Annotated in this window: 94 protein-coding genes (2 of these 94 running past the window's edge); 51 read left to right on the top strand and 43 right to left on the bottom strand. The window is 60.9% G+C overall.

Translation table 11 applies throughout. The features are described 5' to 3' along the window. A protein-coding gene (locus tag QZR30_RS07820) for a DUF2231 domain-containing protein (protein ID WP_046068343.1) crosses the window boundary here: on the top strand, positions 1-62 show its 3' portion. Its footprint begins 364 nt before the window's first position; the window shows 62 of its 426 coding nt (coding positions 365-426); the start codon falls outside the window, past its left edge; the stop codon is at positions 60-62. Next, on the top strand, positions 59-1,351 hold the full coding sequence (locus QZR30_RS07815; protein ID WP_046068344.1) for a PQQ-dependent sugar dehydrogenase: 1,293 nt from the start codon (positions 59-61) through the stop codon (positions 1,349-1,351). The genes QZR30_RS07820 and QZR30_RS07815 overlap by 4 nt, the downstream gene beginning before the upstream one ends. A 30-nt stretch (positions 1,352-1,381) precedes the next feature. Here QZR30_RS07815 and QZR30_RS07810 read toward each other — a convergent pair whose 3' ends face one another. Then, complete coding sequence (locus QZR30_RS07810; protein ID WP_311903144.1) at positions 1,382-2,290, bottom strand: LysR substrate-binding domain-containing protein; 909 nt, start codon at positions 2,288-2,290, stop codon at positions 1,382-1,384. A gap of 92 nt (positions 2,291-2,382) precedes the next feature. On the opposite strand from QZR30_RS07810, the gene QZR30_RS07805 reads away from it, so the two are divergent. Both QZR30_RS07805 and QZR30_RS07800 read left to right on the top strand, forming a co-directional pair. Next, positions 2,383-3,369, top strand: coding sequence for a DMT family transporter (locus QZR30_RS07805; RefSeq protein ID WP_046068346.1), 987 nt, complete (start codon positions 2,383-2,385; stop codon positions 3,367-3,369). After that, positions 3,362-4,222 carry an alpha/beta fold hydrolase gene (locus QZR30_RS07800; RefSeq protein WP_046068347.1) on the top strand — a complete coding sequence of 287 codons (861 nt, stop codon included), beginning with the start codon at positions 3,362-3,364 and terminating at the stop codon, positions 4,220-4,222. Before QZR30_RS07805 ends, QZR30_RS07800 begins: the two co-directional genes overlap by 8 nt. Here the strand turns inward: QZR30_RS07800 and QZR30_RS07795 are convergent. Both QZR30_RS07795 and QZR30_RS07790 read right to left on the bottom strand, forming a co-directional pair. Next, a complete protein-coding gene (locus QZR30_RS07795; RefSeq protein ID WP_046068348.1) occupies positions 4,209-5,612 on the bottom strand; it encodes an MFS transporter in 1,404 nt (467 codons plus the stop codon). The genes QZR30_RS07800 and QZR30_RS07795 overlap by 14 nt on opposite strands. A 143-nt stretch (positions 5,613-5,755) precedes the next feature. Next, positions 5,756-6,286 (bottom strand): GNAT family N-acetyltransferase, encoded by a 531-nt coding sequence (locus tag QZR30_RS07790; protein WP_046068349.1) that lies wholly within the window; start codon positions 6,284-6,286, stop codon positions 5,756-5,758. 384 nt (positions 6,287-6,670) lie between these two features. On the opposite strand from QZR30_RS07790, the gene proP reads away from it, so the two are divergent. Both proP and QZR30_RS07780 read left to right on the top strand, forming a co-directional pair. Then, positions 6,671-8,173, top strand: a complete 1,503-nt coding sequence (gene proP, locus QZR30_RS07785; protein WP_043051797.1) for a glycine betaine/L-proline transporter ProP — start codon at positions 6,671-6,673, stop codon at positions 8,171-8,173. A 52-nt stretch (positions 8,174-8,225) separates the two neighbouring features. After that, entirely contained in the window at positions 8,226-8,729 is a 504-nt protein-coding gene (locus QZR30_RS07780) for a GAF domain-containing protein (RefSeq protein WP_043051798.1), read from the top strand. Here QZR30_RS07780 and QZR30_RS07775 read toward each other — a convergent pair. Continuing rightward, positions 8,704-9,627: an AraC family transcriptional regulator gene (locus QZR30_RS07775; RefSeq protein WP_311903143.1), complete on the bottom strand. Its 924-nt coding sequence runs from the start codon at positions 9,625-9,627 to the stop codon at positions 8,704-8,706. The two genes, QZR30_RS07780 and QZR30_RS07775, sit on opposite strands and share 26 nt — an antisense overlap. A 193-nt stretch (positions 9,628-9,820) precedes the next feature. Between QZR30_RS07775 and QZR30_RS07770 the strand changes: the two genes are divergently transcribed. Then, a complete protein-coding gene (locus QZR30_RS07770) occupies positions 9,821-11,008 on the top strand; it encodes an MFS transporter (protein WP_442967515.1) in 1,188 nt (395 codons plus the stop codon). Here the strand turns inward: QZR30_RS07770 and QZR30_RS07765 are convergent. Next, positions 11,001-11,774, bottom strand: coding sequence for an AraC family transcriptional regulator (locus tag QZR30_RS07765; protein ID WP_046068351.1), 774 nt, complete (start codon positions 11,772-11,774; stop codon positions 11,001-11,003). The genes QZR30_RS07770 and QZR30_RS07765 overlap by 8 nt on opposite strands. A 144-nt stretch (positions 11,775-11,918) precedes the next feature. On the opposite strand from QZR30_RS07765, the gene QZR30_RS07760 reads away from it, so the two are divergent. Then, a complete protein-coding gene (locus QZR30_RS07760) occupies positions 11,919-13,130 on the top strand; it encodes an MFS transporter (protein WP_046068352.1) in 1,212 nt (403 codons plus the stop codon). A gap of 227 nt (positions 13,131-13,357) precedes the next feature. Here QZR30_RS07760 and iolG read toward each other — a convergent pair whose 3' ends face one another. Beyond that, positions 13,358-14,362, bottom strand: a complete 1,005-nt coding sequence (gene iolG, locus QZR30_RS07755) for an inositol 2-dehydrogenase (RefSeq protein WP_056846156.1) — start codon at positions 14,360-14,362, stop codon at positions 13,358-13,360. Positions 14,363-14,405: 43 nt separating this feature from the next. After that, on the bottom strand, positions 14,406-15,431 hold the full coding sequence (locus QZR30_RS07750) for a LacI family DNA-binding transcriptional regulator (RefSeq protein ID WP_311903142.1): 1,026 nt from the start codon (positions 15,429-15,431) through the stop codon (positions 14,406-14,408). A 123-nt stretch (positions 15,432-15,554) separates the two neighbouring features. Here QZR30_RS07750 and QZR30_RS07745 point away from each other — a divergent pair, with 123 nt between their 5' ends. Genes QZR30_RS07745 through QZR30_RS07735 form a run of 3 tightly spaced genes read left to right on the top strand, consistent with a single transcriptional unit; the run spans position 15,555 to position 18,489 of the window. Beyond that, positions 15,555-16,400 (top strand): SDR family oxidoreductase, encoded by an 846-nt coding sequence (locus QZR30_RS07745; protein WP_046068355.1) that lies wholly within the window; start codon positions 15,555-15,557, stop codon positions 16,398-16,400. After that, complete coding sequence (locus QZR30_RS07740) at positions 16,400-17,524, top strand: phytanoyl-CoA dioxygenase family protein (RefSeq protein ID WP_046068356.1); 1,125 nt, start codon at positions 16,400-16,402, stop codon at positions 17,522-17,524. Before QZR30_RS07745 ends, QZR30_RS07740 begins: the two co-directional genes overlap by 1 nt. Before the next feature lie 41 nt (positions 17,525-17,565). Continuing rightward, complete coding sequence (locus tag QZR30_RS07735) at positions 17,566-18,489, top strand: sugar ABC transporter substrate-binding protein (protein ID WP_046068357.1); 924 nt, start codon at positions 17,566-17,568, stop codon at positions 18,487-18,489. 48 nt (positions 18,490-18,537) lie between these two features. Here the strand turns inward: QZR30_RS07735 and QZR30_RS07730 are convergent, their stop codons facing one another. Beyond that, on the bottom strand, positions 18,538-18,852 hold the full coding sequence (locus tag QZR30_RS07730) for a DUF2834 domain-containing protein (protein ID WP_311903141.1): 315 nt from the start codon (positions 18,850-18,852) through the stop codon (positions 18,538-18,540). A gap of 192 nt (positions 18,853-19,044) precedes the next feature. Here QZR30_RS07730 and QZR30_RS07725 point away from each other — a divergent pair, with 192 nt between their 5' ends. Further along, positions 19,045-20,754: an amidase gene (locus tag QZR30_RS07725; protein WP_311903256.1), complete on the top strand. Its 1,710-nt coding sequence runs from the start codon at positions 19,045-19,047 to the stop codon at positions 20,752-20,754. 134 nt (positions 20,755-20,888) lie between these two features. On the opposite strand, the gene QZR30_RS07720 is transcribed toward QZR30_RS07725, so the two are convergent. Continuing rightward, entirely contained in the window at positions 20,889-21,104 is a 216-nt protein-coding gene (locus QZR30_RS07720; protein ID WP_046068360.1) for a DUF6434 domain-containing protein, read from the bottom strand. A gap of 158 nt (positions 21,105-21,262) precedes the next feature. On the opposite strand from QZR30_RS07720, the gene QZR30_RS07715 reads away from it, so the two are divergent. Further along, positions 21,263-21,694: a nuclear transport factor 2 family protein gene (locus QZR30_RS07715; RefSeq protein WP_068967309.1), complete on the top strand. Its 432-nt coding sequence runs from the start codon at positions 21,263-21,265 to the stop codon at positions 21,692-21,694. Between the two features lie 7 nt (positions 21,695-21,701). Here the strand turns inward: QZR30_RS07715 and QZR30_RS07710 are convergent, their stop codons facing one another. Continuing rightward, complete coding sequence (locus QZR30_RS07710) at positions 21,702-23,027, bottom strand: aminotransferase-like domain-containing protein (protein WP_046068362.1); 1,326 nt, start codon at positions 23,025-23,027, stop codon at positions 21,702-21,704. Between the two features lie 89 nt (positions 23,028-23,116). On the opposite strand from QZR30_RS07710, the gene QZR30_RS07705 reads away from it, so the two are divergent. The 3 genes from QZR30_RS07705 to yghX are packed head-to-tail and all read left to right on the top strand — an operon-like array spanning position 23,117 to position 25,484. After that, complete coding sequence (locus QZR30_RS07705; RefSeq protein WP_046068363.1) at positions 23,117-24,007, top strand: DMT family transporter; 891 nt, start codon at positions 23,117-23,119, stop codon at positions 24,005-24,007. A gap of 51 nt (positions 24,008-24,058) precedes the next feature. Then, positions 24,059-24,553: a PaaI family thioesterase gene (locus QZR30_RS07700; RefSeq protein WP_046068364.1), complete on the top strand. Its 495-nt coding sequence runs from the start codon at positions 24,059-24,061 to the stop codon at positions 24,551-24,553. A gap of 43 nt (positions 24,554-24,596) precedes the next feature. Beyond that, complete coding sequence (gene yghX / locus QZR30_RS07695; protein ID WP_046068365.1) at positions 24,597-25,484, top strand: YghX family hydrolase; 888 nt, start codon at positions 24,597-24,599, stop codon at positions 25,482-25,484. A gap of 14 nt (positions 25,485-25,498) precedes the next feature. On the opposite strand, the gene QZR30_RS07690 is transcribed toward yghX, so the two are convergent. Further along, complete coding sequence (locus tag QZR30_RS07690; protein WP_046068366.1) at positions 25,499-26,371, bottom strand: LysR family transcriptional regulator; 873 nt, start codon at positions 26,369-26,371, stop codon at positions 25,499-25,501. 130 nt (positions 26,372-26,501) lie between these two features. Between QZR30_RS07690 and ampC the strand changes: the two genes are divergently transcribed. Further along, positions 26,502-27,644 carry a class C beta-lactamase gene (gene ampC / locus QZR30_RS07685; protein WP_046068367.1) on the top strand — a complete coding sequence of 381 codons (1,143 nt, stop codon included), beginning with the start codon at positions 26,502-26,504 and terminating at the stop codon, positions 27,642-27,644. A 119-nt stretch (positions 27,645-27,763) separates the two neighbouring features. Here the strand turns inward: ampC and dctM are convergent, their stop codons facing one another. From dctM to QZR30_RS07645, 8 genes are all read right to left on the bottom strand, one after another. Beyond that, positions 27,764-29,044: a C4-dicarboxylate TRAP transporter large permease protein DctM gene (gene dctM, locus QZR30_RS07680; RefSeq protein ID WP_046068368.1), complete on the bottom strand. Its 1,281-nt coding sequence runs from the start codon at positions 29,042-29,044 to the stop codon at positions 27,764-27,766. Then, on the bottom strand, positions 29,044-29,676 hold the full coding sequence (locus QZR30_RS07675) for a TRAP transporter small permease (protein ID WP_046068369.1): 633 nt from the start codon (positions 29,674-29,676) through the stop codon (positions 29,044-29,046). Before QZR30_RS07675 ends, dctM begins: the two co-directional genes overlap by 1 nt. 162 nt (positions 29,677-29,838) lie before the next feature. Further along, the gene (locus QZR30_RS07670; RefSeq protein ID WP_056846166.1) at positions 29,839-30,822 is read right to left on the bottom strand and encodes a TRAP transporter substrate-binding protein; all 984 of its coding nucleotides are present in this window, start codon (positions 30,820-30,822) and stop codon (positions 29,839-29,841) included. Positions 30,823-30,968: 146 nt separating this feature from the next. Then, on the bottom strand, positions 30,969-31,784 hold the full coding sequence (locus QZR30_RS07665; RefSeq protein ID WP_046068371.1) for an HpcH/HpaI aldolase/citrate lyase family protein: 816 nt from the start codon (positions 31,782-31,784) through the stop codon (positions 30,969-30,971). Positions 31,785-31,799: 15 nt separating this feature from the next. Continuing rightward, positions 31,800-32,993 (bottom strand): CaiB/BaiF CoA transferase family protein, encoded by a 1,194-nt coding sequence (locus QZR30_RS07660; protein WP_046068372.1) that lies wholly within the window; start codon positions 32,991-32,993, stop codon positions 31,800-31,802. A gap of 10 nt (positions 32,994-33,003) precedes the next feature. After that, complete coding sequence (locus tag QZR30_RS07655; RefSeq protein WP_311903139.1) at positions 33,004-34,353, bottom strand: MmgE/PrpD family protein; 1,350 nt, start codon at positions 34,351-34,353, stop codon at positions 33,004-33,006. 10 nt (positions 34,354-34,363) lie between these two features. Further along, positions 34,364-35,527, bottom strand: coding sequence for an acyl-CoA dehydrogenase family protein (locus tag QZR30_RS07650; RefSeq protein ID WP_046068374.1), 1,164 nt, complete (start codon positions 35,525-35,527; stop codon positions 34,364-34,366). Between the two features lie 28 nt (positions 35,528-35,555). Continuing rightward, the gene (locus tag QZR30_RS07645) at positions 35,556-36,374 is read right to left on the bottom strand and encodes an FAS1-like dehydratase domain-containing protein (RefSeq protein ID WP_059397897.1); all 819 of its coding nucleotides are present in this window, start codon (positions 36,372-36,374) and stop codon (positions 35,556-35,558) included. A gap of 214 nt (positions 36,375-36,588) precedes the next feature. Between QZR30_RS07645 and QZR30_RS07640 the strand changes: the two genes are divergently transcribed. The 4 genes from QZR30_RS07640 (at position 36,589) to QZR30_RS07625 (ending at position 40,810) form a co-directional block, all read left to right on the top strand. Beyond that, complete coding sequence (locus QZR30_RS07640; protein WP_046068375.1) at positions 36,589-37,479, top strand: LysR family transcriptional regulator; 891 nt, start codon at positions 36,589-36,591, stop codon at positions 37,477-37,479. Between the two features lie 33 nt (positions 37,480-37,512). Beyond that, entirely contained in the window at positions 37,513-38,001 is a 489-nt protein-coding gene (locus QZR30_RS07635; RefSeq protein ID WP_046068376.1) for a GFA family protein, read from the top strand. A gap of 177 nt (positions 38,002-38,178) precedes the next feature. Continuing rightward, a complete protein-coding gene (locus tag QZR30_RS07630; protein ID WP_311903138.1) occupies positions 38,179-40,002 on the top strand; it encodes a serine hydrolase domain-containing protein in 1,824 nt (607 codons plus the stop codon). A 16-nt stretch (positions 40,003-40,018) separates the two neighbouring features. Then, positions 40,019-40,810, top strand: coding sequence for a MipA/OmpV family protein (locus tag QZR30_RS07625; RefSeq protein ID WP_068967316.1), 792 nt, complete (start codon positions 40,019-40,021; stop codon positions 40,808-40,810). Positions 40,811-40,868: 58 nt separating this feature from the next. On the opposite strand, the gene QZR30_RS07620 is transcribed toward QZR30_RS07625, so the two are convergent. Beyond that, entirely contained in the window at positions 40,869-42,146 is a 1,278-nt protein-coding gene (locus tag QZR30_RS07620) for an ATP-binding protein (RefSeq protein ID WP_311903137.1), read from the bottom strand. Further along, positions 42,147-42,854 (bottom strand): response regulator, encoded by a 708-nt coding sequence (locus tag QZR30_RS07615; RefSeq protein ID WP_043050936.1) that lies wholly within the window; start codon positions 42,852-42,854, stop codon positions 42,147-42,149. A gap of 157 nt (positions 42,855-43,011) precedes the next feature. On the opposite strand from QZR30_RS07615, the gene QZR30_RS07610 reads away from it, so the two are divergent. Further along, positions 43,012-44,211, top strand: a complete 1,200-nt coding sequence (locus QZR30_RS07610; RefSeq protein ID WP_311903135.1) for an MFS transporter — start codon at positions 43,012-43,014, stop codon at positions 44,209-44,211. On the opposite strand, the gene QZR30_RS07605 is transcribed toward QZR30_RS07610, so the two are convergent. Further along, entirely contained in the window at positions 44,167-44,769 is a 603-nt protein-coding gene (locus QZR30_RS07605; protein WP_311903134.1) for a tRNA-(ms[2]io[6]A)-hydroxylase, read from the bottom strand. The genes QZR30_RS07610 and QZR30_RS07605 overlap by 45 nt on opposite strands. A gap of 147 nt (positions 44,770-44,916) precedes the next feature. On the opposite strand from QZR30_RS07605, the gene QZR30_RS07600 reads away from it, so the two are divergent. Continuing rightward, a complete protein-coding gene (locus QZR30_RS07600; protein ID WP_043050938.1) occupies positions 44,917-45,780 on the top strand; it encodes a universal stress protein in 864 nt (287 codons plus the stop codon). Between the two features lie 38 nt (positions 45,781-45,818). Here the strand turns inward: QZR30_RS07600 and QZR30_RS07595 are convergent, their stop codons facing one another. After that, positions 45,819-46,289: a DUF1289 domain-containing protein gene (locus tag QZR30_RS07595; protein WP_046068382.1), complete on the bottom strand. Its 471-nt coding sequence runs from the start codon at positions 46,287-46,289 to the stop codon at positions 45,819-45,821. A 396-nt stretch (positions 46,290-46,685) separates the two neighbouring features. On the opposite strand from QZR30_RS07595, the gene acnB reads away from it, so the two are divergent. After that, positions 46,686-49,295 (top strand): bifunctional aconitate hydratase 2/2-methylisocitrate dehydratase, encoded by a 2,610-nt coding sequence (gene acnB, locus QZR30_RS07590; RefSeq protein WP_034119870.1) that lies wholly within the window; start codon positions 46,686-46,688, stop codon positions 49,293-49,295. 569 nt (positions 49,296-49,864) lie between these two features. Here acnB and QZR30_RS07585 read toward each other — a convergent pair. Further along, positions 49,865-51,142, bottom strand: coding sequence for a serine/threonine transporter (locus QZR30_RS07585; protein ID WP_046068384.1), 1,278 nt, complete (start codon positions 51,140-51,142; stop codon positions 49,865-49,867). A gap of 478 nt (positions 51,143-51,620) precedes the next feature. Between QZR30_RS07585 and QZR30_RS07580 the strand changes: the two genes are divergently transcribed. The 7 genes from QZR30_RS07580 to QZR30_RS07550 all read left to right on the top strand — a co-directional run bounded on the left by QZR30_RS07580 (position 51,621) and on the right by QZR30_RS07550 (position 57,737). Then, entirely contained in the window at positions 51,621-52,121 is a 501-nt protein-coding gene (locus QZR30_RS07580; RefSeq protein ID WP_056846179.1) for a DUF4822 domain-containing protein, read from the top strand. A gap of 72 nt (positions 52,122-52,193) precedes the next feature. Further along, positions 52,194-52,628, top strand: a complete 435-nt coding sequence (locus QZR30_RS07575) for a hypothetical protein (protein WP_311903133.1) — start codon at positions 52,194-52,196, stop codon at positions 52,626-52,628. Positions 52,629-52,807: 179 nt separating this feature from the next. Next, positions 52,808-53,761: a 2-hydroxyacid dehydrogenase gene (locus QZR30_RS07570; protein WP_311903132.1), complete on the top strand. Its 954-nt coding sequence runs from the start codon at positions 52,808-52,810 to the stop codon at positions 53,759-53,761. A gap of 129 nt (positions 53,762-53,890) precedes the next feature. Further along, positions 53,891-54,958, top strand: coding sequence for a phosphotransferase family protein (locus QZR30_RS07565; protein WP_311903131.1), 1,068 nt, complete (start codon positions 53,891-53,893; stop codon positions 54,956-54,958). A gap of 21 nt (positions 54,959-54,979) precedes the next feature. Further along, on the top strand, positions 54,980-55,747 hold the full coding sequence (locus QZR30_RS07560; protein WP_043050946.1) for an SDR family oxidoreductase: 768 nt from the start codon (positions 54,980-54,982) through the stop codon (positions 55,745-55,747). Between the two features lie 70 nt (positions 55,748-55,817). Next, a complete protein-coding gene (pdxR, locus tag QZR30_RS07555) occupies positions 55,818-57,251 on the top strand; it encodes a MocR-like pyridoxine biosynthesis transcription factor PdxR (RefSeq protein ID WP_311903129.1) in 1,434 nt (477 codons plus the stop codon). 84 nt (positions 57,252-57,335) lie between these two features. Further along, a complete protein-coding gene (locus QZR30_RS07550; protein WP_311903128.1) occupies positions 57,336-57,737 on the top strand; it encodes a cupin domain-containing protein in 402 nt (133 codons plus the stop codon). 215 nt (positions 57,738-57,952) lie between these two features. Here the strand turns inward: QZR30_RS07550 and QZR30_RS07545 are convergent, their stop codons facing one another. Continuing rightward, positions 57,953-58,582 (bottom strand): DNA-3-methyladenine glycosylase I, encoded by a 630-nt coding sequence (locus QZR30_RS07545; RefSeq protein WP_059397861.1) that lies wholly within the window; start codon positions 58,580-58,582, stop codon positions 57,953-57,955. 231 nt (positions 58,583-58,813) lie between these two features. Here QZR30_RS07545 and QZR30_RS07540 point away from each other — a divergent pair, with 231 nt between their 5' ends. The 4 genes from QZR30_RS07540 to QZR30_RS07525 all read left to right on the top strand — a co-directional run bounded on the left by QZR30_RS07540 (position 58,814) and on the right by QZR30_RS07525 (position 62,690). After that, the gene (locus tag QZR30_RS07540; RefSeq protein WP_043051317.1) at positions 58,814-60,124 is read left to right on the top strand and encodes a C4-dicarboxylate transporter DctA; all 1,311 of its coding nucleotides are present in this window, start codon (positions 58,814-58,816) and stop codon (positions 60,122-60,124) included. 81 nt (positions 60,125-60,205) lie between these two features. Next, positions 60,206-60,907, top strand: coding sequence for a FadR/GntR family transcriptional regulator (locus QZR30_RS07535; protein WP_046068392.1), 702 nt, complete (start codon positions 60,206-60,208; stop codon positions 60,905-60,907). A gap of 17 nt (positions 60,908-60,924) precedes the next feature. After that, the gene (locus tag QZR30_RS07530) at positions 60,925-61,620 is read left to right on the top strand and encodes a GntR family transcriptional regulator (RefSeq protein WP_046068393.1); all 696 of its coding nucleotides are present in this window, start codon (positions 60,925-60,927) and stop codon (positions 61,618-61,620) included. A 71-nt stretch (positions 61,621-61,691) separates the two neighbouring features. Beyond that, positions 61,692-62,690, top strand: a complete 999-nt coding sequence (locus QZR30_RS07525) for a tetratricopeptide repeat protein (RefSeq protein WP_068967322.1) — start codon at positions 61,692-61,694, stop codon at positions 62,688-62,690. A gap of 96 nt (positions 62,691-62,786) precedes the next feature. On the opposite strand, the gene QZR30_RS07520 is transcribed toward QZR30_RS07525, so the two are convergent. Continuing rightward, the gene (locus QZR30_RS07520) at positions 62,787-67,646 is read right to left on the bottom strand and encodes an NAD-glutamate dehydrogenase (protein ID WP_311903127.1); all 4,860 of its coding nucleotides are present in this window, start codon (positions 67,644-67,646) and stop codon (positions 62,787-62,789) included. Positions 67,647-68,125: 479 nt separating this feature from the next. On the opposite strand from QZR30_RS07520, the gene QZR30_RS07515 reads away from it, so the two are divergent. From QZR30_RS07515 to QZR30_RS07470, 10 genes are all read left to right on the top strand, one after another. Then, entirely contained in the window at positions 68,126-68,479 is a 354-nt protein-coding gene (locus QZR30_RS07515; protein WP_059397863.1) for a hypothetical protein, read from the top strand. A 256-nt stretch (positions 68,480-68,735) separates the two neighbouring features. Then, on the top strand, positions 68,736-69,695 hold the full coding sequence (locus QZR30_RS07510) for an AAA family ATPase (protein ID WP_046068397.1): 960 nt from the start codon (positions 68,736-68,738) through the stop codon (positions 69,693-69,695). A 5-nt stretch (positions 69,696-69,700) separates the two neighbouring features. After that, a complete protein-coding gene (locus tag QZR30_RS07505; protein WP_046068398.1) occupies positions 69,701-70,633 on the top strand; it encodes a DUF58 domain-containing protein in 933 nt (310 codons plus the stop codon). Further along, positions 70,630-71,124, top strand: a complete 495-nt coding sequence (locus tag QZR30_RS07500; RefSeq protein ID WP_046068399.1) for a DUF4381 domain-containing protein — start codon at positions 70,630-70,632, stop codon at positions 71,122-71,124. Before QZR30_RS07505 ends, QZR30_RS07500 begins: the two co-directional genes overlap by 4 nt. Then, positions 71,117-72,205, top strand: coding sequence for a vWA domain-containing protein (locus QZR30_RS07495; protein ID WP_059397864.1), 1,089 nt, complete (start codon positions 71,117-71,119; stop codon positions 72,203-72,205). The genes QZR30_RS07500 and QZR30_RS07495 overlap by 8 nt, the downstream gene beginning before the upstream one ends. After that, the gene (locus QZR30_RS07490) at positions 72,202-73,941 is read left to right on the top strand and encodes a tetratricopeptide repeat protein (RefSeq protein WP_311903126.1); all 1,740 of its coding nucleotides are present in this window, start codon (positions 72,202-72,204) and stop codon (positions 73,939-73,941) included. The genes QZR30_RS07495 and QZR30_RS07490 overlap by 4 nt, the downstream gene beginning before the upstream one ends. After that, complete coding sequence (locus tag QZR30_RS07485; protein WP_311903125.1) at positions 73,938-75,578, top strand: BatD family protein; 1,641 nt, start codon at positions 73,938-73,940, stop codon at positions 75,576-75,578. The genes QZR30_RS07490 and QZR30_RS07485 overlap by 4 nt, the downstream gene beginning before the upstream one ends. A 175-nt stretch (positions 75,579-75,753) precedes the next feature. Next, entirely contained in the window at positions 75,754-76,995 is a 1,242-nt protein-coding gene (locus QZR30_RS07480; protein ID WP_311903124.1) for an exonuclease SbcCD subunit D C-terminal domain-containing protein, read from the top strand. Next, positions 76,992-80,630, top strand: a complete 3,639-nt coding sequence (locus tag QZR30_RS07475; protein ID WP_311903123.1) for an AAA family ATPase — start codon at positions 76,992-76,994, stop codon at positions 80,628-80,630. Before QZR30_RS07480 ends, QZR30_RS07475 begins: the two co-directional genes overlap by 4 nt. Next, the gene (locus QZR30_RS07470) at positions 80,627-81,220 is read left to right on the top strand and encodes a glutathione S-transferase (RefSeq protein ID WP_068967324.1); all 594 of its coding nucleotides are present in this window, start codon (positions 80,627-80,629) and stop codon (positions 81,218-81,220) included. The genes QZR30_RS07475 and QZR30_RS07470 overlap by 4 nt, the downstream gene beginning before the upstream one ends. 57 nt (positions 81,221-81,277) lie before the next feature. Here QZR30_RS07470 and QZR30_RS07465 read toward each other — a convergent pair whose 3' ends face one another. The 3 genes from QZR30_RS07465 to QZR30_RS07455 all read right to left on the bottom strand — a co-directional run bounded on the left by QZR30_RS07465 (position 81,278) and on the right by QZR30_RS07455 (position 83,066). After that, the gene (locus QZR30_RS07465) at positions 81,278-81,457 is read right to left on the bottom strand and encodes a hypothetical protein (protein WP_043050891.1); all 180 of its coding nucleotides are present in this window, start codon (positions 81,455-81,457) and stop codon (positions 81,278-81,280) included. Positions 81,458-81,613: 156 nt separating this feature from the next. Further along, positions 81,614-82,789, bottom strand: coding sequence for a lactonase family protein (locus tag QZR30_RS07460; RefSeq protein WP_046072480.1), 1,176 nt, complete (start codon positions 82,787-82,789; stop codon positions 81,614-81,616). Then, the gene (locus tag QZR30_RS07455) at positions 82,776-83,066 is read right to left on the bottom strand and encodes a DUF5629 family protein (RefSeq protein WP_046068406.1); all 291 of its coding nucleotides are present in this window, start codon (positions 83,064-83,066) and stop codon (positions 82,776-82,778) included. Before QZR30_RS07455 ends, QZR30_RS07460 begins: the two co-directional genes overlap by 14 nt. A 229-nt stretch (positions 83,067-83,295) precedes the next feature. Between QZR30_RS07455 and QZR30_RS07450 the strand changes: the two genes are divergently transcribed. Then, positions 83,296-88,245, top strand: coding sequence for a hypothetical protein (locus QZR30_RS07450; RefSeq protein WP_311903122.1), 4,950 nt, complete (start codon positions 83,296-83,298; stop codon positions 88,243-88,245). A 56-nt stretch (positions 88,246-88,301) separates the two neighbouring features. Here QZR30_RS07450 and QZR30_RS07445 read toward each other — a convergent pair whose 3' ends face one another. Together QZR30_RS07445 and QZR30_RS07440 are read right to left on the bottom strand one after the other, a co-directional pair. Further along, positions 88,302-90,677 carry an efflux RND transporter permease subunit gene (locus tag QZR30_RS07445; protein ID WP_046068407.1) on the bottom strand — a complete coding sequence of 792 codons (2,376 nt, stop codon included), beginning with the start codon at positions 90,675-90,677 and terminating at the stop codon, positions 88,302-88,304. Positions 90,678-90,693: 16 nt separating this feature from the next. After that, positions 90,694-91,734, bottom strand: a complete 1,041-nt coding sequence (locus QZR30_RS07440; RefSeq protein ID WP_046068408.1) for a WD40/YVTN/BNR-like repeat-containing protein — start codon at positions 91,732-91,734, stop codon at positions 90,694-90,696. Positions 91,735-92,065: 331 nt separating this feature from the next. Here QZR30_RS07440 and QZR30_RS07435 point away from each other — a divergent pair, with 331 nt between their 5' ends. Both QZR30_RS07435 and QZR30_RS07430 read left to right on the top strand, forming a co-directional pair. Further along, positions 92,066-93,181 (top strand): Gfo/Idh/MocA family protein, encoded by a 1,116-nt coding sequence (locus tag QZR30_RS07435; RefSeq protein WP_311903120.1) that lies wholly within the window; start codon positions 92,066-92,068, stop codon positions 93,179-93,181. 390 nt (positions 93,182-93,571) lie between these two features. Next, positions 93,572-95,647, top strand: coding sequence for a M10 family metallopeptidase C-terminal domain-containing protein (locus QZR30_RS07430; RefSeq protein WP_311903119.1), 2,076 nt, complete (start codon positions 93,572-93,574; stop codon positions 95,645-95,647). A gap of 24 nt (positions 95,648-95,671) precedes the next feature. Here the strand turns inward: QZR30_RS07430 and QZR30_RS07425 are convergent, their stop codons facing one another. The 11 genes from QZR30_RS07425 to QZR30_RS07375 form a co-directional block, all read right to left on the bottom strand. After that, positions 95,672-97,375, bottom strand: coding sequence for an AMP-binding protein (locus QZR30_RS07425; RefSeq protein WP_046068411.1), 1,704 nt, complete (start codon positions 97,373-97,375; stop codon positions 95,672-95,674). A 31-nt stretch (positions 97,376-97,406) separates the two neighbouring features. Beyond that, positions 97,407-98,705 (bottom strand): acetyl-CoA C-acetyltransferase, encoded by a 1,299-nt coding sequence (locus QZR30_RS07420; protein WP_059397870.1) that lies wholly within the window; start codon positions 98,703-98,705, stop codon positions 97,407-97,409. After that, the gene (locus tag QZR30_RS07415; RefSeq protein ID WP_056846194.1) at positions 98,702-99,592 is read right to left on the bottom strand and encodes a MaoC/PaaZ C-terminal domain-containing protein; all 891 of its coding nucleotides are present in this window, start codon (positions 99,590-99,592) and stop codon (positions 98,702-98,704) included. The genes QZR30_RS07420 and QZR30_RS07415 overlap by 4 nt, the downstream gene beginning before the upstream one ends. 4 nt (positions 99,593-99,596) lie before the next feature. Beyond that, complete coding sequence (locus QZR30_RS07410) at positions 99,597-100,940, bottom strand: 3-oxoacyl-ACP reductase (RefSeq protein ID WP_059397872.1); 1,344 nt, start codon at positions 100,938-100,940, stop codon at positions 99,597-99,599. 156 nt (positions 100,941-101,096) lie between these two features. Next, positions 101,097-103,622: an acyl-CoA dehydrogenase gene (locus QZR30_RS07405; RefSeq protein ID WP_056846195.1), complete on the bottom strand. Its 2,526-nt coding sequence runs from the start codon at positions 103,620-103,622 to the stop codon at positions 101,097-101,099. 193 nt (positions 103,623-103,815) lie between these two features. After that, complete coding sequence (locus QZR30_RS07400) at positions 103,816-105,261, bottom strand: outer membrane protein transport protein (RefSeq protein ID WP_046068416.1); 1,446 nt, start codon at positions 105,259-105,261, stop codon at positions 103,816-103,818. Positions 105,262-105,312: 51 nt separating this feature from the next. Further along, positions 105,313-105,804, bottom strand: coding sequence for an alkane oxidation protein activator PraB (gene praB, locus QZR30_RS07395; RefSeq protein WP_145916475.1), 492 nt, complete (start codon positions 105,802-105,804; stop codon positions 105,313-105,315). A gap of 92 nt (positions 105,805-105,896) precedes the next feature. Next, positions 105,897-106,379, bottom strand: a complete 483-nt coding sequence (praB, locus tag QZR30_RS07390; RefSeq protein ID WP_046068417.1) for an alkane oxidation protein activator PraB — start codon at positions 106,377-106,379, stop codon at positions 105,897-105,899. 134 nt (positions 106,380-106,513) lie between these two features. Then, complete coding sequence (praA, locus tag QZR30_RS07385) at positions 106,514-107,008, bottom strand: alkane oxidation protein activator PraA (protein ID WP_311903118.1); 495 nt, start codon at positions 107,006-107,008, stop codon at positions 106,514-106,516. 132 nt (positions 107,009-107,140) lie between these two features. Next, positions 107,141-108,421, bottom strand: coding sequence for an alkane 1-monooxygenase (locus QZR30_RS07380; protein ID WP_311903117.1), 1,281 nt, complete (start codon positions 108,419-108,421; stop codon positions 107,141-107,143). 309 nt (positions 108,422-108,730) lie between these two features. After that, positions 108,731-109,729, bottom strand: coding sequence for an alpha/beta fold hydrolase (locus tag QZR30_RS07375; protein WP_311903116.1), 999 nt, complete (start codon positions 109,727-109,729; stop codon positions 108,731-108,733). A 285-nt stretch (positions 109,730-110,014) separates the two neighbouring features. Between QZR30_RS07375 and QZR30_RS07370 the strand changes: the two genes are divergently transcribed. Genes QZR30_RS07370 through QZR30_RS07360 form a run of 3 tightly spaced genes read left to right on the top strand, consistent with a single transcriptional unit; the run spans position 110,015 to position 113,298 of the window. After that, positions 110,015-111,553 carry a flavin-containing monooxygenase gene (locus tag QZR30_RS07370; protein ID WP_311903115.1) on the top strand — a complete coding sequence of 513 codons (1,539 nt, stop codon included), beginning with the start codon at positions 110,015-110,017 and terminating at the stop codon, positions 111,551-111,553. Beyond that, positions 111,550-112,440, top strand: a complete 891-nt coding sequence (locus QZR30_RS07365; RefSeq protein WP_311903114.1) for an SDR family NAD(P)-dependent oxidoreductase — start codon at positions 111,550-111,552, stop codon at positions 112,438-112,440. Before QZR30_RS07370 ends, QZR30_RS07365 begins: the two co-directional genes overlap by 4 nt. 15 nt (positions 112,441-112,455) lie before the next feature. Beyond that, positions 112,456-113,298, top strand: a complete 843-nt coding sequence (locus tag QZR30_RS07360; protein ID WP_046068422.1) for a metal-dependent hydrolase — start codon at positions 112,456-112,458, stop codon at positions 113,296-113,298. Positions 113,299-113,762: 464 nt separating this feature from the next. Here QZR30_RS07360 and QZR30_RS07355 read toward each other — a convergent pair whose 3' ends face one another. Then, positions 113,763-115,343, bottom strand: the 3' portion of a protein-coding gene (locus tag QZR30_RS07355; RefSeq protein ID WP_311903113.1) for an EAL domain-containing protein. Its footprint extends 489 nt past the window's final position; the window shows 1,581 of its 2,070 coding nt (coding positions 490-2,070); the start codon falls outside the window, past its right edge — the gene reads right to left on this strand; the stop codon is at positions 113,763-113,765.

The raw sequence follows: 115,343 nt of genomic DNA, 5'->3' as shown, positions 1-115,343 counted from the left end.
TGCTGGCGATCGTCGCGACCTGGATCGGCCTGACCAACCTGCGCTCAGGAGTTGCCCGATGAAAACCCTCAACACATTGACCCTGCTCAGCGCAGCCCTGCTGCTCACTGCCTGTGGTGGCGAAGGCGACAAGACCCAGGCTCGCGGCCCTGACCCTAAACTGCCTGAACAACAAAGCAGCCTGTTGCCGAGCATGAAGATTGCGCAGCCCACCCCGTGGGGCGAGCAAAAGCCCAACGTGCCCGAAGGCTACAGCGTGACCGCCATCGCCACCGACCTGGCGATCCCGCGCCAGACCCTGGTGCTGCCCAACGGTGACATCCTGGTGGCCGAAGGCCGTGGCGGCAGTGCGGCCAAGCTCAAGCCCAAGGACGTGATCGCCAGCGTGATCAAGGCCCAGGGCAATACCAAGGTCAAGGGCGGCAACCGCATTACCCTGCTGCGCGACGCCGACGGTGACGGCACCTATGAGCTCAAGACGGTGTTCGCCGACAACCTCAACGCGCCCTATGGCCTGGCGTTCGCCGACGGCAAACTCTATGTAGCCAACCAGGACGCACTGGTGCGCTTCGACTACGCCGACGGCCAGACCAAGGCCAGTGCGCCGCCGGTCAAAGTCACCGACCTGCCGGCGCAGATCAACCACCACTGGACCAAGTCACTGGCCGTGAGTGACGACGGACGTCAGCTGTATGTAGGCATCGGCTCCAACAGCAACATCACCGAACGCGGCATGGAAGTGGAGATTGACCGCGCCATGGTCTGGCAGATCGACGCGACTACCGGGGCTCACAGGCCCTACGCAACCGGCTTGCGCAACCCCACGGCGCTGACCATTCAACCGGGTACCGGGCAACTGTGGACGGTGGTCAACGAACGCGATGAACTCGGCCCCGACCTGGTGCCGGACTACCTGACGTCGGTGCGAGAAGGCGCCTTCTACGGCTGGCCGTACAGCTATTGGGGCCAGAACGTCGACCCACGGGCACAACCACAGAACCCGGCCAAGGTGGCGGCGGCGATCAAGCCCGATTACAGCCTGGGCTCCCACGTGGCTGCATTGGGCGTGGATTTTTCCATTCCGGCCATGGGTGAAAAATTTGCCGATGGCGTGTTTGTCGGCGAACACGGCAGCTGGAACCGCGACAATCCGGTGGGCTACAAGGTGATCTTCGTGCCGTTCAGCAATGGCAAGCCTGCTGGCGAACCCATCGACTTCGCCACCGGATTTCGCGGTGACGATGGCAAGACCCGTGGGCGCCCGGTGGGCGTGACGGTGGACCCCAAAGGTGCGCTGATCATTGCCGATGACCTGGCCAATACTGTTTGGCGAGTCACCCGTAACCGTTAACCGGATATGACAGGGGTGGCGACGCCCCTGTCAGCCATCACTGTGCAATTGCGCTTGCAGCCACGCCAGCAGCGCTTCGACCTCGCCCCGACTGCCCGCCCCTTGCTGCTTGTAGACCGAAATTGCCTCAGGCAGAAATACGCTTTCAGCGCAGGGCCGGACCAACGCCCCACTCTCAATCAGCCGGCTTGCGGTACGACGCCAGCCCATGGCGACACCGTGCCCCTCCACCGCGGCCTGCAACATCAGCGGGTAGCTGTCGAAAGTGGCACTGCGCGCATCCCTGGCCAACACCCGACCGAACACCTGCAGCCACTCATTCCACTCCATCAAGTGCGGAGGCTCGGAGCTGTGGTGCAAAAATGTGCAGGGCTGTAATTCATTCAGGGGTAACGGCTGCTCCGGGCAAAGGTAGGCCGGGCTGCACACCGGGAACACCTCGTCGGAGGCGGTGAACATCAGCCTATGGGCGCCACTGGCGCGCCGGGTACTTTGCAGGGCCACATCGAAATGGCTATCGAAATGGGTGATAGGCCGCGTGCAGCTCACCACCTGGATTTCAATCTGCGGGTATTGCTGGTGGAACGTCGACAAGCGCGGCATCAGCCAATAGAACGCCTCGCACAACTGGCACAGCAACACCACCCGGTTGCGTTGCGGGGAGGCACGCAGGTTAGCCGCGCCATCGCTGATGCTTTGCAACGCAAGGCTGACCACCCGCCCCAATTCACGCCCCTCTTGCGTGAGGAACACCGCACGGTTGCGCCGGATGAACAGCTTCACCCCCAGGTTGTCTTCCAGCCCACGAATCTGCCGGCTGACAGCCGCCTGTGTGATGTGCAGCTCATCGGCCGCCCTGGAGAAACTCTCCAGGCGCGCGGCCGCTTCAAACGGCAACAAACTGGCAAGGGGCGGTAGGGTTTTGCCGAGTAGATTCATAATTTGAGGTTATGCATTCAAGGCCGAGAACTCGTTTGTAGCACACCCACGCGGCTGGGCACCATGGATGCATTACTTCATGGATCAACCTGATGAGCACTTCCCCCACCTCAGTTTCTATCGGCGTGATATTCGCGGTGGTCGCCACCCTCGGCTGGGCGCTGAATTTTATTGCGCCCTACGTCACCGGGGCTTACAGCCTCTACGACCTGATGGCCGTGCGCTTCTTGATAGCCGGTGCGCTCGGTGTCGTCTGGATGGTCCTGTGCCGGGCGCAACTGCCTGTGCTAAGCCCAGGCCAGCGGCTGTTCGCGGCGGTACTGGGCGCATTGGGGTGCCTGGGCTATGGCGTCTGTATCGCCGCCGGCGTGATATTCGGCGGCCCGGTATTGACGCCAGCCTGCGTCGGCATGGTCCCGGTGTTACTGGCCCTGGTAGGCAACGCCAGCCATAAGACCCTGCGTTGGCGCCAGTTGGTGATGCCGCTGTCTTGCCTCACGGTGGGGCTGTTGCTGGCCAACATCAGCAGCCTGCACCAGCCCTCGCTGGGTGCTGGTTCCTGGCTGGCCGGACTGTGCTTCTCGTTGGGTGCGGTGGCCCTATGGCTGGGGTTCAGCGTGATCAACCAAAAGCAGCTGGCGCGCCTGCCGGCCTGCGCGACCGGCCTGTGGACCGCCCTGATGCTGGTGGGTGCAGGCGTCGCGGCGCTGTGCCTGCTGCCCTGGATATACGCGCTAGGCTTATTGCAGTTGCCAACCCTTGGCGCTGCCTGGAGCCAGGCATGGCCGCTGTATGCCTGGAGCCTGGTGATCGCGGTGATGTCCACCGTCGTCGGCGCGTGGGCCTGGAACGCAGCGACGCGGCGCCTGCCCATGGTGCTGAGCGGTCAATTGATTGCCCTTGAATCCTTGTTCGCCACCCTGCTCGGCCTTTGGTTTCACCAGCGCTGGCCGACGCCCCTGGAAGTCGCGGGCCTGGCCGCCGTGCTGATTGGCGTGGTGATGGCGGTGCGTATCATCCTGGCGCAGGAAAAACCTGCGGCAACCCACCCAACCTTGGGGGAGCTCCAACATGACTGACTCAAGTGACGCCCTGGCACTGCCCGAAGCCTTTGATTTTCGTGGCCAAGCCGTGCGCTGGGGCCAACTCGGCACACAGGGGCCGGCCCTGGTGATGGTGCACGGCACACCATTCTCTGCCCACGTATGGCGCCGCATCGCGCCATTGTTCGCCCGGCACTGTCGAGTCTTCTATTACGACCTGCTGGGCTACGGCCAGTCGCAAAAAGCGCCGGGGCAGGACGTCTCCCTCGGCGTGCAAAACATCCTGCTCGCCGCGCTGCTCCAACACTGGCGACTGGAGCAGCCCCATGTACTCGCCCATGACTTTGGCGGTGCCACGGCACTACGGGCACATCTGTTGGATGGCTGCGACTACGCCAGCCTGACCTTGATCGATCCCGTCGCCATTGCGCCCTGGGGTTCGCCGCTGGTGCAGCATGTGCGCGGCCACGAACGGGCATTCAGCGACGCGCCGGCTTATATCCATGAAGCGATTGTGCGTGCCTATCTCCAGGGCGCCGCATTCAAGCCGCTGCCTGCCGAGGTGCTGCAAGCCTATGTCACGCCATGGACCGGCGAGAGTGGCCAGGCAGCCTTTTATCGTCAGATTGCACAAATGGATCAGCGTTATACCGACGCCATTGAAGTACAACTTGCCAGCATCCGCTGCCCGGTGCAGTTGCTCTGGGGTGAGGAGGATCAGTGGATCTCGGTGGCGCAAGGCGATGCACTGGCTGGCAGATTGGCCGGGGCACGCTACCTGCGCGTCCCCCATGCCGGGCATCTGGTGCAAGAAGATGCTCCAGAGTCCATAGTTGCCGCGCTGATGGCGTTTCTACACTTGCCTGCTGCGACCACTAGAGATCAGTGATTTCCTTGTGGCGCGGCACCAATGCCTTCATCACGCTCCAGGCCACCAGATAGGCCAGGGCGCAGATGGCAAACATGATCATGTAGCCGGTGTGGATGTCGTTGATCGACTTGTAGTAGTCGAACACCCAGCCGCCGATCTTGGTCATGACCACGCCGCCCAGGCCACCGGCCATGCCACCGATGCCGACCACCGAGGCAACGGTTTTCTGCGGGAACATGTCGGACACAGTGGTGAAGATATTGCATGACCACGCCTGGTGCGCCGAGGCGCCCACGCCGATGAGCAGCACCGGCACCCAGAAGCTCAGGTAACCCAACGGCTGCGCCAGCAACACCACCAGCGGGAACAGCGCAATCACCAGCATGGCTTTCATGCGCCCGTCATAGGGTGCATCGCCACGCGCCATGAAATAGCTGGGGAACCAGCCGCCACCGATGCTGCCGACCATGGTCATGCTGTACAGCACCGCCAGCGGCATGACGATATCGGCGCCTTTCATGCCGTACTGTGCCGACAGGTAGGTGGGCAGCCAGAACAGAAAGAACCACCACACGCCATCGGTCATGAACTTGCCAAAGGCGAACGCCCAGGTCTGGCGGTAAGTCAGCAGCTTGAACCAGGAGATTTTCTTTGCGGTGGTGCCTGTAGGCACTGGGGTGAAAGGTTGTACGGTCTGGTCGCTGCGGATATAGGCCAGTTCTTCGGCCGACAGGCGTTTTTGCTGTTCCGGTTTTTCGTACACCGCAGCCCAGACCGCGACCCACAAGAACCCCAGCATGCCGATGACCATGAAGGCCGCTTCCCAGCCCCACAGGCCGGCAATCAGTGGCACGCAGATCGGCGCCAGGATCGCACCGACGTTGGCACCGGAGTTGAAAATGCCGGTGGCCAGTGAGCGTTCTTTCTTGGGGAAATATTCGGCAGTCGCCTTGATCGCAATAGGGAAGTTGCCTGCTTCGCCAATCGCCAATACAGCGCGGGACAGCATGAAACCGGCAATCGACACTGGGATCACTGCCAGGCCGATTGCCCCGCTGATCGCAGCGATGCCCTCGCCCATCGGCACCGAAAACGCATGCATGATCGCCCCGGTGGACCAGATCCCAATCGCCACCACGTAAGCGGCCTTGGTGCCGATCTTGTCGACAAACCGCCCGGCAAACAGCATGGAGATGGCATAGACAAACTGAAACACCGCCGCGATGTTGGCGTAATCGGTGTTGCTCCAGCCAAATTGCGTCGAGAGTTGCGGTGCCAACAGGCTGAGCACCTGGCGGTCGAGGTAGTTGACCGTGGTGGCGAAAAACAGCATCGCGCAGATCGTCCAGCGATAGCTGCCGACTGCCTGGCCGACACGATGGGCACTGATGGGCTCGTTCAGATTCATGGCATCACTTTTTATTTTTGTTAGATAGAACATATGTAACGTCATATGTCGTCGTACAACTGCGACTTTTATATCGGGACGCCCACGCAGTGTCAATCGGAAAGAGTGCCGCTTATCGAGGAGTTAGACCGGTATGAAAAAGGTCAGCTTTGTGCAGTTGTAGGATGACAAACCCGCATCACCAAGCTAGGTGCCTGGCCTGGCACGTCGTCCAACAGGCCGACAGGTTGCATGCCGATCTTTTCCAGCACACGGATCGACGCTACATGGTCGGGTCGTACCAGGCCGAAGACTTCTGGCAGACCGAGGGTTTCAAACGCCAGCACCAACGCATCACGCCCCACCTCGGTGGCGTAGCCCTGCCCCCAGGCTTCGACGGCAAAGCGATAGCCGAGGTTGACGCGTCGTTGTGTCAGATAGTTGAGCTGCGCAATGCCGCCAAACCCGATGATATGTCCGGGCGCTTCTTTGCGGGCGATCGCCCACCAGCCGTAGCCGTGACTGGCCCATTGTTCCATCCAATGGGCCAGCAAGCGCTGGGCCGCCGCGAGATCCGGCATGGGCCCGGCCGGGTTGAACAAATTGGTCTGCGGGTCGCCGAAGATCGCGAGCAATCGCTGAACATCAGCCGGCTGCGGTTGGCGGTAGCTGAGGCGTGAATGGCGGTTTGGCATACAAATGGCGTTCCTGTTTGCGGCATAGGCCTGCGAGCCGAGTTTAGCCAATATCGCCATCGTCGCCGCAGTCAGTTAAGCGAACGAAATGCTCAAAACAGCGACGACCCAATGTGGAAGGGGGCTTGCCCTCGATAGCGGTGTGCCAGACGCCTATTTGTTAACTGACCCACCGCCATCGGGGGCAAGCCCCCTCCCACATTTAAATTTGGTTAAGGCGTGGATTCGCACGCCGGCGCGAGGGCACTGATAACGATATTTTCGCAAACGCGAGAAAAAGTACCCGACGGGGTGAATTATTTCGTGTCCTCTTGTATCTGAACTGACAGAGTGGTGCCATCGTAGCGATGGCACCTCCCCTGTTCAGCTTTAAGAGTGGCCCGCATGAAATTACGGAAAAAACGCGTCAAACCCATCGGATTGAAAGACATCACCATTGTCGACGACAGCAAGATGCGCAAAGCAATCACTGCTGCCGCACTTGGCAATGCCATGGAATGGTTCGACTTTGGTGTGTATGGCTTTGTCGCCTACGTGCTGGGCAAGGTGTTCTTCCCCGACGCGTCTCCCAGCGTGCAAATGATTGCTGCATTGGGCACCTTCTCCGTGCCCTTCCTGATTCGCCCACTGGGCGGCCTGTTCTTTGGCGCTCTGGGCGATAAATATGGGCGGCAAAAAGTCCTCGCCGCCACCATCGTGATCATGTCCCTGAGCACCTTCGCCATTGGCTTGATTCCCGGCTATGCCTCCATCGGCATCTGGGCGCCGATTTTGCTGCTGTTGTGCAAAATGGCCCAAGGCTTCTCGGTGGGTGGCGAGTACACGGGCGCATCGATCTTCGTCGCTGAGTACGCTCCGGACCGCAAGCGCGGCTTCCTCGGCAGTTGGCTGGACTTCGGTTCGATTGCCGGTTTCGTGCTTGGCGCAGGTGTGGTGGTATTGATCTCCACCGTGCTCGGCGAAGCGGAATTCGAATCCTGGGGCTGGCGCCTGCCGTTCTTCCTCGCCCTGCCCCTGGGCATGATCGGCCTGTACCTGCGCCATGCGCTGGAAGAGACCCCGGCGTTCCAGCAACACGTCGACAAGCTCGAACAGGGCGACCGCGAAGGCCTGACCCACGGCCCTCGAGTGTCGTTCAAGGAAATCGCCACCAAGCACTGGCGCAGCCTGTTGACCTGCATCGGTATCGTCGCGGCCACCAACGTGACCTACTACATGCTGCTCACCTACATGCCGAGCTACCTGTCCCACAACCTGCACTACGCCGAAAACAGCGGCGTGTTGATCATCATCGCAATCATGGTCGGCATGTTGTTCGTGCAGCCGTTCATTGGCTTTGTCAGCGACAAGATCGGCCGCAAGCCGTTCATCATCGCCGGCAGCATTGGCCTGCTGTTCCTGTCGATCCCGGCGTTCATGCTGATCACCAGCGGCAAGACCGGGCTGATTTTCAGCGGCCTGCTGATCCTGGCCATTGTGCTGAACTTCTTTATCGGCGTGATGGCCTCCACCTTACCGGCAATGTTCCCTACTCACCTGCGCTACAGCGCCCTGGCCAGTGCATTCAACGTCTCGGTGCTGATCGCCGGCGTCACGCCAACCGTCGTCGCCTGGCTGGTGGAAAGCACCAACGACCTGTACATGCCCGCCTACTACCTGATGGTGTTCGCCGTGGTCGGCCTGGTCACTGGCCTGACCATGAAGGAAACCGCCAACAAGCCCCTACGCGGCGCCGCACCTGCGGCTTCCGACATGGCGGAAGCCAAGGAGCTGCTGCAGGAGCATCACGACAATATCGAGCAGAAAATCGAAGACATCGATGCCGAGATTGCCGCGCTGCAAGCCAAGCGTGAAAACCTGGTGCAGCAGCATCCACGGATTAACTAAGACCTGACTGTGCATGGCCGCTGCGAGCGGCCATGCCATTGGAGTGTTCAGCATGATTCCAAGCGTCACCGCACAATCGCTACTCAGCGCAGACGAACGCGCTGCTATCGCAGAAATCGAAGCCACAACGAACATTCTCAAGCTGGTCACGCGCTTGACCGGCATGAGATTTGCCGGCATTGCCAAATTTACCGACCTGGAATGGGTGGTCTGCTCGGCCTACGACCCTCTGCAAATGGGCATCAATGTCGACGATGTACTCGACCTGGAAACCACTCTGTGCAGTGAGTTCTGCATCAACCCCCAGGCCATGTTCATCCCGCAGATCAGTCAAAACGGCCGTTTTGCGTCGCGCCCGGTGGTCAAGCAATACGCCATTGAAAGCTATGCCGGCGCGCCGATCTTTCTGCCCGATGGGCGCCTGTTTGGAGCGCTGTGTGCGCTGGATTCGCGGGCAATGCTGTTCGACGACCCCAACCTGCCCGAGACCCTGAGCTTGTTTGCGCGGCTTATCGGCTGCATTTTCTACGCTAATCTGAGCCCGGCGGATCACTGACATCCGACCTGCCCCGTAACAAGGCGATATCGCGCTTGGGCGCCAAGCCAAACAGCCGACTGTACTCACGGCTGAACTGTGACGGGCTCTCATAGCCCACTTTGAACGCGGCGCTGGACACGTCCCGGTGCTCGTTCAACATCAAGCGTCGCGCTTCGTTCAAGCGCAGCCATTTCTGATATTGCAAAGGACTCATTGCGGTCAATTGCCGGAAATGATGATGAAAGGTTGCCGCGCTCATCTGCACGCGGGCTGCCAATTCTTCCACACGCAGTGCAGCGGCAAAATTCAACTTCAGCCAATCAATGGCCTTGGCGATGCGATAGCCCTGCCCGTCCACCGAGCAGATCTGGCGCAGGCGAGCGGCCTGATCGCTTTTCAATAGGCGGTAATGAATCTCGCGCTGGACCAGCGGCGCAAGCACCGATATCGCTTCGGGCTCATCCAGCAGCGCCACCAAACGCGCGAAGCCAGCCAGCATGCTGCCGGTCACCGAGCCGATACCAACGCCCTTCATCATTGCGCGTTCACGGGTCGGCGGCAGATCACCCTGGGCAATCAGCTCGGCCAGCATGCGCAGGTCCAATTTGAACGTCAGGCCCAGGCAGGGTTGCTCGGGGCTGGCAACCAGCACTTGTGAATTGGCCGGAATGTCCAGCGACGTCACCAGAAAGCGGGAGGCGTCGTAGGGGTAGCCCTCACCGCCGACCCACAACTGCTTCTCGCCCTGCACCACCAGCACGATGCACGGTTCGACCATGCATACCACCGGCGCAGCGGGTTGTTCACGCCGATAAAAACCCAGCCCGGCAATCGGCATGGAATAGTCGCCGGGCGCCGGGGTGCGCGAATCTATGGACTGAATCAGCGCATCCAGCAGCGATTGAGTGTTGGTCATGACAGGCCCTTGCAGTTCTTCATGCAACTTTACCTGCGTACCTCCAAGGCGTCGCCGCAAATGGCTGAAACTCAGAGGATCAGGCAAGTAATCCGCTGAAACGTACTACAGAAGCCTTGCCTGCCTGGGGAAAATGGACCGACACCTCGCCAAGGAACATTCCTATGAAATACCTGCTGAGCCTTTTGCAATGATGTCCAACGCCTGCGAACCGCAACGTTGGGGCGCAGTGCTGGCGATGTCGCTCGCCGCGTTCGCACTGGTCGCCTCCGAATTCATGCCCGTCAGTCTGCTGACGCCCCTGGCCGCCGACCTGCACATCAGCGAAGGCCAGGCCGGCCAGGGCATTTCCGTATCGGGTGTGTTTGCCCTGCTCACCAGCCTGGTGATCGCCTCGATTGCCGCACGGGTGGACCGCAAAAGCCTGTTGATGGCACTGACGCTGCTAATGATCATCTCCGGCACGGTGGTGGCGTTTGCGCCGACCTACTGGGTGTTCATGCTCGGCCGTGGGTTGATCGGCGTGGCAATTGGCGGCTTCTGGTCGCTGTCGGCAGCCACGGCCATGCGCCTGGTGTCGCAGGCCCACGTACCGCGAGCCTTGGCCATCGTCAATGGCGGCAACGCCCTGGCGACGGTAATTGCGGCGCCGCTGGGCAGCTTTCTCGGCGGCATAATCGGCTGGCGCGGGGCGTTTTTCTGCGTGGTGCCTGTGGCCGTGATTGCACTGGTGTGGCTGCTGGTCAGCCTGCCAGCGTTGAAGCCCACCGGCAAAGCGAAAACCGGCAACGCATTGCGCCTGATGAAAAACTCGACGGTGGCCCTGGGCATGCTCGCGGTCAGCGTGTTCTTCATGGGCCAGTTCATGTTGTTCACCTACCTGCGCCCGTTCCTGGAAAGTGTCACGCGGGTCGAGGGGTCCACGTTGTCGTTGATACTGCTGGTACTCGGCCTGGCAGGTCTGGCAGGCACGTTCTTGATTGACCGTCTCCTGAAGCACAACCTTTACCCGACGCTGATTGCCATCCCACTGATCATGGCAGGCATCGCCCTGGCGCTGGTGGCATTCGGCAGTTCAACGCTGATGACTACGCTGCTGCTGGGCAGTTGGGGTCTGGTAGCAACCGCCGCGCCCGTAGGCTGGTGGACCTGGCTGGCAAAAACCTTGCCCGACGACGCCGAGGCCGGAGGCGGATTGATGGTCGCCATCATTCAATTGGCGATTGCAGCCGGCGCCACGGTCGGTGGCGTGGCGTTCGACCTGAGCGGCTACCAGGCTACCTTTGAGCTGAGCGCTGGATTGCTGATAGTCGCCACGCTGCTGGCCTACCTGGCTTCACGCCACCCAGCGCGTATGCACGTTATCAAAGGCGCTACCTGAAAAACTGGCTCGGCGTGCGCCCAAACTGCTTCTTGAACATACTGGTAAACGCACTCGGGCTTTCATACCCCAGTTCAAACGCCACATCGATAATCTTCTCCCCCACCGCAATGCGCTCCAGCGCCAGCAGCAGCCGCGCCTGCTGGCGCCATTGGCCGAAGGTCATACCGGTTTCCTTGCGGAACAGGCGCTGGATGGTGGTTTGGTCCAGCCCCAGGCGCGCACTCCAGTGCGCGACGGTGGAGGCATCTCCCGGTTCGTTCTGCAACGCCAGGCAGATCTGGCTCAGGCGCGGGTCGGCAGGCTGTGGCAGGGACAGTGGCAAGGCTGGAAGGTTGGCCAGTTCGTCGAGGATCAGGTGCATGATCCGGGCATCGCGTGAGTCCTCGGCATAGGGCGGTTTCAGGCTGACCGAGGCCTTGATCAGCTCGCTCAACAATGGGGAAACCGTCACCGTCTTCGGCTCGGCCGGCAGGTTCGGGAAGCTGTCCGGGCGCACGAACACACTGCGCATCTTCAACGTGCCTACGCAGCGCAATGAGTGAACTTGACCACAGGGCATCCAAAAGCCACGATTGGGCGGTACCGTCCATTGCCGCAGGGCCGAATACACCACCATGACGCCGCCGATGGCGTACAGCAGTTGATGCTTGTTGTGGCTGTGTTCAGGGATCACCCAGTTTTCCGGATAATCGGTGGCCGAGCTGATGACAGCCCAGTCGCCCTCGTCAATATCCCGAAGAAATTTATCCAGTGATCTGATCATTTTGCCCTTTTTGCGATGGTTTCTGCCCGAATTGCGCGAGACAGGCTTTTTCTTCGAATTTAGCATAGCTTTCGAAACAATTAGAAATGGCTGCCAGCTAAAGTACTGTCTGCCCCTGTTTGCTGCCTTGTATGGAATGCCTGCATGTCGAGCCTTACTGCGACACCCGCCGCTGCCACAACCACGCCCCAGATAAGCCCCCTGGTGATGCGCGTCCTCGGCGCCTGTGCCCTGGCGCATATGATCAATGACCTGATCCAGGCCGTGCTGCCGTCGGTCTACCCGATGCTCAAGGCCAACTACGGCCTGAGCTTCACCCAGGTCGGCCTGATCACCCTGACCTTCCAGTTGACCGCCTCCTTGCTGCAACCCTGGATCGGCTATCACACCGACCGTCATCCCAAGCCGTGGCTGCTGCCAGCGGGCATGGTGTGCACCTTGGTCGGTATTTTGATGCTGGCGTTTGTCGGCAGCTTCCCGGCGATTCTGCTCGCGGCGGGGTTGGTGGGCGTTGGCTCGTCGACCTTCCACCCAGAAACCTCCCGCGTCGCCCGCCTGGCCTCCGGTGGCCGCTATGGCCTGGCGCAATCGACCTTCCAGGTCGGTGGCAACACCGGCAGCGCCTTCGGCCCGTTGCTGGCGGCGGCCATCATCATTCCCTACGGCCAAAGCCATATCGCCTGGTTCGGTCTGTTCGCAGTGTTCGCGATCCTGGTGCTGTACGGATTGAGCCGCTGGTACCGCCACCACCTCAACCTGTTCAAGCTCAAGCAAGGCAGCCAGGCGACCCATGGCCTTTCCAAGGGCCGCGTGACCTTTGCCCTGGTGGTCCTGGCCGTGCTGGTGTTCTCCAAATACTGGTACATGACCAGCCTGACCAGCTACTTCACCTTCTACCTGATTGAGAAGTTCCAGCTGTCGGTTGCCAGCTCGCAGATGTACCTGTTCCTGTTCCTCGGCGCGGTGGCGGTCGGCACCTTCGCCGGTGGCCCGATCGGCGACAAGATCGGCCGCAAGAAAGTCATCTGGTTCTCGATCCTCGGTGCCGCGCCGTTCACCCTCGCCCTGCCCTACGTCGACCTGTTCTGGACCGCCGTGCTCAGCGTGATCATCGGCTTTGTCATCGCCTCGGCGTTCTCGGCCATCGTGGTATTTGCCCAGGAGCTGGTGCCAGGCAATGTGGGCATGATCGCCGGGATATTCTTCGGCCTGATGTTCGGTTTCAGCGGTATCGGTGCGGCGCTGCTCGGCATGCTCGCCGACCATCATGGCATCGAGTACGTCTACAAGCTGTGCTCTTTCCTGCCGTTGGTGGGCATCCTGACGATATTGCTGCCTTCGACCAAGGGCGTGTGATTTCTGGGTGCACCCAAAAGTAGATAAATGATACGCCGCGATCCAAATGTGGGAGGGGGCTTGCCCGCGAAGACGTCAGCCCAGCAAACATTGATGTTGGCTGAACCACCGCTATCGGGAGCAAGCCCCACATTGGATCGCGGGCGCATCAGTTGGATCATCGGCGGCTGTCAGGCCGCTGCGGGAGCAAGCTCCTCCCACACCCCATCGATCACAAGTAAGTCCCGCTACAGGTCATAACGGACCGCCACACTGCGCCCGGTGTTCACCGACTCCAGCGCACAATCAGCCAGATGCAGGGCATACAACCCATCACGCATGCCAGTAGGCAACTCACGCCCCTCACTCAGCGCCTCGATGAACTGCGCCAGCTCATTGCGATAAGCATCCGCATAACGTTCAAGGAAAAAGTGCTGCAGCGGCTCCAGCGCTTCGGTGTGTTCGGCGCTCCAGTGACGCAGGGTGCTGGGACGATGGTTATCGGTAAGCAATACACCACTGGCGCCGGAGACTTCTACGCGCTGGTCGTAGCCATACACAGCCTGGCGACAGCAGTTGATATGGCATTGCTTGCCCGAGGCGGTGCGCAGCAAGACCATCACGCTGTCGTAGTCGCCAATCTGTTCCAGCGTCGGATCTACCAGGCGGCTGGCGTAGGCGCTGACTTGCACCGGTTCTTCGCCGAGCAAGTGGCGGGCGGTGTCGAAGTCGTGAATGGTCATGTCGCGCAAGATGCCACCGGAATGTTCCAGGTAATCACGCGGGGCCAGGCCCGGGTCGCGGCTGGTGATGATCACTTGGCGCACGGCGCCGATCTGGCCCGCATCCAGGGCCTGGCGCAGGCGCAGCATGTCGGGGTCGAAGCGCCGGTTGAAGCCGAGCATCACCCGGCCGCCCTGGCGCTCCACGGTGTGCGCCGCGCTGCGCGCCTTGGCGATATCCAGGTCGATGGGTTTTTCGCAGAGTACCGCCTTGCCCTGGGCCACGGCGGCGAGCAACAGCTCGATGTGGGTGTCGGTGGGGGTGCCGATCACCACCGCATCGATGTCCTCGCGGCTCAGTACGGCGGTGCAGTCATACGCCGCTTCGCATCCCAGCTGCGTACTGAGGGCATCGACGCCTTCTCGCCAAGGGTCGGCCACCAGCACCAGCGTGGCGTTGGGATGGGCGGCGACGTTGGCGGCGTGGATCTTGGCGATGCGCCCGGCACCTAGAACGGCGATACGTAGCATGGTCGAACTCCTGGATCGTTATTGGATTTGTAGTTTCAGAACTTCAGTCCGGCAGGTTGAACGGCGTGACGATCTGCACCTGTGAGGGCGCAATCGGCCCGGCCTTCCATAGCCGGTGGTATTGCAGGATGTGCAGGAACACGTGGCGGGCATCGATCTGCAGGTTGTGATCGATGATCGCCGCGACTTTTTCTTCCCTCAGCAGTTGGCGGTTTTCTTCGTCGAGGTCGTGGCCGATAAAGACTTCCAATGGGCGACGCTGTGCGGCAAAGGCATCGACGATCGCACGGTTGCCGCCGCCGACGCTGTAAACCGCCTTGAGCCCGGGATGCTGGTGCAAGGCTTGGGTCACCCGCTCAAAGGTGCGCTCGTATACGCCATAGCCGCCGCTGATATCCAGCACCCGCAAGTGCTCGGCGCGGCCACGCAGCCAGGCGCGAAAGCCCATCTCGCGTTCTTCTTCGCCACGGAATAGTTCACTGCCGATCACCACCGCCACGTCCTGGGGCTGGCTGGGCAGCCAGCGCGACATCAGGTAGGCGGCGGTCTGGCCGGCAGTGCGATTGTCCATGCCCACATAGCCGATGCGTTCGCTTTGGGGCAGGTCCGTCACCAAGGTCACCACCGGAATGCCGGCGGCAATCAGTTGCTTCACCGCCTGGTTCACCGCCGGCTCATCGGCGGCCTTGAGCACCACGCCCTGGCTGCCCGTGTCGAGGCAGCGCAGCAATTGGTCGTACATGGCCTGGGGCTCGATTTCTTCGAACAGGTGAAAGCGCGGCGCAATGCGAAATGGCGCGAGGCTGGCCAACTGCGCCACGATTGCCGCCTGCACCGCCGCGCTGAAACGATGGGGCGTGTGCATGATGACGTCCACATGGAAGGTGCGCCCCACGGCCAGGCCGTTTTTCTCCTGGGACTCCAACTCCTCCAGCGCCTGCTCGATACGTCGCCGGGTTTGCGCATGCACGCTGCCACGCTGGTGCAACACGCGATCGACCGTGGCCTTACTGACGCCGGCCTGGGTGGCGAGTTGCTTGATGGAAAAATGCTTTGCGCGTTCGAGCATGGGCTTTGCCTGAGGTGTTTTTGAGGTCTTTTTTGGGCGTTACTGAGGTTTTGCAATGCTAGTCTCAGTTTTGTCCGGCGTCGAGCCGGGCCGGCAAAACAACAAAAATCCCAGGAGAGCCCAATGCCCCACACCGACCTTAAGACCTCGTTCAACGGTCAGTACTTTGTCGTTACCGGCAGCACCCAGGGTCTCGGTGCGGCCGTAGCCCATACCCTGGCTCGCCGTGGCGCAGCCGGGCTGATCATTTGCGGGCGCCGCCGTGCCGAGGGCGAAGAGCAGGTACGCCAGCTGGCACGGCTGGATTGCCAGGCTTTTTTTGTCGAGGCCGACCTGGAAAAGGTCGAGGACTGCCGCACGATCATCGAGGCTGCGCGCAGCCATTTCGGCACCTTGCACGGCTTGGTGAACTGCGCCGGCATGTCTGACCGCGGCACCATCCTCGACACCTCGCCGGAACTGTTCGAGCGTTTGTTTGCGGTGAATGTGCGCGCGCCGTTTTTCCTGATGCAGGAAGCACTCAAGCTGATGATCAGCAATGGCGTGGAAGGCGCGGTGGTGAATATCCAGAGCGTTACCGGGCATGGCGGCCAATCGTTCTTGAGTGCCTACGCCGCGTCCAAGGGCGCACTGGCGATCCTGACCAAGAACGTCGCCTTCAGTGCATTGCGCAACCGCATCCGTGTGAATGGCTTGAATATCGGCTGGATGGACACGCCCCACGAGGACCAGATACAGCGTCAGTACCACGGCGCCCAGGACGGCTGGCTGGCAGAGGCCGAACGCGCCCAACCGTTTGGACGCCTGCTCAAGCCCGAAGAAGTGGCGCGCAGCGTGGCGTTTCTGTTGTCCGCTGAGTCGGGAATGATGAGCGGCGCGGTGATCGACCTGGAGCAAGGGGTGGTTGGCTGCACCGACAGCAGCACGCCGCAACCCCACCAGGCCCTGAGCCTCCCCGGAGGTGTGTGATGCCTGCCTTCGTAACCGGCGACGCCGTGCGCCTGGCCGATTTCAGCCGGATCTGCGCACAGCGTACCAACACCAGCGACTACCCGCTGTGCCTTGAGGTGCAAGGCAACGTGCCGATTTATCAGGCCCACACCTTGCGCAACAGTGACCGCCTGGCCGTCATGAACGAACTGCATCACCTGTTCCGTGACGGTCCCGGCGTGATGGTGGTGCGCCAAGCCTATGAAGACTTGGAAGTGGTGGACCGCCACAGCCGGGTGTTCGAAGCGATCTTTGCCCATGAAGCCGCCCATGGCGTGGCCGCCGATCACTTTGCCAAGGCCGGCAGCAACGGACGCATCTGGAATGTGCTGCAAAAAGCTGCCGTGCAGTCACCCGAATCCTTTGCCGAGTACTACGCCAACCCCCTGCTGGGGTTGATTGCCGAGGCCTGGTTGGGCCCGGGCTTCCAGGTCACGGCACAGGTCAATGTGGTGCGCCCCGGTGGCCAGGCACAGCAGCCGCACCGCGACTATCACCTGGGCTTCCAGACCAATGAAGTAGTCGAGCGTTTTCCGCTGCCGCTGCATGTGTTGTCGCAGTATTTGACGCTCCAGGGTGCCATCGCCCATTCGGATATGCCGCTGGAAACCGGCCCGACCCAGCTGTTGCCGTTTTCCCAACAGTACGCCTTGGGTTATCTGGCCTGGCGTCGCTCGGACTTTATCGACTACTTTCAGCAACACGCAGTGCAATTGCCGCTGAACAAGGGCGACTTGCTGTTCTTCAACCCGGCGCTGTTCCATGCCGCCGGCACCAACCGCACCACTGACCGCCAGCGCATGGCCAACCTGCTGCAAATCTCATCGGCGTTCGGCAAGCCGATGGAAGCCGTCGACCGCGACCGCATGATGCTGGCGGTCTACCCAGTGCTGCTGGCCAATCCCAACCTGGATGCCCAAGCCGTGATCGCCTGCACCGCAGATGGCTACTCCTTCCCCACCAACCTCGACACCGACCCACCGTCGCAGGGCCTGGCTCCGCAAACCGGGCAGCAGCTGATGCTGCAAGCCCTCAACGAACGCTGGCCGTGCTCGGACTTCGCTGCTGCCTTGGCGCATTGGCGGGCCAAGCGCCAAGCGTGAATCTCGATGCTTTGACAACAACAAAAACAACGGAGCAAACCATGAAAAAGCAACTCCTTGCAGCACTGCTGACCTTTGCGATCAGCCCCTGGGCCCTGGCTGATATTCGTATCGGCGTGAGCATCGCCCAGGTGGATGACGTGTTCCTCGCGCAAATGCGCGACTACATGGCCACCCACGCCAAGGAACTGCCCGACGTCACCCTGCAATTTGAAGACGCCCAGGGCGATGTGGTGCGCCAGCTCAACCAGGTACAAAACTTTGCCGCCCAGGGCATGGACGCGATCATCGTCAACGCGGTGGACACCGCCGCCACTCAGAAAATGACGCTCAATGCCCAGCAGGCCAAGATCCCGCTGGTGTATGTCAACCGTCGCCCGGAGTTCAAGGAGGTGCCGGCAGGCGTGGGCTATGTAGGCTCGGACGAGATCAAGGCGGGGGAAATCCAGATGCGCTACCTGGCCGAGAAAATGGGCGGCAAGGGCAACCTGGCGATCATGCTCGGGCTGCTGTCCAACAATGCCACCCACAACCGCACGCTGGGGGTCAAGACTGTGCTCAAGGACTACCCCGATATCAAGATTGTCGAGGAACAAAGTGCCGAATGGCAGCGCAGCAAGGCGATTGACCTGATGAACAACTGGATCGTATCCGGGCGCAAAATCGATGCCGTGGCGGCGAATGCCGATGAAATGGCGATCGGCGCGGCCATGGCCATCAGCCAGGCAGGCATGCAGCCGGGCAAGGACATCCTGGTGGCCGGCAGCGACGGCGGCGCGGCTGGGTTGGATGCGGTGAAAAAAGGCCAGTTGCTGGTCACCGTGTACCAGGACAACAAGGGCCAGGCGGTGGGCTCCATCGACCTGGCGGTGAAGATGGTCAAGAAGCAGCCGTACACGGCGGAACTGACGATTCCTTATCAGCAAATCACCAAGGACAACTACCAGGCGTTCCTCAACCCCTGATAGGCCGCGCAATATCGGTGGCGAGGGGCTTGCGCCCTTGCCACACGCTTAGTTGAGTGCTCGACGGGAAAACCCATTGACCACGATGTAAAGCAGCGGCCCCACCGACACAAACACCGCCGTCAACAAAAAGTACGGCAACACCGACGCCAGCGACCGCCCTCGCCCACGCGCATCGCGGTACATCCACACAGACGCCAGCACCGCCATCAAATACAGGTCGATCACCACCTGCGCCGTATCGGGCCGCGACATCAGTTCCCGTCCAAACGCCAACAGCGATTGCTCAGCCGTGAGCATCGTCCCCACCGTGTAGAGGGTAAATCCCAGCAAGGCAGCCAGGGCGATATAGGGTCTGTGCATGGTCTCTTCCTTGAAGTGCAATGGTAGTCATCGCGCCCACCATAGCGACAAAGCTCTATCGCTCGCAATCGCGCTGACGTGTTCATCTGGCCGATCATGCACGCCGCCTACCCAGTGCATGCCACGCTGGTTTTGTGAAATATCTGTACGTAGACTGCCGCCATACCCCCACTTGAAGGCGGCGAAAAAAACCTGATGCAAGTTACTGAAGTCTCCATTGCCCAATTGCGCGCTGCGCTGGAAGCCGGTCAGACCACGGCAGTTGAACTGGTCCAGGCCTACCTGGCGCGGATCGATGCCTACGATGGCCCGCACACCGCCACCGCATTGAATGCCGTGGTGGTACGCAACCTCGACGCCCTCAAGGAAGCCGAAGCCTCTGACGCGCGCCGTGCCAAGGGCCAGACCCTGGGGCCGCTGGATGGCATTCCCTACACCGCCAAGGACAGCTATCTGGTCAAGGGCCTGACCGCTGCATCCGGCAGCCCGGCGTTTGCCAAGCTGGTCGCCCAGCGTGATGCCTTCACCATTGAACGCCTGCGTGCGGGCGGCGCCATCTGCCTGGGCAAGACCAACATGCCGCCGATGGCCAATGGCGGCATGCAGCGTGGCGTGTATGGCCGCGCCGAAAGCCCCTACAACGCCGACTACCTCACCGCCCCGTTTGCCTCTGGCTCCTCCAATGGTGCCGGTACCGCCACTGCCGCCAGCTTTGCAGCGTTTGGCCTGGCCGAGGAAACCTGGTCGAGCGGTCGCGGCCCGGCCTCCAATAACGGTCTGTGTGCCTACACCCCTTCCCGTGGCGTGATTTCGGTACGCGGCAACTGGCCGTTGACCCCGACCATGGACGTCGTAGTGCCCTATGCGCGCACCATGGCCGACCTGCTCGACGTGCTCGATGTGGTGGTGGCCGAAGACCCCGACAAGCGCGGCGACCTGTGGCGCCTGCAGCCCTGGGTGCCGATCCCCAGCGTCACGTCGGTGCGCCCGGCTTCGTACGCCGCCCTGGCGGTAGGCAGCGCAAGCCTGGCCGGCAAACGCTTTGGCGTGCCGCGCATGTACATCAATGCCGACCCTGAAGCCGGCACCAGCGAAAAACCCGGTATCGGCGGGCCGACCGGGCAAAAGATCCACACCCGTGCCACGGTGATCGAGTTGTGGCAAGCCGCGCGCCAGGCCCTGGAAGCTGCCGGGGCCGAAGTGATCGAGGTGGACTTCCCGCTGGTATCCAACTGCGAAGGCGACCGTCCCGGCGCACCGACGGTGTTCACCCGTGGCCTGGTGTCCAAGGAGTTTCTCCACGATGAGTTGTGGGAGCTGTCCGCGTGGGCGTTCGACGACTTCCTGCGCGCTAACGGCGACCCGAGCCTGAATCGCCTGGCCGACGTGGATGGGCCGAAGATCTTCCCCCACGACCCTGGCACCCTGCCCAACCGCGAAGACGACCTGGCCGCCGGCATGGACGAATACGTGCGCATGGCCCAACGCGGCATCACTCCATGGGACCAGATCAGCACCCTGCCCGATGGCCTGCGTGGCCTTGAGCAAACCCGGCGTATCGACCTGGAAGACTGGATGGACAACCTCGGCCTCGACGCCGTGCTGTTCCCGACCGTGGCCGATGTGGGCCCGGCGGATGCCGATGTGAACGAAGCGTCTGCCGACATCGCCTGGAGCAACGGCGTATGGGTAGCCAACGGCAACCTCGCGATTCGCCACCTGGGCGTGCCCACCGTCACCGTGCCGATGGGCGTGATGGCGGATATCGGCATGCCGGTGGGGCTGACGTTTGCCGGGCGTGCCTATGACGATTCGGCGCTGCTGCGCTTTGCCTCGGCGTTCGAAGCCACCGGCAGTAAACGGATGATCCCGCCGCGTACGCCACCATTGGCGGCCAGCTAAACGCAATTCAACTGTGGGAGGGGGCTTGCTCCCGATAGCGGTGTGTCAGTACCAGATGTGCTGACTGAACTGCCGCCATCGGGAGCAAGCCCCCTCCCACATTTTGAGCGTATTTTCACATCACGCACCGTGGCTCAGGAGCGCGGAGCCTCGCGACGCCGCCACTCGTCCACCACATCACCCATAGTCTTGGGGTCGCCATTGCGTATCCACGCCATGAATGGACGGTTGAACTTGAACCTCGGCCCGCACTGTTCAAGCATGAAACGGCGAACGTTCTGAGTGTTTTTGTAGTTGGGAGTCACGGGTGTAGCGCGGGTGAGAGGGTCGCTATGCCAGTCAAAATCCATTTTGCACCTTGGCTTATGGAGGGGGTGTTTACCCACCCTAACCTCTAATCACTTCACACCGCTGCAAAATTTCACTTTCCTTCCACGCCGAAACTATTGCATTGTTGTACGACGACATACCTCGTCGTATCCACCCCAACAAAAACAAGGAAACACCCATGCCCAAGCTCAAAGTGCTGATCGGCTTCCTATGCCTTTTCTGCGGCTACGTCGCCGCCGCGCCTGCTACCGCAGAAAAGGACGTAGCCCAGGCAGTCGATCAATTGACCCAAGCCATGCTGCACCTGGACCTCAAGCAGCTTCACGCATTGACGTCCGACAAGCTCACCTACGGCCACTCCAGCGGCAAGGTGCAGAACAAGGCGCAATTTATCGCCGACCTGGAAACACACACCAGCGCCTTCAAAACCCTGGAAATGCAGAACCAGACCATCACTCTCAATGGCGATACCGCCCTGGTGCGCAACCACTTCCATGCCCTGGCGGTGAACAGCGGTGTGGACACGCCAACCGATATCGACAACTTCCAGGTCTGGCAGAAGCAAAATGGCAAATGGCTGCTGATCGGGCGCCAGGCTTACAAGTACTGAGAACAGGTCACCACGCCACCACCTTGCGCACCTTCATCAGGGCTTCACGCAACTGCGCCATTGTCACCGAACCCAGGGCCAGGCGCAGTGCGTGGGGCACCTGGGCCGAGACCGCGAAAGGCTCGGCGGTGGAGACGCAAACACCGTCGCGCTGCAAGGTCATGGCGACTTGATCGGCGCGCACATCCTCCGCCAGTGGCAACCACAAAAAATACGATGACGGATGGCTGATATACCTCACCCCCGTCAGCACCTGCGCCGCCAACACCTGGCGGGCCTGGGCATCCTCGCGCTTTTGCGCTTCCAGTTGCGCCACCGTACCGTCTTCGAGCCAGGCCACCGCAATCGCACTCATCACCCCCGGTACGTTCCAGGTGGTGGCCATGATCGTACGTTCCAACGTGTTCACCCAAGCCGACGGCGCAGCGATAAAACCCACGCGCAAACCGGTGGCGACGCTCTTGGACAACCCGCCGATATACACCGTGCGCTCCGGGGCCAGCGTCGCCAACGGCGCGGGCGCATCGTCGGCGAGAAACGCGTAGGCGCCATCTTCGATGATCATCAGGTTGTGCTGCCGTGCAATCGCCACCAAGCGCTCGCGCTGTTCCAGGCTCAGCACCCAGCCCAGCGGGTTATGCAGGGTCGGCATGCTGTACACCGCACGTACCGGGCGCCTGCGACACAGGTTGTGCAGGTGGTCCAGGTCCGGGCCGCTGGCCGTGGCCGGGATGGCGACGATTTCCAGGTGCAGGGTTTCAGCCAGCACCTTGAAGCCCGAGTAGGTCAGCGCATCCACCGCGATCACATCCCCAGGCTTGAGCAATGCCATCAGGGTCACCGCCAGACCATGCTGGGCGCCGCTGACGACCAGTACTTGCTCGGCATCCACCGTCAGCCCTCGGTTCAACAAGTGTCGCGCCACAGCGGCGCGCTCATGCACACGCCCGGCATGGGGCTGGTAACGCAGCAGCGCCTCCAGGTCGCCGGACAGCGCCAGTTGGCGCAACGCCGTACGCAACAGTTCGGCCTGGCCCGGCAAGGACGGGTAATTGAAGTTCAGATCCAACAGGCCCGCCGCCACCGTCATCTGCCCACTGCCCTGCCCCGGCGGCAACGCAATCTCGCGCACGAAGGTGCCGCGCCCGGTCTCACCACTGACCAGGCCCATGGCTTCCAACTCGCTGTACACCCGGCTGGCAGTCACCAGCGCCAAGCCATGCTCGGCGGCCAATTGCCGATGAGTGGGCAGGCGCGTGCCAGGTGGCATCTGACCGCTGCGAATGGCCTCGGCGAAGGTATCGACCAGCGACTTGTAGCGGGCACGGGGCATAAAGCTGTATCCATGACAATTTTTTGATTGCCTTAATCTTCAACCCTAGGATAGCCGCCACGCAATCCCCCTTTTTCGGACAGCCCCTTATGGAACGTACCTCCCGCCTCGGCACCCTGGATAGCAGTACCCAGGGCTGGATCAACGGTTTTATCGGCGTGGTGATTTTCAGCGGCTCGCTGCCGGCCACGCGCCTGGCGGTGATGGAGTTCGACCCGGTATTCCTCACCATGATCCGCGCGACCATCGCCGCCTTGCTGGGCATAGGCCTGTTGTGGCTGTTCAAGGAGAAACGCCCTGCCCGCCAGCAATGGGCACCGCTGATCATCGTCGCCCTCGGCGTAGTGATCGGCTTCCCACTGCTGACGGCCCTGGCCCTGCAATACGTGACCTCGGCCCACTCCATCGTCTTCATCGGCCTGCTGCCACTGGCCACGGCGGTGTTCGGCGTGCTGCGTGGCGGTGAGCGGCCCAGGCCGGTGTTCTGGTTGTTTTCGATCCTGGGCAGCCTGTTGGTGATGGGTTATGCCTTGGCCCAAGGCTTGAGCGCCGCTCCTGCGGGCGACTTATTGATGCTGTTGGCAGTGCTGGTATGCGGCCTGGGTTATGCCGAAGGCGCCAAACTGTCGCGCAGCCTCGGCGGCTGGCAGGTGATCTGCTGGGCGTTGGCGGTGTCGCTGCCGGTAGTGGCGCCGCTGAGCCTGCTGCTGGCGCCTTCGTCCTTCAATGGCATCAGCCTGCCAGCGTGGCTGAGCCTGGGGTACGTGTCGCTGTTCAGCATGTTGATCGGCTTTGTGTTCTGGTACCGCGGCCTGGCCCAGGGCGGTATTGCTGCAGTCGGCCAGTTGCAGTTGCTGCAACCTTTCTTCGGCCTGGCGCTGGCGGCGGGCCTGCTGCACGAACAGGTCAGCCTGGGCATGGTGCTGGTGACGGTGGCGGTGATCGGCTGCGTGGCCGGGGCGAAGAAGTTTGCTCGCTGACGCGCAGCCTGCTAAACAGAGGCGTCGCCCCAAGAACAACAAGGACTCTACATGCACAGCGCATCTCTGCAGGACACTACCGCGCCTGAAGGCATCTGCTATGGCTGCGGTAGCAGCAACCCCCACGGCCTGCACATCAAGAGCCGCTGGGCCGACGATGGCGTGCACGTCATCGCCGAGCATCAGCCCGAGGCTAAATACAGCGGCTGGCCGGACTTGGTCTACGGTGGCCTGATCGCCATGCTGGTGGACTGCCATTCCAACTGGACCGCCATGGCCTACCACTACCGTGCCGAGCAACGTGAACCCGGCAGCCTGCCACGCATTGACTGCGTCACCGGCAACCTCGGTATCAAGTTCATCAAGCCCACCCCCATGGGTGTGCCCCTGACCCTGCGTGCGCGGGTCGAAGGCGACGTCGGACGCAAAAGCCGCGTAGTCTGCGAGGTGTATGCCGGCGACGTACTCACCGCCATCGGTGACTCGGTGTTCGTGCGGGTCGACACCGGCCAACTGGCCGCGGCCGCCCATGGTCGCGAGCCTTGATCCTGGTCTACAGTGACTGCAACCGCTGACCGAGGACTGCACAATGACCCGTCTCACCGCCAAGGACTTTGCCCCCGAACTGCTGGAGCTCTACGACGGCTACGCCCACGGCAAGCTCAACCGCCGCGAATTTCTCGACCGTGCGGCGCTGTTCACCTTCGGCGGCCTCACCGCCTCGGCGCTGCTGGCAGCCCTGAGCCCCAACTACGCCCTGGCCGAACAAGTGAAATTCACTGACCCGGACATCGTCGCCGACTACATCACCTACCCATCGCCCAAGGGCAACGGCACGGTGCGCGGCTACCTGGTGCGCCCGGCCAAGGTCGCCGGCAAGCTGCCGGCCGTGGTGGTGGTGCATGAAAACCGTGGCCTGAACCCCTATATCGAAGACGTTGCCCGGCGCTTGGCCAAGGCCGGCTTTATCGCCCTGGCCCCGGACGGCCTGACCTCGGTCGGGGGCTACCCCGGCAACGACGAAAAAGGCGTGGCACTGCAACAGACCGTCGACCCGACCAAGCTAATGAACGACTTCTTCGCCGCCATCGAATGGCTGATGCACCACGACAGCAGCACCGGCAAGGTCGGCATCACCGGGTTCTGCTATGGCGGCGGCGTGACCAATGCAGCGGCTGTGGCCTACCCGGAACTGGGCGCGGCGGTGTCGTTCTACGGGCGCCAACCCGATGCCAAGGATGTACCGCGCATCAAGGCGCCGATCATGCTGCATTACGGTGAGCTGGATACGCGAATCAATGAGGGCTGGCCGGCGTATGAGCAGGCATTGAAAGCCGCCGGCACCACCTATGAGGCGTATATCTACAAGGGCGCCAACCACGGCTTTCACAACGATTCGACACCGCGCTATGACGAAGCAGCAGCGCACCTCGCTTGGGAGCGTACCCTGGGCTGGTTCCACAAATACCTCGTCTAACAGACCCTCCCAGGTTAGGCAGCACTCGTCTGCAACCAACCTTTGAACGCGAGCATCGCCGGTGTTTCATTGCGCGACTGCAAACGGGTCAACCAATAGCTGCCAGTCGTAATTCCTACCTGGAACGGCTGGCGGAGCACATCGCTCTCCAACTGCCGCGAAAACATCAGCGCCGGCGCCAGCGCCACGCCGCTGCCTTGCAGGGCGGCTTCCATCATCGCCAGCGAGGAGTCGAACACGATACCGCGCGGCACCCGCGTATCGGTGGGCAAGCCGGCGGCCTGGAACCACAGGCTCCACTCATCGGCACGGTAGGAGCGCAGCAAGGTGTGCTTCAACACGTCCGCCGGGCTGTGCAGTTGCTCGGCAATCTGCGGTACGCACAACACCGTCAATGGCGCCTCCAGCAATGGGCATGCATCGGTGCCGTGCCAGGCACCGGCGCCAAAGCGGATCGCGTAGTCAAGGCCTTCGGCGGCCACATCCACGCGGTTGTTGTGGGTGGACAGGCGCAGGTCGATAAACGGGTAGCGACTGTGGAAATCCGCCAGGCGTGGCAACAGCCAGCCCACCGCAAAGGTGCCGACCGCCCCCACCGTCAGCACTTCACGGTAATGCCCGCCCTCGAACTGGCCCAACGTCAGGGCAATGCGATCAAAGGCATCACGCAGCACGGGCAGCAGGGTTTCGCCTTCGCTGGTGAGCATCAAGCCCCGAGGCAAGCGCTTGAACAACGTAACATTGAGTTGGGCTTCGAGACTTTTAACCTGATGGCTGACGGCCGCCTGGGTCACGCACAGCTCAATGGCCGCACGGGTAAAGCTCAAATGGCGCGCCGAGGCTTCGAAGGCACGCAGGGCATTGAGCGGCAAGTGGGAACGCAGCAAGGCTTACCCCAATTTTTCTAATGGCTGGTGCGAGATATCATCGTTTGCCCGCGTCCTGAAATCCACCTAGATTTGCCACGCCTGCGCAGGTTCTGATCGTCATCACTCTTTTACATGGAAGCGAGTCACCATGAAGCGTAACTTACAAACACTGCTGGTTTCCGCGTTATTACTGGGGTCTGGCAGTTGCATGGCCGCCGTCGATATACGCCAGGTCGTGGACAGCAACGTCAAAGCCTTGATGCAGCAGCAAGCTATCCCGGGCTTGTCGGTGGCCATCGTTAACCAAGGCAAGGTGCAATACTTTAACTACGGCGTAGCCGCCAAGGACACCCAGGCACCAGTCACCGAAGACACCCTGTTCGAAATCGGCTCGGTGAGTAAAACCTTCACAGCCACCCTCGGCGGGTATGCCCAGGCCACCGGCAAGCTCAAGCTGTCGGACATGGCCAGCCAACACTTGCCCGCCCTGGCTGGCAGCGCGTTCGATCACATCAGCCTGCTGCAATTGGCGACCTATACACCAGGCGGCCTGCCCCTGCAGTTCCCGAAAACAGCCGACAGTGCCAAGACCATGCTCGGCTACTTCCAACACTGGAAGCCCACTTATGCGCCGGGCGAACAACGCCTGTACTCCAACCCCAGCATCGGCCTGTTCGGCTACCTGACAGCGCAAAGCCTGGGCCAGCCGTTCAACGTCGCCATGGAGAAGACCCTGCTGCCCAAGCTGGGCCTGACCAACACCTATGTCAGCGTGCGCAGCGACAAAGCCGGCCAATATGCCCAAGGCTATGACAAGCAGCAAAACCCCGTACGCGTCAGCCCCGGCGCCTTGGGCGGCGAAGCCTACGGCATCAAGACCAGCAGCCAGGACCTGGCTCGCTACGTTATCGCCAACATGCACCCGCAGGCCCTGGAACAGCCGCTACAACAGGCCATTGCCGCCACTCACGCCGGCTACTACACCGTCAACGGCATGACCCAGGGCCTGGGTTGGGAACGCTACCCCTACCCCATCACCCTGCAAGCGTTGATCGACGGCAACTCCACGCCGATGGCGATGGAGCCGCACAAGGTCAACTGGCTGAGCCCGGCCCAGGCGCAACCGGCCAACGTGCTGTACAACAAGACCGGCTCCACTGGTGGGTTTGGTGCGTATGTTGCGTATGTGCCGAGCAAGGATGTGGGCGTGGTGATCCTGGCGAACCGCAACTATCCGAATGCCGAGCGGGTGAAGGTGGCGCACGCGATCTTGAGTGCGCTGGATAAATAACACCGAACAGAAAAACCCTGTGGTAGGGGGCTTGCCCCCGATGGCGGTGGTTCAGTTACAGATGCATTACTGACACTCCCTCATCGGGAGCAAGCCCCCTCCCACATTTTTGACTGCCTTTACATTCCGAGCCAGTGCGGCAGTGCGAGGGAAATGAACGGCAAATAAGTGACCATGATCAGGAACACCAACAGAATCAGCAACCACGGCATGGCCGCGCGAATGGTCTGCCCCAGCGTCAACCCGGTCACCGCCGAGGTCACGAACAGGTTCAACCCCACAGGTGGATGCACCAGGCCGATTTCCATATTCACCACCATCACGATGCCCAGGTGAATCGGATCAATGCCCAGCTTCATCGCAATCGGGAAGAAGATCGGCGCCAGGATCAGCACGATGGCCGACGGTTCCATGAAGCTGCCGGCAATCAGCAGCACCACGTTGACCATGATCAGGAAACCAATCGGCGTCAGCCCTTCGGAGATGACCCACGCCGTGATTTCCTGGGGGATCTGCTCCGTGGTCAGCACATGGGCAAACAGCATGGCGTTGGCGATGATGAACATCAGCATGATCGACAGCCGCCCGGATTCGAGCAGCACCTTGGGGCAATCACGCAGCTTCATGTCCTTGTAGATGAACAGCGCCACAAACGCCGAATACACAGCCGCCACCGCCGCTGCTTCGGTGGGGGTGAACATGCCGCTGTAGATGCCGCCGAGGATGATCACCAACAGCAACAGGCCCCAGAACGCCCGGCGTGCGCAACTCAACCACTCGCGAAATGTCGCCCGTGGTTGCGCGGGTAGCTTCTTGATACGCGCGACGATGTAGATCGCGATCATCAGCATCAGGCCCAGCAACAGTCCGGGGATCACCCCGGCCATGAACAGCTTGCCCACCGAGGTTTCAGTCGCCGCCGAATACACCACCATCACAATCGACGGCGGAATCAGGATCCCCAAGGTCCCGGCGTTGCAGATGATCCCCGCACCAAACTCCTTCGGATAACCGGAACGCACCATGCCTGCCACGGCAATCGAGCCCACCGCCGCCACCGTGGCCGGTGACGAGCCGGACAGCGCCGCAAACAACATGCAGGCCAGCACTGCCGCAATCGCCAGGCCGCCACGGATGTGGCCCACACAGGCATTGGCAAAGTCGATCAGCCGCTGGGCTACGCCGCCGGTGGTCATGAACGCGCCGGACAGCAGGAAGAACGGAATCGCCAGGAAGGTGTAGGCGTCGGAGGTTTCAAACAGCTTGATCGCCAGGGAACTCACCGAGTCCTGGCTGAACATCAGAATCGACACCGCACCGGACAGCCCCAGGGAAATCGCAATCGGCACGCCCAGGAACATGAACACGAACAACAGCAAGAACAGACAGAGCACGGCCATCAGTGACGCTCCTCATGGCTGCCGGCCAACTTGCTGGCCTCACCGGCCTCGTCGGCCAGACCCAACCCGACTTGTCGGTGGGTAAAGATGCGGTAGAAAATTTCCAGGTAGCGGATGAATACCAAGGCAAAGCCGATGGGCACGATCACCACGATGTCGCCCACATCGACGCCGAACTGGTCGAGGTCTTCGGCACCGATATGTGCGGTCATCACTGCACTCACCCACTTGTAGCTGGCCACCATGAACAACCCGGCATAGGCCAGGCAGCACAAGCAAGCGAGCAGGCCGAGCAGGCGTTGCACAGGGCGCTTGGTCAGCCTGACCAGCGCGTCCACGCCGAGGTGGCCGGCGGTGCGTACACCGTAGGAAATGCCGAAGAAAATCAGCCAGCCGAACATGGCCTTGGTCAGCGCCACGCTCCAAGTCATGTCCTGGGCCCAGGTCATGGTGCCGTCGCCCAGGACGTTGAAGAAATTGCTGCTCCACGCCCATTTATCCGCCAGGGCGAAGAACAGGGTGTAGATGTTGTTGAGCATGACGTAGACGAATGTCACCAGAGTCATGGCGGCGAGCAGGAAGGCAATAAAGCCTTCCTCCAAGTGCTCCCAGACGCGCCTTAGCGTTTGCATGGCAAAACCTCGCGAGGCAAATGAAATACCAGGGTGGAACTTGCCCGAAATGTGGGAGGGGGCTTGCTCCCGATAGCAGTGTGTCAGCTTGCAGATCTGTCTCTGATCCACCGCTATCGGGAGCAAGCCCCCTCCCACATTGGATCTCAGTACACCCTGGGATTATTGGTTGGAAGCGTCCGCCGCCTTGATCAGGTCAGCCCCGATCGCGCCTTCGAACTTCTGCCACACCGGGCGCATGGCTTCGCGCCAAAGGGTGCGTTGCTCAGGCGTCAGTTCGATGATTTCGCTGGTCTTGGCGTCGATGATCTTCTGCTTGGCCGACTGGTTCAGCGCTTCGGCCTGTTTGTTCACCTCGACGGTGACCTCGGCCATGATCTGCTCCAGGGTGCTGCGGGTATCGGGTGGCAGGCCGTTCCAGAACTTGGCGTTGGTGATCACCATGTAGTCGATCAAGCCATGGTTGGATTCGGTGAAGTACTTCTGCACCTCGTTGACCTTCTGGCTTTCATAGTTCGACCAGGTGTTCTCGGTACCATTCACGGTGCCGGTCTGCAGCCCTTGATAGACCTCGGCGAAGCTCATCTTGCGCGGGTTGGCGCGGATCGCCTTGAACTGTTCCTCGAGCACACTGGAGGCTTGCACGCGGAACTTCAGGCCACGGGCGTCCTTGGGTTCATGCAGGGCCTTGTTGGCGGAGAGCTGCTTGAGGCCGTTGTGCCAATAGGCCAGGCCGAGGATGTTCTTGTCCTGCATCGAGGTCAGCAGCTGCTTGCCCTCGGCGGCCTGGAAACGGTCGACGGCGGCCAGGTCGTTGAACAGGAACGGCAGGTCGTAGATCTGCACTTGCTTGGTGTACTGCTCGAACTTGGCCAGGGACGGCGCCAGCATCTGCACATCGCCCAGCAACAGCGCTTCCATTTCCTTGCCATCGCCGAACAGCGACGAGTTCGGGTACACCTCGACCTTGACCTTGCCGGGCAGGCGTTCTTCGGCGAGTTTCTTGAACAGCAACGCGCCCTGGCCCTTGGGGGTGTTTTCGGCGACCACGTGGGCAAACTTGATCACAATCGGGTCGGCCGCCTGGGCCAGGCCTGCGGCAAACAAGGTGGCGGCGCACAGCAGCGCCCGAGAAAACTTGAGCATGGGAAATCACCTTCTTATTGTTGTGTTGTCAGGCAAGGTGCCTGATGTGACGCGTGTTGAGAATTTCGAATTCTAGATACCTGCGTTCGGCCTGGCCGAACACCAATCTCAAGATCAATGGAGAACCTTGTGGGGGGGTTATCCAGTTAGAGTTGGGCAGCCAGCAGTCTTTGGGCCCGTAACAGCACCGGCGCATCCACCATCTGCCCATCAATCTGATACGCCCCTGCCCCATGGGCTCCGGCCTCCACCACGCGCTTGGCCCATGCCAGGTCTTCGGCGCTGGGCGCCAGCGCCTGGTGAATCACCGAAACCTGCTTGGGATGGATACACAACGCCCCGGCAAAGCCCATTTCATAAGCGTGCCGGATCGAGCAGCGCAGGCCCTCGGGGTCGTCGATGGCGGGGTGTACGCCGTCCAGCGGTGCGACCAGCCCGGCGGCGCGCGAATGCACGATCAGCGCCAGGCGCGCCTGGTCGAGGGCAAACTCAGCGGCGCGGGAATGGCTGCTCAGGTTGAGGTCCAGGGCCAGGTCCAAGCCACCGAACGACAGCCGCTCCACCAGCGGAGCATGGGCAATGTCGGCCACCGCCAACAAGCCGCGAGCGCTTTCGATGATCGGCCAGATGGGTTTGCCGGTGGCAGCCACTACGGCGACCTGGGCTGCGCTCTCAACCTTGGGTAGCAGCACACCCGCGACATTTGCATGGGCCTTGCAGAACGCCACATCCTCAAAATGCTCGGCGTGCTCCGGCGCATTGATACGCACCCACACCTGGGCCCCAGGATGGGCGTGCAAGAACTCCCCCAGGTTGTCCCGGGCCTGGCGCTTGAGCGGTTCTTCCACTGCGTCTTCAAAATCCACGATTACCGCGTCAGCGCCACTGGCCAGGGCTTTGGCAAACCGCTCCGGGCGGCTGCCCGGCACAAATAACGCTGAACGTACTAGGGGCTTTGGCATCGCTGAAATTCCTGGTTAGATAACGCCGCGTGCACGCAGGCTGTCGATGGTGTCGGCGCAATAACCCAGCTGGTCGAGGATACCCTGGCTGTGTTGTCCCAAAGCCGGCACGCCATCCATGCGCGGGGTAAACGCGGCATTGCGCGCCGGTGGTAACAGCGACGGCAACGGCCCGGCCGGGCTATCGACTTCGCGCCAGCTGTCACGGGCCTTGAGTTGCGGGTGGTCCCACACGCCTTGCATATCGTTGACCCGAGCGCTGGCGATCTGCGCGTCCTCCAGGCGCTGGATCACCGCCTCGGCGTCCAACTGGGCAAAGCTTGCGACAATGATCTGGCGCAGCGCGTCGCGGTTGGCCGAACGCTTGAAATTGGCGCTGAAACGTTCGTCCGTCGCTAGCGCGGGGGTGAGCAATACCTTGTCGCAGAACGCCGCCCACTCACGCTCGTTCTGCAACCCGAGCATCACCGTACCGCCGTCACCGGTGGGAAACGGCCCATACGGGTAAATCGTCGAATGCGCCGCGCCGGCACGAGGTGGCGGTGGCGCGCCGTCGAAGGCGTAGTACATCGGGTAGCCCATCCACTCCACCAGGCTTTCGAGCATGCTCACGTCGATGCGGCTGCCCTTGCCGGTCTTGCCACGCAGCAGCAGCGCCGAAAGGATGCCGCTGTAGGCGTACATGCCAGCGGAGATATCGGCGATGGAGCAACCGGCCTTGGCCATTTGCTCGTCACCCGGGCCACCAGTCACCGAGAGAAAGCCGCCTTCACTCTGGATCAGCAGGTCGTAGGCTTTCTTTTTCTCGTAGGGCCCGCCTTCGCCGTAGCCGGAAATATCACAGACGATCAGCCGCGGGAAACGCTCATGCAACGCCTCGAACGACAAGCCCATGCGCGCCGCCGCGCCGGGAGCCAGGTTCTGCACCAGCACATCGGCATCGGCGAGCAGCGCCTCGAGAATGGCGCCCGCCTCGTCCTGCTTGAGGTCCAGGGTCAGGCTCTCTTTGGAACGGTTGGTCCAGACGAAATGCGACGCCAGGCCGCGCACGCGTTCGTCATAGCCCCGGGCAAAGTCACCGGCACCGGGACGCTCGACCTTGATCACCCGGGCCCCCAGATCGGCCAGTTGGCGGGTGCAGAATGGCGCGGCAATCGCGTGCTCCAGGCTGACGACGGTGATGCCGTCCAGCGGTCGTTGGTTACTCATGACAAATCCCTCAAAGCCAATGGGCCATGGACGCGGTTTGGCGCAGGTTCCACACCTGCTCGATCAACCCGCTGGCCTGGGTCGAGGTGCGGGCGTTGCTGAATTGGGTCAGGCGCTGGAATTTGTCCGCCAGCTCCGCGCGACTCAGGGTGTTGCCCGGGTCGCCCTTGGGCTCGTCGATGGCGCCGTGCAGCGTGCGGCCGTCGGTGGTGGTGACGGTGACGCGGCCCAGCCAGCGTTGTGGGTAGGCAGCATCGACCTCGGGGTCGAGGGTCATGCTGACCTTGTCGCGAAAGGCCGCGACGGCGGGGTCGCTCAACGCCAGTTCATGGAATTCAGGCAGCCCAGCCTTGCCATGCACGGCGATCAGGCCGAGCACGGTGCCCATGGAGAATTTGGCCTGGTGCACCGTGGTCGGCACCGTCACTCGACCGAGCACATCGATGGCGCCTTGATGCACGCGGGTCTGTACCCGAGCAATCTGTGCGGCGCTCAAGCCCTCGCGCTGCATCACCGCCAGCAGTGCATCGGCGGCTGGATGGGTGTGGCGACAGGAAGCGTGGAATTTGAACGAGGTTTCCACCAGCGCCCAACGGCTGCCCAGGCCGGCGGATAATTTGCCTGGTTCGGCATCAGTGGACATGCCCGCCGCCAGCCCCTGGTCGCCTTCCAGAATATTGCGTGCGCCGGTCAAGCCATCGGCGGTGAGATAGGCCGCCAGCAAGCCGTCCGCCGCCGCCTTGGCCGTATGCAGTTGCTTGGAGTCGGCGGCATCGCGCAAGAACTCCCACAGCCCGGCCGCCTGGGTGCCGGCGCTGCCGAGCAGGTTGATGAACTGTTCCTGGTTGAAATCGAGCAACTTGCCCACCGCGACCGCCGCCGCCAGGGTGCCGACCGTGGCCGTGGTGTGGAAGATGCGATAGTGGGAGCGACCCATGAATTCACCGATGCGAATCCCAGCCTCATAACCGGCCACCGAGGCCAACAACAACTCGCGGCCAGACTTATTGAGGTCCTGGGCAGCGGCCAAAGCGGCAGGAAACACCACCGTGGCCGGGTGCAGCACCGAGCTGTTGTGCAGGTCATCCTGCTCCACCAGATGGGATGAGGCCGCGTTGACCAGCGCGGCAAAATACGCGCTGGTGCCGGTGCCGTTGACGATCACCTGGGCCGGGCCGCTGCTCGGCCCCATCTTCTGCGCATAACGTTCGAACAGTGGAATCGGATGAGCGCCCTGGCTGGCCAGTGCCGAAGCGAGCCAATCCAGATACAGCTCTTCGATGCGCACCAGTACCGGCTCGGGCACCTGTTGATACGTCAGATCAGCGAGGAAACGGCACAGGGCCTGGGTATCACGCATGCTCAGGCCCTCAGAAGCTACGTGGCAGTTCGAGCAAATGCTCGGCCACGTAGGACAGGATCAGGTTGGTGGAGATCGGCGCCACCTGGTACAGGCGGGTCTCGCGGAATTTGCGCTCCACGTCGTATTCGCAGGCAAAGCCAAAACCGCCGTGGGTTTGCAGACAGGCGTTGGCCGCTTCCCAGGACGCCTTGGCCGCCAGGTACTTGGCCATGTTGGCGCTGGCCCCGGCGTGCTTGCCGCTGTCGTATTCCTCACAGGCGCGCCAGCGCATCAGGTCGGCCGCTTCGATCTCGATATGGGCCTCGGCAATCGGGAATTGCACGCCCTGGTTCTGCCCGATGGGCCGGCCAAACACCACGCGGTCGCGGGCGTAGGCGCTGGCCTTCTCAATAAACCAGCGACCGTCACCGATGCATTCGGCGGCGATCAGGGTGCGCTCGGCATTCAGGCCATCGAGGATGTACTTGAAGCCCTTGCCCTCCTCGCCAATCAGGCTGTCAGCGGGCAACTCGAGGTTGTCGAAGAACAGCTCGTTGGTTTCGTGGTTGACCATATTGGCGATGGGTTGCACGGTCAGACCGTTACCGATGGCGTCGCGCAGGTCAACCAGGAAGATCGACATGCCTTCGGACTTTTTCTTCACCTCGGCCAAGGGCGTGGTGCGCGCCAGCAGGATCATCAGGTCGGAATGCTGCACCCGCGAGATCCAGACTTTCTGACCGTTGATTACGTATTTGTCGCCACGCTTGATAGCGGTGGTCTTGATCTTGGTGGTGTCGGTGCCGGTGGTGGGCTCGGTGACGCCCATCGATTGCAGACGCAACTCACCGCTGGCCAGCTTGGGCAGGTAGAAGCGTTTCTGCGCCTCACTGCCGTGACGCAACAGCGTGAACATGTTGTACATCTGGCCGTGCACGGTGCCGGAGTTGCCGCCGCAGCGGTTGACTTCCTCGAGGATCACCGAGGCTTCGGCCAGCCCCAGGCCGGAGCCGCCGTACTCCTCGGGAATCATCGCCGACAGCCAACCGGCGTCGGTCAGCGCCTTGACGAAGGCTTCGGGGAAGCCCTTTTGTTCATCGATGCTGCGCCAATAGGTGGCATCGAACTCGGCGCACAAGGCACGCACGCCTTCGCGGATGGCAGTGAGTTCTTCGTTGTCATTGGGGTTCATTAACGGCTCTCCGCCTATTGTTCTTGGATTATTCGAAATACACCTGGGCGGTCTGCGCCAGGCCTTCGGCATTGCCGGCCCAGAGTTCTGCGACCCCGGTTGCGGTGAGGCGCCCGCCCACCTCAAATGGCTGCGGCGCAATCAACGGGCGTATGCCGCGATAGCTGAAACGACGCAGCGTCGCGTCCGGATGCGCGCGGCAGAACGCCCGCAGGTTCAAGGTGGCGATCAGCGGGCCATGCACCACCAGGCCGGCATAACCTTCGGTACCGGTGACATAGGGGTAGTCGTAGTGGATGCGGTGGCCGTTGAAGGTCACGGCGCTGTAGCGGAACAACAAGGTGGGCGTCGGCTCGACCGTCTCCGTCCATTCGCCCTGGGCCAGGGCATCGCCGCTGCCGGGCTTGGGCGGTGTCGGTTCGCGGTAAACAATGTCCTGTTCCTCGCGGATCGCCAGGCGGCCGTCCTGGGAGTAGTCATGGCGCACAGTGACAAACAGCAACGAGCCGGTGCGCCCGGCCTTTTCTTCGACCTGGGTGATGGTCGACATACGGGTGGCCGCCTCGCCGGCACGCAGTGGGTGCAGGAATTCGATACGCCCACCGGCCCACATGCGATTGCGATTATCGGCCGGCGGCAGGAAGCCGCCGCGGGCGGGGTGACCGTCGCTACCCAAGGCCGATTCCGGCAGCGCGTCCTGGAAAAAGCACCATTGCCACAATGGCGCAACGGCTTCGCCCTCGGCGGGCACAGTTTCTCCGAACGTAGCGGCGATACGCTTAAGCAGGTTATGGCTCAGGTGGTCGTGGGCGGTTTCACTTCGGCCGATCCAATCAGTGGCACTCATCGGGTGCAGATCCTCAGGCAGTGGGTGTCTGCTGCCGATCATGCAAGGGCCTGGCCGTTCTGAGAATTTGCATTTCAATAAACCAGCGTTCGGCTATGCTGAACGCCAACTTACAAAAAAACGCCGCATCTCCAATGTGGGAGGGGGCTTGCTCCCGATGGCGGTGTATCAGCTAGCACATTGGGTACTGACCCACTGCAATCGGGAGTTTTTTATGCATTTTGATCTCGCCGACTTGCGCCTGTTTATCCATATCGCCGAATCCCCCAGCCTGACCCAGGGCGCCAAGCGAGCGTTCCTCTCGCCGGCCGCCGCCAGTGCGCGGATCAAGGCCCTGGAAGGCCAGCTCGACACCCGCCTGTTGTACCGCGACAGCCGTGGGGTAGAGATCACCCCGGCAGGCGAACGCCTGTTGCACCACGCGCGGTTGATCATGCGCCAGGTGGATTACCTGAAAAGCGAGTTCACTCAATACGGCGTGGATTCGGCCGGGCATATCCGCATCTTCGCCAACACCACGGCGGTCACCGAGTTCTTGCCGGAAGTGCTGGCGGGCTTTTTGTCCCAGCGGCCGGGGGTGACCGTTGACCTGCAGGAGCGCCTGTCCCGGGATATCGTGCGCGGTGTGCTCGATGGCACCAGTGACATGGGTATCATTGCCGGTCCCGTAGAGGCATCGGGGTTGCAAGTGCTGCATTTCAGCACCGATGAGCTGGTGTTGATGGTGCCGGTCGGGCATCCCCTGGCAGACCAGCCGTCGGTCACCCTGGAGCAGACCCTGGCGTACCAGCATATCGGCCTGCATGAAGGCAGCACGCTGTTGAGCTTTTTGCGCGAACACGTCGAGCGCCTGGGCAAGCAGTTGTCGCTGCGCATCCAAGTCTCGAGTTTCGAAGCGATCTGCCGGATGGTCGAGGCCGGGGTGGGCATTGGCATCATTCCCGAGTCCGCTGCCCTGCGCCACAGCCGCACCATGCAGTTGGTGACCGTGAAGCTGGATGAGCCCTGGGCGATTCGCGAGCGCAGCATCCTGGTACGCGAATTGGAGGCGCTGCCGGGCACCATTCGCGCACTGATCGCTACCTTGATGCCGGAAAACGCCTAAGCTTGAACGTCACCTTGCCAGAGGAGACGCCCCATGCAACTCGAAGGATCCTGCCATTGTGGCGCTGTGACATTCAGCCTGACCAGCGCCCACCCCTACCCTTACCAGCGCTGCTACTGCTCGATCTGCCGCAAGACCCAGGGCGGCGGCGGTTATGCGATCAACCTCGGCGGTGATGCCAAGAGCTTGAAGGTACGCGGGCGCAAGCAGATTTCCATCTACCACGCCAAGCTCAAGCCCGAGGGCGCCAGCCGTGCCCATGCGAGCAGCGCCGAGCGGCATTTCTGCTCCCGGTGCGGCAGCGGCCTGTGGCTGTTCAGCCCGCAGTGGCCGGAGCTGATCCACCCGTTTGCCTCGGCCATCGACACGCCGTTGCCGGTGCCGCCGGAACACACGCACCTGATGCTGGGCTCCAAGGCGCCGTGGGTGGAGGTCAGTGTGCGCAAGGGTGACTTGCGGTTCGATGAATACCCTGAGGAATCGATTGCCGATTGGCATGAGCGTTTGGGACTTGTGGGTTAACAGAGGTTTGGAATGCGGGAGGGGACTTGCCCCCTCCCACAGTGTTGCGCCGTACTTAAGTAGTGTGGAGCAGTAGCCGTTAACAGTCTTTGACAGTTTCTCGACAAAGCACTCAAAGATTGTTGGCCCCCGCAGCCCTAGCATTCGAGCATCCAAATACCAATCGGGTGCTCTTCCATGTTTCGCAGATTGCGCGGTATTCCGCTGTTGGGTTGCCTGCTGGGCAGTATCGGTTGCCACTCGCAGCCGCCTGCCCCGCCGACGATTCAAAAAGGCGATTACGGCGCGATCATCCGTTACTTGCAAGCCCGCATTCCCAAGGACATGGCGCGGGAAAATGTAGCTGGCTTGTCGATTGCCCTGGTCAACGGCCAGGAGCTGATCTGGGCCCGTGGCTTTGGCTTGGCCGATAAGGCCCAAGGGGTGCCGGTCACTGCCAATACGGCGTTTCGTGCCGGCGGCATCTCCAAACTGATCACCGCCACCGCGGCGTTGCAACTGGTAGAGCAACAACGCCTGGCACTGGATGCGCCGATCCAGCAAACCCTGCGCGAATTCTACGTACGCTCACGCTTTCATAGCGATCAAACCGACGCTGATCGTGCGATCACCTTGCGGCGCTTGCTCAGCCATCAATCCGGTCTACCCAGCGAACACCTGCGCGACCTTCGCAGCACCTACGCCATGGGGCAGATGCCGATGCGCGTATCGGGCGTGTGGCTGAGCAGCCTGCCAGGTTCCCAGGTGGCTTATTCCAACCTCGGTTATTCACTGGTGGGCGCCGCCATCGAACGCAGCAGCGGCAAAAGTTTCGAAGCCCAACTGCAAAGCAGCCTGCTCAAACCCTTGCAGATGAATCAGTCCAGTTTCCTCGGCACCGGCGCGCAATTGAGCTTTCGCGCCTTGGGCTATGAGGACGGCAGTGCGAGCACCGACGCGCAGGTGCGCGACCTCGCCGCTGGCGGCCTGTGGGCCAGCCCCAAGGACCTCAGCCACTATGTGCAGATGCTGTTCGCCAAAGGCCGCTACGAAGGCAACCAGGTGCTGGAAAGCGCATCGATTGACGCGATGTTCACCCAGCAAAATACCGGCAACGCCCTGGACTTCGACTGCCAGATGGGCCTGGGCTGGTTCCTGGCGCCCTGCGGTGACGAGCCGATTGGTCCGGGCGTGCGTACCTATCAGCACAGCGGTGGCGGTGACGATTTCGCCGCGCAATTGACCCTGCTGCCGGACCAGCAACTGGCCGTGATCATCATGGCCAACGACAGCAATGCCGAAGAGATGGTGGTGTCGCTGTCCACCGACAGCCTGCGCCTGATGCTTGAGGCCCAGACCGGAAAACCCGTCTGCGCCGACGACTGCCATGCCCCCAGCCACGGCCTCAAGCTGCGTCATGTACCGGCAGCCATTGACCGCAAGCGCCTGGCCGGGTTCTACGCGACCGCCTGGGGCGTGTTCCGCATCAAGGATGACCATGAACGCCTGGCGGGTGAACTGGCCGGCTATGACTTCGAGTTATTGCGCGATGACCAAGGCTGGTTGCGCGCGCAGAAAAAGGTCCTCGGTTTCTGGCTCAAGGACCTGGGCGACCTGGGCCGCATCCAGCTTGATGTAGTGAAAGTACAAGGCCGGCAGATACTCACTGCACGCAGTCACGGCCAGCGCATCGCCATTGGCGAGCGCATCGAGGCACCGCCCTTGCCCACGGCCTGGGCCGACACTATCGGCACCTACCAAGTGCTTAACACCCATGAACCCGACGCGCCATTGAGCGGCATCAGCGTGCGCCTGGAAGAGGGCTTCCTGGTGATTCGCGGCCAATTGCATGACGAGCCGCTGACCGACTACATCCTGCTGCCCGTGGACAACGCCCATGCGGTGTTGGCCGGCAGCGGCTACGGCCTGGGAGACACCGTCAGCCGCCAGATCAATGGCCTGAGTGCCTCGGGCTACTCCTTCAAACGTACGCATTCCCCCAACACCCCCCTGAATTTCTAACCAGGAGCATTCCCTGATGTACCCAAAGAACCTGTGCCTGTCATTCACCTCCTTGTGCCTGCTGGCCACTGCCGGCACGGCCCTGGCCGAAGACTGGCAATACAGCCTCAAGGCCGGCGTAGCCAATGCGCCGCGCTACAGCGGTAGTGACGAACGCATGACAGCCCCCGTGCTGGGCGGCAAAATCATCAGCCCCTGGGGCATCTTCCTCGACACCGACACGGGGCTGGGCTGGGGCTATGAAGGCAATGCCTTGAGCCTCAGCGCTTACGTCGGCGCAAGCGATTCTCGTAAAGATAAAAACCAAAGCATGCACGCCGGCTCCAAACGCCTCAAAGGCATGGGCGAGATCAAATCACGCCCGCAACTGGGAGTGAGCGCGGCCTATAACCTCGGTGGCGTGATCATCGGCGCCAGCCTGGAACACGCGCTCAAGGAAGATGACCACAAAGACACCGGCAAGGCCTACACCCACCTGGAGCTGAGCCTGGGCACCAACCTGTATGAAGGCCGCTTCGGTTCCGTCGATGCCAGCCTCAATAGCCATTTCGGCGACCGCGACTACCTGCAGACCTGGTACGGCGTGACCACCGGCCAGGCCGCCCGCAGCCGCTTCAAGGAATATAAGGCCGCAGGCGGCAATATCAGCAATGGTATGAACCTGGTGTGGAGCTTACCGATCAACGAGCACACTCAGTTCTCCACCTTGCTGGATGTGCAGTACCTGGCGGATAAAGCGGGCAAGAGCCCGATTGTAGAGCGGCGCTTGCAGACGTCGGTGATGGGGATGGTGGAATACACCTTCTGATTCAAGTTGGTAACCCAATCAAATTGTGGGAGGGGGCTTGCATAGTATTCAAAAGGTGTTACTCGGCATAAGCCCAGGTCATCCGGAATGACGCCCCGCCCCACTCCGAATCCAGCACTTGCACCTGCCCGCCATGCCATTGGCTCACGCGCTTGACCAGCGCCAGCCCCAGGCCAAACCCGCCGGTGCGGCGGTCGCGGCTGGTGTCGAGGCGCAGGAAGGGTTCGAAGATCTTGGTGCGGCCTTCCAGCGGTACGCCCGGGCCGTCGTCATTGACCCGCACTTCGTAACCGCTGCCGAACTTGACCAGCGACACTTCCACACGGCGGTCGGCATAACGAATGGCGTTGCGCAACAGGTTGATCACTGCGCGCGCCATAAAGCGTGGCTCGATCCGGATAAAGTCGACCTCACAGGTGCGCAGCGACAACTGCACCCCTTCCGCCTCGGCCTCCAGGGCCACGCTGCCGATGACGCTGTCGAGCCAGCTGTGGGCCTCGATATTCTCGCGGGTCACCTGGGTGGCGCCACGCTCCAGGCTGGCATAGGTCAACAGCTCGGAGACCATTTCCTCCAGCTCGCCCAGGTCGGAATACATATCGCTGATCAGCTCACGGCTCTGGCGTGGGTCGCTTTGCTGCCTGAGTTGATCGAGCTCGAACGACAAGCGCGCAATGGGTGTGCGCAATTCATGGGACACGGCGTTGGTCAGCTCGCGCTGGTTGGCGATCAGGCTTTCGATGCGCTCGGCCATCTGGTTGAAGTGCCCGGCCAGTTCGCGCACGGTGGAACGACGCGGCAGCAGGATGCGCGAACCGAGATCGTTGTCGCCAAAGCGCTGCGCGGCCAGGCGGATGTGCTCCAGGTCGCGCCAGTGCGGACGCACCCAGAAATACAGAACGATGGCCAAACTCACGCCGAGGAATCCATAGGCCCACAGGTACAGCCAATTGGGCTCTTCCGGCAGTTGGATCTCGAGCAATTGCGGGCCGTCGTCGATAGGCGCCAGGAACTTCATGAAGTCCTCGCGCACCACCACCTGGTCATTGGCCAGAAGCTTCTGTTCGCGCTCGCTCAGGTGCTGGGCGTCACGCGGCACCAGTTTCAGGCGCAAGCCATAATGCGGTTGCAGCTCGTCCAGGCGTGCCTGGCGCGCTTCACCCTGCACCGGCCGCAGTTGCTCCACCAAAGCCCAGGCCGGGCCGCGCAGGGCTTCACGGTTATAGGTCTCGTTGGACTCTGGCATGTACGCGTCCAGGCCGTAGTTGACCAGCCAGATCGACCCGGCCAGGCCGAGCGCGAGGATGACATAGAGGCGCAGATACAATCGCAGCATCTAGGCCTCCCACGCGAACGGATTGAACAGGTAGCCCTTGCCCCAGATGGTCTTGATGCAAACCGGCTCGCGGGGGTTGTCGTTGAGCTTGCCGCGCAATTTGCTGATATAGACGTCGACGCTGCGATTGAGGCCGTCGAAGGCAATGCCGCGCATGCGATTGAGGATGTCATCGCGCGAAAGAATCTTGCCCGAGCTGCTGGCCAGCAACCACAGCAGCTCGAACTCCATGGTGGTGAGGTCAATGTTCTCGCCACCCAGGCTGACCACCCGGCAACTGCGATCGATCGACAAGCGGCCGAACTCCAGGGCACCGCGTACCGTAGGTTCGGGCACTTGGCGGCGTTGCAAGGCGCGCAAACGCGCCAGCAGCACCGGCGGCTTGATCGGCTTGATCACGTAATCGTCAGCGCCGGACTCAAGGCCGAGGATATGGTCCAGGTCATCTTCCTTGGCGGTGAGGATCACGATGGGCGTATCCGACACATTGCGAATCTCGCGGCATACATGCAACCCGCTCTGGCCCGGCAGCATCAAGTCGAGCACGACAATCTTCGGCTTGAACTCAATGAACGCCGCCAAGGCTTTATCGCCCCGGTGGACCACCCGTACCTCAAAACCATGTTGCGATAGAAAATGTGCGATCAGCCCTGCCAGCTTCTCATCGTCCTCAACGAGCAGGACCTTGCCCAGACCCAGGTTTTCCATAAGTTCTCAGTGTGGATAGGCGGATTGAAGTGTGGGCATTATAGGTGGCAAGCTGGCCAACAGAAGCCGCTGGCCAGTACGCACCGACGAAGCTTCATGCTTTTAAGAGTTTTTAACAAATAACCTGCAATCTTTTACGCCATTCACAGGGAGTTCCATGCGCAAGGATTACCTGGCGTTCTTCGTTTCGCTGTTCCTGTCACGGTTGGGCGACCAGATCCTGTTGTTCATTGTGCCGCTGATCGTGTTCCAGACCACCAATAGCGCGTCATTGGCGGGCCTGGCGTTTTTTGTCGAGTCGCTGCCGCGCTACCTGGCGTTTCCGGTGTGCGGAGCGCTCTGCGACAGGTTTTCGCCTGTACGTATCCTGCATATCAGCCAGGTGTATCGGGCGTTGGCCTGTGTGGCAGCGGTGGGGCTGTATGGACTGTTCGACGGTATCCATTGGTTGGTGATCCTGTCCGCCGTGTGCGGGGTATTGACCACCCAGGGCATCATGGCGCGCGAAGTGGTAATGCCGCATATCTTCCAGCATTACACCTACGCCAAGACCTTGTCCTACTCACAGATCGCCGATCAAAGCGGCCTGGTGCTCGGGCCGTTGCTGGCAGCATTGATGCTGGAGGTCTGGGCGTGGCCCTGGGTAGTGCTCGGTGTCGCCGCACTGTTCGTGCTGGCAGACCTGGCAATGCTGGCCTGGCAGCGCAACACCACGGTGAACCTGCAGCTCCATGAGCAGCACCCGGGAATCTGGCTGCAACCCCTGCGCACCGCGTTCGGCCACATCCGCAGCCGGGTGGAGTTGAAACGCATCATCACCCTGGCGGTCGGTGTGAATCTGATTGTCGGGGTGACGCTGGCCACTTCGGCCGCGATGGTCACCGGCCATTACGCCGCCGACAAGGATGCCTACGCCCTGCTGCAAGCCGCCGGCGCGCTGGTCACCATCGTGATTCTGTTTTATCTGGCGCGCTCAGCGTTGCCGCTGAAGGTGATGGGCGGGCTGTCGTATTCGATGATTGCCGTCGGCGCGCTGATCACTGCGATCAGCCCCGGCGTTTGGGCCTACGCCGTGGGTTTCCTGCTGGTGACCGGCTTCGACAAGATGTTCAACGTATACCTGCGCAGCACCCGTCAACGGGTCATTCCAGTACAGGATTTCGGCAAGACGGTGGGTGTGATCACCTTGCTCAACAACCTGGCCCAGCCATTGGCGGGCCTGATGATTGCCGTGCTGGCAGCGCCCCTGGGCATGCGAACGGTGATCCTGCTGCTGGCCGGCATCACCGCCTTGCTCGGTGTGGCCGTGGCCTCAGGCTGGCACGCCACTGTGAAAGCGGAACTCGATGTCGGGTGATTCGATCAGCTCCTGCTCGACCGCCCTCACCCGCTCGATAACCTGGGCGATGTCCTTGGCGTCGCCATACTGGTACGCCAGCTTCAAGTAGCCCTGGAAGTGCCGCGCCTCGCTTTTCAACAGGCCGAAGTAGAACTTGGCGAGTTCTTCGTCCAGATGCGGCACCAACGCTTCGAAACGCTCGCAACTGCGTGCTTCGATAAAAGCGCCGACCACCAGGGTGTCCACCAGCTTGACCGGCTCATGGCTGCGCACCACTTTGCGCAAGCCCGACGCATAACGGCCGGCGTGCAGTTGGCGCAGCTCGACCTTGCGCTTTTTCATCAGGCGCATGACTTGCTCATGGTGCACCAGCTCTTCGCGGGCCAGGCGCGACATCATGTTGATCAGGTCAACGTGGGCGTGATACTTGGCCATCAGGCTCAGGGCGGTGCTGGCCGCTTTGAATTCGCAGTTCTTGTGGTCGATCAGCAGGGTATCCTGATCGGCAAGGGCAGCCTGCACCCAGGCGTCAGGGGTGCGGCAGCCGAGGAATTCATGGATTTCGGGCAGGTTCATCGGGCTCACGGGTAAAGGATCACAAAAGGCCGCCGATTATACCGACCCCGTCAAAGACCACCAGCCACCGGCCTTGATGTGTATCAACATGACGTCTGACGGGCAGCAACTATAGTTGTTGCATGCCCCTTCCTGGAGATCCTGATCATGCAAGCCATCCGCAGCATTCTGGTGGTCATCGAGCCCGAGCATTCGGAAAGCCTGGCCCTCAAGCGCGCCAAGCTGATCGCCGGGGTGACCGACGCACACCTGCACCTGCTGGTCTGCGACAAGAACCATGAGCATTCGGCGCTCTTGAGCGTGCTCAAGGAAGGTTTAAGGAACGACGGCTACAGCGTCTCCACCGAACAGGCGTGGAACGACAGCCTGCATGAAACCATCATCGATGTGCAGCAAGCCGAGGGCTGCGGCCTGGTGATCAAGCAACACTTTCCCGACAGCCCGCTGAAAAAGGCCCTGCTGACGCCAGCGGACTGGAAACTGCTGCGCTATTGCCCGACGCCGGTGCTGCTGGTCAAGACCGCCACGCCATGGGCCGGCGGGGTGATTCTGGCGGCTATCGATGTGGGCAACACCGACGGCGAACACCGCTCGCTGCACAATTCGATCATCGACCACGGGTTTGATATCGCCAGCCTGGCCAAGGCGCAGCTGCATGTGATCAGCGCCCACCCGTCGCCAATGCTGTCGGCGGCGGATCCCACCTTCCAGCTCAAGGAAACCATCGAGGCGCGCTATCGCGAGCAGTGCCGGGCGTTCCAGGCTGAGTTCGACGTGGACGAAAGGCACCTGCATATCAAGGAAGGCCCGGCCGATGTGCTGATCCCGCACATCGCCCATCAGTTGCAAGCGGCAGTGACCATCATCGGCACCGTGGCGCGCACCGGGATTTCCGGGGCGTTGATTGGCAATACGGCGGAGGTGGTGCTGGATGCGGTGCAAAGCGATGTGCTGGTGCTCAAGCCGCAGGAGTTGATGGATCATCTGCAAGAACTGGCAACCAAGCCCTGAAGAACAATAGAGGGCAAAATGTGGGAGGGGGCTTGCTGTCAGGTAGATAGCGCATCTTTCAAGAATCCCGGGGCGATATAGCGCTGGTAATGCGCTTCGGAGAGGATAAAGAACTCCCGATCAATGGCATCGCGCAGTTCCGGCAACGCCCAATCGCGAAACTCCGGCAACAGCACCATGCCGTACGCCTCCAGGTTATTGATCACCCGCGCCCCGCGTGCAATCAGCTGGTAGGCCCAGCAGTATTCGGACTGGTGCGGCACAAAGCGAATCTTGCGTTGCTCCAACTGCCCGCGCAGGGTCTTGGGGTCGAAGACCTCCACTTTGCCGGCCATGACCTGCACCAGCAGTTGCTCAAGCCTGCGCCAGACTGCGCGTTTTTCCTCTTCGTTATAGCCGTTCCACTGGATCACTTCGTGGTGGAAGCGCTTGCAGCCGCGGCACACGAGATCGCCGTAGACCGTGGAGCACAGGCCGACGCAGGGAGTCTTGATGGTTTGGTTGGGCATGGTCAACAACACGCAAATCAGCGAAACAGTGCGCCATGTTAGCCCTTTGTCTAAGGTTGATCACCCAGCAAACTTGGCCAGGCAACTTACCTTTAGATTTTTTTTGCCGTAGAATCACCCGGCCTTGTAAGGCGCCAATAATCCGCTGGAAGCTGTTTTCAAAGCGTCACGAGCACAGTCGTTCCTTCAGAACGGTGTTGGCGTGGGCTCGACCCGGTAGGTCAGAACCCGCGCCAACCCTCATCAGCTCCGTTCTGCAGGCGTAAAACTTTGAAAGCAGCTTCTGTAAAGGAATGACGGCAGCGCTGGCTTTGCGGCTCAAAAAGCCCCCGAGCGCATGCGTGCCGTTCATGCCTGGATGAGCGTCCCGTGGGACCACTGATGAGGGTAATAACTGTGCTTGAAGCCTACCGCAAACATATCGAAGAGCGTGCCGCCCTGGGTATCGTTCCCCAGCCGCTTAACGCCGAACAAACCGCAGGCCTGGTCGAGCTGCTGAAAAATCCTCCGGCTGGCGAAGAAGAATTCCTCGTTGACCTGATCACCAACCGCATTCCACCAGGCGTTGACGAAGCTGCCTACGTCAAGGCCGGTTTCCTGTCTGCCCTGGCCAAGGGCGAAGCCACTTCCCCCCTGATCGACAAGAAACGCGCTGTTGAACTGCTCGGCACCATGCAAGGCGGCTACAACATCGTGACGTTGGTCGAGCTGCTGGACGACGCCACCCTGGCGCCCGTCGCGGCCGCCCAGCTCAAGCACACCCTGTTGATGTTCGATGCATTCCACGACGTGGCTGAAAAAGCCCGCAATGGCAACGAGCATGCCAAGGGCGTGATCCAGTCCTGGGCCGACGGCGAGTGGTTCCGCAACCGCCCTACCCTGGCCGACAAGATCAGCCTGCGTGTGTTCAAGGTCACCGGCGAGACCAACACCGACGACCTGTCCCCTGCGCCTGATGCCTGGTCCCGTCCAGACATCCCGCTGCACGCCCTGGCCATGTTGAAAATGGCCCGTGAAGGCATCGTGCCGGACGAACAAGGCAAGACCGGCCCGATGAAGCAGATCGAAGAGATGCGCGGCCAAGGCTTCCCGATCGCCTACGTCGGTGACGTGGTCGGTACCGGTTCGTCGCGTAAGTCGGCAACCAACTCGGTACTGTGGTTCTTCGGTGACGACGTGCCTTACGTGCCGAACAAGCGTGCCGGCGGGTTCTGCTTCGGCAGCAAGATCGCTCCGATCTTCTACAACACCATGGAAGATGCGGGCGCACTGCCGATCGAATTCGACGTGACCAACATGAACATGGGCGACGTGATCGACCTGTACCCTCATGCTGGCAAAGTCTGCAAGCACGGCACCGATGAAGTCCTGACCACCTTCGAAATGAAGACCCCGGTGCTGTTGGACGAAGTTCGCGCCGGCGGCCGTATCCCGCTGATCATCGGTCGTGGTCTGACCGACAAGGCCCGTGCAGAACTGGGCCTGGGCCCTACCGACCTGTTCAAGCTGCCTGAAGCGCCTGTCGACACCGGTAAAGGCTTCACCCTGGCACAGAAAATGGTCGGCAAGGCCTGCGGCCTGCCAGAAGGCAAAGGCGTTCGTCCTGGCACCTACTGCGAGCCGAAGATGACCACCGTGGGCTCCCAGGACACCACAGGTCCGATGACCCGTGATGAACTCAAGGACCTGGCGTGCCTGGGCTTCTCGACCGACCTGGTGATGCAGTCCTTCTGCCACACCGCGGCCTATCCAAAGCCGATCGACGTGACCACCCACCACACCCTGCCTGACTTCATCATGACCCGTGGCGGTGTATCGCTGCGTCCAGGCGACGGCATCATCCACAGCTGGCTGAACCGCATGCTGCTGCCGGACACCGTCGGCACCGGTGGTGACTCCCACACCCGTTTCCCGATGGGCATCTCGTTCCCCGCAGGTTCTGGCCTGGTCGCGTTTGCCGCAGCCACTGGCGTGATGCCACTGGACATGCCGGAATCGATCCTGGTGCGCTTCAAAGGCAAGATGAAGCCTGGCATCACCTTGCGTGACCTGGTGCATGCCATTCCTTACTACGCGATCCAGGCTGGCCTGCTGACCGTAGAGAAGAAAGGCAAGAAGAACGCCTTCTCCGGGCGCATCCTGGAAATCGAAGGCCTGAACGACCTGACGCTGGAACAGGCTTTCGAGCTGTCCGACGCCTCGGCCGAACGTTCGGCTGCCGGCTGCACCATCAAGCTGTCCAAGGACTCCGTCACCGAGTACCTGAACTCCAACATCACCCTGCTGCGTTGGATGATCGGCGAAGGCTACGGCGATGCACGCACCCTGGAACGTCGCGCCCAAGCGATGGAAGCCTGGGTTGCCAACCCGGAACTGATGGAAGCCGATGCCGACGCCGAATACGCCGAAATCATCGAGATCGACCTGGCCGAGATCAACGAGCCGATCCTCTGCGCGCCAAACGACCCGGACGACGCCCGTCTGCTGTCCAGCGTTGCCGGCGAGAAGATCGACGAAGTGTTCATCGGTTCGTGCATGACCAACATCGGTCACTTCCGCGCTGCCGGTAAGCTGCTGGAGCAGGTCAAGGGCCAGCTGCCAACCCGCCTGTGGCTGTCGCCACCGACCAAGATGGACGCGCATCAGCTGACCGAGGAAGGCTACTACGGCATCTACGGCAAGGCTGGCGCACGCATGGAAATGCCGGGCTGCTCGCTGTGCATGGGTAACCAGGCACGGGTAGAGCCGAATTCGACCGTGGTGTCGACCTCGACCCGTAACTTCCCGAATCGCCTGGGTGACGGTGCCAACGTCTACCTGGCTTCGGCTGAGCTGGCGGCAGTCGCTTCCACTCTGGGTCGCCTGCCGACCGTCGAAGAGTACATGGGCTACGCAGCGAAACTGGACACCATGGCCAGCGACGTCTATCGCTACCTGAACTTCGACCAGATCGCTGAGTTCCGCAAGATCGCAGCAAGCGCCAACATCCCGGTGATTCAAGCTTAACGGTGTGTTGATGTGAAAGACGCCGCGTATCGCAAGATACGCGGCGTTTTTTATGCCTGTAATACTGTGGGAGGGGGCTTGCTCCTGATAGCAGTGGCTCAGTCAATTCATGGGTGACTGATACACCGCTATCGGGAGCAAGCCCCCTCCCACATTTGGATCTCTGTTGCCCTCGCAGGCTGTGTCAGGCGTTGAGCAAGCAGCGGATACACCAGCCAGATTGTAATTCGGCATCAGCAACACCACCAAACAACTGTGGGAGGGGGCTTGCCCCCGATAGCAGTGGCTCAGTCAATTCATGGGTGACTGATACACCGCTATCGGGAGCAAGCCCCCTCCCACATTTGGATCTGTGTCGTCCTTGCAGGCCGTGTCAGGCCTTGAGCAAGCAGCGGATACACCAGCCAGGTTGTAATTCGGCATCAGCAACACCACCAAACAACTGTGGGAGGGGGCTTGCTCCCGATAGCGGTGGCTCAGTCAATTCATGGGTGACTGATACACCGCTATCGGGGGCAAGCCCCCTCCCACATTTGGATCTGCTTAGCCCTTGCAGGCTGTGTCAGGCCTTAGGCAATCAGCGAATAGACCAATGCCGTAATGGCAACCAAGCCGACTGCCGTGACAAACACATTCGACGCCTGCCCACGGTACTTGGCCATGGCCGGAACCTTGCGGATCGCGTACATCGGCATCAGGAACAGGATCGACGCAATCACCGGCCCACCCAGGGTCTCGATCATGCCGAGGATACTCGGGTTGAGCGTGGCGACGATCCAGCACACCACCAGCATGAAGGCGGCGGTCATGCGGTCCAGGGTCTTCGGTGCCGGGCGGCGGCCGGTCTTGACCACCAGGCCCTTGAGGCCCTCGCTGGCACCGATGTAGTGGCCCAGGAACGACTTGGCAATCGCCACGAACGCAATCAATGGCGCAGCGAAGGCGATAGTCGGGTTGTCGAAGTGGTTGGCAAGGTACGACAGGATCGACAGGTTCTGTGCCTTGGCCTCGGCCAACTGCGCGGGCGACAGGGTCAACACGCAACTGAATACAAAGAACAGCACCATCGCCACCATCAGCAGGTGCGCGCGAGACAGGATCTGCGAGCTGCGCTCCTCGGCATGTACACCGTACTGGCGCTTCTGGTCCACCGCAAAGGCCGAGATGATCGGCGAGTGGTTGAACGAAAACACCATCACCGGAATCGCCAGCCATAGCGTATTAAGCAACGCCGAAGGGGCCGGCACTTCGCTGGCGGTGCTGAGAATGCCACCGTTCCAATGCGGAACCAGGTACACGGCCAGGAACAGCAAGGCGACGATAAATGGATACACCATCAGGCTCATGGCCTTGACGATCACCTGCTCGCCGCAACGCACCACGGCCAGCAAGCCGAGGATCAGCACGAACGCCAGGATCGCCCGGGGCGGCGGCATGATGTGCAACTGATGCTCCATGAAACTGCTGACGGTATTGGTCAGGGCCACGCTGTAGATCAACAGGATCGGGAAGATCGCGAAGAAGTACAGCAACGTGATCAGCGCACCGGCCTTGATGCCAAAATGCTCTTCGACCACATCGGTGATATCGGAGCCTTCACGGCCCGACAGCACGAAACGGGTCAGCCCACGGTGGGCAAAGAATGTCATCGGGAAGGCCAACAGCGCCAGGATCACCAGCGGCCAGAAGCCCCCCAGGCCCGCGTTGATCGGCAAGAACAAAGTACCGGCGCCAATGGCGGTACCGAACAGCCCGAGCATCCAGGTCGTGTCCTGGCGGCTCCAGCTTGTGAGGGTTGCAGGTGTCGTTGCATAGCGTTCGTCGACGCTATTGGCCTGATCATTCATCCGGTCGGATCTCCGCATTCACACGGCCAGGACGAGTCAGAAAAACCTGACAGGCAGCGCCCTGGCCATAACAAGGGCCGGATTGTCCGGGATTCTCTCGAATAAGCAAAGACTTAGCTGAGGAATGGCGGGGCGGCCGCCCCGATGGAACTGTTGCGCTGCGGCCCCGACAACGGCAATTAACTCTCATTGAGAAGATGCCAGGCCCGGCATGGGAGCAGAGGAATTCAAACAGCAGAGGCGTATCTGTACGTGAGTAAAAGAGAGAACACCTAAGTATCAATTAATATGAATATCCACAAGAAAAAGCCTATTTACATAACATTCAAATATTATTTTGGAAGTTACTTTTTATTACTAATGGCAGCTTTTGTTACAAGGGTTTACTCAAGCATTGAGAGCGGCCTTTATCACGTCTATATTCCAACCCAGCAAACCAAGACCGCCATAATATTAACTATCTGCCAGGTATCACTCCATGCAAAAACGCTCTGTTTTTTTCGCCATCGCACTTCTTGCAGGGTTGCTCAACCCACTCGTGGCGCAAGCACAATCGACAGCGCAATATCCTGATATACGCGCATTCGGCACATCGCCCCAATGGTTGACCACCAAAGTTTATATCGAAGGTGCGCCTGATATAGACGTCAAGGATAAGTACCCAGGCGTGGTTGGCATCTCGATGTGGGATCCCGAACGCAACCGCTATGAATTCTTTTATACCGACACTGGTCTCTCGAAATACGATCAGGGTGGTGGTGGATACTTCATGGTCACAGGCGACAGGAAGACCCATATCCTGGTGCCTGACAAAGGCCCGCACAGGAGCATCGTCAGGCGGCTGGAAGTCCTGAACAATCAGGAATTCACTTATTCGCGGGAAGTACCTCGCGACATGGTGCAAACCAACGAAAACGTACGAATCTATGTGGTGCATGCGCCTTACACGGGGCCGATAAAAACCACCCCTACCCATTAACCGTATCCAACAACACCTCCCGCGCAGTGCCCGATCACTGACTTCCCCCCCCAAAAAAGAAGATCTTCACTTATGAACAACCCGCTCAAATCACTATTAATCTCTACTGTACTGACGTCCGCCTTTTTTTCAACCGGCGTTATTGCCCAGACTGCATCACCTGCAGCCGTCAAAGAGACTGCTGCTATTACCGCAGACAATGCACTGCTACTTACAGTGTTCTTGAGGCACGATCAATCACGTTCACTGAGTGAATTGAGGGCTCAACTTCATAAGCAGGATTTCTTCAAGTCATTCCCACCACCGGGAGTAGAGGTTGTCAGCTGGAACATCACCATGGGCATCGGCCACATCATTGTGTTGCGCTTGCCCGCGTCCAAACTGGTGGCGCTCAACATGGCGCTGGAAAGTACCGCTTGGGGCCCTTATAAAACAGAGTTCTTTCCCAGCTACGATTACCGGGACATCTTCCAGGGGTTACAAAAGAAGGCCCAGGAAAGCAATTAATCCTTTGGCAACTACGCGGCGTCTCCTGGAACCGAAGCGCCGCTCCGAGATTGCCAATCGGTTCGGCGTTGGGCCCAGGCGTCTGTTCGACCAGGCAAACATTCTTTTGGCCCCCCGGTTTTAGTGCCACAAAAATCCCGCATAATCCCAGGATCGAACCCCACAGTAAGAGCTGCCCCATGCCCAACACTGTCCTGGTCCTGGTTGAAACCATCAACGAATACCTGCAAATCATCGAGAGCAACGACTTTCACGTGATCCTGGCGCCGACGCCCGCAGAGCGGGCACAGGCGATCAAGGCCCACGCAGGGCAGATCAAGGCCGTGCTGACCCGCGGGCCGCTGGGGTTGTACGCCGAGGAAATCGCAGCGCTGCCCTTGCTGGAGATCATCTGCGTGATCGGTGCCGGCTACGAGCATGTAGACCTGCAGGCGGCGAGCAACCGTGGGGTCGTGGTGACCAATGGTGCCGGGGTCAACGCGCCTTCGGTGGCCGACCACGCCATGGCATTGCTGCTGTCACTGGTGCGCGGCATTCCCCAGACCGATGCGGCCGTGCGGCGCAGCGAATGGCCGAAGGTGATGCGCCCTTCCCTTGCGGGCAAGCAATTGGGGATTCTCGGCCTGGGTGCCGTGGGCTTGGAGATCGCCAAGCGTGCCGCCCTTGGCTTCGGCATGGAGGTCAGTTATCACAACCGCCAACCCCGCGATGATGTGGATTACACCTATTGCTCAACTGCCGTAGAACTGGCTCGCACGTCCGATTTCCTGATCCTGGCCACGCCCGGTGGAGCCAGCACCCGCCACCTGATCGATAAACACGCCCTGGATGCATTGGGCCCTAATGGCTATCTGGTCAATATCGGCCGCGGCAGCGTGGTGGTAACCGCTGACCTGGTGGCCGCGCTGGAACAACGGCGTATCGGCGGCGCCGCGCTGGATGTATTCGACGATGAGCCCAAGGTGCCGGACGCCCTCAAGCGCCTGAACAATACCGTGCTCACCTCCCACGTGGCCGGCCTGTCACCGGAAGCCGCTCACGACACGGTGCAACGGGTGGCCGACAACCTGGTGGAATACTTTGCCGGCCGCCCTGTACTGACGCCGGTCCCGTTGCCAGCGCCCGCAAAATGACCAATCAGGCACGCTGATCACCCTTCAACACGCTAACCTATTAAACCGCCCCGACCTTGTTGCTGGGCGGTGGTGCGCATTAGATTAGGAAATAGTCCAAGGCCTTTAGAATAAGCAGAAGGGATAAGCATGGCGCTGAACGACCAATCGACCCAGATTCGCCCCGGCGAAGAGCTTGATGCCAGCCTGATCGATCCCTACCTCAAGGCTCATATCCCAGGCTTGCAGGGAACGCTCAAGATCAGCCAATTCCCCGGCGGCGCGTCAAACCTGACCTACCTGCTGGAATACCCGGGCCAGGAGTTCGTGCTACGCCGCCCACCGTTTGGCCACAAGGCCAAATCCGCCCACGACATGGGCCGCGAATACCGCATTCTCAATCAACTCAAGGATGGCTTCCCGTACTGCCCCAAGGCTTACGTGCACTGCACCGATGAGTCAGTGATCGGCGCCGAGTTCTATGTGATGGAACGGGTCAACGGCATCATCCTGCGCTCCGACCTGCCGGCCGAACTGGGGCTGGACGCGACCAACACTGAAGCCTTGTGCAAAAGCTTCATCGACAAGTTCGTCGAACTGCATCAGGTCGACTATGCGGCCTGCGGCCTGGCCGACCTGGGCAAGCCCGAAGGCTACGTAGCAAGGCAGATTCGCGGTTGGAGCGACCGTTACGAAAAGGCCCTGACCCCCGATGCACCAAAATGGGAAGCCGTGCGTGCCTGGCTCAATGACAAAATGCCCGACGACTACCCGACCTCCAGCATCGTGCACAACGACTATCGCTTCGATAACGTGATCCTCGACCCCCGCAACCCGATGCAGATCATCGGCGTGCTGGACTGGGAACTGACCACCCTGGGCGACCCGCTGATGGACCTGGGCAACACCCTCGCCTACTGGATCGAAGCCGCCGACCCGGCGCCGGTGCAACTGATGCGACGCCAGCCGAGCAACGCCCCGGGCATGCTCACCCGCCGCGAGTTCGTCGACTACTACGCCGAGCGCTCCGGCATCCAGATTGACAATTTCGATTTCTATTACACCTACGGTCTGTTCCGCCTGGCCGGCATTGTGCAGCAGATCTACTACCGCTTCTTTCACGGCCAGACCCAGGACAAACGCTTTGCGCAGTTCATCCATATGAACACATTGCTTGAGCAGATGAGCCTGAATGTCATCGGCAAATCCGCGCTCTGATTGCAACCACAAGGAACCCTCATGTCCAAGACCAACCTGTTCGACCTTGACGGCAAGATTGCTTTCGTTTCCGGCGCCAGCCGTGGCATCGGCGAGGCCATCGCCAAGTTGCTGGCCCAGCAAGGCGCCCATGTGATTGTTTCCAGCCGCAAACTGGAAGGTTGCCAGCACGTGGCCGATGCAATCATCGCCGACGGCGGCAAGGCTACCGCCATTGCCTGCCACATTGGGGAAATGGAGCAGATCGCCCAGGTGTTCGCCGGCATCCGCGAGCAGTTCGGGCGCCTGGATATTCTGGTCAACAATGCCGCGACCAACCCACAGTTCTGCAACGTGCTGGACACGGACCTCGGTGCATTCCAGAAAACCGTTGACGTGAACATTCGCGGCTACTTCTTCATGTCGGTGGAAGCCGGCAAGCTGATGCGCGAAAACGGCGGCGGCAGCATCATCAACGTGGCTTCGATCAACGGCATCTCGCCAGGTGTGTTCCAGGGCATCTATTCGGTGACCAAGGCCGCCGTGATCAACATGACCAAGGTGTTCGCCAAGGAGTGTGCGGCGTTCGGCATCCGTTGCAACGCGCTGCTGCCTGGCCTGACCGACACCAAGTTCGCCTCGGCGCTGGTCAAGAACGACTCGATCCTGAAAACGGCCCTGGCGCAGATCCCGCTCAAGCGCGTGGCCGCCCCCAGCGAAATGGCCGGCGCGGTGTTGTACCTGGCCAGTGATGCATCGAGCTACACCACCGGCGTGTCGCTGAATGTGGATGGGGGCTTCCTGTCCTGACATCGCCTGGGTTTCTTCGGATCGGTTTGCGCGTAACCTTGGCGCAGATCGATCTGTCCCAGGATGAAACATGGAACTGCACCTCGTCATCACCGGCCGCAAGGACCTGGCTGCCCAGCTTTACCAGCAGTTGCGCGAAGCCATCGCCACCGGGCGACTCTCGGCCGGTGCACAACTGCCTCCCAGCCGGCTGCTCGCCGAGCAACTGGGCATATCGCGCAAAACTGTCTCCGACACCTACGCTACCTTGACTTACGAAGGCCTGCTGGTCGGCAAGATTGGCCGGGGCACCTTCGTCAATGCGTGGGCGCCACAGCCCGACCGCGTGCAGAGCGCCACCGACCTGGCCTGCGCCGCCAACCTGGGCAAGTGGGCGGCACTGCCCTCGCCCATGCGCCACCCCACCGACGACAATATCCTGCGCTACGAATTTATCGGCGGCGCCACCACGCGCAATCAATTCCCCCAGGAGGAATGGCGGCGCTGCACCCAGCATGCCTTGCGCCGTATCGCCCAGCACAGTGGTTTCTACAGCCAGCCCGAAGGTTTGCCCGCCCTGCGCAGTGCCATCGCCGGGCACATCGCGTTTTCCCGCGGGGTCAAATGCCTGGACCGCGACATCGTGGTCACCAATGGCGCCCAGCAGGCCCTCGACCTGATCGCCCGTGTGGTGCTGGAGCCGGGCAGTATCGTGGCCATGGAAGACCCGGGCTACAGCCCCGCACGCCAACTGTTCGTGGCCATGGGCGCGAGCGTCGCCAGTGTGCCGGTGGACGACCAGGGCATCCGGGTCAAGGACATTCCCGAGGGTACCCGGCTCATCTACGTGACCCCGTCCCACCAGTTCCCCCTCGGCATGCCCATGAGCCAGCCACGCCGCGAAGTCCTGCTGGAACGGGCCATCGAGCTTGGCGCGATCATCATCGAAGACGACTACGACAGCGAGTTCCGCTACGCAGGCCGCCCCACCGACTCCCTGCAAAGCATGGACACCCGTGGCGTGGTGGCCTATGTCGGGACTTTCTCGAAAACCCTGCTGCCAGAGTTGCGCCTGGGCTACGCGGTGCTGCCGCCGGCGATTTATGCCGCGGTGCTCAAGGCCAAGCAACTGACCGACCAGCACTGTTCGACCCTGCCGCAATGGGCACTGGCCAAGTTCATCAGCGAAGGCTATTTGCTCAAGCATATCCGCCGCTGTCATGGTGTTTATGCCGGGCGCCGCCAACGCATCCTGCAACGCCTGGCCGGTGATCTGTCACCCTGGTTTGAAGCAGTACCCACGGTGGCCGGCTTTCACATGGCAGCGTTGTGCAAAGTGCCGGTGGATATCACGCTGCTGATAGAAATGGCACGCCAGGCCGAAGTGGGCTTGTATCCGCTGGACGTGTTCTACCACGACGCACCTGCTCGCCCGGGCCTGATCATCGGTTTCGGCGCCATTGAAACCCTGGACATCGACCCGGCGCTGGACAAGGTCCGCGACATCCTCCAGCAGATTGGCTAAGGTTTTTTCCGGCGCATTGGTCATTGGTGGCGTGCAGGCTACGGCGTAGGGTGAAGCGGTCTCGAACTACCTGGAACCCTCACCATGAAACGAATACTCGCCGCCACGCTGATGCTCGCGTCCCTCAGCGCCTACGCCCACGACCCGGTGTACAACAAGGAAACGCTCGAGGTGCTGCAAGAGCACGCCTTGACCAACGTGCCCGGCAAGAAAGTCCTCATGCTGACCGTGGATTACGCCCCCGGCCAGGCCACGGTACCCCATAGCCACACCGGTACTGCCGTGGCCTATGTGCTGGAGGGCCAGGTCACGTCGCGGGTCAACGATGAGAAGGTGATCACCTACAAAGCCGGGGAATCGTTCTACGAACCGGCGGGCTCGCGGCACTTTGAGTCAAGCAATGCCAGCCAGACCCAACCGGCGAAACTGCTGGTGGTGATGGTGATGGATGACAAGGCTGAAGTGCTCACACCCCTGCCACAGTAACCCGCCGCACCGCTGAACCAATGTGGGAGGGGGCTTGCCCGCGACGACGTCGGCCCAGCAAACATTGATGTTGGCTAAGCCACCGCTATCGGGGGCAAGCCCCCTCCCACATTTGGATCGCGGCGCATTGGCTAGATAGTCGTCGGCTGGAAAGTTGTGTAGATACCCATGTCTGACACACCGCGGTCGGGAGGCCGCCCCCTCCCACGCCCGATTCAAGGGCGCTTGAACGTGCACCGTTGCGCTTCGATGCGCGGGCGGCAAACGCAGCCTTCCAGATGATCATTGACCATGCCCATCGCCTGCATCAGCGCGTACATGGTGGTCGGACCGACAAAGGTCCAGCCACGCTTCTTCAGGGCATTGGACAGGCGCACCGAAGCCGGTGAGGTCGGATTGGCTGTCCAGTACGCAATGTCCACCACCGCCGGGCGCTCTTGCTCGGCGGGCTCGAATGCCCACAACCAGCGCGCCAGCGAGCCGGTTTCATCTACCAGCTCACAGGCCCGACGCGCATTGTTGATGGTGGAAACGATCTTGGCCCGATTGCGCACGATGCCCGGGTCACGCATCAAGCGCTCGACATCCGCCTCGCCATACTGCGCCACCCGGCGGAAATCAAAACCCTCGAAGGCCTGCCGAAAACGCTCACGCTTGCGCAGGATGGTGATCCACGCCATCCCCGCCTGGAAGCCCTCCAGGCAGATCTTCTCGTACAACTGGATGTCATCGGCCACCGGCACGCCCCACTCGTGATCGTGGTAATGGGGGTATTCGGGGGCGGCGTTGCGCCAAGAGCAATGGGCATGCCCTGCTGCGTCGGTGGTCAGTCCTGATTGGTCCATCCATCACCTCGTGTGCCGAGGGCGGATGATACGCAAAAAAATTCAAACCCCGCCAACCGCTCAAGCACCGGACTTACCGACCCACTGGTCAGACCGGGACCCGCCGACCGCCGAATATTTACTTGTGATTTGAAAAAAGCCAAGCGTAGACTGGCCGCGCACTGGACTTACCGGTAAGACCACAACAATTAAGCCCTGGAACCACCAGGGCACCGAATAGAGATCCTTCCCATGCTCAGATGGTGCTCGCGTTCGATTTTCCTGCAAGTCGTGATTGGCCTGATCCTGGGCATAGTCTGCGGCCTGGCCCTCCCCGAATTCTCCTCGCAACTCAAACCCCTGGGCGACGGCTTTATCAAGCTGATCAAAATGCTGATTGGCCTGATTGTCTTCTGCGTGGTGGTCAGCGGTATTTCCGGCGCCGGCGACTTGAAGAAAGTCGGACGCATCGGCCTCAAGTCGGTGATCTACTTTGAAGTGCTCACCACCGTTGCCCTGGTGCTCGGGCTGATCATGGCGTTCAGCACCGGCATTGGTAGCGGCGCCAATATTCATTTGGAGCAACTGTCGTCTGCTGGCTTGAACGAATTGGCCGACAAGGGCCAGCACATCAAGGGCACCAGCCAGTTCCTGATGGACCTGATCCCCAACTCGGTCATCGGCGCATTCGCCGACAACAACGTGCTGCAAGTGCTGCTGTTCTCGGTGCTGTTCGGTAGTGCGCTGAACCTGGTGGGCGAAGCGGCCAGCGGCATCTCGCGACTGATCAACGAGCTGAGCCATGTAATCTTCCGCATCATGGGCATGATCGTGCGCCTGGCGCCGATTGGCGTGTTCGGCGCGATCGCGTTCACCACCAGCACCTACGGCCTCGACTCCCTGCAACATCTGGGCAGCCTGGTTGGGCTGTTCTATCTGACCTGCTTTGCTTTCGTCGCGCTGATCCTCGGCCTGGTGATGCGCCTGTCGGGCCTGCGCATGCTGCCGCTGCTCAAGTACCTGCGTGAAGAGCTGCTGATCGTGATGGGCACCGCCTCCTCCGATGCCGTGCTGCCGCAGATCATGCGCAAGCTCGAACACTTAGGGATTGGCAGCTCCACCGTGGGCCTGGTGATCCCCACCGGGTACTCGTTCAACCTCGACGGTTTTTCCATCTACCTGACCCTGGCCATCGTGTTTATCGCCAACGCCACCGGCACCCCCTTGTCGATGACCGACTTGCTGACCATCCTGCTGGTATCGCTGATCACCTCCAAAGGCGCCCACGGTATTCCGGGCTCGGCGCTGGTGATTCTGGCGGCGACGCTCACGGCGATCCCGGCGATCCCAGTGGTCGGCCTGGTGCTGGTACTGGCAGTGGACTGGTTCATGGGCATTGGCCGTGCATTGACCAACCTGATCGGTAATTGCGTGGCTACCGTGGCGATTGCGCGCTGGGAGAAAGACATTGATATCCAACGCGCCAACAAGGTGCTGGACGGCCAGCAAGGGTATGCCTTCCAGGCCAAGAAACCGGTACTGCCGGCGCATCAGGAATTTTAATGTGGGAAGGGCTTGCCCCCTCCCACACTTTGATCTTCAACAGTTTGAACCTCGTATTCGCAACTTCAAGGAGCACACGACGTGATCAGCACTTCAACCGTCGTCAATTCAGTTGTAGAGAAACTGCGCGCCGCACTCAAGCGCGGCCAGTGGCGGCGCGGGGAAATGCTGCCCGGCCAGCGTGAATTGGCTGAACAGTTGGGCATCAGCCGTCCGAGCCTGCGTGAAGCCGTGATCGTGCTGGAAACACTCGGCCTGGTGCGCTCCATGCCCGGCAAAGGCGTCGTTGTGCTGGAAACCAGCGTCAGCGAGCCGCAATCGAGCGACGCCGTGGCCGATGCCAGCCTCGAAGACATCCTGCAACTGCGCTACACCCTCGAACCTTTTATCGTCGGCCTGGTGGCCCAATCCATCAGCAGCAAGGAAGTCGGCCAATTGCGCCTGACCTTGATGGACATGCGCGAAGCCCTGGATGCTGGCGATGCCGAAGCCGGCATGAACGCCTATATCGATTTCCACGAAGAACTGTTCGCCCTCACATCCAACCCGATTTTCCAGAATGTGGTGCAGCAAACCAGCAACGCACTCAAGCAAAGCGCACAAGTGCTGCGCAACTCGCCTGAACACCTGGCTGAGCGCCTGCGGGAAAACGAAGCCGTGGTGCGCGCCATCCGCAACAAGAACAGCGCCCTGGCCAGTGCCGAAATGCGTCGGCACATTCTTCAGGAAGGCTTGCGCATGGGCATTCGCCTGAATATCCCGGACGACCATCTGGGCAGCTGATTTTTTGGAGGCAGGCCATGAATGCTCACGCTTTGCACTACGAAACCATCCTTGCGCCCCTGCGCCTGGTCGGCGGCAAAAAGCCTTCGGTGGATGACATCTACCCTCGACTGTTCGACGCCATCCTGGAACAACGCATCGCCCCTGCCAGTCGTTTTACTGAGGAAGGCCTGGCTGAAATCTTTGGTGTGAGCCGCAGTGTGATTCGCCGCGTGCTGGCAAAGCTATCCCAACAACAAGTGATCATCCTGCGCCCCAACCAACGCGCCCAGGTGGCTGCGCCGCACGCCCTGCAAACGCGGCAGATCCTGGAAGCACGGCGCATGGTCGAAATAACCTTGGTTCAACTGGCGTGCGCTCAAGCAAAGCCGTCGCAAATACGCCAACTGCGCGAACTGATCAACCGTGAACGTGACTGCATTGCCCGTGGACAACGCGGGGCCGCACTTCGCTTGTCGGGAGAATTCCACCTGCAATTGGCGGCGATGGCGAGGAATGCGCCACTGTCGCAATTCCTCAATAGCCTGGTGCCTTTGACGGCTCTGGCTATTGCGCATTGCCCAGGTACAGACCATACGGCCTGTACCTGGGAAGAACACACTGCGATTGCCGATGCCGTGGAGCAGCATGATTGCGCCACCGCTGTAGAGCGAATGACCCAACACCTGAATCACCTCCAATGCCGCCTCATCGCCCCTGCCCTAGATATATAGCGCCGGCTTACCGACATCTTTCCATAGTCTGGATTTCGCACTGATTGAGTGCTTTATGACTGGCATTGAAGATGATCATTGATCCAAAAGTTTACGAGAACCTGTACACCCTGGTCAGCCAATTGAACGAGCATAAGGCTTCTCTGACCGAGCCGCTAAAGACTTCATTGACCGAACTGACCAATGCCTCGAAAGCCATCGGAACAGCGTTATTCCAACAAGAACGCTTTGACGAGGCCGAGTTTTATTTGACGTTCCCTGGGCTGGCCGGCGATGCCGAAGCGCAATACGGCATGGCTATCTGCAGCGGTTATCAACTCGGAGCGTTCCGCTACCCGTTCCCGCGAACAGTGGGATGGCTCAAGCTCGCAGCGGCACAGGATCATGTCCTGGCCTTGATGTGGCTGGGTGATAGCCAATCGCTGACTAAGGCTAAGGCCCTGTCCACGGCGAGCGCAGCCCAGGGTGACATACAAGGCATGTTCAATTTGTATACCTTGACGGAGGACTTCACCTGGCTGACCAAGGCTGCCGAAACGGGCAACCCCAGAGCCTTATTCAAACTCGCCCAAACCTACCGGGAACACCCGGGACTGATGCCCAACGCCGTAGCGCGCACGGCAGAAATTGAAGTGCTGTGTCAAAGAGCCGCTGATAGCGGATATCCATTGGCACTCGCGGACCGTTTGTTCTCCCCGGCTTCAACCGCCACGATGGTTGAAAAGCAGCGAAGGCTTGCTCAATTGGCGTGGACAGGTGACCAGGACGGGTTGCTGGAGTATGGCTATGCACTTGCCGCGCTTGCACGAGACAAAACCAGGCCGGCTCGCACCTATGGATTGGCCAGAGACCTGCCCAAGGCCTATGCCGCGCTGAAGTTCGAGTGGGATAGAACGGCTAACACCAGGCCTGTTCCAGGGTTGGAAGAGACCCTCGCTTTCATCGCTCATCAGATGAATGCGACTGACCATGATGCCGTCCCAGCTATTGAGTCGGAGCTGGCAAGCAAAATAGCCTCGGCGCCTAAATACTACGAACCCAAGGTAGTTGTAGGTTACTCACCCAATTGATCGTGCCTTGGCCTGGAGCCTGATTAGCGCGGCTGAAAAAAAACCTCGTGTCTTACGACACGAGGTTTTTTCTGGTTTTAACGCTCTGCCAGCACCTTACAGCACCGACTGACCACTCAACGCCAGGTCCAGCAACTCCCGGTTGGCCACTGCGTACATGGCGTAGTCCGTGCCAACAGCAGCACGAATTTCCACCATCATCGCGCGCCAGCGATCAGCCATGTCCTGGTGCTGCTCAAGCCACAGGGCCACGCGGGCTTCCATGTCTTGTGGCGCGTCGGCCATTTGCAGGACCGAGATAGTGATCGCCCGTTGCTGCCAGTCCACGTCGTCGCGGAAGGCTTCGCGGGCCTGGGCCTGCCAGTTGTTGGCTACCGGCAGATCGCTGATCTGCTGCAGGTACCACGGCAGGTCCAGGGCGCTGCCGACGGCGAAGTAGGCCTTGGCCACTTCGGCGGCGTCATGCCCGGTCACGTCGGCGGCTTCGATGATCGGCAGCAAGGTGTACAGGTGGGTCGTACCGGCCACCATGCGCGCCAGCAACTCCGGCACACCGGCTTCGGTGTACGCCTGGTAGCGGGTCTGCCAACCTTCGCGGGTCGGACCTTCCAGCAACTCGTCGAGCTTGAGACCCAACGCGGCCAAGTGCGGACCGAAGTGCGCGGTGTCACGCCCGGCGTCCTGCTCGTTGCGACGGCTGCGCAGGAACCAGCGCGTAGCGCGACGGCCAAGGCGCATCAGCTCGTCCATCAGCTCCAATTGCACGTCGGCAGAGACCTGGTGGTCCAGGGCTTCGATCTGGCGGAACCAGTGCGGGAGGTGGAAGATGTCGCGCACGATCACATAGGCGCCGGCCACGTTCGCCGGGCTCATGCCGGTCGACTCCTTGAGGCGCTGCACGAAGGTGATGCCCATGTGGTTGACCAGGTCGTTGGCGATCTGGGTGCTGACGATCTCGCGCTTGAGGCGGTGACGACGCATGGCCTCACCGAACTTGGCCACCAGGCTCGGCGGGAACGCGGTCTCCATGTCACGGGTCAGGTACTCGTCATCCGGCACCTGCGACTTGAGCAGCGCCTCCTTGAGGTCGATCTTGCTGTACGAGATCAGCACCGACAACTCCGGACGAGTCAGGCCCTTGCCGGTAGAAGCACGCTCGCTGAGCTGTTCCTCGGTCGGCAGGTACTCGATGGCGCGGTCCAGCTTGCCACGACCTTCCAGATCGCTCATCAGGCGTTTGTACTCGGCGGCACGCTCGTAGGCACGGCGCGCCGCCAGGGACAGGGCCTGGGTCTGCTTGTAGTTGTTGCCCAACACCAGGTGGCCGACTTCGTCGGTCATGCTCGCCAGCAACTGGTTGCGTTGCTTGTCGGTCATGTCACCGGCCTGCACCACTTCGTTGAGCAGGATCTTGATGTTCACTTCGTGGTCGGAGCAGTCCACGCCACCGGCGTTGTCGATAAAGTCGGTGTTGGAACCGCCGCCATTGAGGCCGAATTCCACACGGCCCAGTTGGGTCATGCCGAGGTTACCGCCCTCACCCACCACCTTGCAGCGCAGCTCGTTGCCGTTGACACGCAGCGCGTCGTTGGCCTTGTCGCCCACATCGGCATGGCTCTCGGTGCTGGCCTTGACGTAGGTACCGATGCCGCCGTTCCACAACAAATCCACTGGTGCCTTGAGCAAGGCGTTGAGCAGTTCGGTCGGAGTCAGCTTGTCGGCCTGGATGTCGAAGCGTTCCTTCATCTGTGGCGAGATGGCGATGCTCTTGGCGCTGCGCGAGAAGATACCGCCGCCTTCGGACATGATGCTGGTGTCGTAGTCGGTCCACGACGAACGCGGCAGCTCGAACAAACGCTTGCGCTCGACGAAGCTGGTGGCCGGGTTAGGGTTCGGGTCGATGAAGATATGCAGGTGGTTGAAGGCTGCGACCAGTTGCAGCTTGTCGGACATCATCAAGCCGTTACCGAACACGTCACCGGCCATATCGCCGACGCCCACCACAGTGATGCTGTCTTCCTGCACGTTGATGCCGCGCTCACGGAAGTGACGCTGCACACCGACCCACGCGCCCTTGGCGGTGATGCCCATTTTCTTGTGGTCGTAACCGGCCGAACCGCCGGAGGCAAATGCGTCGCCCAGCCAGAAGCCGTAGTCGATGGCAATGCCGTTGGCGATGTCGGAGAAGGTCGCAGTGCCCTTGTCCGCCGCCACCACCAGGTAAGGGTCATCGCTGTCATGACGCACGACGTTGGCCGGCGGCACCAGGGCGCCATCCTTCAAGTTGTCGGTAATGTCCAGCAGGCCGGAAATGAAGATGCGGTAGCAGGCGATACCCTCGGCCGCGATCTCGTCACGGCTGCCACCCAATGGCAGGCGACGCGGCAGGAAACCGCCCTTGGCACCCACCGGCACGATCACCGAGTTCTTCACCTGCTGAGCTTTTACCAGGCCCAATACTTCGGTACGGAAGTCTTCTTCACGGTCGGACCAGCGCAGGCCGCCACGGGCGACATTGCCAAAGCGCAGGTGCACACCTTCGACACGCGGCGAGTACACGAAGATTTCGAACTTCGGTACCGGCTTAGGCAGCTCAGGAATCGCATGCGGATTGAACTTGAAGCTGAAGTACGACTTGTTCTGGCCGTTGGCGTCGGTCTGGTAGAAGTTGGTACGCAGCGTGGCCTTGATCAGGTCCAGGTAGCGACGCAGGATGCGGTCTTCATTGAGCACCTGAACGTCGTCCAGGGCGGTGAGGATCGCTTGTTCCAGGCGCTGCTGCTTGTCTTCCAGGTCGTCGGCAGTGAGCTTGCGTGCCAGGTAGAAGCGGGTCTTGAACAACCTTGTCAACTCGCGGGCGATGTCGGTGTGGTTGTTCAGGGTGCTGGCGATATAGCCCAGGTCGAAGCCCAGGCGGATCTGCTTGAGGTAGCGAGCATAAGCACGCAGCAACGCGACGTCGCGCCATGGCAGGCCGGCTGTCAGCACCAGGCGGTTGAACGCATCGTTCTCGGCATCACCGTGGACGATATGCACGAACGCGTCCTGCAGGGTGTCGTTGAGCTGCTGGATATCCAGGTTCACGCCTTCGGCGGCGATGAATGCAAAGTCATGGATCCAGAATTCACGGCCATTGGCATGGCGCAGGCGATACGGGAACTCGCCCAGCACACGCAGGCCGAGGTTTTCCAGGATCGGCAACACGTCGGAAAGTGCCAGCGGGGTATCGGCGTGGTAAAGCTTGCAATGCAGCTCACGCTGGCCGGAGACCTGGCCCAGGGGCTGATAGAAGCTCATCACCAGCGGGTTGGCTTCGGTGAGGCTGTTGAGATGCTGCATGTCGACCACGGCCGAATGCGCGGCGAAACGCTCGCGGTAGCCGGCCGGGAAGCCTTTCGGGAAGTCCGCCAGTACGTTGGTGCCGTGGGCTTCACCGAAGCTTTCCACCACCAGGCTGGCGTAGTCGTCCTGCCAGCTGCGGCAAGCCTGCACCACTTCTTTTTCCAGTTGCAGCGGGTCGATGTCCAGGCGGTTCTTCGGGTCGACCCGCAGGATCAGTTGCACACGGGCCAGTACGGACTCGGAGAAGAAGGTCCAGAACTCGCAGTCCGAGGCCTTGAGGCGATCCATCAGCACTTGCTGGATCTTCTGGCGCACTTCGGTGGAATAGATGTCACGCGGCACGTAGGCCAGGCAGTAGCAGAAACGACCGTACGGGTCCTTGCGCAGGAACACGCGGATCTTGTTGCGTTCCTGGATCTGCACGATTGACATCACGGTGCTGAACAGCTCGTCGACCGGTGTCTGGAACAGGTCGTCGCGGGGCAGCACTTCAACCACCTGGGCCAGCTCCTTGCCCAGGTGCGCCTTGGCCTGGAAGCCCGAACGACGTTCGATCTCCGCGACCTTGCGGCGGATGTAAGGAATCACCCGCACGCTTTCGCCATACACCGAGGAGGTGTACAGGCCCATGAAGCGGTGTTCCTTGATGACCTTGCCGTCGGCGCTGATTTCACGGATCGACACATAGTCCGGGTAAGCCGGGCGGTGCACGCGGCTTGGGTGTGCAGCCTTGGCGAACGACAGCACGGTCGGTTCGCGCAGGTAGGCCACGGCGTAATCTTCGATGCGCAGGTCTTCGGCGGTGAGGCCGGCGCGCAGCAGTTTGGTCAGACCGAGGAAGGAACTGGCGTCATATTCGATATGACCGCCGTCCGCCTCGTCACGTACCACGAACTCTTCGTAGCCGAGGAAGGTGAAGTGGTTGCCCACCAGCCATTCGAGGAAGTTCTTGATCTCGGCTTTTTCTTCGCCGTCGATGGCAAATGGGCTGGCATCGATACCAGCCAGCAGGTCCTGGACCTTGGCTTTCATCGGCTCGAAATCGGCAACTGCCACGCGCACTTCGCCCAGCACCTGCTCAAGCTCTTTGCTCAGCACGTTCAATTCGGCGGCGTTGGCGCAACGGTCGATTTCCAGGTACATCAGCGATTCTTGCAGGATGCCGTCGCCCTGGGTGCCTTTTGGCAGGACTTCCAGGAGCTCGCCCTTGCTGCCACGACGCACGCTGAGCACGGTGGTTTGCAGGGTGTGGATACTGTAGCCGCGGCGGTTCAGCTCGGTGCGCACCGAGTCCACCAAAAAAGGCAGGTCATGGTGCAGCACTTCGACCGCAGTGTGGGTCGATTGCCAGCCATGACGTTCGTAATCGGGGTTGTAGACCCGCACTTGGGGCTGGGTGTGATCAAAGCGCTCAAGCAGGCGCCAGGCAGACAGAGTGCAACCGGCCAGGTCGGAAAGGCGACGCTGGGTCAGTTCATCCAGGGAAATGATGCCGAAGAATTGCTCAGCAAACAGCGCCACTTGTGGCAGTGCCTGTTCACTGATGTGCTGGGCCAGTGCCGCTTGCAGTTGGTGCTGGAAGTCGGCCTTGCTGGCTGCGGTGAAGAACGCCATCTGTGGTACTCCGCTTGGGCTTGTTATTGATGGAAGCGTCGCGTGTTATCCCCTTGCGGGGAGACCGTCGGCTCTGTTCGTGGGACACGATAAACGAATCAGGGCGACAGGTGGGTGAAGCTGGACAAGACAGTCAGGTCACATACAACGTCCATAAGATGTGCCCCTGCCGGGTGACGGTACGACGGGCAGGTCAAGCGCCTGGCGCGGAGCACATACGTTGCGCAGCTTAACGAGTGTACGAAGACTGGTGCTTGCGACGCTGCGACATATTCGGTCATCGGTAAGCAGGCAATAGGTTGCAACTTGGGCAACCGCATTTTTCCGTACAAAAAACCTGCGTTTTTCAACCCCCGAGTACCGAAAATGACTGATACCGCACCCCAGGTCATGCCCGGGGCCTGACACACCCTGCAGCATAAAATTCGCCGTAATGGCACAATTGCCAGCGCAACACCCTCCTCCACACAGGATTTCCCATGCTGCAGCTGAAAACCGACGCCCTGATGGCAACCCCGTGCGACGAAGAAGAAGACAACATGGCCATGCTCTGCTGCCATGGCAAGAACGGCGAGATGTTCATGCTCAGCCGCTACCCAGATGAAGATGAAGTGGAACTGACCTGGGATTACGAGCCGTCGACCCTAGATGGCCTGAAGATCACCCTGAGTGACACGACCTTGCTGGTAGATCTCGCCGCAGGCGATGCCGATGCATTGGGCGGCAAGAATCATCTGGAGATCACCCACGACACGGCCGCATCCGACCTGGCCGAAGTGGAGAAAACCTTGCAGAACATCCTCAAAGGCACTGGTACTTTCATCCGGACTTGAGCTGCACATAGATCAAATGTGGGAGGGGGCTTGCCCCGGTAGCGGCGGGTCAGTTCATACATCTGTGGCTGACACACCGCCATCGTGGGCAAGCCCCTCCCACATTGACCGTGTTCCCACACAAAAACCCTACAAGTTTTTCTGAAAATACCCGTGACGTCGTTAGTCGCCACCCCCTTCGATGCATTAAAGTAAGCCTCCCAAGCCTGACGCTCGTGCTCGATCATCAGGCTCATCTTTCCAGGAACCGTCATCGATGGAACATCGTGAAGCGCTGCTTGCGCTGCGAACCTTTCTTTCTACGCAGATTCTCGGCCAGGAAAAACTCATCGATCGCCTGCTGATCGCCCTGCTCGCCGACGGCCACATGCTGGTCGAAGGCGCACCCGGGCTGGCCAAGACCAAGGCGATCAAGGAGTTGGCCGAAGGCATCGAAGCGCAGTTCCATCGTATCCAGTTCACCCCCGACCTGTTGCCGGCCGACATCACCGGCACCGAGATCTATCGCCCGGAAACCGGCAGTTTCGTGTTCCAGCAGGGGCCGATCTTTCACAACCTGGTATTGGCCGACGAAATTAACCGCGCCCCGGCCAAGGTCCAGTCGGCCTTACTTGAGGCCATGGCCGAGCGCCAGGTCAGCGTGGGCCGCAGTACCTATGAGCTGTCGCCGCTGTTCCTGGTGATGGCCACCCAGAACCCGATCGAGCAGGAAGGCACCTACCCGCTGCCCGAAGCCCAGCTCGACCGTTTCCTGATGCACGTCAAGATCGGCTTCCCGGACGCCGCCGTCGAACGACGCATCCTGCAACAGGCCCGCGGCGAAGCACTCAATGGTGAAACCAAGCCCGAGCGCCGCGTGAGCCAGCAGGCGATCTTCGCCGCGCGCAAGGAAATCCTCGGCCTGTACATGGCCGATGCGGTGGAGGAATACCTGGTGCAACTGGTGATGGCCACGCGCACCCCGGCCAAGTTCGACGCGGAAATGGCCGAGTGGATCGCCTACGGCGCCAGCCCACGTGGTTCCATCGCCCTGGACCGCTGCGCCCGCGCCCATGCCTGGCTGGCCGGTCGCGACTTCGTGAGCCCGGAGGATATCCAGGCGGTGTTGTTCGACGTACTGCGCCACCGCATCATCCTGTCGTTCGAGGCCGAAGCCGCCGGGGTGGACCAGGATCGCGTGGTGCAACGCATTCTTGACGTTGTTGCCGTCGCTTGAAGTCGATGAACGCAGGCGATGGTATCCGCGTAACCCTCAGTGAACTGATTGAGATGCGCCACCACGTGCGTGAAGTGCAGTTGTTTTCTACGCCGGGCCAGCGCAGCCCATTGATCGGCCTGCATCATTCCAAGCTGCGCGGGCGCGGTGTCGACTTCGATCAGGTACGCGTGTACCAGGCCGGCGACGACGTGCGCACCATCGACTGGCGCGTCACGGCGCGCACCCAGGAGCCGCACACCAAGTTGTTCCACGAAGAACGCGAACGGCCGATCTTCATCATGGTCGAGCAGAGCTGCCGGCTGTTTTTCGGCTCGGGGCAGATGTTCAAGTCGGTGCTCGCCGCCCAGGCCGCCAGCCTGATCGGCTGGGCAGCGCTGGGGCATAACGACCGGGTCGGCGGCCTGGTATTCGGTGACAGTGAGCACTACGAGATCAAGCCGCGGCGCAGCAAGCAAAGCCTGCTGCAGCTACTCAACCGCCTGGTGCGAGTCAACCAGAGCCTGAATACCGAAAGCCGCCCGGAGGCCGACGCCCTGGGCATGGCCCTGCGCCGTGGTCGCGAGGTGCTGCGCCCGGGTAGCCTGGGGATTGTGATCTGCGATGAACGCGCACTGACCGAAGGCGCCGAGCAGCAGCTGAGCCTGCTGTCGCGCCATTGCGACCTGCTGTTGCTGCCGATCTCCGACCCACTGGACCACGCCCTGCCCGCCGCCGGGCTGCTGCGTTTTGCCGAACGTGGCGCGCAATTGGAGCTGGACACGCTGAACATCGACTTGCGCCAGGCTTACAAGGCCCAAGCCGAGGCGCGTATCGCCCGCTGGGAGCGGCTCGCGCAGAAATTGCGCGTGCTGCTGATGCCCTTGAGCACCCAGAGTGAAATGGTCGAGCAACTGCGCGAATACCTCAACCCGCAACGCCCGGTTAAAAAACAATGAGCAGCCTGGACCAACTGCAACCGCTGATTGCCCCGCCAGCCATTGGTTTCTGGCCTCCGGCGCCGGGCTGGTGGCTATTGCTGCTGGTCATCCCGCTCCTGGGTTGGGGCCTGTGGTCCCTGCGTCGCTTGCTGCCGACCCGTCGCCCTGTAGCCCGCGCCGAACAACCGCTGGACCCGTTGCGCATCGCCGCCCTGGCCGAGCTGGCGCTGATGCCCAAGCCTTACGACGGCGCCCCCGCCGGCGCTTGGCTGCAGCAACTCAACGGCCTGCTCAAGCGCCTGTGTCGCAACGACTACCCTTACAGCCAGAGCCACACCCTCAACGGGCGCAAATGGCTGGCCTTCCTGGATAACCGCTGCCCCGCGGCCGGCCTGACGCGCTGGATGGTGCTGGTGGAAGGCGCCTACAAACCCGAATGCAAACTCGATGACAAAGCCATCGCCGGCCTGACCCAGGCCGTCGACACCTGGATTCGCAAACATGTTTGAGTTCGCCTGGCCGTGGATCTTCGCCCTGTTGCCTTTGCCCTGGTTGATGCGCCTGGTGCTGCCGGTGGCCGACAGCGGCGAGCCGGCGTTGAAAGTCAGTTACCTCAGCGACCTCGAAGGCCTGGCCCGCCGTCGCGCCCGCGCCAACCTGCCCGGCTGGCGCCAGCAAGCGCCGTTCGTGGTGCTGTGGCTGTTGCTGCTGACCGCCGCCGCCCGCCCGCAATGGCTTGGCGAACCCTTGCCGATTGCCGCCAGTGGTCGGGACTTGCTGGTGGCGGTCGACGTGTCCGGATCCATGGATTTCCCCGACATGCATTGGCAGGGCGACGACGTGAGTCGCTTATCGCTGGTCAAGCACCTGCTCGGGGATTTTCTTGAAGAACGTGAAGGTGACCGAGTGGGCTTGATCCTGTTCGGCACGCAAGCCTACCTGCAAGCTCCGTTGACCTTTGACCGGCGCACCGTGCGCACCTGGCTGGATGAAGCGCGCATCGGCATTGCCGGCAAAAACACCGCTATCGGCGACGCCATTGGCCTGGCCCTCAAGCGCCTGCGCCAGCGCCCGGCGCAGAGCCGCGTGCTGATCCTGATCACAGACGGCGCCAATAACGCAGGGCAGATCGACCCGCTGACAGCGGCGCGCCTGGCAGCCGAAGAGGGTGTGAAGATCTACCCGATCGGCATCGGTGCCGACCCCGAGCAAACCGGTTCCCTGGGCATTCTCGGCGTGAACCCGAGCCTGGACCTTGACGAGCCGGCGCTCAAGGCATTGGCCGAAGCCACCGGGGGCCAGTATTTCCGTGCCCGTGATGGCGAAGAACTGCAACAGATCAAGGACACCCTCGACACCCTCGAGCCCGTCGAACAACAACCGACCCAAGCGCGCCCGGCCCACGCCTTGTACAGCGCCCCGTTGGCCCTGGCGCTGATCTTGAGCTTGTTGCTGGTGATCCAGGAGCGTTGGCCGAACAACGTTTTACAACGCTGGTTCAACAAGCTGTCGAGCAAGGGGATTTTCCTGCAACAACACCCTGAATGGCGCCAGCGCCTTCAGCGCCTGCGTTTGCGGAGGCGCCGATGATTGCCCTGTGGCCGCATTGGTTGCGCCCGTGGTGGCTGTTGCTGTTGCCGCTGCTTGGCTGGTTGCTGTGGCAGTTGTGGCACCGGCAAAAGCGCGCCGGGCGCTGGCAGATGATCCTGCCGCCGGCCTTCCATGCCGTATTGCTCAGTGGTGGCAATGGTCGCGAGAGCAAATCACCCTGGGTGGTGCTGGGTATTGCCTGGCTGTTGGCCGTACTGGCGCTGCTTGGCCCTAGCTGGCAACGAGTGGAACAGTCCAGCCAGAAACCCTCCGACCCGTTGGTGGTACTGCTGGAGCTGACCCCGGAAATGCTCGCCACCGACAGCCCGCCCAACCGCCTGGAGCAGGCGCGGCGCAAGCTGTACGACTTGCTGCAAGCGCGCAGCGATGCGCAAACCGCCATCGTTGTGTATGCCGGCAGCGCCCACACCCTGGTGCCGCTCTCGGATGACCTGGCCACCAGCCGCAACCTGCTCGAAGCCCTGCGCCCCTCGATCATGCCCGAGCCCGGCCACCGTGCCGACCTGGCGGTTGAAAAGGCCATGGGCCTGCTCAAGCAAGGCGGCCTGGGCCAGGGGCGCCTGCTGCTGGTCGGTTCCTCGCTGTCGAAACAGGAACGCCAAGGCATCCGCCTGCAATTGCAAAGTGCCCAGGCACCGCCCTTGTCGATCCTCGGCATCGGCAGCCGCGAAGGTACGCCAGTGACCCAGGAAAGCGGCGAGTTCCTCAAGGACGACCAGGGCGCGATACTGGTGCCGCGCCTCGACAGCCCGACCCTCAAGGCCTTCGCCAGTGAAATGGGCGGCCGCTACCGTGCGGCGCGCCTGGACGACAAGGACCTGCGCCAGCTCGGCCTGCTCGACAGCGCACAAGCCCTGCGCAACGACGGCCAGTTGCTGCACCTGGAAACCTGGGCCGACCAGGGTTACTGGCTGCTCCTGCCGCTGTTGCTGCTGGCTGCCTGCGCCGGGCGCCGCGGCTGGCTGTTCTGCTTGCCGTTGCTGCTGTTGGGCGCGCCGCAGCCCAGCTATGCCTTTGAACTGCAAGACCTATGGCTGCGCCCCGACCAGCAAGGCCAGTACCTGCTCAAGCACAAGCGCCCGGCCGAAGCCGCCGAACGCTTCCAGGACCCGCAATGGCAAGGCGTGGCGCTGTACGAGGCGGGCAACTACGCCGAGGCCATTAAACGTTTTGCCCAGGGCAGCGACGCCTATTCCCACTACAATCGGGGCAATGCCCTGGCCAAGGCCGGTGAACTGGAGGCCGCTATTGACGCTTATGAACAGGCCCTGGAAGCCCAGCCCGACCTGCAACCAGCACTGAAAAACAAAGCCCTGGTTGAAACGCTGATGCAGGCGCAAGCGCAGCCCGAACCGGACCAGCCAACAAAAAACGCAGATGACGAAACCGCCCAACCCGGCCAAACTGCGCAGCCGGGCGCCGGCGGGCAAACGGCCCAGGGTGGCGAGCAGTCGTCTCAAGGCCAGGGCGAAGCCGGCACTGACAAGGCCCAGACCGGCGCCACGCCACAGCCGGGCGGTAATGAAGTGCCGGGCAGCGAACTGGGCGACGAGCGCACCACCACGCCGCCCCTGCGCCCAGCCGATACCCGCCTTGAAGGCGAGCGCCGCCAGGCCCTGGAGCAATGGCTGCAGGAGATCCCGGACAACCCCGGCGAGCTGCTGCGGCGCAAATTCTGGTACGAACAGCAACAACATCAGGACACGACTCGATGAGCCGCCGCACCACCCTTCTGCTCCTGCTTGCGATGTCGGCAGGCCACGCCCAGGCGGCTAACCTGGTCGCCAGCGTTGACCGCAGCCGCCTCAACTCCGGGGAAACGGTGGAGCTGACGGTGGAATCCAGTGACGTGACCCAGTTCGGCAAGCCGGACCTGTCGCCCCTGGATGCGCAGTTCGAAGTCAGCGGCACCCGCCAGATCAACCAACTCACCACACTGGGCGGCGATAACCACGCCACCACACGCTGGATCATCACCCTGCTGCCCAAGGAAAACGGCACGGTGATCATTCCGCCGCTGCAAGTCGGCGCACTCAAGACCCAGCCGATCACCCTGCAAGTGGTGGAAACCGCCAGCCAGAACACCAGCGCCGAACTGGCCCCGGTGTTTATCGAAGCCAACCTCGACCAGACCAGCGTGTACGTCCAGGCCCAGGCGCTATTGACCGTGCGCGTATACCACTCGGTATCGCTGTATGACGACAGCAGCCTGACGCCGTTGCAGATTCCCGATGCCCGAGTCGAGCAACTGGGCGAGTCGCGCACCTATGAAAAGGTCATCAACAGCATCCGCCATGGCGTGATCGAGACCCGCTACGCCCTCTACCCGCAACACAGCGGCACCGTGATGATTCCGGCGCAGACCTTCAGCGCCACGCTGGTGGAGTCGCGCCCGGCCCAGGAAAACACGCTGCAGGGCACCAAGCCGGGCAAGATGATTCACGTCAGCTCCACGGCCCTGCCCTTGACGATCAAGCCCAAACCGGACCTCTACCCCGCCGACGCGCCTTGGCTGCCGGCACGCAATCTGACCCTGAGCGAAGGCTGGAACCCCACGCCGGACCATGTACAAGTCGGCGATTCACTGACACGCAGCCTCACCGTCGAGGCCGAAGGCCTGTCCAGCGCGCAGTTGCCAGCAATGCCCAGCACTGAAGTCAATGGCCTGCGCCGTTACCCCGATCAACCGGTACTCGGTAACCAGACCAGCGACCGCGGCCTGACCGGCAGCCGTGAAGACCGCGAAGCCCTGGTCCCAACCCGTGCCGGCGCCCTGGAACTGCCGCCGGTTGAAGTGGTGTGGTGGAACACCCACGAAGACCACCTGGAACGCACCAGCCTGCCGGCGCGCACCGTGCAAGTGGCGGTTAACCCAAGCCTGATGGTGGATACACCTGCCACACCGACCATCATCACCGCCCCTGACGATGAGCGCCTATGGCAGTGGCAACTGAGCACGCTGCTCCTGGCCTGCACCACTCTGCTGGGCTTCGGTCTCTGGTGGCGTGCCCGCCGACAACCGGCCGTGCAACGCGCCGCGCAAACCGGCCCAAGCCCACGCACTTTGCTCGACGACCTCAAGCGCGCCACCCAGGCCAACGACCCCCATGCCACCCGCCAGGCTCTAGACGCCTGGGCCCGGCAACAGCCAGAGACCCTGGCCGACATGGCGGCGCGGTTTGTACCACTGTCAGATGCTCTGGATGGTTTGAATGGTGCGCTGTACAGCGAAAGCGGCCAGTACTGGATGGGTGACGACCTGTGGCGTGCAATCAAGGCCATCCCCGTGGCCGAGCGCGACCAAGGCCCGGCGACCGACACCACCAGCTTGCCGCCGCTTTATCCTAAATAATCCAAGGCCCCTGACACTACTCAAATCAACTGTGGGAGGGGGCTTGCCCCCGATGGCGGTGTCAGCGACCGCTAAGCTGACTGACCTCTCACATCAGATCTGGGTCACCCGCAGGCACCCCGTGTGCTTTTACAGGTAAACTCCCCTCCTTTTCACCTTCTCCACGGAGTTCGCCTTGCGTCTGTTCCACACCTCCGACTGGCACCTGGGCCAAAACCTCCACGGCCAGGAACGCGACTTCGAACATGCCTGCTTCCTTGAGTGGCTGCTGGGCCAACTGAACGCCCAGCGCCCGGATGTGCTGTTGATCGCCGGCGATATCTTCGACACGGTCAACCCGCCGCTCAAGGCCCAGGAGCGTCTGTATGACTTCATCATCAGCGCCCACGAACAAAACCCGAAACTGACCATCGTGATGATCGCCGGTAACCACGACTCCGGTTCGCGTATCGAATTGCCCGCACCGCTGATGCGCCGCCTGCGCACCCATGCCCTGGGCCGGGTGTTGTGGCTGGACGACGGCCAACTGGATGCCGAACGCCTGCTGATCCCCTTGCCGGATGCCAAAGGCAAGATCGCCGCGTGGTGCCTGGCATTGCCCTTCCTGCGCCCGGCGGAAGTCACCGGTGCACAGCTGGGTGATGACTACCTGCGCGGTATCGGCCAGGTGCATGAATGGCTGATCGCCGCCGCCAACGCCAAACGCAAGAAAGGCCAGGCGCTGATAGCCATCAGCCATGCACATATGGCTGGCGGCTCGGTGTCGGAAGACTCCGAGCGCAGCCTGATCATCGGTAATGCCGAGGCGCTGCCGGCCAGCCTGTTCGATAGAACTGTTGGCTATGTTGCCCTTGGCCATTTGCACAAGCCGCAAAAGGTCAATGGTGAAGAGCGTATTCGCTATAGCGGTTCGCCGATTCCGCTGTCGTTTTCCGAGATCGGCTACAAGCACCAGGTACTCGACGTGATGTTCCAGGGCGAACGGCTGGTCAGCGTCGAACCGCTGCTGATTCCACGCTCGGTCAACCTGCAACGCTTGGAAGCCGCGCCTCTGGCCGAGATCCTCACGCAACTGGCCGCGCTGCCGGACATCGACCTGCTGGCCGAAACCCAGCGCCACCCGTGGCTGGAAGTGCGCGTGCGCCTTGACGAGCCGCAACCCGACCTGCGCCAGCAAATCGAAACCGCCCTGCAAGGCAAGGCCGTGCGCCTGGTGCGCATCGCCGCCGAATACGCCGGCCAGCGCGGCAGTACCGAAACCGACGACCAGCGCTTGATCGAACTCGACCAGCTCACGCCCCAGGAACTGTTCAGCCGCGCCTGGCAGGACAGCTATGGCAGCGAAGTGGATGAACAGACCTTGAAAGACTTCGCCGTGCTGCTCCAGGAAGTACAACAAGCGGGTGAACAACCATGAAGATCCTTGCCATCCGCCTGAAAAACCTTGCCTCCCTGGCCGGCCCGTTCGAAATCGACTTTACCGCCGAGCCCCTGGCCAGTGCGGGCCTGTTCGCCATCACCGGGCCGACCGGTGCCGGTAAAAGTACCCTGCTCGATGCATTGTGCCTGGCGCTGTTTGGCGCGGTGCCGCGCCTGGGCGATACCGGCCAGGCGAAGATGCCGGATGCCGACACCGATATCTCCATCGGTGACCCGCGCACCCTGATTCGCCGCGGTACCGGTGGTGGCTACGCCGAGGTGGATTTCGTCGGCGTCAGCGGCCGTCGCTATCGCGCGCGCTGGGAAGCCAACCGTGCCCGCGACAAGGCCAGCGGCAAATTGCAGAACAGCCGCCAAAGCCTGATCGACCTGGACAGCGAGCAACTGCTGGCCAGTCAGAAAACCGAATACAAGACCCAGCTGGAACTGGCCCTGGGGCTGAACTTCGAGCAGTTCACCCGTGCGGTGTTGCTGGCGCAAAGCGAGTTCAGCGCCTTTCTCAAGGCCAATGACAATGAGCGCAGCGAACTGCTGGAAAAGCTCACCGACACCGCGCTGTACACCCAACTTGGCCGCCGTGCCTTCGACAAGGCCAAGGACGCCAAGGACGCCCACAAACAACTGCAAGACCAAGCAACAGGCGTAGTGCCCCTGGCCGCCGAAGCCCGCGCCGAGCTGGATCAACAGCTGGCCGACGCCCAGCAACAGCTCAAGACCCGGCAAGCCCAGCTCAAGCAACTGGAGTTGCAGCACACCTGGCTCAAGGAGCTGCGTGAATGGCAAGAGCGCCAGCTCAGCGCCGTCGAACAGCTGCAGCAAGCCCAGCAACACTGGGACAGCCAAGGCCGGCAACGCCAGGACCTGGATCGCCTCGACCAGCTGGCGCCGCAACGCCATCACTTCTTGCGCCAGGCAGAACTAGACACCTTGCTGACGCCACTGGCCGCGCAGTTTCAGCAACACATCGATCAGCAAGCCGCACTGCACGTCCGCCAGGAACAGTCCCAACAACAGCAAGTAGCCGCCCACGCGGCATTGGCCGACGCGCTGAAAAACCAGGCCGACGCCGCGCCCTTGCTGCGCCAGGCCGTGGAAGAACAAAACACCCTCGCCCACTTGACCAGGGAACTGGCCAAGCGCACCGAGGAAAAACAGCAGCACGCAAACGCCTGCACTGAAGGCCAGGCCCTGCTCGAGGGTTTGCAAGACAAGCAGGCCCAAGTCGCCGAGCGCCTGCAGCGCCTGGCCACCGAGCTTGAGCAGAGCGCCGCCCTCGCCCCCTTGAGCGAGGCCTGGAACGCCTACCGCGACCGCCTCCAACAGCTGATGTTGGTCGGCAATCGCCTCAACAAAGGGCAGACAGAACTGCCGCAGCTAGAACAGCGTGCCAACGCCGCCGCCGTGCAGTTCACCCAACAGCGTGAAGCCCTGGAGCTGCTCTACCAGGAAGCCGGTGCCGAACCCCACGCCGTAGCCGAACAGATCCAGCTGCTGGCCGGCCTGCTGCAAGACAATCGCAAGCAACAGCGCGCCTTCGAAGACCTGGCACGCTTGTGGGACAGCCAGCAACAGCTGGATCAACAGGCTGCCACGCTGACGCAGAAACTGACCGACGCTGCGCAAAGACGTGAGCAGCTGAACCAGGCTGGCCTGCAAACCAAGGCCGAACTCAGTGTTGCCGAGCAAGCCTTGTCGGTGACCAAACAACTGTTGGAGCGCCAACGCCTGGCCCGCAGTGCCAGCGTCGAGGAACTACGCGGGCAGTTGCAGGATGACCAACCCTGCCCGGTATGCGGCAGTCACGAGCATCCGTTTCACCAACCCGAAGCCCTGCTGCAAAGCCTCGGTCGCCACGATGAAAACGAAGAAGCCACGGCACAGAAAGCCGTCGACAGCCTCAAGGAAAAACTCACCGAGTTGCGCGGTGAGGTCGGCGGCCTGATCGCCGAACAAAAGGAATTTCTGCGCCAACAGGAACAGCTGGCTACACAGCAACAGGGCCTGGCACTAAGTCTGCAAGCCCATTCGCTGTCCGCTTCGCTGTTCAATCAGGACGTCGCCCAACGCAGCACCTGGCTGGTCCAACAATTGGCACAGCTGACCCAAAGCATCAGCCAGGACGAACAGCGCCAAAGCGCCCTGCTCAACCTGCAACAAAATGCCGGTCGCTTGCAGCAACAACTGCAAGCGGCCCAGGACGCCAGCCAGCAAGCCCGGCAATTGCTGCTGGACCAGCAGCGCGAACTGGCCAACGACCGCGAACGCCTCGACGCAGAACTCAACGCCTTCGCCGGCCTGTTGCCCGCCGACACCCTGGAAGGCTTGCGCAACGACCCCGCGACGACCTTCATGCGCCTCGACCAACAGGTCAGCCAACGCCTGGAACAGTTGGGCCATCAACGTGATGAACTGGCCGAGCAGCAAGAGCGCCAACAAGCCATCGAAAAACAACAGACCCACCAGCAACACCGTCAACAGCAACTCGACGCCCTGAATCTGCAGGTCAACGAGTTGGCGGCGCAGCAACAGGTGATCCAGGAAAAACTCAGCGCGTTGTTGGGTGAGCATCCCAGCGCCGAACACTGGCAGCAACAGCTGGAGCAAAGCGTCGAGCAGTCACGCCAGGCCGAGAACGACGCCAACCAGCAACTGCATAGCGTGCACACGGCCCTGGTGCAGGTGGCGGCGGACCTCAAGGCCCTGCAGGAACGCCAGCAAGCACTGCAAGCTGAGCAACACAACCTGGCCACACGCGTCTCCGAGTGGCGCGCCCTGCACCCTGAACTGGATGACGACGGCCTGACACGCTTGCTGGCCTTCGATGAAGCACAGGTCGCGCAACTGCGCCAGCAGTTGCACAACAGCGAAAAAGCCGTCGAGCAGGCCAAGGTATTGCTGCAAGAGCGTGAACAGCGCCTGGCCGAACACCAGGCATTGCACAACGGCAACCTGGACTCCGCGCAATTGGACAGCAACCTGGCGATGCTGAATCAGCAACTGGCCGACGGCGAGAAACACTGCGCGGAACTGCGCGCACGTCAATCTGAAGACCAGCGCCGCCAGGACGCCAACCAGGCCCTCACCGAACAGATCACCAAGGCTTACGAAGAGTGGCAACGCTGGGCGCGCCTGAATGCGCTGATCGGCTCGGCCACCGGCGACACCTTCCGCAAGATCGCCCAGGCCTATAACCTCGATTTGCTGGTGCACCACGCCAACGTACAACTGCGTCAACTGGTGCGCCGCTACCGGCTTAAACGCGGTGGCAGCATGCTCGGCCTACTGGTGATGGACACCGAGATGGGCGACGAACTGCGCTCGGTGCACTCGCTGTCGGGTGGCGAAACCTTCCTGGTGTCGTTGGCGCTGGCCCTGGGCCTGGCGTCCATGGCGTCGAGTACCTTGAAGATCGAATCGCTGTTTATTGACGAAGGTTTCGGCAGCCTCGACCCCGAGTCGCTGCAATTGGCCATGGACGCCTTGGACGGCCTGCAGGCCCAGGGACGCAAGGTGGCGGTGATCTCCCACGTGCAGGAAATGCACGAACGCATCCCGGTGCAGATCCAGGTCAAGCGCCAGGGTAATGGCTTGAGTACTTTGGAGGTCAAGTGAACGAGGCGCTGCTGTATTCGTTCCGGCGCTGCCCCTATGCGATGCGGGCGCGGTTGGCGTTGCGTTATTCAGGCGTGGCGGTGCGCATTGTCGAAGTCAGCCTGAAAGCCAAGCCGGCCGAGATGCTGACGCTGTCGCCCAAGGGTACGGTGCCGGTGTTGAGCGTGGAGGGTCGAGTGCTCGAAGAAAGCCTGGACATCATGCAATGGGCCCTGGCACAGCACGATCCTGATGATTGGCTGCTCGAGGGCAAACCTGAGGTATTGGCGCTGATAGCCGAGAATGATCAGGTGTTCAAACATCACTTGAATCGATACAAGTATGCCGAGCGCTACCCGGAGCAGCCGATGGAGCATTATCGCGCCGAGGGTGAAGTGTTCTTGCAGAAGCTGGAGGATTTGCTGACGAACCGGGAGTACTTGCTCGCCGAGCACATGAGTCTGGCGGACGCGGCCGTAGTGCCGTTCGTGCGGCAGTTCGCTCATGTGGACCGGGCATGGTTTGCGGGGGCGCCGTATCGACGGCTTCAGGCGTGGCTGCAGCGGATCCTGGAGTCACCACTGTTTATCGCAGTAATGGCAAAATCTTGAAACCAACACAATCAAACTGTGGGAGGGGGCTTGCCCCCTCCCACAGTTTGATCTTCATTAAGCCTGGGTCTTATGATCCAGCGCCGCGTAGAAGTTGGCGCTCTGTTGCAGGTATTTCTGGGTATAGGCGGTAACGCTGGATTTTTTGCCGGTGACTTCCACGCTGGCAGCGGCTGGCAATGCTACGGTGGCGGAGACAGCGGAAGCGGCGATGATGGAGAAGAGATTCAAGTTCATGGCGGTAACCCTTGTGTTCGTTTGGTTGAGTGGCCGGTGGAGGCCTTGGAACTCAACTTACGCCCGAGGGTTGGACCTTAGAAATGCTTTGAAACAGTAGCTGCTATCAATGCAATTAATACAAAGGCTCAGGCCCCGCAATGCGGGGCCTGTGGCTTATTGACGCACCAGGAACTTGAGGTCGCTGGGCGCATCGATCGGCAACTTCTGCACGGTTTTACCCAGCAGGCCGGTCTTGGGGTCGCGTTCTATCACCACGATTTCATTGCTTTTCTGGTTAGCGGTCAGCAGGAACTTGCCGCTGGGGTCCAGGCTGAACTCGCGTGGGTGATCACCTTCGACGGAGCGGCGCTGGACTTCCTTGAGGTGCGCGGTGGCCGGATCGATGCTGAACACCAGCAACTGATTGGCCGTGCCACGGTTGCTTACATAGAGGAACTTGCCATCGCTTGAAGCATGCAACGCAGCACCGGCCTTGTCGGATACCGGTTGGCCGGCGGCATAGTCCAGCAACTGGGTTTGCGTGAGCTTGCCGTCGTTGTAGTCGAACACGGCGACCTGGGCGCTCATTTCGGTGGTCAGCCAGGCGTGCTTGCCGTCAGCGCTGAACAGCAAGTGGCGCGGGCCGCTGCCCGGCGGCAACTGTACCGAAGGCGGGTTGGCCGGGGTCAGCGGCAGCTCGTGGTTGGCCTTGGGGTCGTATTGGTAGACAAACACCTTGTCCGCCCCCAGGTCCTGCACGAATACATACTTGCCATCCGGCGACGACACCACCGAATGCACATGGTTGGAGGCCTGGCGCTCAGGGTTCACCCGGCTGGCCGGGTGCCCGCTCAACTGCACCGGGGCCGACAGCTTGCCCTCGCCGTCTACCGGCAGGATCGCCAGGCTGCCGCCCGGGTCTTCCAGCACCGAATAATTGGCGACGAACAGGTGGCGGCCATCGGCGGCGACGCTGGAATGGGTCGGCTCATTGCCCAGGCTCTGAACCTGGTTGATCAGGGTGAGCTGATAGTTCTTTGGGTCGATGCGGTAGCTGCTGACACGGCCGACCGGGTCTTTCTGGCCCGGGCCGTTCTCGTTGACCACAAACAGGTACTTCTGGTCCTGGGAAACCGTCAGCCACGAGGGGTTGGCCGTCTTGGCCGCCAGTACGGGCTGGCCGCTGAACTGGCCGGTGCGGCTGTCAAACTGCAGGCGGTAGATCCCTTCGCTGGTACCGGCGGTGTAGCTGCCCACCAGCAGTTCATAGGTGTCAGCCGGCGCAGCCTGCACCGACATGGCTCCGACGCTGCCCGCCATCAACAGGGGCCAGAATTTACGCATCAACATCAGCTTCATCCTCATCGTTATTGTTGCCGGTGAAGGCGCTCATGCAGATCAGGCGGTGCTCGCCCGAATCACCGGTCAGGGTCCAGCTTTGCAGGGTGTCGTCAAACGTGGCCGCCTGCACCTGGGCCGAGCTGAATGCCCAGCGCTTTTCTGCACGGCCGTCCATGGCGGTGATCAGCAGCTTTTCGTCTTTGAGTTCGAAGTCAAAGGCATGCAGGCCATCGATTTCAAGCATGTCGCTGGTGGCAAGGACGGTGGTCAGGGTGTCGGCAGTCATGGTAGTCAATCATCTACGGGAAAGCCCCGATGATAGCGCAGGGCAGCGCGTGCGGTCCTGCTTTGCCGCGCACGCCGGTTACAAATACGAGGAAATACACCGGGCGGCTCCAGGGAACACGGGGCTTGGGCACGCTCCGGCAATAGCTCCTAACGCAATGCCGATTTCGCCCGTCTGCCAACGCGATATTTTTCTTGCTCGATTTCCATCCCAGCAAAGGAATTGCGCCATGCAATCGATCAGAAACAACCCTCGCGTATTTACTGCCACACTACCCGCCGAACCTGCGCCGCCACCGCTTGAGCCAAAGGTCGACCAGCCATCACTCAGCGATGCGCAGCCCCGACGCTCGAACTTGCCGACACCCGTACGCATGCCCTCTACCCTCCAGAGCAGGCTCAGTGAAATGCCAGCGCCAGCGGCCAACTCACCCGCCGAGGTGATCGCCAACCAGTTCGCCAGCCGGCCAACGGTGCGTTCAGTGGTCGCGGGCATGCTGGACGAGGCCCTCAAGCGCCATTACCCGACGCTGCACTTCGACAGCGCCAATACTTCCTTGGCGACCCGCCTGCCGACCGATTCGGTACAGTACAAGCTGACGCCACTGCTGGACCTGGCCCTCGTACACCTGGCAACCGGCAGCGACCTGGGCTTCACGGCGCAGAGTCAATGGGTCGAATCCCACTCCGCCAATCCCCTGAGCGTCGTCGATGCCAGCAACCGTAGCGAGCCCCTGGATACGCGCATTGTCGAACTGGCCATCCGTAGCCTGCGACCCAATCTTGTGGACGCCTACGCGCAGGCCCTGACCCGGTTCTGGGGCCAGGACACCCCCAGCGCCACCAGCCACTGGCTCTGGCTCAGCGACAGTCTCAATGACACCGTACGCGTGGCAGGCTTGCAGCAACCGGGCCTGAGCGCAGTGCAGCGCGAGACCCTCGATCAGGTCGTACGTTATCCCGATATCACGCAGCGCCGTCGGGTGATCGGCGCCGATGCGGCGCAAGTCTTCATGGTGCAGACCACCTTGAAACAGGCAGCCACCACCGCCACCCTTCTGAGCCCCGACCTTCTGATCACGCGCCAGGTTGGCGACCAGAAGCTGATACTGCAGGTGACGCCCGCGGGGGTGGTGACGCCCCATGCCTCAATGGAGGATTTCGCCGCATCCCTGTCAAAACGGCTCGAAGGGCAACGCAGTTTCGATCATCTGTCCTGGAAGCGCATGGAGCCAGACGGCAATATTTTCGACACCCAGGCCGCTATGATCCTCAACCGCCAATTGAACAACCTGCAGGCCATAAACCTACCGGCGAGTATGCAGGTGGGCGACCTTGAGCAGCTGTTTTCCCAGGCCACCGACACGGCTGAGCTGTTCAATAGCCAGCCGAGCACAACGCCAGGACGGCTGGCGCAGATGAAGCGCAACCTGCCCGCATGGCTCAACAACGCCAGCGCCGCCGAGCAGCTTGCTTTCCAGCGCAACACCCTCGCCCTGGCCAGCAGCGTAGCGCGTCACCAGGGGCGCACCTTTCTCAGCGATATTCCCGATATCCGCACCTATACCGAACAACAGCTCAACGCCCAACTGGCGTCCATGGGCTATAGCGCAGGCGACCTGGAGGTCACCTTCAAGGTGGCCGTGGGCACCCTGGCCGGCGGCTACATCGAGCCGATCAAGATGAGCCTGGTGGACATGGCCCTGGCTAACCTCGCCGGCCTGCCAAAAGGCAGCATGGATATCCGCCTGCGCGGGCAGCCGGTGACCGACCCCCAGATGCCGCAGAGGCTAAAGGACCTGATCAGCACGGTCAATATCGGCGAGCACTACCCCGCCCTGCTGAACCAGCGCCTGCTCAGCGACACAGCCGACGCCCGGGAACGCACCGCATTATTTGTCGAGCAGGTACCGCTGCAACTGAACATGCAGGCCCAGGAACTCAAGCTCAAAGGCCTGGCCGGCATCACCGCGCAAGGCTGCCGCTTTGTCGAGGCCGTGACTCGGCCTGGCACCGGCGCGCGCAGGGTCGACGACCAGGAGATAACTGTGCGCCCCCTGGCGTTCCTGCGCAAACCTGGCGCGACACCGGATGAGGTGGCCAATATGTTCCTGATCGAGCCGTTGGACTCCGCACGCGGCCCGCATCTGCTCTATCGCCCGATGCTTTCGCCGGCGCTACTCGAGTTCGCCAGCCGTGACGCGCTGTTGGCCGCCATCCAGGCACCGGGTGAGTTGCAACAGAGTGTCCTGGCCTGGCTGCCCGATGACAAAGCCCGTGCGGTGTACGGCAATGGCGGCTTCAAGACGCCCCATGTCGCCCACTACAGCGTGTTCAACGAGTTCGACGCCCCAGCAACGCCTGCGCCGACCGCATTGGCCCTCGACGACTTTGCTGCAGCCCGCACGCTCAGAAGCGACCTGCTCGACGGCAACCTGATGCAACACCTGTACAACAGCAATGCCCGAAGCCTGGTGACCCTTGCCCAAGGCCAGTCCACCTCGGATGCCCAAAGCCGCTGGGCGCAGCACAAGGAACTCGGCTGGCTGCTGTTCAATACCTTGCTTCCAGTACTGCGCGGCCCAGGAGCCATGGCCGGCTGGCTGCTGCAACTGGCCAGTGTCGAAAACGACATCAAGCACGCCACTGAGTCGACGCATGCAGACACCACGCAAGCGATGGTGGACCTGCTGGTGAATGTCGCCACCTTGTTGAGTCACGCTACGCCGAGCGAGGCCACCGCACGGCCCTTGGGCAAGGTGCCCTTTATGGAGCGTGCGCAAGTGTCGATCCCGCTGCGGCGCACTGCCGAGACGGCGCCGCCCACCCAGGTGCTGATCGAAGAAGACGCGCCTGCGCCCAGCGGGCTGCTCGACAGCCACCAGCCGTTCGACTTTGCCTTCTCCAACCTACGGGGCCTGAGCCCTGCCCAGCGCGCCTATATCAACACCTTCAGCGTTCCGGCACCGGCCGGCGAGGTCACACCGATTCAAACCGGGAGAACCGAAGGTCTCTACCTTATCGACGACAAACTGCATGCCCATATCGATAACCACTGGTTCCGGGTGGCCCGGGATCTCGACGGCGTTTTTGTGATAGACGAGCACGACAAGACGCGTACCGGCCCGCCTTTGAGGCGCGATGCCCAGGCCCATTGGCAATTGGATATAGCTCCCCGGCTCAAGGGCGGAATGCCCATCAGTGAACGGGTGCAAGCCGCCCTCGAAGAGAACTTCAACCAGAGTGAAGTCATGCTCAACAACTTCGCGGCCCATCGCCAGCGTGTGCTGCCGATGGAAGTGCTCATGATGGGTGCCCAGGAGCGCCTCCAGCAAACCGAGGAGAGCCTGAAAAAGTCGGACAAGACCCTCAAGACGCTCTGGGGCCTGGTCAACAGCGGAGAGCGCGGCGCTGATTTCGCCGAGCGCTACCAGCAGGAGCTGAGCAATAACCATAACCTGACAGCATTACTGCGCAAGCGCCTGGATGACTATCAACGTTACGCCAGCTTCGCCATTAAGGGTCGCAAAGACGCGATCCAGGCGGTAAGCAGCGATAATCCGGCCATGGACCTGGAGGTGTTCAAGGATGTACGGGGTGGCGAGTACCGGGCAATCGCCGAAACCCTGCGCTCGATCTACGTCGACCACTTGTACGACGCCAATGAGTTTACCCATGCCCCCTCGGGGGAGCCGATGTCCAGCCTGGCTGAAAAGGTCCGCGCCAATCAGCCCGAGGCCTATGCCCAAATGGTCGAAGCCATGAGCCTGCGCGAGATGCGCCTGACCCGCCTGATAAGGGCCGGGGACGCCTATGAGGCACTGCTCGATGAATGGAAAAGCGACTCGCCCGCCAACAAGAAACAGGCCGAAATCTTTATCAGGAGCACCCAACAACCACCAGCCAACTTGGTACTGACAAGTCGGCTGGAGCAACTGAGCACACTGCGTGAGTTGAGCATCGACCGTATGGTCCCTACTAACGCCCCCGAGAAAAGGTTCTTCCTTGATCGCTTCAACCGTGCCGAGCTCAACGCGGTGTCCATGTCCCATATCGAGTTGCAGCAGCACGAGGGCTATACCGCCGACGAACGTATCGCGGTACTCAGTGAACTGATCGATAAATACAAGGCCGAGCTGAGCAACACTCAAGCCCTCCAGGACATCAGCCCCGAAAGCGTCCGTCCGGTTTATGGCGCGTACTTTATTGAATCCCTGCAAAAAGTCATCACCCAGGCCCAGGCCGAACTGGCCGACCTGATCCGTGAAGAACAACACCTGCCACCTTTGATGCTTCGTCGGGAGGAGCGGGCGCGCAAGTCGGCAAACAAACGGGTGTTCAAGACCCGAGACAAGCAAACCCTGGTCGGCACACTACGCACCAGGCAACCCGGGGAAACGGTTCCGATCATTGATGTCCTCGATCCCCAGAGCGGCCAGGCACTGAAAACCTACAGCTGGCATCAGGCCGACGGCGAATGGGTGACGGTGGACAAGCCAAAAGCAGTCAAACCCAAACCGGTGCCCGCGACAAAACCCTTATCGGCCTATGTCGATTCGGCCCGCCAATTAATGAGCGAACAGCTGAGTATCGAACGCTCGATTCAATTCCAGAAAAGGAAGCTTGATGACCCGACTCAACGGGAATCCGTCAACCCCCAGGACTGGAGCGACATGCTCGAAGCCCAGGCGGATAGCCTTGAGCAAGTGGCACGGGAAGCGCAGGCCAACCACAAGGCCGATAGGCGAACCGCAACCCTGGTGGAGCAATGGCAGAATGCAGTGGCACACATGCGCGAGCAGGCCATTGCCCACAGGTGCGATGGCTACCTGCGCCAGGCGCCACGGCCGGAAAATATCGATTACCTGTGGACCCATGGCCGCGTTGATATCGGTGTAGTCAAGCGCTATAAACCCCTCAAGGGCGGCGATTTTCTCACCGAGTACGCGATACGCGACAAAAACGGACTCAAGGACTTGTGGTATGCGCACTTTCACTACACCAAGGCCAACTCACCCGTTGCCGACCACAGCGCTGCGCATTTGAAGATTCCGGAGCAGCGCTACCTGACGCAAAAGGACCTGGTGCGCCAGGCCGGCCAGGATAACTCTTCAATCGAAGAAATCGTGCATACCCGGATCAACCCACCCCTGGATCAGAAACTGTTCTTGAAGCTATAACCCTGGCGCTGCAGGAGCGAGCTTGCTCGCTCCTGCAGGACGCCCCTTGAAGGGGCTCAGTGAGCAAACAACGAATTGCCCTTCTGCCCCGCCAGCTTCTCGGGCTTGATCAGGAACCGCGCCAGGGCCGGCAACAGCCACAGCGCGCCGAACATATTCCACAGCAACATGAAGGTCAGCATCAGGCCCATGTCGGCCTGGAACTTGATAGCCGAGAAGATCCAGGTGCACACGCCAATGGCCAGGCACAGGCCGGTGAACAGCACGGCCTTGCCGGTGGATTTCAGCGTCTGGTAGTACGCCTCTTGCAGCGGCAGGCCGGCACGCAGGAAGCTTTCCAGGCGGCTGTAGATGTAGATGCCGTAGTCCACGCCAATCCCCACGCCCAGGGCCACTACCGGCAAGGTCGCAACCTTGACGCCGATACCCATGAACGCCATCAGCGCGTTACCCAGTACCGAGGTCAATACCAGCGGCAGCACGATGCACAGGGTCGCCGCCCAGGAGCGGAAGGTGATCATGCACATGGTCGCCACGCACAGGTACACCAGGATCAGGATGATCAACTCCGATTCCTTGATCACCTCGTTGGTAGCCGCTTCAATCCCGGCATTGCCGGCGGCGAGAATGAATTCCAGGCCGTCCTTGTTGTTCTCCTTGGCGAAGTCCTGCACGGCATGCACGGCGCGGTCAAGGGTCTCGGCCTTGTGGTCGTTGAGGAACACCAGCACCGGCGCCAGGGAGCAATTGTTGTTGTACAGGCCATCGGCACGGGCGATGGAGTTATTGAGCACGTCCGGGTTACGCGACAGGGTTTCCCATTTCAGGTTGCCTTCGTTCATGCCCTTGATCATCTGCTTGGATACGGTCACCAGCGAAATCGCCGACTGCACGCCCTCGGTGTTCTGCATCTTCCACATCAACTGGTCGATAGGCGCCATGGCTTCGTAGCGCGAGCAGCCTTCGGCTCGGGTCTTGACCATCACCACCAGCACATCGGAACTGGTGGAATAATTGCTGATGATGAAGTTGTTGTCTTTGTTGTAGCGCGAGTCCGGGCGCAGTTCCGGGGCGCCTTGGTCAAGGTCGCCGATCTTCAGGTTCTGGCTGTACCAGAGGCCGCCGCCAAAGGCGATCAGCGCCAGGAAAATCGAGACCGGCGCGACTTTCGGGCTGGCGAATTTGGACAGCAACCGCCAGAAACGGTGTTCGCGGTGCGCATCCTTTTTACTGCGCTCAATCGCGCGCTTGCTGATACCCACATAGGAGATCGCCACCGGCAGCAGGATCAGGTTGGTAAACACGATCACTGCCACACCGATGGAAGCACCGATGGCCAGTTCGCGGATCACGCCGATATCGATGATCAGCAGCGTGATAAAACCCACCGCGTCGGCGAGGATCGCGATCATCCCCGGCAAGAACAACTGGCGGAAGGTACGTCGTGCGGCGGTCAGGGCGTTATCGGCATCACTCGATTGCAGGGCGATACCGTTGATCTTCTGCACGCCGTGGGAAATACCAATGGCGAAAATCAGGAACGGCACCAGCATCGAGTACGGGTCCAGGCCGAAGCCGACCGCGTGCATCAAGCCCAACTGCCACACCACCGCCACCAGGGTGGTAATCAACACGGCGATGGTGCTGCGGATGCACCAAGTGAACCAGTAGAGCAACACCAGGGTGATCATGAAGGCGATGCCAAAGAACAGCACCACCATGATCAAGCCATCGATCAGGTCCCCGACTTTCTTGGCGAAACCGACGATGTGGATTTTCACATTAGGGTTTTGCGCCTCGAACTTGTTGCGGATCTTGTCCTCAAGTTCATGGGAAAACTTCTGGTAGTCCAAGGCCAGCAACTTGCCCTGGTCCTGCGGGTCCGGGTAGGACTCCAGCAGCGGGATATCGACGATACTCGACTTGAAGTCGTTGGCCACCAGACGCCCGACCTGGCCGGACTTGAGCACGTTGTTACGCAGCTGGTCGAGGCTTTGCGGCGAGCCGTTGTAGCTCTGCGGGATGACTTCGCCACCGGCAAAGCCTTCTTCGGTTACTTCGGTCCAGCGTACGCTGGGGCTCCACAATGATTTGAGGCCCGAGCGATCGACGCCGGAGATGTAGAACACCTCGTCGTTGATCTGCCGCAGGGTCTCCATGTACTCCTTCGTGAAGATGTCGCCGTCCTTGGCCTCCACCGAGATACGCACGGTATTGCCCAGGTTGGCCAGGTCGTTGCGGTGCTCCATCATCTTTTCGATGAAGGGATGCTTGAGGGGGATCATCTTTTCAAAGCTGGTGGACGGGCGAATCAAGGTCGCCTGCCAGAACAGGAACACGCTCACCAGCAGGCAGATGACGATCACCGCCGGGCGATTGTTGAAGATCAGGCGCTCAAGAAAGGTCGCTTTATCGTTGTGATGACTGCTCATGCTTTCCCCGCCCTTATTATTGTTTTACGAGTTCGGCGCCAGCGGGCGTGGCGACACGAACGCCGCCCTGCCCGACCAGAATCAGGTTGCCATTGCCTGCGGCCGTGACCGCCGAGAGTGAAATCCGGTCCGGACGATTGAATACGCTGAACGTCTGGCCGTCGTCATGACTGACCACCACGCTGCCACCGTTGCCGACGACGACAATGGACCCATCATCGAGCAACGTCGCCCCAGACAAGCCGAACTCCAACGCACCGCGTGTGGCATTGAGTTCGACCTGATCCCAGTTGCTGCCAAAATCGGTGGAGCGATACAGGTTGCCGCGCAAACCATAGGCCAGCAGGGTTTGCGGTTGCGCCGTGCTGATCACGCCAAACAGCGAGCCTTCATAGGGGCCTTCGAGTTTTTCCCAGGTCTGGCCGTCGTCGCTGGAGCGGAACATGCTGCCTTGCTCGCCGACGATAAACAGGCCGGCGTCCTTGACCGAGGCGATGGCGTTGAGGTGGAACTGGTCTTCGTTATCGAGACGGTCGCTGACGTCGTTCCAGGACGTGCCGCCGTCGGTGGTTTCGATCAGCGCACCATAGGCACCCACGGCGAGGCCATGGTTGGCATCGTTGAACCACACATCGAGCAACGGGGCTTCGCGCTTGAGGTCTTGATATTGCTGGGTCCAGGTAGCACCGCCATCGGCACTGGCAAGGATTTGCGCGTCATGGCCGACAGCCCAACCGTGCTTGTCATCGACGAAAAACACCGCCGTGAGCAGTTGCCGGGTAGGTACCTTGGCTTGGGTCCAGGTGTTGCCCTGGTCATCGGAATAGAGGATATGCCCGCGATCACCGACCGCCACCAAGCGCTTGCCTGCGTGGACTACATCAATCATCAGGCCTTTGGCAGCCTTGGGCGATTCAATCGCAAACACCGCGGCGGCGGTGGAATCGCTGGCAGCCAGTACCGGCGTCGACAACACGGCACCGGCAAACAGCGAGAGCGCTGTGGCCAGCAACGCAACCCTGCGTGCGGCGCGTGGGCGGCAAACAACCCAACCCATGACAGGCTCACTCATAGACCTTTCTCCCATTTATTATTGTTAGGTCGTCTCATCTTCCAGGGCCGTGAAACCTGCAATCTAGAGCGCCTGGAGTAAGCAGGGGCCATCCTATCGGGCTTTGGAATCGTCTGACAATCGGTGCTGCGTTATCTTTTGTTAACTGGCGGCATTTGGCCAGGGGTGAATATGGCTTTATCAGCAGAAATGATGAGCCCAAGGCGCGTGGCCCTCTTGCTGACGAGCAATGAATTTTTATTCCACCTATTGAATTAAACGAATATTTATTCCATTAATAGCCTTCCTGAAAACAATAATCCAAAGGACCACGGCTATGCGTGAACTCGGAATCGGCTTGATCGGCACAGGCTTCATGGGCCGCGCCCACGCGCTGGCGTTCAATAACGCGCGGGCGGTGTTTGAACTACCGGTACAGCTCAAGCTGGCGGCTCTGGCCGATGCCGACACCGAACGCGCCCAGCGTTGCGCTGACGCCTGGGGCTTTGGCCAGGCCCACGGCGACTGGCAAGCACTGATCGACGACCCCAAGGTCGACGTCGTGGCCATCACCACTCCCAACCACTTGCACTATCCCATGGCGATGGCGGCCATCGCGGCGGGCAAGGCGGTGTATTGCGAGAAACCCCTGGCCGTCAGCCTCGAGCAAGCCGACGCCATGCGCCGCGCCACCAGTGCCGCCGGGGTAGTGACACGGGTGGGCTACAACTACCAGCACAACCCGATGATCGTGCTGGCAAAGCAAATGATTGCCAACGGCGACCTCGGCGAGATCATCAGCTTCCAGGGTGAATTCAGCGAAGACTTCATGGCCGACCCGGTTTCACCCTGGTCATGGCGCTGTGAGGTCGAACACGCCGGTGGCGCGCTGGCCGATCTGGGCAGCCATCTGCTGTCGATGGCGCGCTATCTGGTCGGCGATGTGGTCAGTGTGTGCGCCGATACCCAGACCGTGCATGCCCAGCGCCCCGCCACGGCCGGCAGCCAAACGTCAAAAACCATTGCCGTGGATGACCAGGTACACGCCCTGCTGCGCTTTGCCAACGGTGCCCGCGGCACGGTAAGTAGCAGCTGGCTCAAGCACGGCTACAAGAATCACCTGAGTTTTGAGATCAGCGGGACCCAGGGCACCTTGGCGTTCGACCAGGAACGCTTGAATGAACTGCGCCTGTACCGCATCGGCCAGGACGGTTTCCAGCGCGTACTGGCAGGCCCGGCCCTGCCCGGTTATGCGGCGTTCAGCCCCGCCGCGGGGCATCAACTGGGCTACAACGAATTGAAGACCCTGGAGGTGCACGAGTTGATCATGACCATGGCCGGCCAGGGTGCGGATGGAACGGACTTCGAAGCGGCGTGGGCAGTCGAGCGGCTGGCGACGGCGATTCGTACGGCGGCTCGTGAAGAACGCTGGGTCAAGGTCAGCGAGCTGTAGAGCACGCTGATCTGCCGGTTGAACGCCGCCCTTGCCTACAGGGTCGGCGTGCACTGTCCTGCCTATCCATCAGTGCGTTCACGCGGATGGAGCGCTGACCATCATTCAACTCAAGTAAAAACCTGTTTGATCGCACTTACATCCGTAACTTTTCCCAACTTCAAATAGCTGTATCCCCCCTCAAACAAACACACTTCATACGCTGCCAGCGCACACACACCCGCCTTGAAAAAACTCCCCATATTTAATCAAACATCGACATAAATACCCCCTGGCCTTCTTTAAAGAAACACGCCACCTTAAACCGCGTTCGACACTCAAACACCTCTTGCGTACTCATACAAACCCAAACACCTGCGAGACATAAACATGCTTAGTACCGGAACTCACATGCCGATGCACCTGCACCGACAAATCCAACCTCCTGCTGGCGACACTTCACTGCAAGCCTCGTCCTCTTTATCAGACAAAGTCGCCCAGCAACTGACCCGCGACAACTTCAAATTAAAGGACAGGGATGGCGATGGCCAACTATCCGTTTCTTACAAGTTCTTCGACGCCGCAGATCCGCAAACAGCCTGGCTCAAGGGCGGTGGTGCGCTTGAGTTCAGCCAGGCCAGAAAGAAAGCGTTCAGGAGCGCAATCAAGGCTTGGGAAGACGTGGTCAAGGTCAAGTTCACCGAAAACGCCAGGCATGCAGATGCATTTTTTGTACTTCATGCCAACAATGGGGTCGGTGGGTATGCAGTCATGCCAAATGACCAGGGAACAGCAAATATAGGCATCGGCGTTGGCAACAAGAACTCTCCCCCTCATTCGTCGATGATTCATGAACTTGGTCATAGCCTGGGGTTACAACATCCAAACCAGAACTATCCCGAAAACAGCCACACGCATACGGCCATGAGTTACAACAATAAATGGTGGCGTCCGGCCGACGAGCGCGGCGTGAGTGTTTCGGATAGCAACTTGACACCGGCCATGCACGATATCGCAGCCGTTCATCGCTTATACGAACCCAATTACGAAACTCGAAAAGGAGATACAACTTATGGTTTCAACTCCAACACTGAGCGTGACCACTATTCGTTGACTTCCGCCGACGAGTTGACCAACTTTTGTGTCTGGGACGGCGGCGGCGAAGACACATTGGATTTTTCCGGCTTCAGGCAGAATCAAAAGATCAACCTGGGCGCCGAGACACTCTCGGATGTGGGTGGCCGCGTGGGCAACGTATCCATCGCCAAGGGCGTTGTCATGGAAAATGCCATCGGTGGATCCGGGCACGATGTGTTGATTGGCAACCAGATCAACAACCGCATGACGGGAGGGGCAGGCGGCGACACGCTGACCGGCGGCGGAGGCGCAGATACCTTTGTCTATAACCGGGCCAGCGACTCACCGGCTAAAAACCCGGATACGCTCACGGACTTCACAAGCGGTATCGACAAAATCGATCTATCTGGGCTATTGAAAGAGGCGGGCCTCCAGTCTCTCCGACTCGTTGAACAACACATGGGGCGCAAAGGTGAACTGACCCTGGACTACGATGCAAACATCAAGCTGTACAGGCTGATTCTGAATGTGAATGGCGACCCTGCATCCGCGCTGGTGATCCTGAGCAAAGGCCCCATAAAACTTGAAGATATCCTTACTGGAGCCACACCTGACACGCCCGTTACGCCAGATGTGCCGGTTACACCAGTCGTGCCACCTCAGCCAGAGCCAGAGCCAGAGCCAGAACCTACGCCCACTCCGGTCCCCAAGCCAACCCCTGCTCCGCGGCCCCCTGTCACACCTCCACTTTCAGACTGCGAAACGGCTGACACCGTCTACGGCTTCAACGCCAATACCGGCCAGCGTGGAACGAGCCTCTCGTCGGCCACAGACAAACCGGCTTTCAGCGTGCATGACCAAAAGGGCAATGACACCCTGGACTTTTCCGGTTTCACGCAAGCCCAGCGAATCAACCTGGCGCCGAATTCGCGCTCCAGCGTCGGTGGCTTGACTGACAATGTGTACATCACGCCCGACACCCTCATCGAAAATGCCGTCGGCGGCCAGGGCAACGACCGTATTGCCGGCAACAGCGGCGATAACGTGTTGACCGGCGGGGGCGGAGCCGACCACCTGACTGGTAATGGTGGCTTCAACACGTTCACCTACCATGCCGCCAGCGACTCCACGCGCAACAACCCGGACTTGCTCATGGACTTCACCACAGGCCAAGACAAGATCGACTTGAGCAGCCTGAGTAAAAACACACAGGTCACGCTCAACCACGTCAGTCAATACAGCGGGCGACCGGGCGATACCCTCCTGACCTTCAACCCGAACACCCAGCGGTACTTCCTCGCCATTGATCTGACGGGTGATCGCAAGACTGACTTTCTGATCAAAAGCACTCGGCCGATCTACAGCGAGGACGTCATTGGTCTGAACATTCAGGATGATGGTTATCTCTGACCGTTGCTGACAAGGTCCACGGTGTCAGCGCAATGCCCGTCGCAGTACCTTGCCGACGGTAGTCTTGGGCAACTCGGTACTGCGAAACTCCACATACCGCGGCATCTTGTAGCCCGTCAGGTACTCCCGACAGTGCGCAAGGATCTGCTCCTGGGTCAGGTTCGGGTCCTTGCGCACCACGATGATCTTGACCTTTTCCCCGCTCACCGCATCTTCCACGCCAATGGCCGCCACCTCACTCACGCCCGGGTGCATCGCCACCACGTCTTCGATTTCATTGGGGTACACGTTGAAACCTGAGACCAGGATCATGTCCTTCTTGCGGTCTACCAGGCGGATATAACCGCGGGCGTCCATCACCCCGATATCACCGGTGGACAGCCAGCCCTCGGCGTCCAGCACCTCGGCGGTTTCCTTCGGGCGCTGCCAGTAGCCCTGCATCACTTGCGGGCCGCGTACTTGCAGTTCGCCTTGCTCGCCGATATCCGCCAGCTCGCCATCTTCGCGAACAAAGCGCACCCAGGTCGATGGCAGCGGCACACCAATGCTGCCGGTGAATTCCATCTCGCGCATGCGTGAAATATCGATGGGGCTGATGCTCACCACCGGCGAACATTCGGTCAGCCCGTAACCTTCGACAATCGGTAGCCCGGTGACTTCTTTCCAGCGCTTGGCCACGGCGGTGTGGGTGGCCATGCCACCGGCGATCACCAGGCGCAGGTCAGAAAAGTCCCTAGCGCAGAAGTCCTTGTTCTCCAGCAAGCCGTTGAACAACGTGTTGACCCCGGCAATCCCGTTGAAGCGCTCTTTGCGCAGGATCATCTGCACGCGCTTCACGTCCCGCGGGTTGGCGATCAGGATATTGCGCCCGCCCAGGCACATGAACATCAGGCAGTTCACCGTCAGGGAAAAGATGTGATACAGCGGCAGCAGGGTCACGTTGGTTTCCTGCTTGTGCTGGTCCAGTTGGTCGCCGACCCAGGCCTTGGCTTGCAATAGATTGGCGATGATATTGCGATGGCTGAGCATCACCCCCTTGGCATCGCCGGTGGTGCCGCCGGTGTACTGCAGGAAGGCCAGTTCGTCGCGGTCCAGGCTGACCGGTAGATGGGTCTGCGCCCTGCCCTGTTTCATCACTTGATTGAAACGCAGCGCACCGGGCAACTTGAAGGCTGGCACCTGTTTCTGTACACGGCGCAGGATGAAGTTCATCGCCGCACCCTTAAAGGCGCCCAGCAAGTCGCCAATAGCCGCGACCACCACACGCTTGACGCTGCTGCCTGCCATGGCTTTTTCCAGGGTATGGGCGAAATTCTCGAAGATCACCACGGTCTCGGCGCCGCTGTCCTTGAGCAGATGCTTGAGTTCATGGGCGGTGTACAACGGGTTGACGTTGACCACCACTGCCCCGGCCAGGATCGTACCCAACAGGCAGATCGGGTACTGCAAGCAGTTGGGCATCATCAGCGCCACGCGGTCGCCCTTCTTCACACCCTGGCCCTGCAGCCAGGCCGCAAACGCAATGCCCTGGACCTGCCAGTCGGCGTAAGTCATTTCGGTGCCGATGCTGACGTAGGCCACCCGCTCGCGGAATTTTTCCAGGTGTTCCAGGAACACTTCGCGCAATGACGGGTAATCTTCGATCCCGGCATCGATGTCGGCCGGAACGCCGGGCAGGTAAGCGTTCAACCAGATGCGTTCGCTGTGTTCCAGGCTGATAGCGTTCATGACAGTGTCCTTATTGTTGTTTTTGACAGCGTTACTTTTCGACGATGGCGGTGATGCCCAACCCGCCCGCTGCACAGATCGAGATCAGGCCGCGACCCCCACCGCGTTCATGGATCGCCTTGGCCAGCGCCGCCAGTTGTCGGCCGCCGGTGGCCGCGAAGGGATGGCCGCAACCCAGGGAGCCGCCGTTGACGTTCATCTTGCTGCGGTCGATGGCGCCCAGGGGCGCGTCCAAGCCCAGGCGCTCGCGGCAATATTGGGGGTCTTCCCAGGCCTTGAGCGTACACAGCACCTGGGCGGCAAAGGCTTCGTGGATCTCGAACAAATCAAAGTCGGCAAAACTCAAGCCCTCGCGCTGGAGCATGCGTGGTACGGCGTAAGCGGGCGCCATCAGCAGGCCCTCGGTGCCATCGACAAAATTCACCGCCGCCGTCTCACCCGTGCGCAAATAAGCCAGCACCGGCCAGCCGTTGGCGTTCGCCCATTCTTCACTGGCGAGCAGCACCACCGAGGCGCCGTCGGTCAGCGGCGTGGAATTGCCGGCAGTGAGTGTGCCGTTGTGCCGGTCAAATGCCGGCGACAGGCCCGCGAGTTTTTCCAGACTGATATCGGCACGCAGGTTGTTGTCCCGGGCCAGGCCGCGATGGGGGCTGATCAGGTCGTCGAAGAAGCCGCGTTTATACGCCGCATCCAGGCGCTGATGGCTGGTGAGGGTCAGTTCGTCCTGGGCCAGGCGTTTGATTTGCCAGCGCTTGGCCATTTCCTCGCAATGCTCGCCCATGGACAGCCCGGTGCGCGGCTCGCCATTGCGCGGCAATAATGGTTTGAAGAACATCGATGGACGCACTTTCAGCAAGGTCTTGAGCTTGTCGCCCATGCCCTTGGCCCGATTGGCGGCGAGCAAGGTGTGGCGCAAGGCTTCGTTGATACCGATGGGCGCATCGGAGGTGGTGTCGGCACCACCGGCAATCCCGACTTCGATCTGGCCGAGGGCGATTTTATTCGCCACCAACAGCGCGGCTTCAAGCCCGGTGCCACAGGCTTGTTGCACATCATAGGCCGGGGTCTGCGGCGACAGCGTGGTGGACAACAACGACTCACGGGCCAGGTTGAAATCCCGCGAATGCTTGACCACCGCCCCGGCGGCAAACTCGCCCAGGCGCTGGCCGTGCAGGTTGTAGCGGTCTACCAGGCCTTGTAGGGCAGCGACCAACAGATCCTGGTTGCTGTCGTGGGCGTACACCGTGTTGGAGCGGGCAAACGGGATGCGGTTGCCGCCGATGATCGCCACGCGGCGGGTCGGGGCCGGGTTGAAGCTGTAGTCACTCATGCCTGGCTCTCTTTCCAAATGAATAGCCCACGCATATGGGGCTTGTCCCCAGCAAAATTGCGCACTTCGAACTCACGCCGCGGGCCGGTCACCGGGTGGTTCCACAGGGCGACCTGGCCGGGCAGGAAGATCGGCAACTTGAAGTCGCAATGGGCCTGGGCCTGGTCCAGGCCACCGGGTGGTTGTTGCGCCGCCAATGCGCGCCCCAGGGTCCACATGCCATGGGCGATGGCACGCCGGAAACCGAAGAGCCTGGCGCCGATGACCGAGGTGTGAATCGGGTTGAAATCCCCCGAGACCTTGGCAAAGCGTCGCCCCAGGTCAGCCGGCAACACCCAGCGTTGGGTACGCAACAAACCCTCTTCCTGCAGCGGCAAAGGGTCACTCCAGGGGTCGCCCACGGGGTCGTCGACGTCACGACGCAGGTACAGGCTGTCGCTTTCCCACACCAGGGCCTCAGCACCGTAGGCGCGGGTGGCGATACTCAGCGCCTGCCCCTTTGGATGGGCGACCCAACGCTCGCAATACACCTCCAGGCGCAGCGCCTGGCCCTCGTGCAGGCGTTGGTGCTGGCGAATGCGATTGGCCAGGTGCACCATGCCGCTGGCCGGGTACGGGAAGCTTGGCCGGGTCAGCAGCATCAAATGCAGTGGGAATGCCAACACATGGGGGTAGGACAGTGGCACGCCCTGTTCACGCCGAAAGCCACAGGCTCGGGCGTAAGCGGCGATGCCTGTGGGCGACAGCTCCACCGCCGAGCGCACAAGTCGCGCCGTAGGCAACGGCGGCGCGCCGTCGAGCTTGGGCTTGCGCAAGGCGCGCATGCCATCGAGCAACAACTGGGTGCGCGAGGGCGCTGGGTCGATAATCTGCGTGACGTAATCCATCGACTCAGGCTCCCAACAGGCTTTGGCCACACACCCGCACCACCTGGCCATTGACCCCGCCCGACGCGGGATGGGCCAGCCAGGCGATAGTCTCGGCCACGTCAATAGGCTGCCCGCCCTGGGACAACGAGTTCATGCGTCGCCCCGCTTCGCGGATCATGAGCGGGATTTTTGCGGTCATCTGGGTTTCGATAAAGCCGGGGGCTACCGCATTCACCGTGACCTGGCGAGCCGCCGCACGCGGCGCCAGCCCCTGCACCAGGCCGATCACCCCGGCCTTGGAGGTGGCATAGTTGCTTTGCCCGAGGTTGCCGGCGATACCGGAAATCGACGACACGCACACGATGCGCCCACCCGGGTTCAAACCCTGGCTGTCCAGCAAGGCCTCACTGAGCTGCAACGGCGCCTCAAGATTGACTGCCAAGACACTGCGCCAAGCGGCTTCGGTCATCTTGGCGATGGTCTTGTCGCGGGTGATTCCGGCGTTGTGAACCACCACATCGAAGGCGCCGTATTGGCTGACGTGGGCTTGCAACAGCGCGGCGGTGTCAGTGGCGGTAATGTCCAGGGGCAAGGCCGAGCCACTGACACTGGCGGCGGCCTGCTGCAACGCATCCTGGGCCTGGGGCACATCCACGCACACCACATGGGCGCCGTCCCGCGCCAGCACCTGGGCGATGGCCAGGCCGATGCCCCGGGAGGCGCCGGTGACCAAGGCACGTCGACCGGCGAAGGGCTTGTCCCAATTGACGGCAGTGTTGCCATCGACCGGTGTTTGCAGGCGCACCACCTGCCCCGATACATAGGCCGAACGGCGCGACAGGAAGAAGCGCAGGCTGCTGTCCAAAGCCTCTTCTGCATCCGGCGCAACATAGAGCAACTGCACGGTGATCGCCCGACGCAGTTCCTTGGCCAGCGAGCGCACCAAACCTTCGAGGGCGCGCTGGGCGATGGCCTGGGGCAAATCCTGGCAGTGTTCCGGTGCAGTGCCGAGCACCACTACCCGGCCATGTTGGCCGAGGCGCTTGGCGTTGGCATGGAAGAACAGGTAGAGCTCGTCCAGCTGCTGCAGATCGGCAATGTCACTGGCATCGAACACCGCGCCTTGCACCTTGACGGTGGACGGCGCCGTGAGGGTCGCCGGGGTGGCGGCAACAGTGTCGGTGGCGCTGAAGATGCGCTGCACCGATGCCACCAGACGCCCTGCCCCGGCGATGATCACCGGGTTGGCCAGGCCGGCCTGGCCACTGCGATGGCGTTGCAGCGGCAAAGGCTGCGGCAGGCCGACAGCCTGGGCCAGGCGACGGCCCCAGGGGGAATTGACGAATGAAAGGTAGTTGTCACTCATAGAGGGTTCCACTCACAACACAAATCCTGCCTTGTAAACCCGGTCAAACATGTGGGAGGGGGCTTGCCCCCGATGGCGGTCTATCAGGTAAATCTGCTTGGGCTGACACACCGCTATCGGGGGCAAGCCCCCTCCCACATTTGCACCGCGTTTTTCTTAGTTGACCGGGGCGTTTTCGCTTTGATTGCTGCGACGCTTGGCGGTCGGCTCCAACGCCTGCTTACGCTGCTGCAAGGCCTCCAGCAAACCAAAATCCTGGGGGAAGTCATCGACCTGAATGCCGTGGTCGGCGTATTCCACATAGCGCGCCAGCAAGGTGTCTTCGTCATCGCTGATCAAGTCCAGTGCCCGCGCCTTGACGCGCCAGACGGTGAAAGCCATGGCCGAGATCGGCAGCGGCTCGAGCAGGCCTTGCTTGATGGCGGGCTTGAGCCGAGCCTCGATCAACTCCACTTGGGGCAACAGACGGAAACCCAGTTCGCCATAGGCCAGCTTGTCGATTTCCGGACGCGGGATGTAGGAATTGGCCAGCAAACGATCGCGGGTTTCCCCTGGGGTCTGCACCACATCCGCCACCTGGGCCAACAGCCGATCCGAGGGTTTGCGCAGTGGAATGCCCAGCGGAAAGCTCAAGCCCCGCATCACCGCCGCAGCGGGTTTTGAAGGGTAGTTATCGAGCACTTCGGCCAAGGCTTCATGGGCACGCAGCAATGCGTCCTGGGCCGCCCAATGCACCAGCGGCAAGTCGGCCTGGGGCTGGCCATCGTCCTCGAAACGCTTGAGCACGCAGGACAGGATGTACAGCTGCGAGAGGATATCTCCCAGGCGCCCGGTGATACTTTCCTTACGCTTGAGGGCACCGCCCAACACGCCCATGGAAATGTCCGAGATCAACGCCAGCACCACCGACAGCCGATTGGCCTGACGGTAGTAGGACGCCAGCGCCGGGTCGGTCTTGGCCGGTGCCGAAATCAGCCGCCCGCCGGTCAGGGCATGCACCGCTGCGCGCACGGTGTTGGCCAGTACAAAACTCACATGGCCGAACATCGCGCTGTCGAAATCTTCAAGCGCCTTGCGCCGATCCGGGTTGCGCGCCGCTTCCATCTCGCGAAACACGTAGGGATGACAACGAATCAGGCCCTGGCCAAAGATGATCAGGCAGCGGGTCATGATGTTGGCGCCTTCCACCGTGATGGCGATGGGGCTTTGCTGGTAGGCACGGGCAAGGAAGTTATTGGGCCCCATGCAGATGCCTTTGCCGGCGACGATATCCATACCGTCGTTGACGATGATCCGCGCACGCTCAGTGACATGGTACTTGGCGATGGCCGAGATCACCGACGGTTTCTCGCCGGCGTCCAGGGACGCCACCGACACCTTGCGCACCGCATCGCAGGCATACAAATGCCCGGCCATGCGCGCCAAGGGTGCCTGCACCCCTTCGAACTTGCCGATGGGCAAGCCGAACTGCTTGCGCATCGCCGCATAGGCGGTGGTACCACGCACCGCGACTTTACCCAAGCCGACGTTGGCCGATGGCAGGGAAATCGCCCGTCCCGCCGCCAGGCATTCCATCAACATGCGCCAGCCGTTGCCAATCTGTTCGCGGCCGCCGATCACCCATTCCAACGGAATGAAAACATCCTTGCCGGTGGTAGGACCGTTCTGGAACACCGCGTTCAACGGCCAGTGGCGGCGACCGCTGTTCACACCTGGGTGGGACGTGGGGATCAGCGCGCAGGTAATGCCCAGTGAACCGGGCGCGCCGAGCAAACCGTCCGGGTCTTCGGCGCGGAACGCCAGGCCCAGCACCGTGGCAATCGGGCCAAGGGTGATGTAGCGCTTGTCCCAGGTCACTTTGAACCCCAGCACTTGCTCGCCTTCGTGCAAGCCTTTGCAGACGATGCCCAGGTCTGGGATCGCGCCCGCATCGGAGCCGGCATACGGGCTGGTCAGGGCAAAACAAGGAATGTCTTCGCCCCGGGCCAGGCGCGGCAGATAGTAATTGCGCTGGGCGTCGGTGCCGTAATGCAGCAACAGCTCCGCCGGGCCCAGGGAGTTGGGCACCATCACCGAAATCGCCGCCGCCGAGCAGCGGGTCGACAGCTTCATCACCACCTGGGAGTGGGCGTAGTGGGAGAAACCTTTACCGCCGTACTGCTTGGGGATGATCATGCCAAGGAACCCGGCATCCTTGGTGTACTGCCAGCATTCGGGGGACATGTCTTGCCAGACCTGGGTGGTTTCCCAGTCATTGGCGATGTCGCACAGGTTTTCCACCTCGTTGTCGAGAAAGGCTTGCTCCTCGGCGCTCAGGCTGGCCGGCGCCGCTTGCAGCAGACGCTGCCAGTTGGGTTTGCCGCTGAACAGCTCGGCGTCCCACCACACGGTGCCGGACTCGATGGCCGCACGCTCGGTATCAGACATCGCCGGCATGATCGTACGAAACAGGCCCAGGGCCTTGCTGGTCAGCAGGGCGCGGCGCAGGGGCTTGATCGCCAGCACCAAGGCCGGCAGCACCACCAGCACGGCGGCGACGGCAAGGCCCAGGTCGCCCACCGCGTTGAACAGATAACCAAACGCCAGCCAGATGATGCCGGTGCCCAACCACAGCGCGGCTGCGGCTTGTCGATACGCCAGGGCAATCGCTGCTGCGAGACCCACCGATAACCAGATAAGCATGGGGATACCTCTACTTGATTCAGGGCGTAAAGCCACACTACAAACTTCAAATCACAAATTCAAATTTTGTTTTGAAATTTTTATTTAACGCTTTGCCGAAAAAATTCAGGCTGACCGTGTCAGCCTGATAAAGAGCAAACAACGCAGGTCGCGAACGACCGTCTCGGCAAGGCGTTCAGTAGCGCTGAAGGCCTTAGAACTTATAAGTCGCCGACAGGCTGACCACGTCACCTGAAGATTCAGCCTTGCCGTCCAGTTGAGCCGCACCGAGACGATCGACGTTCTTGGTTTTCAGGTTGACCTTCTGGACGAATTGGTGCGAATACGCGGCATCCACTGACAAACCAGGCACAGCCTTGATGTCATAACCGGCACCAAACGCCAGGAAGTAGCGGTCACCGTCGGGGATTCGAGGGTCACGGGTGGAGTTACGCGTAGGGGTCTGGTCATACGCTACACCCGCGCGTAGGGTTAGCTCGTCGGTGGCTTTATAGTCGCCACCGATTGAGGTCATCCAGGCATTCTTGTAGTTGTAGGGAATGGCAACAATAGTTGAACCTTGGGACTTGAGCGTCAGGTCTTTGAACGAAGACCATTCAGTCCATTGAGCGCTTACACCCAATGTCCAGCGATCATTGAATTGGTGGACCCAGTCAATCGCCGCAGTAGCCGGAATATCCAATTGCGTACTGGCATGCGCGCCGTCCGGGAAAAGCTTAAGACCTGGATAAGCCATTTCAACCAGCGTTTCGCCGTTCGGACCGATAGGATTAGTCATTGCGTTACGGCCGATAGCATCCGTGTAGACGTTGTACTTACCGGTCATCTTGTTTTTGATTTTGGCGTGATAGTTCAAGCCCAACGTGTCTTGCGCCGTCGGCTTCCATACCACACCGCCAAACCAGCCGACCGAGATGTTGTCGACTTTTACGCGCATCAAAGAATGACCTACACCTGTAGGAAAACCGGTGCCTCCCAAACCTGGAGAGACATCCGCTGCAGCCAACAAGTCAATGTTCTGGCTGACGAAGCCCTGGCTGCGCTGGACGATGGCACCGCCACCGACCGAAAACTCATCATTGACCTTGAACGACAGCGAACCTGTCAGGCCGACGGTCTCGATCTTGGTGTCGACCGCAAAATCGCGCAGCTTGGAATCTTCGTTCCAAGTCGTTTTCATGCCTTGGGGCACGACCTGGCTCAAGCCAAAAGCAAAACGGTCGCCGATTGGAATCACCAGGAAACCGGTTGGCAGCCATGCGGTGAAACCGCCTTGCCCGCCATTATTGGTGTTAAGGGCTGGATCGCCCATGGTGCCCTGGTCATCCAATACCGGCGTATTGGTCACTGGATTACCATTGTGGTCATACGCCTGACCCGAGTATTTGATCTTGACCCGGGCATAATCGACAGTCTGTTGCGCGATGGTCGAGTCAATAAATGCCATGGCTGCCGGGTTGTTGTACGCAGCACTGGGGTCGTTCTTAAACAGTGAGCCGCCACCAAACGCACGACCCCAACCGGGCGCGCCGTAGGTCGGCGTGGAGAAGCCACCCGCCTGTACCGGGCCAGTGCTCATCAGTCCGCCTACCAATGCCAACCCGAGTAAAGTTCGGGTGTGTTGTTTTTTATTATTCATGTATTACCCCTATTATTATCGCAGCGGCTTATCCCAGCGAGCCCTGTCATTTCAATTCGCTATCGAGAGCGTCGGAAAAGTGAGCTCCATTCGTTCCAGCGTGCAATTCCCTGACAAGGCTTGATTAAACACAGTTAATTGATGGCTCGCGTAATTCCAACTTGCGTAAATCTGATTTGGGCCGCAATGGGTTGCAGGCAGACTTGTTATCGAAAAACCAACGTCATCGATAAGGGCAGAAGTCGAAGAGAAGGCATTCATCCGCCACCCCAAAATCTTAGGTTTCAGCAAGCTACAAAACCCCGGACCCGTAATGGAAAATGTATTGATATGAACCCCGGTAAAAGCGCTCACATTCCCCGCCACGGTAAGTCCGCATGTAAGTGGTGAGCCAAACGTAGAAGGCGTTCTTATCGTTAGTGTCCCAGCAGCACTGGTGAATGGACCCGCAGGAGAAAAATCCGCGGCGAGTGCCACACTTGCGAACCCTACGCCACTGGTCAGCAACAAGGTACTTGCCGCCCGTCGCAACAAACTACCCATAGTCAGTTCCCTCGACCTTGCGCTCCGTCAGCAGGAGCCTCCTTAGAGACCCCTGCCTTCACGGGTGATCAACCCTTACGAAGTGATGCGACTTATTGGACAGTCAACGTTGGCGCGGTTACGTCCAGGGAAACAACGGTGCAGTTGCCACTCAGAGACTGATTGGCAGCGGTCAACTTCTTGGACCCCGCATTCCAAGCCACGGCAATAGTGGTAGGGCCGCAGTTGGTAGCCGGAATCGAAGAGATCTTGTAACCGACATTGGTCACGGTACCGACAGTTGGCGAGGTTGCAGTCAGCACCCACGGAATATTAGTCAGCGTCGGCAGCCCGCACAGGCCGCCACCTGTCAGCGTTGCGCCATTGATCGACGCTACGCCGCCACTGACATTACCGGTGAAGGTAATGCCGCAGGTCACAGCGGCCCCGAAGGACGACGGCGACTTCACCACGATCGTGCCAGCACTGGTAGAGAATGGACCATCAGGAGTGATGGTGGCCGCACTGGCCATCGAAGCGGCACCCATGCAAACAGCCAGAGCAGTCAACGACACGAGAGTTTTCAAGCTTTTCATTGTTTTTCCTCACATGTTATGGCGATTCATTTCGCCAGGGGTAATGGCCATGATCGAGAGGTCACGGTGAAACTGCAGAACTTCCCTTTCCAGCCAAATTTCAATGCATCTACCGCTGCAACAGTCGAAACGCTTTATTCGACAACTTTGAAGTTGGGCGGCATCTTGATCGACACCGTCTTGATCTTGCAGTCTTCGCCAATGGGGACATTGGCGGCTTCCAACTTGCCAGTGGCGTTATCCCAAGTACCGTCGGCCGTCGAAGGCCCACACTTGCCGCCCAGGCCAAAGGCGTGCACATCCACACTGATCTTCGACATCGAGCCACTTTTTGTATCCTTGGCAACCAGCACCCAGGGCAGGTTGATTGCTTCAACGCGGCTGCACTTGAGGCCGCCGTCAAATTCGACTTTGTCGACATTTACCGATGAACCATCGGCTGCCACCTTGCCGGCCACCTTGATGGTGCAATCGGCGCTGATCAGCTTGCCTTTGGAGAAACTGATAGGCCCCTGGGCTGTGAAGGCACTGCCGGCGGGTTCGATCCGGGCCGCTTGGGCCTGGTGATAGACAATCAGGCCTATCGCAGCCAACAGGATATGTGTAGTGAACTTGGCAGGGCTTTGCATGGTGTACGTCCTTCCCTTTACATTATTTTTGTAGGGTCAAACCACGTTCTTGCACTAAACGCTCAATACCTGGGGCGATAAAAACCTGCGCGATACACAGATCCCGAGTACGCCCTGGCTGTTTAATTCATATCAAAACGGCTTGGCACTGCCGCTGTATTTCTCCAGATACTTCAAACGCTGTGACGGTTGAAGATTGGTCAGGGTGATATCCCCGGCATAATGATTGAGCACCCGATGGTCCATACGACGTCGCCACAAGTAAGGCACATAGGCCCAGACAATCATGCTCGCGTAACCATACGGAAGTTGCGGTGACTCATCGAAGTGACGCAACGACTGATAACTGCGCGTCGGGTTGGCATGGTGATCGGAGTGCCGTTGAAGTTGAAACAGAAAGATATTGGTGACAATCCGATTACTGTTCCACGAGTGGCGCGGCGAGCAGCGCTCATAACGACCGTTGGGCAACTTCTGGCGCTTGAGGCCGTAGTGCTCGACGTAGTTCACCACTTCCAGCAACGAGAACCCGTAGATGCCCTGGATGATCAGGAACGGAATCACCGCCGCGCCCAGCCAGGCAATCATCGCGCCCCACAACACCACGCTGTACATCCAGGCGCTGAGTACGGCGTTTTTCCAGTGCAGGGCCGGCAGGCCGAGTTTACGCAGGCGCTCGCGCTCCAGGTTCCAGGCCGATACGGCGCTGAACCACACCGAGCGCGGCAGGAACGCCCAGAAACTCTCGCCCAGCCGCGAACTGGCGGGGTCTTCCGGGGTGGCTACACGGACGTGATGGCCACGGTTGTGTTCGGTGTAGAAGTGCCCGTAGAACGTCGGCGCCAGGGTAACCTTGGCCAGGAACACTTCCAGGGGCTTAGGCTTGTGCCCCAGTTCATGAGCAGTGTTGATTGCGATGCCGGTGGCGGCGCCGGTGGACATCGCCATACCCAGGTAGGTGAACACACTGATTTCGCCGTGCAACTCGGTGCGTGCGGTGATAAATGCAGCGGTCCTTGCCAGCCAGCTTGACGGTTCCAGCGCAGCAGTGGCGTGCAGCAGGCCGCCGTTGATGATCCAGTCGATGCCGCCAGCGGCCAGCCAGCCGGTGATGACCACTGAGGCGATCACAAACAGCACGCCGGTGTAGACGATCCAGCGGTAGTAACTTTGGGACTCGAGGTTGCTGACGGCCGATTCAGGCGGGTTGCTGACGTCTTCGCCGAGCAGGCCATCGATCAACGGGATCAAGCCGAAGATCACCAGCACGCCGACCCACCAGAGTTGCTGCACGCCGGTGCCGATCGCCAGGGCGCCGGAAAGTAGCGGAGTTGCGAGGGGCATGATGCCCAGCCACCACAGGTGGCGCTTGCCGTCGGTCCAGACTTGCGAGGTTGCCAGGGTCTGATTCATGGCAACCTCCACACGCATTCACTGAACGCTTGGGCAGCTGAGAAGTTCACGGAGCGCTGACAGCTCCGAGACATTGACCATGCGATAAAAGGCGTTTTTTTCATTATTTTATTCGCTCTTAGGCATTTCAAAAATAATTTCAAATTACGCATTGAAATAATTTTTTTAAATAAATAGCGCGGAATCGTTAGGTCGTCAACTAGTTTCTCCAGCCCTTTTTTCCGTGACCGTACAGTCTCTTTTTCAGCCGCGTAGTCAGGTGTCTAGGGCAGGCATTAACGCCGTTGAACCGCGAGTCGGGTGGCACATTTATTTGCTCGCCAGGGCCACAGGTGGATGTAACTGCGTGACGCTTTCGCCGGGTCGAACGCGCTTGGCAATCTGCTCCACCAGCGCCGCCACTCGCTGCGTCGCGGTGATCGGCAACATGTGTCCACGGCCTTCCACGACCTGCATTTTCAACCCTGGCACCTTGCTCGCCAGGGCCTGGCCGTGTTTCTGGAAGTCGAGCACCTTGTCTTGCGCGCCATAGATCAGCCCGATGGGCAGGGTCAGTTGCGGGTAGCGCTTGACCATGTCCGGCAGGTGATCGTTGACGCGGTTGATCTCGGTAGAGGCCGCGTAGAAATTGTCGGGGCGCATGCCCAGCAACCCGCCGCCACGGGTGGCGAAGTCCGAAGGCGCAGCATCGGGGGCGAACACACCCTTGACCACCGCGTCCTTGGTCAGCAGGCCAACGGGCATGGTCAGGGTGTGGGCCATCCAGCGGCGCAACCAGGCCGGACGGATCGCCAGAGACAGAAATACCAACGGCAGCATGCGTTGGGGATGGGTCAAGGGCGCCACCAGCACCAGTCCGGACACTGCGTGGGGATGGTCCAGGGCCAGCGCCAAGGCAATCGCGCCGCCCAACGAGTGCCCCAGGACCAGCGGCTTACCCAGGTCGAGTGTGTTGATAAAGGCGGCGATTTGTCGGGCCTGGGCTGGCAGGTCTGCCGCCGTGCCACGGTGGCGGGTGGAATAGCCCGAACCCGGGCGGTCGAGGGTGATCACGCGAAAATGTTCACGCAGTTGCCCAGACAAGGCATAGGTCAGGTTGCGACTGCTGCCCATCAGCCCGTGGATCATCACCAGCGGCGGGCCTTTGCCCTCTTCGACATAATGAAAGCGCTCGCCCTGTACCTCGACGAAGCGCCCGTTGATCGGAACGACCGCTTCAATGCGCCGCGTCACCCAGGCACTCAAGCCCCATAACGCCGCGCTGGCGCCCACCAACACCCCCGCAGCCACTACCCATTCGACAGCCATAGCTCGGTCCTCTGCTTCCCTGCGGCTGGCGACCCGACCGGAATTGATCAGGGCCTCAGCCATCGTCCACGCCCTGGACCTAGACTTGATGCATGGCGTGTTCGCCCGTCGGACAAATGGCACATGCGGAACCTAGCGTAGGCGATTTTTTCAGGTAGATTATTTAAAATCTTTTTTAAAATAAATAATTCAATTTTCCTTTGCAATGGTGTTCTATCTAAAAGACAAAACAAAAACAGGAGCAGATTCGATGCCCAAGCGCGTTCTACGGATGAGGCAGCCTTTATGAATGCCTACAGTGATTCAATCGACATCGCCATTATCGGCTCGGGTTTCGCGGGCCTGTGCATGGCGATCAAACTCAAGGAAGCCGGGCTCACCGACTTCTTTATCGCTGAGCAGGCCGAGACCCTCGGCGGTACGTGGCGCGATAACCATTACCCAGGGTGCGCCTGTGACGTGCAGTCCCATGTGTATTCGTTTTCCTTTGCGCCCAACCCGGATTGGACGCGGCAGTTCGCGGCGCAACCTGAGATCCGCGCTTACCTGGAACAATGCGCCACGCGTTTCGAGCTGGCGCCCTACCTGCGTTTCGGCATGGGCCTGCAACGCGCGGTGTTCGATGAGCAGCAGCAACGCTGGCATCTGACGTTCAGCAATGGCCGCCAGGTCAGTGCACGGGTGTTGGTATCGGGCATGGGCGGCTTGTCGCGCCCGGCGATGCCGGACATCCCGGGGCTGGACAGCTTCAAGGGCAAACGCTTCCACTCCCAGCACTGGGACCACGACTACGCCTTGAAAGGCAAGCGCGTGGCGGTGATCGGCACCGGCGCCAGCGCCATTCAGTTCGTGCCGCAGATCGCGCCGCAGGTGGCGCACCTGGACCTGTTCCAGCGCACACCGCCGTGGATCATGCCCAAGCCCGACCGGCCGATTTCAACCTTCGAGCGCTGGCTGTTCAAGCACCTGCCGTTCACCCAAAAGCTGGTGCGCGGCGCCCTCTACTGGGCGCTGGAAGGGCGGGTGGTGGGTTTTGCCTTGCACCCACGGCTGATGAAGATGGTGCAGAAAATCGCCCTGCGTCACCTGCGCAGACAAGTGGCACGCCCTTCCCTGCGTAAGAAGCTGACGCCGGACTACACCATCGGCTGCAAGCGCGTGCTGATCTCCAACGACTACTACCCGGCCCTCTCGCGCAGCAATGTCGAGGTGGTCACCGATCGTGTGCTGCGCATCGAAGCCGACGGTGTGATCACCGCCGACGGCATCAAGCATCCCGCTGACTGCCTGATCTTCGGCACGGGTTTCCAGGCCAGCGACCCCTTGCCCCGCGGTTGCATCATCGGCCGCGACGGCATCGACCTGATGGACGCCTGGGGCGATGGCGCCCATGCCTACAAAGGCACCACCGTGCCGGGCTATCCCAACCTGTTCCTGATCGTGGGGCCCAACACCGGCCTGGGGCATAACTCGATGATCCTGATGATCGAAGCCCAGGTCAGCTACATCCTCGACGCACTGCGCCAAATGCAGCGCCAGCGCATCGCCACGCTAGAGGTCAAGCCCGCCGTGGAGCAGGCCTACAACCGCCAGTTGCAGGACAAGCTCAAGCGCACCATCTGGAACACCGGCGGCTGCCAGAGCTGGTACCTGGACCCACGCACCGGCAAGAACACCACGCTGTGGCCCGGCTCGACCTGGCGCTTCAAGCAGATCACCCGGCATTTTGCGCTCAAGGACTACCTTGCCGACCCGCTGCCGACGCCCGCCACACCGCGCCCTGCACCCGCGCCCCACTCCGCCACAGAAGGCAGCCTGTCATGAAGTCATTTAACGGCCGCGTCGCGGCGATCACCGGTGCGGCCTCCGGCATGGGCCGCGCACTGGCCTTGGCCCTGGCTCGGGAGGGTTGCCACCTGGCCTTGGCGGACAAGAACAGCCAGGGACTGGAGCAGACCCTGACACTGGTCCGGGCTTCGACCTTGGCACCCGTGACCGTCACCACCCAGGTGCTGGACGTCTCCGACCGCAAAGCCATGCAAGCTTGGGCGGCCCGTTGTGCCGCCGAGCACGGCCATGTCAACCTGGTCTTCAATAACGCCGGGGTGGCGTTGTCTAGCACCGTGGAAGGCGTTGATTACGCCGACCTGGAATGGATCGTCGGTATCAACTTCTGGGGCGTAGTGCATGGCACCAAGGCGTTCCTGCCCTACCTCAAGGCCAGCGGCGATGGGCATGTGATCAACACCTCCAGCGTGTTCGGCCTGTTTGCCCAGCCCGGCATGAGCGGCTACAACGCCACCAAGTTTGCAGTGCGCGGCTTTACCGAAGCCCTGCGCCAGGAACTCGACCTGCAACGCTGCGGCGTCTCGGCCACCTGTGTGCACCCCGGCGGTATTCGCACCGATATCTGCCGCAGCAGCCGCATCGACGCGAATATGACCGGGTTCCTCATCCACAGCGAGCAACAAGCCCGCGCCGATTTTGAAAAGCTGTTCATCACCGATGCCGATCAGGCCGCCAAGGTGATCCTGCAAGGTGTGCGCAAAAACAAGCGCCGCGTGCTGATCGGCCGCGACGCCTATTTTCTCGACCTGCTCGCCCGTTGCCTGCCATCGGCCTATCAAGCGCTGGTGGTGATGGCCAGCAAGCGCATGGCGCCCAAGCCACGCAGGCCGGTATTTGAAACCAACGACGAGTCCCATCTCTGAACAGGAGGACGCACCATGTTGCCGATCCGTCGCGATATCCGTTTTGCCTTGCCTGCCGAGCGCATCAAGAACTGGCATGAACAAGGTCCAGTCATCAGCCATTTCTTCAATGCCCTGTCGCTGTTGTTTCCCCAGGGCGAGCTGTTTTTCATGGACAGCGTGCGCCACTACCGTGGGCAGATCGACGATCCAGAACTGAAAAGGGAAATCCAGGGGTTTATCGGCCAAGAGGCCATGCACAGCCGCGAACATGTGGCCTACAACGACCTGCTGCAAGCGGCCGGGCTACCGGCGCACACCCTCGACCGGCGCCTGAAATTCTTCCTCGACCTGCAGAAAAAACACCTGCCACCAGCGTTCAACCTGGCAGTAACCATTGCCCTTGAACATTACACCGCGATGCTCGCGGAAATCCTTCTGAGCGACCCGTCGCGCTTTGGCGACTCGCTCAAGGGTTACCAGCAGATGTGGTACTGGCATGCCCTGGAAGAAACCGAACATAAAGCCGTGGCGTTCGATGTCTGGAACCGCGTCATCACGCCCGGACCTGCACGCTATCTGCTGCGCACCGGGACCATGCTGACCACCACCCTGATGTTCTGGTTGGTGGTGCTGGATTTCCACGTACGCCTGCTGATTGCCGACCGCACCTCGGGTGGCAAGCTCAAGGGGTTGTGGCGCATGGTCAAGTATTTGTATGGCCCCAAGGGGGTGTTCCCGCGCATGCTGCGGCCGTGGCTGCATTATTTCAAACCGGGGTTTCATCCTTGGGATCATGACAACCGGGCACGCCTGGCGGGGATAGACGGGCTGGTAGAAGAGATCGAGCGGACGCGGCACGGGTATGAGTCGGCGTAAGAGCCGAACGTAACCACGATGCGCAGCGAGCCGCTCTTGATCTTGATCTGCTTTTGATCTCAGGCGCCCCGTCAAACCACGCTGGCCGGAATTCGACAGGGATTTGGGGGGTAAACCGGCAGGGATGCCGGTTTAGCCGCCCCGCGCCATGGATGGCGCGTGGCGGCGGCCCCCCAAATCCCTGTCGGATTACGGGCACACCGAGCCTGGGCGAGGTGCCGAGTGGTGGGGCAAAGCGTTTTTGGTTACTTTTGGCGCTCTTCCAAAAGTGACCCGCTGTAAGAGCGGAACCAATATTGGCCGTTACCTAAACAATGGATATGTACTCGGTCTGATCCAACATCCTGGTCAACTGTCAGGCCGCCATCGGGGTAAGCCCCCTCCCACACTTGTACCATGCGGCATCAGTTATATAGCGGTCAGCTGTCAGGGCCCAGAGGAGGCAGGCCCCTGCCACATATGGATCAAGCCAACGCCGCCCGCTCACGCACAAACCCCGGCAACTGATCCCCCGGCAATGCCTTACTGAAATACCACCCCTGAATAAACACCTCAGGCCCCGTACTCAGAAAGCCCAACTGCTCGGCAGTTTCCACCCCCTCCACCACCACCCCCAGCTTCAAGGCCTCGCAAAAACGCAACATGCCGGTCAGCAACTGGGCGCCCTTGGGCTCACGCTGGGCAACCACAAAACTGCGGTCAATCTTAATGAAGTCCACGGGAAACTGGTGCAGGTAACTCAAGGCGGAAAATCCAGTGCCAAAATCATCGAGGTACACCTTGGCACCCATGGCTTGCAGTTTTTCGATGGTCTGGCGCGTAGCCGGGATATCACTGACCAGCGCGTCCTCAGTGATCTCCACCGAGACCCAGCCATGGGCCTGGGCAAGAATGTCCACCAGACGATCACCATAGGCCGCGTCCTTCAAGGTGGAACTGGAAATATTAATGGTCATCGGCAATTGAAAACCGCCCTTCTTCCACTTCTGATACTGGCGCACGGCCTGGGACGCCACCCACACGTCCACATCCGGCATCAGCCTGGCCTGCGCCAGCCATTGCAGGAACTCCCAGGGCGAATGCACCGTACCTTGGCTGTCCCGGGCACGCATCAACGCCTCGCACCCGGTGCACAGGCCGGTGCGGGTGGACACCTGGGGTTGGAATTCAAGGTAGAACTCGTAATCGCTGATCTGCTGGATGCGGCTCAACTCAACGGCCTGTCGTGCCGAAGTCCTGTGGGAGGCCAGCACCGGGTCGAACTCCAGCAGGCGGCCTTTTTCTTCGAGGCCGCGAAAGGTCATGTCCAGTGATTTCAAGTACACCGTGCCACCTTCGGCGGCTTGGCGATGCATTGCCCGCACGTAGGGCGCATACACCAGCGTGCCCACGCCTAGCAGCACCAACTGCAGCAGCACCGCCGCCAGATCACCATGGGTGCTGAGGTAGGCATTGAGCAGTACCGGCGCGGTAAATGGCACGCTGGCCACGGCCGGTGAGACCCAGCCCAGCTGCACTGCCGCCAGCGCCACCACCGTGTTGAATGCCGGCACCAGCGAAAAGGGGATGAACAAACGCGGGTTGAGAATGATCGGCAACCCGAACAACAGCACCTCGCTGACGTTGAATAACGACAGCGGCAAACTAGCAATAGCCAGCAACCGCATGGACTGGCTCCTGGAAAACAGCAGGATCGCCAGCAGCAGACACAATGTGGCACCGGAACCACCGATAAACGCAAAACTACCCAGCAGACCGCTGTTGAGCAGGTACAGGACTGGCTCCCCCGCCGCCTGCGCCGCGCCATTGAGCACCACGGCCTTGTCCAGCACGTCGAACAGCGGCTGCATGGCATACACGCCGTGAATGCCGAAGAACCACAGCAGCGAATTCATCAGCGTTACAAAGAGTCCGCTGCCGTAGGGCGCTTGCAATGCATCGAGTACTTGAGGCCCCTGCCATTGCGCCACATAAGGGATCAGCAGCAGCAACGACAGCAGCAGCACCAACGACACCGCAGTGATCGCACCGGGGAGCACCATATT

Source organism: Pseudomonas sp. rhizo25, from assembly GCF_031931935.1.
Taxonomy (GTDB): Bacteria; Pseudomonadota; Gammaproteobacteria; order Pseudomonadales; family Pseudomonadaceae; genus Aquipseudomonas; species Aquipseudomonas synxantha.
The sequence above is the reverse complement of the archived record's forward strand: the minus strand, read 5'-3'. Positions and strand labels throughout refer to the sequence as shown.

Bases quoted from the DNA above. Each gene is read 5' to 3' on its own strand.
- QZR30_RS07815 (WP_046068344.1), top strand. From the start codon at position 59: ATGAAAACCCTCAACACATTGACCCTGCTCAGCGCAGCCCTGCTGCTC.
- QZR30_RS07810 (WP_311903144.1), bottom strand. From the start codon at position 2,290: ATGAATCTACTCGGCAAAACCCTACCGCCCCTTGCCAGTTTGTTGCCG.
- QZR30_RS07805 (WP_046068346.1), top strand. From the start codon at position 2,383: ATGAGCACTTCCCCCACCTCAGTTTCTATCGGCGTGATATTCGCGGTG.
- QZR30_RS07800 (WP_046068347.1), top strand. From the start codon at position 3,362: ATGACTGACTCAAGTGACGCCCTGGCACTGCCCGAAGCCTTTGATTTT.
- QZR30_RS07795 (WP_046068348.1), bottom strand. From the start codon at position 5,612: ATGAATCTGAACGAGCCCATCAGTGCCCATCGTGTCGGCCAGGCAGTC.
- QZR30_RS07790 (WP_046068349.1), bottom strand. From the start codon at position 6,286: ATGCCAAACCGCCATTCACGCCTCAGCTACCGCCAACCGCAGCCGGCT.
- proP (WP_043051797.1), top strand. From the start codon at position 6,671: ATGAAATTACGGAAAAAACGCGTCAAACCCATCGGATTGAAAGACATC.
- QZR30_RS07780 (WP_043051798.1), top strand. From the start codon at position 8,226: ATGATTCCAAGCGTCACCGCACAATCGCTACTCAGCGCAGACGAACGC.
- QZR30_RS07775 (WP_311903143.1), bottom strand. From the start codon at position 9,627: ATGACCAACACTCAATCGCTGCTGGATGCGCTGATTCAGTCCATAGAT.
- QZR30_RS07770 (WP_442967515.1), top strand. From the start codon at position 9,821: ATGTCCAACGCCTGCGAACCGCAACGTTGGGGCGCAGTGCTGGCGATG.
- QZR30_RS07765 (WP_046068351.1), bottom strand. From the start codon at position 11,774: ATGATCAGATCACTGGATAAATTTCTTCGGGATATTGACGAGGGCGAC.
- QZR30_RS07760 (WP_046068352.1), top strand. From the start codon at position 11,919: ATGTCGAGCCTTACTGCGACACCCGCCGCTGCCACAACCACGCCCCAG.
- iolG (WP_056846156.1), bottom strand. From the start codon at position 14,362: ATGCTACGTATCGCCGTTCTAGGTGCCGGGCGCATCGCCAAGATCCAC.
- QZR30_RS07750 (WP_311903142.1), bottom strand. From the start codon at position 15,431: ATGCTCGAACGCGCAAAGCATTTTTCCATCAAGCAACTCGCCACCCAG.
- QZR30_RS07745 (WP_046068355.1), top strand. From the start codon at position 15,555: ATGCCCCACACCGACCTTAAGACCTCGTTCAACGGTCAGTACTTTGTC.
- QZR30_RS07740 (WP_046068356.1), top strand. From the start codon at position 16,400: ATGCCTGCCTTCGTAACCGGCGACGCCGTGCGCCTGGCCGATTTCAGC.
- QZR30_RS07735 (WP_046068357.1), top strand. From the start codon at position 17,566: ATGAAAAAGCAACTCCTTGCAGCACTGCTGACCTTTGCGATCAGCCCC.
- QZR30_RS07730 (WP_311903141.1), bottom strand. From the start codon at position 18,852: ATGCACAGACCCTATATCGCCCTGGCTGCCTTGCTGGGATTTACCCTC.
- QZR30_RS07720 (WP_046068360.1), bottom strand. From the start codon at position 21,104: ATGGATTTTGACTGGCATAGCGACCCTCTCACCCGCGCTACACCCGTG.
- QZR30_RS07715 (WP_068967309.1), top strand. From the start codon at position 21,263: ATGCCCAAGCTCAAAGTGCTGATCGGCTTCCTATGCCTTTTCTGCGGC.
- QZR30_RS07710 (WP_046068362.1), bottom strand. From the start codon at position 23,027: ATGCCCCGTGCCCGCTACAAGTCGCTGGTCGATACCTTCGCCGAGGCC.
- QZR30_RS07705 (WP_046068363.1), top strand. From the start codon at position 23,117: ATGGAACGTACCTCCCGCCTCGGCACCCTGGATAGCAGTACCCAGGGC.
- QZR30_RS07700 (WP_046068364.1), top strand. From the start codon at position 24,059: ATGCACAGCGCATCTCTGCAGGACACTACCGCGCCTGAAGGCATCTGC.
- yghX (WP_046068365.1), top strand. From the start codon at position 24,597: ATGACCCGTCTCACCGCCAAGGACTTTGCCCCCGAACTGCTGGAGCTC.
- ampC (WP_046068367.1), top strand. From the start codon at position 26,502: ATGAAGCGTAACTTACAAACACTGCTGGTTTCCGCGTTATTACTGGGG.
- dctM (WP_046068368.1), bottom strand. From the start codon at position 29,044: ATGGCCGTGCTCTGTCTGTTCTTGCTGTTGTTCGTGTTCATGTTCCTG.
- QZR30_RS07675 (WP_046068369.1), bottom strand. From the start codon at position 29,676: ATGCAAACGCTAAGGCGCGTCTGGGAGCACTTGGAGGAAGGCTTTATT.
- QZR30_RS07670 (WP_056846166.1), bottom strand. From the start codon at position 30,822: ATGCTCAAGTTTTCTCGGGCGCTGCTGTGCGCCGCCACCTTGTTTGCC.
- QZR30_RS07665 (WP_046068371.1), bottom strand. From the start codon at position 31,784: ATGCCAAAGCCCCTAGTACGTTCAGCGTTATTTGTGCCGGGCAGCCGC.
- QZR30_RS07660 (WP_046068372.1), bottom strand. From the start codon at position 32,993: ATGAGTAACCAACGACCGCTGGACGGCATCACCGTCGTCAGCCTGGAG.
- QZR30_RS07655 (WP_311903139.1), bottom strand. From the start codon at position 34,353: ATGCGTGATACCCAGGCCCTGTGCCGTTTCCTCGCTGATCTGACGTAT.
- QZR30_RS07650 (WP_046068374.1), bottom strand. From the start codon at position 35,527: ATGAACCCCAATGACAACGAAGAACTCACTGCCATCCGCGAAGGCGTG.
- QZR30_RS07645 (WP_059397897.1), bottom strand. From the start codon at position 36,374: ATGAGTGCCACTGATTGGATCGGCCGAAGTGAAACCGCCCACGACCAC.
- QZR30_RS07640 (WP_046068375.1), top strand. From the start codon at position 36,589: ATGCATTTTGATCTCGCCGACTTGCGCCTGTTTATCCATATCGCCGAA.
- QZR30_RS07635 (WP_046068376.1), top strand. From the start codon at position 37,513: ATGCAACTCGAAGGATCCTGCCATTGTGGCGCTGTGACATTCAGCCTG.
- QZR30_RS07630 (WP_311903138.1), top strand. From the start codon at position 38,179: ATGTTTCGCAGATTGCGCGGTATTCCGCTGTTGGGTTGCCTGCTGGGC.
- QZR30_RS07625 (WP_068967316.1), top strand. From the start codon at position 40,019: ATGTACCCAAAGAACCTGTGCCTGTCATTCACCTCCTTGTGCCTGCTG.
- QZR30_RS07620 (WP_311903137.1), bottom strand. From the start codon at position 42,146: ATGCTGCGATTGTATCTGCGCCTCTATGTCATCCTCGCGCTCGGCCTG.
- QZR30_RS07615 (WP_043050936.1), bottom strand. From the start codon at position 42,854: ATGGAAAACCTGGGTCTGGGCAAGGTCCTGCTCGTTGAGGACGATGAG.
- QZR30_RS07610 (WP_311903135.1), top strand. From the start codon at position 43,012: ATGCGCAAGGATTACCTGGCGTTCTTCGTTTCGCTGTTCCTGTCACGG.
- QZR30_RS07605 (WP_311903134.1), bottom strand. From the start codon at position 44,769: ATGAACCTGCCCGAAATCCATGAATTCCTCGGCTGCCGCACCCCTGAC.
- QZR30_RS07600 (WP_043050938.1), top strand. From the start codon at position 44,917: ATGCAAGCCATCCGCAGCATTCTGGTGGTCATCGAGCCCGAGCATTCG.
- QZR30_RS07595 (WP_046068382.1), bottom strand. From the start codon at position 46,289: ATGCCCAACCAAACCATCAAGACTCCCTGCGTCGGCCTGTGCTCCACG.
- QZR30_RS07585 (WP_046068384.1), bottom strand. From the start codon at position 51,142: ATGAATGATCAGGCCAATAGCGTCGACGAACGCTATGCAACGACACCT.
- QZR30_RS07580 (WP_056846179.1), top strand. From the start codon at position 51,621: ATGCAAAAACGCTCTGTTTTTTTCGCCATCGCACTTCTTGCAGGGTTG.
- QZR30_RS07575 (WP_311903133.1), top strand. From the start codon at position 52,194: ATGAACAACCCGCTCAAATCACTATTAATCTCTACTGTACTGACGTCC.
- QZR30_RS07570 (WP_311903132.1), top strand. From the start codon at position 52,808: ATGCCCAACACTGTCCTGGTCCTGGTTGAAACCATCAACGAATACCTG.
- QZR30_RS07565 (WP_311903131.1), top strand. From the start codon at position 53,891: ATGGCGCTGAACGACCAATCGACCCAGATTCGCCCCGGCGAAGAGCTT.
- QZR30_RS07560 (WP_043050946.1), top strand. From the start codon at position 54,980: ATGTCCAAGACCAACCTGTTCGACCTTGACGGCAAGATTGCTTTCGTT.
- pdxR (WP_311903129.1), top strand. From the start codon at position 55,818: ATGGAACTGCACCTCGTCATCACCGGCCGCAAGGACCTGGCTGCCCAG.
- QZR30_RS07550 (WP_311903128.1), top strand. From the start codon at position 57,336: ATGAAACGAATACTCGCCGCCACGCTGATGCTCGCGTCCCTCAGCGCC.
- QZR30_RS07545 (WP_059397861.1), bottom strand. From the start codon at position 58,582: ATGGACCAATCAGGACTGACCACCGACGCAGCAGGGCATGCCCATTGC.
- QZR30_RS07540 (WP_043051317.1), top strand. From the start codon at position 58,814: ATGCTCAGATGGTGCTCGCGTTCGATTTTCCTGCAAGTCGTGATTGGC.
- QZR30_RS07530 (WP_046068393.1), top strand. From the start codon at position 60,925: ATGAATGCTCACGCTTTGCACTACGAAACCATCCTTGCGCCCCTGCGC.
- QZR30_RS07525 (WP_068967322.1), top strand. From the start codon at position 61,692: ATGATCATTGATCCAAAAGTTTACGAGAACCTGTACACCCTGGTCAGC.
- QZR30_RS07520 (WP_311903127.1), bottom strand. From the start codon at position 67,646: ATGGCGTTCTTCACCGCAGCCAGCAAGGCCGACTTCCAGCACCAACTG.
- QZR30_RS07515 (WP_059397863.1), top strand. From the start codon at position 68,126: ATGCTGCAGCTGAAAACCGACGCCCTGATGGCAACCCCGTGCGACGAA.
- QZR30_RS07510 (WP_046068397.1), top strand. From the start codon at position 68,736: ATGGAACATCGTGAAGCGCTGCTTGCGCTGCGAACCTTTCTTTCTACG.
- QZR30_RS07505 (WP_046068398.1), top strand. From the start codon at position 69,701: ATGAACGCAGGCGATGGTATCCGCGTAACCCTCAGTGAACTGATTGAG.
- QZR30_RS07500 (WP_046068399.1), top strand. From the start codon at position 70,630: ATGAGCAGCCTGGACCAACTGCAACCGCTGATTGCCCCGCCAGCCATT.
- QZR30_RS07495 (WP_059397864.1), top strand. From the start codon at position 71,117: ATGTTTGAGTTCGCCTGGCCGTGGATCTTCGCCCTGTTGCCTTTGCCC.
- QZR30_RS07490 (WP_311903126.1), top strand. From the start codon at position 72,202: ATGATTGCCCTGTGGCCGCATTGGTTGCGCCCGTGGTGGCTGTTGCTG.
- QZR30_RS07485 (WP_311903125.1), top strand. From the start codon at position 73,938: ATGAGCCGCCGCACCACCCTTCTGCTCCTGCTTGCGATGTCGGCAGGC.
- QZR30_RS07475 (WP_311903123.1), top strand. From the start codon at position 76,992: ATGAAGATCCTTGCCATCCGCCTGAAAAACCTTGCCTCCCTGGCCGGC.
- QZR30_RS07465 (WP_043050891.1), bottom strand. From the start codon at position 81,457: ATGAACTTGAATCTCTTCTCCATCATCGCCGCTTCCGCTGTCTCCGCC.
- QZR30_RS07460 (WP_046072480.1), bottom strand. From the start codon at position 82,789: ATGTTGATGCGTAAATTCTGGCCCCTGTTGATGGCGGGCAGCGTCGGA.
- QZR30_RS07455 (WP_046068406.1), bottom strand. From the start codon at position 83,066: ATGACTGCCGACACCCTGACCACCGTCCTTGCCACCAGCGACATGCTT.
- QZR30_RS07450 (WP_311903122.1), top strand. From the start codon at position 83,296: ATGCAATCGATCAGAAACAACCCTCGCGTATTTACTGCCACACTACCC.
- QZR30_RS07445 (WP_046068407.1), bottom strand. From the start codon at position 90,677: ATGAGCAGTCATCACAACGATAAAGCGACCTTTCTTGAGCGCCTGATC.
- QZR30_RS07440 (WP_046068408.1), bottom strand. From the start codon at position 91,734: ATGGGTTGGGTTGTTTGCCGCCCACGCGCCGCACGCAGGGTTGCGTTG.
- QZR30_RS07435 (WP_311903120.1), top strand. From the start codon at position 92,066: ATGCGTGAACTCGGAATCGGCTTGATCGGCACAGGCTTCATGGGCCGC.
- QZR30_RS07430 (WP_311903119.1), top strand. From the start codon at position 93,572: ATGCCGATGCACCTGCACCGACAAATCCAACCTCCTGCTGGCGACACT.
- QZR30_RS07425 (WP_046068411.1), bottom strand. From the start codon at position 97,375: ATGAACGCTATCAGCCTGGAACACAGCGAACGCATCTGGTTGAACGCT.
- QZR30_RS07420 (WP_059397870.1), bottom strand. From the start codon at position 98,705: ATGAGTGACTACAGCTTCAACCCGGCCCCGACCCGCCGCGTGGCGATC.
- QZR30_RS07415 (WP_056846194.1), bottom strand. From the start codon at position 99,592: ATGGATTACGTCACGCAGATTATCGACCCAGCGCCCTCGCGCACCCAG.
- QZR30_RS07410 (WP_059397872.1), bottom strand. From the start codon at position 100,940: ATGAGTGACAACTACCTTTCATTCGTCAATTCCCCCTGGGGCCGTCGC.
- QZR30_RS07405 (WP_056846195.1), bottom strand. From the start codon at position 103,622: ATGCTTATCTGGTTATCGGTGGGTCTCGCAGCAGCGATTGCCCTGGCG.
- QZR30_RS07400 (WP_046068416.1), bottom strand. From the start codon at position 105,261: ATGAATAATAAAAAACAACACACCCGAACTTTACTCGGGTTGGCATTG.
- praB (WP_145916475.1), bottom strand. From the start codon at position 105,804: ATGGGTAGTTTGTTGCGACGGGCGGCAAGTACCTTGTTGCTGACCAGT.
- praB (WP_046068417.1), bottom strand. From the start codon at position 106,379: ATGAAAAGCTTGAAAACTCTCGTGTCGTTGACTGCTCTGGCTGTTTGC.
- praA (WP_311903118.1), bottom strand. From the start codon at position 107,008: ATGCAAAGCCCTGCCAAGTTCACTACACATATCCTGTTGGCTGCGATA.
- QZR30_RS07380 (WP_311903117.1), bottom strand. From the start codon at position 108,421: ATGAATCAGACCCTGGCAACCTCGCAAGTCTGGACCGACGGCAAGCGC.
- QZR30_RS07375 (WP_311903116.1), bottom strand. From the start codon at position 109,729: ATGGCTGTCGAATGGGTAGTGGCTGCGGGGGTGTTGGTGGGCGCCAGC.
- QZR30_RS07370 (WP_311903115.1), top strand. From the start codon at position 110,015: ATGAATGCCTACAGTGATTCAATCGACATCGCCATTATCGGCTCGGGT.
- QZR30_RS07365 (WP_311903114.1), top strand. From the start codon at position 111,550: ATGAAGTCATTTAACGGCCGCGTCGCGGCGATCACCGGTGCGGCCTCC.
- QZR30_RS07360 (WP_046068422.1), top strand. From the start codon at position 112,456: ATGTTGCCGATCCGTCGCGATATCCGTTTTGCCTTGCCTGCCGAGCGC.